General features: G+C 62.8%; 113 protein-coding genes and 1 tRNA gene (2 of these 114 cut by a window edge). 70 read left to right on the forward strand and 44 right to left on the reverse strand.

The annotated features are described in order from the left end of the window. Positions 1–57, reverse strand: the beginning of a protein-coding gene (gene argE / locus HCO70_RS13365; RefSeq protein ID WP_172296906.1) for an acetylornithine deacetylase. The gene continues 1098 nt to the left of window position 1, outside the view; 57 of the gene's 1155 nt are visible here — the first part of the coding sequence; the start codon lies at positions 55–57; its stop codon lies beyond the left edge, outside the window. A gap of 7 nt (positions 58–64) precedes the next feature. Continuing rightward, positions 65–1249, reverse strand: coding sequence for a M24 family metallopeptidase (locus tag HCO70_RS13370; protein WP_172296908.1), 1185 nt, complete (start codon positions 1247–1249; stop codon positions 65–67). A gap of 38 nt (positions 1250–1287) precedes the next feature. Between HCO70_RS13370 and HCO70_RS13375 the strand changes: the two genes are divergently transcribed. The 3 genes from HCO70_RS13375 (at position 1288) to HCO70_RS13385 (ending at position 3188) form a co-directional block, all read left to right on the forward strand. Further along, positions 1288–1920: a tetratricopeptide repeat protein gene (locus HCO70_RS13375; RefSeq protein WP_172296910.1), complete on the forward strand. Its 633-nt coding sequence runs from the start codon at positions 1288–1290 to the stop codon at positions 1918–1920. A 15-nt stretch (positions 1921–1935) separates the two neighbouring features. Then, positions 1936–2655 carry an A24 family peptidase gene (locus tag HCO70_RS13380; RefSeq protein WP_172296912.1) on the forward strand — a complete coding sequence of 240 codons (720 nt, stop codon included), beginning with the start codon at positions 1936–1938 and terminating at the stop codon, positions 2653–2655. Between the two features lie 86 nt (positions 2656–2741). After that, a complete protein-coding gene (locus tag HCO70_RS13385; RefSeq protein WP_216665426.1) occupies positions 2742–3188 on the forward strand; it encodes a hypothetical protein in 447 nt (148 codons plus the stop codon). A 12-nt stretch (positions 3189–3200) separates the two neighbouring features. Here HCO70_RS13385 and truA read toward each other — a convergent pair whose 3' ends face one another. The 3 genes from truA to HCO70_RS13400 all read right to left on the reverse strand — a co-directional run bounded on the left by truA (position 3201) and on the right by HCO70_RS13400 (position 4671). After that, a complete protein-coding gene (gene truA / locus HCO70_RS13390) occupies positions 3201–3956 on the reverse strand; it encodes a tRNA pseudouridine(38-40) synthase TruA (RefSeq protein WP_172296916.1) in 756 nt (251 codons plus the stop codon). A 106-nt stretch (positions 3957–4062) separates the two neighbouring features. Next, entirely contained in the window at positions 4063–4257 is a 195-nt protein-coding gene (locus tag HCO70_RS13395; protein WP_172296918.1) for a Flp family type IVb pilin, read from the reverse strand. Between the two features lie 219 nt (positions 4258–4476). After that, positions 4477–4671 carry a Flp family type IVb pilin gene (locus tag HCO70_RS13400; protein WP_172296920.1) on the reverse strand — a complete coding sequence of 65 codons (195 nt, stop codon included), beginning with the start codon at positions 4669–4671 and terminating at the stop codon, positions 4477–4479. A 223-nt stretch (positions 4672–4894) separates the two neighbouring features. Between HCO70_RS13400 and HCO70_RS13405 the strand changes: the two genes are divergently transcribed. Both HCO70_RS13405 and HCO70_RS13410 read left to right on the forward strand, forming a co-directional pair. Beyond that, a complete protein-coding gene (locus HCO70_RS13405) occupies positions 4895–6430 on the forward strand; it encodes a DUF1036 domain-containing protein (protein ID WP_172296922.1) in 1536 nt (511 codons plus the stop codon). Between the two features lies 1 nt (position 6431). Further along, the gene (locus tag HCO70_RS13410; RefSeq protein ID WP_172296924.1) at positions 6432–7622 is read left to right on the forward strand and encodes a DUF1036 domain-containing protein; all 1191 of its coding nucleotides are present in this window, start codon (positions 6432–6434) and stop codon (positions 7620–7622) included. A gap of 28 nt (positions 7623–7650) precedes the next feature. On the opposite strand, the gene HCO70_RS13415 is transcribed toward HCO70_RS13410, so the two are convergent. From HCO70_RS13415 to choW, 6 genes are all read right to left on the reverse strand, one after another. Beyond that, positions 7651–8892, reverse strand: a complete 1242-nt coding sequence (locus tag HCO70_RS13415; RefSeq protein ID WP_172296926.1) for an Hsp70 family protein — start codon at positions 8890–8892, stop codon at positions 7651–7653. 174 nt (positions 8893–9066) lie between these two features. Next, on the reverse strand, positions 9067–11157 hold the full coding sequence (locus HCO70_RS13420) for a TonB-dependent receptor domain-containing protein (protein WP_172296928.1): 2091 nt from the start codon (positions 11155–11157) through the stop codon (positions 9067–9069). Between the two features lie 273 nt (positions 11158–11430). Beyond that, entirely contained in the window at positions 11431–12006 is a 576-nt protein-coding gene (locus tag HCO70_RS13425) for a hypothetical protein (protein WP_172296930.1), read from the reverse strand. Positions 12007–12079: 73 nt separating this feature from the next. Further along, the gene (locus HCO70_RS13430; RefSeq protein WP_172296932.1) at positions 12080–12382 is read right to left on the reverse strand and encodes a hypothetical protein; all 303 of its coding nucleotides are present in this window, start codon (positions 12380–12382) and stop codon (positions 12080–12082) included. Positions 12383–12852: 470 nt separating this feature from the next. Continuing rightward, positions 12853–13881 (reverse strand): choline ABC transporter ATP-binding protein, encoded by a 1029-nt coding sequence (choV, locus tag HCO70_RS13435; RefSeq protein WP_172296934.1) that lies wholly within the window; start codon positions 13879–13881, stop codon positions 12853–12855. Continuing rightward, the gene (gene choW / locus HCO70_RS13440) at positions 13878–14771 is read right to left on the reverse strand and encodes a choline ABC transporter permease subunit (RefSeq protein WP_172297425.1); all 894 of its coding nucleotides are present in this window, start codon (positions 14769–14771) and stop codon (positions 13878–13880) included. The genes choV and choW overlap by 4 nt, the downstream gene beginning before the upstream one ends. Before the next feature lie 550 nt (positions 14772–15321). Here choW and HCO70_RS13445 point away from each other — a divergent pair. Beyond that, on the forward strand, positions 15322–16398 hold the full coding sequence (locus HCO70_RS13445) for a heme-binding protein (RefSeq protein ID WP_172296936.1): 1077 nt from the start codon (positions 15322–15324) through the stop codon (positions 16396–16398). 57 nt (positions 16399–16455) lie between these two features. Here the strand turns inward: HCO70_RS13445 and HCO70_RS13450 are convergent, their stop codons facing one another. Then, positions 16456–17382: a choline ABC transporter substrate-binding protein gene (locus tag HCO70_RS13450; protein WP_172296938.1), complete on the reverse strand. Its 927-nt coding sequence runs from the start codon at positions 17380–17382 to the stop codon at positions 16456–16458. A gap of 88 nt (positions 17383–17470) precedes the next feature. Between HCO70_RS13450 and betI the strand changes: the two genes are divergently transcribed. The 5 genes from betI (at position 17471) to HCO70_RS13475 (ending at position 23037) form a co-directional block, all read left to right on the forward strand. Continuing rightward, entirely contained in the window at positions 17471–18052 is a 582-nt protein-coding gene (gene betI, locus HCO70_RS13455; RefSeq protein ID WP_172296940.1) for a transcriptional regulator BetI, read from the forward strand. After that, complete coding sequence (gene betC / locus HCO70_RS13460; protein ID WP_172296942.1) at positions 18049–19557, forward strand: choline-sulfatase; 1509 nt, start codon at positions 18049–18051, stop codon at positions 19555–19557. The genes betI and betC overlap by 4 nt, the downstream gene beginning before the upstream one ends. A gap of 19 nt (positions 19558–19576) precedes the next feature. Then, positions 19577–21031, forward strand: coding sequence for a betaine-aldehyde dehydrogenase (gene betB, locus HCO70_RS13465; protein WP_172296944.1), 1455 nt, complete (start codon positions 19577–19579; stop codon positions 21029–21031). A gap of 18 nt (positions 21032–21049) precedes the next feature. Continuing rightward, positions 21050–22696, forward strand: a complete 1647-nt coding sequence (gene betA / locus HCO70_RS13470; protein ID WP_172296946.1) for a choline dehydrogenase — start codon at positions 21050–21052, stop codon at positions 22694–22696. Between the two features lie 89 nt (positions 22697–22785). Continuing rightward, positions 22786–23037, forward strand: coding sequence for a YdcH family protein (locus HCO70_RS13475; protein WP_172296948.1), 252 nt, complete (start codon positions 22786–22788; stop codon positions 23035–23037). Positions 23038–23116: 79 nt separating this feature from the next. Here the strand turns inward: HCO70_RS13475 and HCO70_RS13480 are convergent, their stop codons facing one another. Both HCO70_RS13480 and HCO70_RS13485 read right to left on the reverse strand, forming a co-directional pair. Further along, complete coding sequence (locus HCO70_RS13480) at positions 23117–24517, reverse strand: short-chain fatty acyl-CoA regulator family protein (protein ID WP_172296950.1); 1401 nt, start codon at positions 24515–24517, stop codon at positions 23117–23119. A gap of 52 nt (positions 24518–24569) precedes the next feature. Continuing rightward, the gene (locus HCO70_RS13485) at positions 24570–25787 is read right to left on the reverse strand and encodes a multidrug effflux MFS transporter (protein ID WP_172297427.1); all 1218 of its coding nucleotides are present in this window, start codon (positions 25785–25787) and stop codon (positions 24570–24572) included. A gap of 189 nt (positions 25788–25976) precedes the next feature. On the opposite strand from HCO70_RS13485, the gene HCO70_RS13490 reads away from it, so the two are divergent. The 7 genes from HCO70_RS13490 to HCO70_RS13520 all read left to right on the forward strand — a co-directional run bounded on the left by HCO70_RS13490 (position 25977) and on the right by HCO70_RS13520 (position 33964). Further along, entirely contained in the window at positions 25977–27509 is a 1533-nt protein-coding gene (locus HCO70_RS13490) for an acyl-CoA carboxylase subunit beta (RefSeq protein ID WP_172296952.1), read from the forward strand. 991 nt (positions 27510–28500) lie between these two features. Beyond that, positions 28501–28890 carry a DUF6497 family protein gene (locus tag HCO70_RS13495; protein ID WP_172296954.1) on the forward strand — a complete coding sequence of 130 codons (390 nt, stop codon included), beginning with the start codon at positions 28501–28503 and terminating at the stop codon, positions 28888–28890. A 211-nt stretch (positions 28891–29101) separates the two neighbouring features. After that, the gene (locus tag HCO70_RS13500) at positions 29102–29242 is read left to right on the forward strand and encodes a hypothetical protein (RefSeq protein ID WP_172296956.1); all 141 of its coding nucleotides are present in this window, start codon (positions 29102–29104) and stop codon (positions 29240–29242) included. A gap of 69 nt (positions 29243–29311) precedes the next feature. Then, on the forward strand, positions 29312–29662 hold the full coding sequence (locus HCO70_RS13505; protein ID WP_172296958.1) for a hypothetical protein: 351 nt from the start codon (positions 29312–29314) through the stop codon (positions 29660–29662). A 334-nt stretch (positions 29663–29996) separates the two neighbouring features. After that, complete coding sequence (locus HCO70_RS13510; RefSeq protein WP_172296960.1) at positions 29997–30206, forward strand: hypothetical protein; 210 nt, start codon at positions 29997–29999, stop codon at positions 30204–30206. Positions 30207–30332: 126 nt separating this feature from the next. Next, the gene (locus HCO70_RS13515; protein ID WP_172296962.1) at positions 30333–32378 is read left to right on the forward strand and encodes an acetyl/propionyl/methylcrotonyl-CoA carboxylase subunit alpha; all 2046 of its coding nucleotides are present in this window, start codon (positions 30333–30335) and stop codon (positions 32376–32378) included. Beyond that, on the forward strand, positions 32375–33964 hold the full coding sequence (locus HCO70_RS13520; RefSeq protein ID WP_172296964.1) for a hypothetical protein: 1590 nt from the start codon (positions 32375–32377) through the stop codon (positions 33962–33964). The genes HCO70_RS13515 and HCO70_RS13520 overlap by 4 nt, the downstream gene beginning before the upstream one ends. Before the next feature lie 10 nt (positions 33965–33974). On the opposite strand, the gene HCO70_RS13525 is transcribed toward HCO70_RS13520, so the two are convergent. Further along, positions 33975–34406, reverse strand: a complete 432-nt coding sequence (locus tag HCO70_RS13525; protein WP_253913275.1) for a DUF4174 domain-containing protein — start codon at positions 34404–34406, stop codon at positions 33975–33977. Positions 34407–34577: 171 nt separating this feature from the next. Here HCO70_RS13525 and scpA point away from each other — a divergent pair, with 171 nt between their 5' ends. From scpA to HCO70_RS13565, 8 genes are all read left to right on the forward strand, one after another. After that, positions 34578–36713 (forward strand): methylmalonyl-CoA mutase, encoded by a 2136-nt coding sequence (scpA, locus tag HCO70_RS13530; RefSeq protein WP_172296968.1) that lies wholly within the window; start codon positions 34578–34580, stop codon positions 36711–36713. 1 nt (position 36714) lies between these two features. Next, positions 36715–36882 carry a hypothetical protein gene (locus HCO70_RS13535; RefSeq protein WP_172296970.1) on the forward strand — a complete coding sequence of 56 codons (168 nt, stop codon included), beginning with the start codon at positions 36715–36717 and terminating at the stop codon, positions 36880–36882. Between the two features lie 116 nt (positions 36883–36998). Next, positions 36999–37496: an MAPEG family protein gene (locus HCO70_RS13540; RefSeq protein WP_371742217.1), complete on the forward strand. Its 498-nt coding sequence runs from the start codon at positions 36999–37001 to the stop codon at positions 37494–37496. Between the two features lie 109 nt (positions 37497–37605). Continuing rightward, entirely contained in the window at positions 37606–38217 is a 612-nt protein-coding gene (locus tag HCO70_RS13545; RefSeq protein WP_172297431.1) for a VOC family protein, read from the forward strand. Beyond that, the gene (locus HCO70_RS13550) at positions 38214–38699 is read left to right on the forward strand and encodes a GNAT family N-acetyltransferase (protein WP_172296972.1); all 486 of its coding nucleotides are present in this window, start codon (positions 38214–38216) and stop codon (positions 38697–38699) included. The genes HCO70_RS13545 and HCO70_RS13550 overlap by 4 nt, the downstream gene beginning before the upstream one ends. A 113-nt stretch (positions 38700–38812) precedes the next feature. Next, positions 38813–39493 carry a molecular chaperone DjiA gene (locus HCO70_RS13555; RefSeq protein ID WP_172296974.1) on the forward strand — a complete coding sequence of 227 codons (681 nt, stop codon included), beginning with the start codon at positions 38813–38815 and terminating at the stop codon, positions 39491–39493. Continuing rightward, positions 39493–40524, forward strand: coding sequence for an endonuclease/exonuclease/phosphatase family protein (locus HCO70_RS13560; RefSeq protein ID WP_172296976.1), 1032 nt, complete (start codon positions 39493–39495; stop codon positions 40522–40524). Before HCO70_RS13555 ends, HCO70_RS13560 begins: the two co-directional genes overlap by 1 nt. Before the next feature lie 32 nt (positions 40525–40556). Further along, positions 40557–40856 (forward strand): hypothetical protein, encoded by a 300-nt coding sequence (locus tag HCO70_RS13565; RefSeq protein WP_172296978.1) that lies wholly within the window; start codon positions 40557–40559, stop codon positions 40854–40856. 56 nt (positions 40857–40912) lie between these two features. On the opposite strand, the gene HCO70_RS13570 is transcribed toward HCO70_RS13565, so the two are convergent. The 6 genes from HCO70_RS13570 to HCO70_RS13595 form a co-directional block, all read right to left on the reverse strand. Further along, positions 40913–42487 carry an exopolyphosphatase gene (locus HCO70_RS13570; protein ID WP_371742218.1) on the reverse strand — a complete coding sequence of 525 codons (1575 nt, stop codon included), beginning with the start codon at positions 42485–42487 and terminating at the stop codon, positions 40913–40915. A gap of 279 nt (positions 42488–42766) precedes the next feature. Continuing rightward, complete coding sequence (locus HCO70_RS13575; RefSeq protein ID WP_172296982.1) at positions 42767–44941, reverse strand: RNA degradosome polyphosphate kinase; 2175 nt, start codon at positions 44939–44941, stop codon at positions 42767–42769. Between the two features lie 40 nt (positions 44942–44981). After that, the gene (locus HCO70_RS13580) at positions 44982–45665 is read right to left on the reverse strand and encodes a DnaA ATPase domain-containing protein (RefSeq protein ID WP_172296984.1); all 684 of its coding nucleotides are present in this window, start codon (positions 45663–45665) and stop codon (positions 44982–44984) included. A 3-nt stretch (positions 45666–45668) separates the two neighbouring features. Next, entirely contained in the window at positions 45669–46751 is a 1083-nt protein-coding gene (locus tag HCO70_RS13585) for an AI-2E family transporter (protein WP_172296986.1), read from the reverse strand. An 83-nt stretch (positions 46752–46834) separates the two neighbouring features. Then, positions 46835–48001 carry an alpha-hydroxy acid oxidase gene (locus HCO70_RS13590; protein ID WP_172296988.1) on the reverse strand — a complete coding sequence of 389 codons (1167 nt, stop codon included), beginning with the start codon at positions 47999–48001 and terminating at the stop codon, positions 46835–46837. Beyond that, positions 47998–48702, reverse strand: coding sequence for a ZIP family metal transporter (locus HCO70_RS13595; protein ID WP_172296990.1), 705 nt, complete (start codon positions 48700–48702; stop codon positions 47998–48000). Before HCO70_RS13595 ends, HCO70_RS13590 begins: the two co-directional genes overlap by 4 nt. Positions 48703–48798: 96 nt before the next feature. Between HCO70_RS13595 and HCO70_RS13600 the strand changes: the two genes are divergently transcribed. Together HCO70_RS13600 and ychF are read left to right on the forward strand one after the other, a co-directional pair. Further along, positions 48799–51159 (forward strand): ATP-dependent helicase, encoded by a 2361-nt coding sequence (locus tag HCO70_RS13600; protein ID WP_172296992.1) that lies wholly within the window; start codon positions 48799–48801, stop codon positions 51157–51159. A gap of 158 nt (positions 51160–51317) precedes the next feature. Beyond that, positions 51318–52415 carry a redox-regulated ATPase YchF gene (gene ychF / locus HCO70_RS13605; RefSeq protein WP_172296994.1) on the forward strand — a complete coding sequence of 366 codons (1098 nt, stop codon included), beginning with the start codon at positions 51318–51320 and terminating at the stop codon, positions 52413–52415. A gap of 37 nt (positions 52416–52452) precedes the next feature. Here the strand turns inward: ychF and HCO70_RS13610 are convergent, their stop codons facing one another. Further along, on the reverse strand, positions 52453–52713 hold the full coding sequence (locus tag HCO70_RS13610; RefSeq protein ID WP_172296996.1) for a hypothetical protein: 261 nt from the start codon (positions 52711–52713) through the stop codon (positions 52453–52455). Between the two features lie 522 nt (positions 52714–53235). Here HCO70_RS13610 and HCO70_RS13615 point away from each other — a divergent pair. Beyond that, a complete protein-coding gene (locus HCO70_RS13615; RefSeq protein ID WP_172296998.1) occupies positions 53236–53889 on the forward strand; it encodes a hypothetical protein in 654 nt (217 codons plus the stop codon). Between the two features lie 7 nt (positions 53890–53896). On the opposite strand, the gene HCO70_RS13620 is transcribed toward HCO70_RS13615, so the two are convergent. After that, positions 53897–54724, reverse strand: coding sequence for a GNAT family N-acetyltransferase (locus tag HCO70_RS13620; protein WP_172297000.1), 828 nt, complete (start codon positions 54722–54724; stop codon positions 53897–53899). Beyond that, positions 54721–55398, reverse strand: coding sequence for a GntR family transcriptional regulator (locus tag HCO70_RS13625; RefSeq protein WP_172297002.1), 678 nt, complete (start codon positions 55396–55398; stop codon positions 54721–54723). The genes HCO70_RS13620 and HCO70_RS13625 overlap by 4 nt, the downstream gene beginning before the upstream one ends. A gap of 243 nt (positions 55399–55641) precedes the next feature. On the opposite strand from HCO70_RS13625, the gene HCO70_RS13630 reads away from it, so the two are divergent. The 5 genes from HCO70_RS13630 to HCO70_RS13650 all read left to right on the forward strand — a co-directional run bounded on the left by HCO70_RS13630 (position 55642) and on the right by HCO70_RS13650 (position 60425). Then, positions 55642–56613 (forward strand): ABC transporter ATP-binding protein, encoded by a 972-nt coding sequence (locus tag HCO70_RS13630; protein WP_172297004.1) that lies wholly within the window; start codon positions 55642–55644, stop codon positions 56611–56613. A 52-nt stretch (positions 56614–56665) separates the two neighbouring features. Further along, the gene (locus tag HCO70_RS13635; protein WP_172297006.1) at positions 56666–57931 is read left to right on the forward strand and encodes a PotD/PotF family extracellular solute-binding protein; all 1266 of its coding nucleotides are present in this window, start codon (positions 56666–56668) and stop codon (positions 57929–57931) included. A 66-nt stretch (positions 57932–57997) separates the two neighbouring features. Next, on the forward strand, positions 57998–58918 hold the full coding sequence (locus HCO70_RS13640; protein ID WP_172297008.1) for an ABC transporter permease: 921 nt from the start codon (positions 57998–58000) through the stop codon (positions 58916–58918). Position 58919: 1 nt separating this feature from the next. Continuing rightward, positions 58920–59756, forward strand: coding sequence for an ABC transporter permease (locus HCO70_RS13645; protein WP_172297010.1), 837 nt, complete (start codon positions 58920–58922; stop codon positions 59754–59756). 3 nt (positions 59757–59759) lie between these two features. Beyond that, complete coding sequence (locus HCO70_RS13650; RefSeq protein WP_172297012.1) at positions 59760–60425, forward strand: aspartate/glutamate racemase family protein; 666 nt, start codon at positions 59760–59762, stop codon at positions 60423–60425. Here HCO70_RS13650 and HCO70_RS13655 read toward each other — a convergent pair. Further along, on the reverse strand, positions 60398–61270 hold the full coding sequence (locus HCO70_RS13655) for a metallophosphoesterase (RefSeq protein WP_172297014.1): 873 nt from the start codon (positions 61268–61270) through the stop codon (positions 60398–60400). The genes HCO70_RS13650 and HCO70_RS13655 overlap by 28 nt on opposite strands. Next, positions 61267–62217 (reverse strand): diacylglycerol kinase family protein, encoded by a 951-nt coding sequence (locus HCO70_RS13660; RefSeq protein WP_172297016.1) that lies wholly within the window; start codon positions 62215–62217, stop codon positions 61267–61269. The genes HCO70_RS13655 and HCO70_RS13660 overlap by 4 nt, the downstream gene beginning before the upstream one ends. Before the next feature lie 173 nt (positions 62218–62390). Between HCO70_RS13660 and xsc the strand changes: the two genes are divergently transcribed. The 3 genes from xsc (at position 62391) to HCO70_RS13675 (ending at position 66291) form a co-directional block, all read left to right on the forward strand. Further along, positions 62391–64169, forward strand: coding sequence for a sulfoacetaldehyde acetyltransferase (gene xsc / locus HCO70_RS13665; RefSeq protein WP_172297018.1), 1779 nt, complete (start codon positions 62391–62393; stop codon positions 64167–64169). A 122-nt stretch (positions 64170–64291) separates the two neighbouring features. Then, complete coding sequence (locus tag HCO70_RS13670) at positions 64292–65227, forward strand: phosphate acyltransferase (RefSeq protein ID WP_172297020.1); 936 nt, start codon at positions 64292–64294, stop codon at positions 65225–65227. Next, on the forward strand, positions 65227–66291 hold the full coding sequence (locus HCO70_RS13675; RefSeq protein ID WP_172297022.1) for an acetate/propionate family kinase: 1065 nt from the start codon (positions 65227–65229) through the stop codon (positions 66289–66291). The genes HCO70_RS13670 and HCO70_RS13675 overlap by 1 nt, the downstream gene beginning before the upstream one ends. Positions 66292–66297: 6 nt before the next feature. Here HCO70_RS13675 and HCO70_RS13680 read toward each other — a convergent pair whose 3' ends face one another. Then, on the reverse strand, positions 66298–66729 hold the full coding sequence (locus tag HCO70_RS13680) for a PPC domain-containing DNA-binding protein (RefSeq protein WP_172297024.1): 432 nt from the start codon (positions 66727–66729) through the stop codon (positions 66298–66300). Between the two features lie 102 nt (positions 66730–66831). Here HCO70_RS13680 and HCO70_RS13685 point away from each other — a divergent pair, with 102 nt between their 5' ends. Continuing rightward, entirely contained in the window at positions 66832–67281 is a 450-nt protein-coding gene (locus tag HCO70_RS13685) for a PaaI family thioesterase (RefSeq protein ID WP_172297026.1), read from the forward strand. Positions 67282–67318: 37 nt separating this feature from the next. Here HCO70_RS13685 and HCO70_RS13690 read toward each other — a convergent pair whose 3' ends face one another. From HCO70_RS13690 to HCO70_RS13705, 4 genes are all read right to left on the reverse strand, one after another. Next, entirely contained in the window at positions 67319–68263 is a 945-nt protein-coding gene (locus tag HCO70_RS13690) for a Gfo/Idh/MocA family oxidoreductase (protein WP_172297028.1), read from the reverse strand. A gap of 106 nt (positions 68264–68369) precedes the next feature. Beyond that, positions 68370–69224 carry a class III extradiol dioxygenase subunit beta gene (locus HCO70_RS13695; RefSeq protein ID WP_172297030.1) on the reverse strand — a complete coding sequence of 285 codons (855 nt, stop codon included), beginning with the start codon at positions 69222–69224 and terminating at the stop codon, positions 68370–68372. Beyond that, positions 69224–69616: a protocatechuate 4,5-dioxygenase subunit alpha gene (gene ligA / locus HCO70_RS13700; protein ID WP_172297032.1), complete on the reverse strand. Its 393-nt coding sequence runs from the start codon at positions 69614–69616 to the stop codon at positions 69224–69226. Before ligA ends, HCO70_RS13695 begins: the two co-directional genes overlap by 1 nt. A gap of 198 nt (positions 69617–69814) precedes the next feature. Beyond that, positions 69815–71026 (reverse strand): LysR family transcriptional regulator, encoded by a 1212-nt coding sequence (locus tag HCO70_RS13705; protein ID WP_253913276.1) that lies wholly within the window; start codon positions 71024–71026, stop codon positions 69815–69817. Between the two features lie 177 nt (positions 71027–71203). On the opposite strand from HCO70_RS13705, the gene HCO70_RS13710 reads away from it, so the two are divergent. The 8 genes from HCO70_RS13710 to HCO70_RS13745 all read left to right on the forward strand — a co-directional run bounded on the left by HCO70_RS13710 (position 71204) and on the right by HCO70_RS13745 (position 77618). Then, positions 71204–71941: a PIG-L deacetylase family protein gene (locus HCO70_RS13710; RefSeq protein WP_172297036.1), complete on the forward strand. Its 738-nt coding sequence runs from the start codon at positions 71204–71206 to the stop codon at positions 71939–71941. Next, positions 71938–72630: a 4-carboxy-4-hydroxy-2-oxoadipate aldolase/oxaloacetate decarboxylase gene (locus HCO70_RS13715; protein ID WP_172297038.1), complete on the forward strand. Its 693-nt coding sequence runs from the start codon at positions 71938–71940 to the stop codon at positions 72628–72630. Before HCO70_RS13710 ends, HCO70_RS13715 begins: the two co-directional genes overlap by 4 nt. Positions 72631–72878: 248 nt before the next feature. Beyond that, a complete protein-coding gene (locus HCO70_RS13720) occupies positions 72879–73934 on the forward strand; it encodes a 4-oxalomesaconate tautomerase (protein WP_172297040.1) in 1056 nt (351 codons plus the stop codon). Continuing rightward, positions 73931–74818, forward strand: a complete 888-nt coding sequence (locus HCO70_RS13725) for an amidohydrolase family protein (RefSeq protein WP_253913277.1) — start codon at positions 73931–73933, stop codon at positions 74816–74818. Before HCO70_RS13720 ends, HCO70_RS13725 begins: the two co-directional genes overlap by 4 nt. Before the next feature lie 78 nt (positions 74819–74896). Then, complete coding sequence (gene rpiB / locus HCO70_RS13730) at positions 74897–75346, forward strand: ribose 5-phosphate isomerase B (protein WP_172297042.1); 450 nt, start codon at positions 74897–74899, stop codon at positions 75344–75346. A 291-nt stretch (positions 75347–75637) separates the two neighbouring features. Continuing rightward, a complete protein-coding gene (locus HCO70_RS13735; protein ID WP_172297043.1) occupies positions 75638–75994 on the forward strand; it encodes a protocatechuate 4,5-dioxygenase subunit alpha in 357 nt (118 codons plus the stop codon). Positions 75995–76003: 9 nt separating this feature from the next. Further along, positions 76004–76852 (forward strand): class III extradiol dioxygenase family protein, encoded by an 849-nt coding sequence (locus tag HCO70_RS13740; RefSeq protein ID WP_172297045.1) that lies wholly within the window; start codon positions 76004–76006, stop codon positions 76850–76852. 67 nt (positions 76853–76919) lie between these two features. Next, on the forward strand, positions 76920–77618 hold the full coding sequence (locus tag HCO70_RS13745; RefSeq protein ID WP_172297047.1) for an alpha/beta fold hydrolase: 699 nt from the start codon (positions 76920–76922) through the stop codon (positions 77616–77618). Positions 77619–77671: 53 nt separating this feature from the next. On the opposite strand, the gene HCO70_RS13750 is transcribed toward HCO70_RS13745, so the two are convergent. Next, a complete protein-coding gene (locus HCO70_RS13750) occupies positions 77672–78079 on the reverse strand; it encodes a hypothetical protein (protein WP_216665428.1) in 408 nt (135 codons plus the stop codon). Between the two features lie 227 nt (positions 78080–78306). Between HCO70_RS13750 and HCO70_RS13755 the strand changes: the two genes are divergently transcribed. From HCO70_RS13755 to HCO70_RS13765, 3 genes are all read left to right on the forward strand, one after another. Beyond that, the gene (locus tag HCO70_RS13755; RefSeq protein WP_172297050.1) at positions 78307–78525 is read left to right on the forward strand and encodes a hypothetical protein; all 219 of its coding nucleotides are present in this window, start codon (positions 78307–78309) and stop codon (positions 78523–78525) included. A 61-nt stretch (positions 78526–78586) separates the two neighbouring features. Further along, positions 78587–79207: a GNAT family N-acetyltransferase gene (locus HCO70_RS13760; protein WP_172297052.1), complete on the forward strand. Its 621-nt coding sequence runs from the start codon at positions 78587–78589 to the stop codon at positions 79205–79207. 73 nt (positions 79208–79280) lie between these two features. Then, positions 79281–79637, forward strand: coding sequence for a DUF2200 domain-containing protein (locus HCO70_RS13765; protein WP_172297054.1), 357 nt, complete (start codon positions 79281–79283; stop codon positions 79635–79637). Between the two features lie 5 nt (positions 79638–79642). Here the strand turns inward: HCO70_RS13765 and HCO70_RS13770 are convergent, their stop codons facing one another. After that, positions 79643–80503, reverse strand: coding sequence for a helix-turn-helix domain-containing protein (locus HCO70_RS13770; RefSeq protein WP_216665429.1), 861 nt, complete (start codon positions 80501–80503; stop codon positions 79643–79645). Positions 80504–80599: 96 nt separating this feature from the next. Between HCO70_RS13770 and pobA the strand changes: the two genes are divergently transcribed. The 3 genes from pobA to HCO70_RS13785 all read left to right on the forward strand — a co-directional run bounded on the left by pobA (position 80600) and on the right by HCO70_RS13785 (position 84041). Next, positions 80600–81772, forward strand: a complete 1173-nt coding sequence (gene pobA, locus HCO70_RS13775) for a 4-hydroxybenzoate 3-monooxygenase (protein WP_172297058.1) — start codon at positions 80600–80602, stop codon at positions 81770–81772. Positions 81773–81996: 224 nt separating this feature from the next. Beyond that, positions 81997–82932, forward strand: coding sequence for an SMP-30/gluconolactonase/LRE family protein (locus HCO70_RS13780; protein ID WP_172297059.1), 936 nt, complete (start codon positions 81997–81999; stop codon positions 82930–82932). A gap of 47 nt (positions 82933–82979) precedes the next feature. Then, positions 82980–84041, forward strand: a complete 1062-nt coding sequence (locus HCO70_RS13785) for an AbrB family transcriptional regulator (protein WP_172297061.1) — start codon at positions 82980–82982, stop codon at positions 84039–84041. Between the two features lie 171 nt (positions 84042–84212). Here the strand turns inward: HCO70_RS13785 and HCO70_RS13790 are convergent, their stop codons facing one another. The 3 genes from HCO70_RS13790 to HCO70_RS13800 form a co-directional block, all read right to left on the reverse strand. Then, complete coding sequence (locus HCO70_RS13790; protein ID WP_172297063.1) at positions 84213–86276, reverse strand: capsular polysaccharide biosynthesis protein; 2064 nt, start codon at positions 86274–86276, stop codon at positions 84213–84215. 4 nt (positions 86277–86280) lie between these two features. Then, entirely contained in the window at positions 86281–87426 is a 1146-nt protein-coding gene (locus tag HCO70_RS13795) for a polysaccharide biosynthesis/export family protein (protein WP_371742220.1), read from the reverse strand. Between the two features lie 94 nt (positions 87427–87520). Beyond that, complete coding sequence (locus HCO70_RS13800; RefSeq protein ID WP_172297066.1) at positions 87521–88807, reverse strand: capsule biosynthesis protein; 1287 nt, start codon at positions 88805–88807, stop codon at positions 87521–87523. Between the two features lie 173 nt (positions 88808–88980). Here HCO70_RS13800 and HCO70_RS13805 point away from each other — a divergent pair, with 173 nt between their 5' ends. Genes HCO70_RS13805 through HCO70_RS13820 form a run of 4 tightly spaced genes read left to right on the forward strand, consistent with a single transcriptional unit; the run spans position 88981 to position 91846 of the window. After that, a complete protein-coding gene (locus HCO70_RS13805; protein ID WP_172297068.1) occupies positions 88981–89583 on the forward strand; it encodes a riboflavin synthase in 603 nt (200 codons plus the stop codon). After that, positions 89580–90017: an HIT family protein gene (locus tag HCO70_RS13810; RefSeq protein ID WP_172297069.1), complete on the forward strand. Its 438-nt coding sequence runs from the start codon at positions 89580–89582 to the stop codon at positions 90015–90017. Before HCO70_RS13805 ends, HCO70_RS13810 begins: the two co-directional genes overlap by 4 nt. Beyond that, on the forward strand, positions 90017–90589 hold the full coding sequence (locus tag HCO70_RS13815) for a hypothetical protein (RefSeq protein ID WP_253913278.1): 573 nt from the start codon (positions 90017–90019) through the stop codon (positions 90587–90589). The genes HCO70_RS13810 and HCO70_RS13815 overlap by 1 nt, the downstream gene beginning before the upstream one ends. Before the next feature lie 3 nt (positions 90590–90592). After that, positions 90593–91846 carry a chloride channel protein gene (locus HCO70_RS13820; protein ID WP_172297071.1) on the forward strand — a complete coding sequence of 418 codons (1254 nt, stop codon included), beginning with the start codon at positions 90593–90595 and terminating at the stop codon, positions 91844–91846. An 11-nt stretch (positions 91847–91857) separates the two neighbouring features. Here HCO70_RS13820 and HCO70_RS13825 read toward each other — a convergent pair whose 3' ends face one another. Together HCO70_RS13825 and HCO70_RS13830 are read right to left on the reverse strand one after the other, a co-directional pair. Beyond that, positions 91858–93495, reverse strand: a complete 1638-nt coding sequence (locus HCO70_RS13825) for a hypothetical protein (RefSeq protein WP_172297073.1) — start codon at positions 93493–93495, stop codon at positions 91858–91860. 3 nt (positions 93496–93498) lie between these two features. Further along, positions 93499–94365 (reverse strand): OmpA family protein, encoded by an 867-nt coding sequence (locus tag HCO70_RS13830; RefSeq protein WP_216665430.1) that lies wholly within the window; start codon positions 94363–94365, stop codon positions 93499–93501. Between the two features lie 367 nt (positions 94366–94732). Here HCO70_RS13830 and ribB point away from each other — a divergent pair, with 367 nt between their 5' ends. From ribB to HCO70_RS13850, 4 genes are all read left to right on the forward strand, one after another. Then, positions 94733–95857 (forward strand): 3,4-dihydroxy-2-butanone-4-phosphate synthase, encoded by a 1125-nt coding sequence (ribB, locus tag HCO70_RS13835; protein WP_172297437.1) that lies wholly within the window; start codon positions 94733–94735, stop codon positions 95855–95857. A 3-nt stretch (positions 95858–95860) separates the two neighbouring features. Next, a complete protein-coding gene (locus tag HCO70_RS13840; protein ID WP_172297076.1) occupies positions 95861–96409 on the forward strand; it encodes a 6,7-dimethyl-8-ribityllumazine synthase in 549 nt (182 codons plus the stop codon). Continuing rightward, complete coding sequence (gene nusB / locus HCO70_RS13845) at positions 96406–96867, forward strand: transcription antitermination factor NusB (RefSeq protein WP_172297078.1); 462 nt, start codon at positions 96406–96408, stop codon at positions 96865–96867. Before HCO70_RS13840 ends, nusB begins: the two co-directional genes overlap by 4 nt. Before the next feature lie 247 nt (positions 96868–97114). Continuing rightward, positions 97115–97708, forward strand: coding sequence for an HdeD family acid-resistance protein (locus tag HCO70_RS13850; RefSeq protein WP_172297079.1), 594 nt, complete (start codon positions 97115–97117; stop codon positions 97706–97708). Between the two features lie 43 nt (positions 97709–97751). Here the strand turns inward: HCO70_RS13850 and HCO70_RS13855 are convergent, their stop codons facing one another. Together HCO70_RS13855 and HCO70_RS13860 are read right to left on the reverse strand one after the other, a co-directional pair. Then, positions 97752–98519 carry a hypothetical protein gene (locus HCO70_RS13855; protein ID WP_172297081.1) on the reverse strand — a complete coding sequence of 256 codons (768 nt, stop codon included), beginning with the start codon at positions 98517–98519 and terminating at the stop codon, positions 97752–97754. Then, positions 98512–99825 carry a hypothetical protein gene (locus tag HCO70_RS13860; RefSeq protein ID WP_253913279.1) on the reverse strand — a complete coding sequence of 438 codons (1314 nt, stop codon included), beginning with the start codon at positions 99823–99825 and terminating at the stop codon, positions 98512–98514. Before HCO70_RS13860 ends, HCO70_RS13855 begins: the two co-directional genes overlap by 8 nt. A gap of 156 nt (positions 99826–99981) precedes the next feature. Here HCO70_RS13860 and HCO70_RS13865 point away from each other — a divergent pair, with 156 nt between their 5' ends. Next, positions 99982–100284, forward strand: a complete 303-nt coding sequence (locus tag HCO70_RS13865) for a hypothetical protein (RefSeq protein ID WP_172297083.1) — start codon at positions 99982–99984, stop codon at positions 100282–100284. A gap of 259 nt (positions 100285–100543) precedes the next feature. Here HCO70_RS13865 and HCO70_RS13870 read toward each other — a convergent pair whose 3' ends face one another. Then, positions 100544–101392, reverse strand: a complete 849-nt coding sequence (locus tag HCO70_RS13870; RefSeq protein WP_172297085.1) for an aminoglycoside phosphotransferase family protein — start codon at positions 101390–101392, stop codon at positions 100544–100546. An 87-nt stretch (positions 101393–101479) separates the two neighbouring features. Between HCO70_RS13870 and HCO70_RS13875 the strand changes: the two genes are divergently transcribed. After that, a complete protein-coding gene (locus HCO70_RS13875) occupies positions 101480–101941 on the forward strand; it encodes an MmcB family DNA repair protein (protein ID WP_172297086.1) in 462 nt (153 codons plus the stop codon). Between the two features lie 3 nt (positions 101942–101944). Here HCO70_RS13875 and HCO70_RS13880 read toward each other — a convergent pair whose 3' ends face one another. After that, entirely contained in the window at positions 101945–102145 is a 201-nt protein-coding gene (locus HCO70_RS13880) for a DUF6324 family protein (RefSeq protein WP_172297088.1), read from the reverse strand. Positions 102146–102261: 116 nt separating this feature from the next. Here HCO70_RS13880 and HCO70_RS25105 point away from each other — a divergent pair, with 116 nt between their 5' ends. Beyond that, a complete protein-coding gene (locus HCO70_RS25105; protein ID WP_172297090.1) occupies positions 102262–103161 on the forward strand; it encodes a bifunctional helix-turn-helix transcriptional regulator/GNAT family N-acetyltransferase in 900 nt (299 codons plus the stop codon). A gap of 51 nt (positions 103162–103212) precedes the next feature. Continuing rightward, a tRNA-His gene (locus tag HCO70_RS13890) sits at positions 103213–103289 on the forward strand. A gap of 37 nt (positions 103290–103326) precedes the next feature. On the opposite strand, the gene HCO70_RS13895 is transcribed toward HCO70_RS13890, so the two are convergent. Continuing rightward, positions 103327–104460 (reverse strand): acyl-CoA dehydrogenase family protein, encoded by a 1134-nt coding sequence (locus tag HCO70_RS13895; RefSeq protein WP_172297092.1) that lies wholly within the window; start codon positions 104458–104460, stop codon positions 103327–103329. Between the two features lie 9 nt (positions 104461–104469). Next, positions 104470–105636, reverse strand: a complete 1167-nt coding sequence (locus tag HCO70_RS13900) for an acetyl-CoA C-acyltransferase (protein WP_172297094.1) — start codon at positions 105634–105636, stop codon at positions 104470–104472. A gap of 97 nt (positions 105637–105733) precedes the next feature. On the opposite strand from HCO70_RS13900, the gene HCO70_RS13905 reads away from it, so the two are divergent. The 6 genes from HCO70_RS13905 to HCO70_RS13930 form a co-directional block, all read left to right on the forward strand. Further along, positions 105734–106378: a TetR/AcrR family transcriptional regulator gene (locus HCO70_RS13905; RefSeq protein ID WP_216665431.1), complete on the forward strand. Its 645-nt coding sequence runs from the start codon at positions 105734–105736 to the stop codon at positions 106376–106378. Further along, positions 106378–107316, forward strand: a complete 939-nt coding sequence (locus HCO70_RS13910; protein ID WP_172297096.1) for a nitronate monooxygenase family protein — start codon at positions 106378–106380, stop codon at positions 107314–107316. Before HCO70_RS13905 ends, HCO70_RS13910 begins: the two co-directional genes overlap by 1 nt. Then, positions 107313–108095, forward strand: coding sequence for an enoyl-CoA hydratase-related protein (locus tag HCO70_RS13915; RefSeq protein WP_172297097.1), 783 nt, complete (start codon positions 107313–107315; stop codon positions 108093–108095). Before HCO70_RS13910 ends, HCO70_RS13915 begins: the two co-directional genes overlap by 4 nt. 21 nt (positions 108096–108116) lie before the next feature. Next, positions 108117–109250, forward strand: a complete 1134-nt coding sequence (locus HCO70_RS13920) for a thiolase family protein (protein ID WP_172297099.1) — start codon at positions 108117–108119, stop codon at positions 109248–109250. A gap of 351 nt (positions 109251–109601) precedes the next feature. After that, positions 109602–110393, forward strand: coding sequence for an SDR family NAD(P)-dependent oxidoreductase (locus tag HCO70_RS13925; RefSeq protein WP_253913306.1), 792 nt, complete (start codon positions 109602–109604; stop codon positions 110391–110393). 77 nt (positions 110394–110470) lie between these two features. Beyond that, on the forward strand, positions 110471–111634 hold the 5' portion of the coding sequence (locus HCO70_RS13930; RefSeq protein ID WP_172297103.1) for an ABC transporter substrate-binding protein. 21 nt of this gene lie beyond the right edge of the window; only the first 1164 of its 1185 coding nucleotides appear in the window; it begins with the start codon at positions 110471–110473; the stop codon falls past the right edge of the window.

The following is a 111634-nucleotide window of genomic DNA, read 5'->3' on the forward strand; positions in this document are numbered from 1 at the left end:
CGACGGAAAGGCGATCAGCTCGCCCAGCGTGGCGATGGTTCGGTCAAGTAAGGTCATGCAGCTCCTAGTTTTTCACAAACAGCCTGCGGGGCAGGTCGCAGAACGTGTCGGCCTTTCCGGACTCCCGGATCAGGATCGACTCGGTGATTTCCAGCCCCCAGGTTTCCATCCAGAGCCCCGGCATGAAATGGAACGTCATGCCCGGCTCCAGGATCGTGTCGTCCTCGGGCCGCAGCGAGATTGTCCGCTCGCCCCAGTCCGGAGGATAGCTCAACCCGATCGGGTAGCCACAGCGCGCGCCGCGCTCGATCCCCGCCCGTTCCATCGCCGCGCCAAGGGCGTTCGCGATGTCGCTGGCCCGGTTCCCGGCGCGCGCGGCGTCCAGCCCCGCTTCCAGCCCCTCGACCAGCGCCTCCTCGCCCTTCTTGATGTGATCCGGCGGCTCGCCCAGGAAAACCGACCGGCAGAGCGGCGTGTGATAACGGCGATAGCAGCCCGACAGCTCGAAGAAGGTGCATTCGCCTTCCTGCATCGGGTCGCCGTTCCAGGTCAGGTGCGGCGCGGCGGCCGACGGGCCGGACGGCATCAGCGGCACGATGGCGGGATAGTCGCCCCAGGCATCCTCGGTCCCCTCGATGGCCGCCGCCATGATCTTCGCCGCGATCTGGTTCTTGGTCACGCCGGGTTCGGCTAGATCCACCGCCAGCATGCTGATCTTCTCGGAAATCGTCGCCGCCTTGCGCATGAAAGCGATCTCTTCACCCGACTTCACCGCCCGCTGCCAGTTCACCAGCGCCGTCGCGTCGACCAGTTCGGCGTTCGGCAGTTCCTCGACCAGAACCGCATGTGCCTTGGCAGAGAAATAGTAATTCTCCATCTCCACCCCGATCCGCGCCGACCCCAGCCCGTGCGTCTTCAGCAGCTCCGCCAGGTGCTGCATCGGGTGTCGCTCTGTCGATTGAACGTAATTGTCGGGATAGCTCTCGATGCCCGTCCGGAACAGGTCCACCGTCCGCAGTGCCCCATGCGAATCCTGCCCACGGCCCCACCAGTAGGGTCGATCGACCAGCGGCATAACCACCGCCTGATGCACATAGAACGACCAGCCGTCGTATCCCGTCAGCCAAGCCATATTCGACGGGTCGCTCACGATCATCACGTCGATACCACGTCGCTCCATCGCGGCGCGCGTCTTGCTCAGGCGGCGCTTGTATTCGGCGGTGGAGAATGGCGGGATCGGGTCACTCATGCAGGTCCTCCGGGTAGGCGGTCTCGGGATCGGGACGGATGTGGGTCAATCCGAATATTTGCCAAAAATTAACGGAAAATAAGTTCAGATTTCTCACGTGCGCCGTGATTTGGCGCCAAGATAACGAGCAACCCAGAGGGTTCACCATGAAACCGTCCGTTCTTCCGCGTATCGTCCTTCTATCCGGCATGGTGCTTTTCCTAGCCTCTTGCAAGCCCGGTAAGTTCAGCACGGGTCGCGCAGGCTTCAAGGCAAACTACCTGGTGGCTCGGGCTGCCCTAGAAAGCGGCCAGTACGACAGGGCGGTGCGACAATATAGAGCATTACTGAAAGATACTGGACCGTTGGAGATGCGGATCCGCCTTGAGGAAGCTCACGCACTACTGCGCAATGGCAAGTTCGATCGTGCCGTCGAAGCGGCGCAACTTGTCGCCACGCACCTGACCGGAGCGGGCAGATCTGCGGCGCTGGCGGTGCAGGGCACAGCCGATCACGAAGCGGCTCGCTCGGCAGTTTTGCGCGGCAAGGCAGGCGCAGCTGAACTGAAGCGCATGCAATCGGCACAGGCAGCCCTGTCGGAAGTGCTGTCGATTAATCCCGAACTTGACCCTACTGGGGCGATGAAATCGCGGCTGGCTCAGATCGAACTGGAATTACGGATGGCCTTCTGACGAGAGTTGGGCAAAATGCCAGACTTTGTGCTCGTGGCACTATTGGTGGTCTGTCTCGGCCCGCTGGCTGGATCCTTTCTGGGTACCTTCGTAAACGGTTGGCCGGTTGGTCGCGGCCGGTGTCTGCGATGTGGAGTCCGTTTGGGTCTGTACGAGTTAATCCCCTTCAGATGGTGCCTAAATGGTGAATGCCGCCGCTGCGGTGTGCCCATCCCGAAACATCTGATTCGCATCGAGGTGGCGGCGCTGGGATTGTCGCTCTTGGCAGTTGCTCTGGCGGATAGCTTAGTGGGTCTGTTGGCATTGACGGTATATCTTTGGTGCCTTCTCGGCCTGTTCTATGCCGACCTACTTCATTTCCGTTTGCCGGACCCGCTGACTGTCTTGCTTTTTGCAGCGGGGCTGGCGCTCGCCAGTACTGCGCCCGACTACACGCTAGAATTCGCCGTCCTGACAGCCGGAGTGGGGGCAGTTGCATTCTGGGTCGTGCGAAAAGTCTATGGCGTGTTTCGCGCGCGCGAAGGGCTTGGGATGGGCGACGTGAAAATGATGGCCGGCCTGGGTGCCGGCCTGGGGCCCGAGCGGTTGCCGTGGACGATCCTGCTCGCTGCGGTTCTAGCGTTAATAGTTGCCAGTGTAGAACGGTGGCGTGCCGGAGAGCGGATGGATGCTGCCGCGCCATTCCCCTTCGGCAGCTATCTCGCGGGTGGCGCAGTGGTGGTGTTGACTATCTAGCAACCCCGGCGGTGCCTCTTAGCACCACGGAGGCGTCGCCAAAATGAATTTGCGGTAACTGGTGCGCCCCGTGCGCGTGACAAGGAATGTCCTTCATGAATAGGGTCTTAACAAGTATCGGGTTTGGCATCTGCATCACTGCAACCGCTTCCGCGCAGCATGCACCCAGCATCGAGGCGCGGATCCAATCCACCTCGATTTCTTTTTCCGGAGGACACAACTTCACCAACGCGGCACTGATCGTAAGCGGGCCTAGAGGTTACCATCTGGAAGAAACGGCGGCACGCGGCATGCCTGTATTTCGTTTGCAGACAGCCGGGCGCATACCGGACGGGCTGTACAGCTATACCCTGCGCGTGGCGACAGATGTGGTGGTGCTACATAGATCAACTTTGAACAATGGTCGCCTGCCCGGATCCCACCAATCCGAACTACAGCGGTTCACCCTTTCCGGTTCGTTTCGCGTGGACCACGGACTAATTGAACCGATCGGAACCCAAACAGATCGTGATGCACAGGACGTGCTCGATTAGAGAGATGACGTTCTACACGAAGGGATCTACGGGATAACCAACGCCGGTCAGGTACAGACCGTCGGGTGGTGCGACCGGGCCACAGGCGGCTCGCTCGCGTGCCTCCAGCGCCGCTTTCACGTCCTCGGGTTTCCAGGAACCGGCGCCGACCCGTTCAATCGTTCCGACGAAGCTGCGGACCTGATTGTGAAGGAAACTGCGGGCGCGGACGGTGACCCTGACATCGTTGCCCTCGCGGGACACTTCCACAGCATCCACAGTCTTCACCGGGGATTTGGCCTGGCATTCAGAGGCACGGAACGTCGTAAAGTCGTGCTTGCCCACAAGGAAGTCGGCGCCCACCTGCATCGCCTCGATGTCCAATTCCTGCGGCACACGCCAGGCCAATCCCTTGTCAAAGGTCAATGGGGCACGTCGGCAAGTCATACGATACACATACCGCCGTTCGATGGCTGAGAACCGTGCGTGAAAGTCCCCATCCACACGCGCGGAGTCAACGATGGCGACGAGGTTTGGCTTCAAATGGTGGTTCAAAGCTTCCGACAGGCGAAACGGATCCCAGTCTTTCGCCATGTCGCAATGCGCCACCTGACCCACGGCATGAACCCCCGTATCAGTTCGTCCTGCGGCGGCAATCGAAGGAACACCGCATTCTAAACAGCTTAACGCGTTTTCCACTGCAGCCTGTACAGACGGATGATCCTTTTGCCTTTGCCAGCCGGAAAAGGCGCCTCCGTGATATTCGATTTTCAAAGCATAGCGCGGCATGGCGCTGGATTATCGCTCTCGGCGGGATCAGGCAAACGTTGGAGTAATGAAATGAACCGCGTCGCCGTCACCGGCGCCGCGGTTCGATCTGCGACGGGCAAGATGATTAGTAGGTCGTCTTGACGGTCTGCGTTTCCAAGTGCGATCCGACAGCGTCGGCATAGTCGTCGGTGGCGGCACCGACCACTGTCAGCACTGCAATGCCCAGGCCGACGATCGCGGCGGTCAGGACAACCCAGTCAACGGTCACCGCTCCATCGTCATCACGCTCAAAGCGCTTTATCAATTTGAACAGTCGCATCAGGCTCTCTCTCCGTAACTACTCGTCCCCCGAGCATCTTCCAGTGCCGTCTGGTTCCCTCCATCGGCAGAATGACCAAAACATCCGAATGAGGCGCGAATTTGGTCGGCTACGAACGTTTTCCGGGCGGGGTAGGGCGTTTGGCAGACTTTTGCCGGCCAGAAAAAAGGCCGCGCTTTAACAGACGCGGCCCATTCTCTTGATTGTCTTCGAAAGCGATCAGTAGGTGGTTTTGACACCTTGTTCCGACAGAGCGGAACCGATCGTTTCGGAGTAGTCAGCGGTCGCACCGCCAACGGTGGTCAGGACGGCGATGCCCAGGCCAACGATTGCGGCGGTCAGCACCACCCAGTCGACGGTTACGGCGCCGTCTTCGTCACGTTCAAAGCGGTTGATCAGGTTAAGCAGTTTCATAGTCTTTCTCCATTGCACGGTCTGACGCGGGCCGGCCTCTCCGGGACAGGAATAATCGGCGGCTACAAGGAGAAAGTTAACGTGGGATCGGGGCGGAAATTTGGCGCAGTCGGGTCCATTTCCGGAAGATCTGACTGGATTTACAGGGTTTTCTGGAAACAGTCCGGAACTCTTTGATTCGCGCGAAACCGCGCATAAAGTGGCCGCAACTCCGGAGGGCTGCATGCTTCGTTTCACAAAATTCTTTCTTGCCGGTTGCATTGTTGGCAGCGCGGGTGCCGCTCACGCGGGCCTCGAAATCTGCAACGAAACCGATTTCGTCCAGAGTGTTTCAATTGGCTATAAGGGCGATGCCGATTGGGTTTCCGAAGGGTGGTGGAACGTCGAGCCGGGCGACTGCACCACGGTGGTCGGCGGCAACCTGCAGAAACGGTACTACTACTATCGGGCAGAAGTGGATGGTGGTGATTTCGCTGGCGAAAACTACATGTTCTGCACCACGCCAGAAGAGTACGAGATCCTAGGCGACTCCAATTGCGAAAGCAGGGGCTACGACAGCGAGTCGTTTCGGGAAATCGATACCGGCGAAACTGCGACTGATTTCACATACACACTTGTGAACGAGGACGGTTCACCTCGCAGTTCCGGCGGTCCCGCCAACACAACAGCGGACGGCGAGGATGGCTTGAACATCTGTAACGAGACCGAAGAGATCCAAAGCGTATCGATTGGCTATCAGAACGACGATGGCTTCGTTTCCGAAGGCTGGTGGAACATAGAGCCTGGAGCGTGTGCCAAGGTACTCTCTGGTGAGTTGCAACAACGGTTTTATTATTACCGTGCTGAGGTGGATGCGGGCCCGTTCGAAGGCGAAGGCTACATGTTCTGCACTACGCCCGAAGTTTACTCCATCCAGGGCGATACGGACTGCGAAGCGCGTGGATATGACAGCGAAAGCTTCTCGGAGATCGACACTGGCCCGACCGCGAGAACGTACACCCACTATATCAACGCAGACGGCGCCTCTGCTCCGCCCGTAGAAACGGTGACGTCGACTGACATCATCGATGATGCTGGTGCGGGCCTTGAGATCTGCAACGATACAGACTTCATTCAGGCCGTGACAGTTGGCTATCAGGGCGCAGATGACTGGACTTCCGAGGGCTGGTGGAACATTGATCCTGGCGATTGTGCCATGCCGACCCTCGATGGGGTGAACCGGCGCTACTTTTACTACCGCGCCGAAGTGGACGGCGGCCCGTTCGAGGGAGAGAGCTACTATTTCTGCACTAGCCCAGAGGCATTCACCATCGCCGGCGATGCAGAATGCGAGGCGCGCGGCTATGTCCGAGAGGACTACCGTGAGATCGACACAGGCGGCGAGACGGGAATCTATACGCTGACGCTTGTAACTTCGGATGTTCCTGACATGCCGCCCTCCGTCGACGGTGACGGTGACGGTGACGGCGACGTCCTGGATAGCCCCTTTGCCGAGGACACGGCTTCCGAACCGGATGATCCCAGCTTTGACTTCGGCTTGCCTGGCGATGGGAACGGCGAAGAATCAGAGGTCGAGTCAGAATCGTCAAACAATGCCGAACTCGTAGACGAGGCAGAACCAGTTGTGGGACCGGAAACCAAACCCGAAAGTGAGGTATTGGCGCCGCCAGAGTCCGAGAACGTAGTCGAAGAGCCAGAGAATGCGGAGGAAAAAAGTTCCCCGGCGCCGACCCGACGCGGTGGATCGCGGGGCGGATAGGATGAACCGAGGCTGGCCATTTCAGGGTGTTCTGGTTCAGTTGGTGCTATGGTTTTGTCTATCTGTTGACGCCGAAGCCGGCCTCAACATCTGCAACGAAACGGATCTCGTGCAGACTGTCGCGATCGGCTTTAAAGGCGAGACTAACTGGACGTCTGAAGGTTGGTGGAACATCGATCCGGACGATTGTGCGACAGTCCTCGGTGGCGACCTGGACAAGCGGTACTACTATTATTACGCCGAGTCTGATGCTGCCAGTTTCCAGGGGCAGGATTATCAGTTCTGTGCTGATGACGAAGTCTTCACCATTGTTGGGGATACCGACTGCGAGAGCCGCGGTTTCGAGACGCTGTCGATGCGAGAGATCGACACTGGTGAAACGGCAACGGACTTTACACTGACCTTGGTTGACGATGGCGGCGCGCCGGATAGCGAGAGCAAGGTCGCGCCTAAGATCGAGGATGGCGGTCCGACCACGGGTGGCATCGGAACCGGCGGCTCGCGCGGCCCGGGTGGTCCTGCCGATGGCCAACCGGTGAACGAAGTCGTCCAAGACACGACCATCGTACCGCCGGAAGAGTCTGAAATGACTGTTTTGCCGGAGGACCTGATCACTGACCTTGCTGAAGGTCGGCATGGGAAAGGCTTCGAGACCATCGCGCTTTTTCAAGGATGCGAATTGGCAGAGGGACGGGATTTTTGTTCTTTTCATGCTGGGGAATGGAAGATGCGCGTCTTCTATCGGGGTCCTACACCAGATACGTTGATGTATGCGCTTGAGGAATTACCGGTGAATATGCCCGTCCTGCTTAAAGGTGACATGGTTGAAACACACGGAAACTTCGCGGCAATCGTGGTGCGTGGCGTGGTGCCGAAGCCGGGCGAAGACGAAAACTCGCGATTGCGGGCGATGTTGCAAGGCGACTGGCGCGAGCAGGGCACCGGGCACTGGGAAATGACGGTGCTCGGTTCCGAAATATACTATCGGCAGGACGGCGATTTCTCGACGTCTCGCTTTTTCCGGATTCAAGAGATTTGTGATGGCTCCGGAGGTGAAGGACCGTTCCTCGTTCAGATCAACTCGGAAACAAACCGCCGCACCTGCTACCGGATTGCTCGGGCCGACAGCACGGCGCTGGAGCTGACGGACGTGCGGCGTGGGCGGACGACTGTCTATCAGCGGATGCGATAAAGAGGCCGAACGCCCAGCTTTCCTCCGACTAGTGACGCGTGGCCATGGCTAGGCCGTCCACAACGGCGGTGAAAGCCTCGGATCGCAGGATTTCCGCGTTGGGGCAAAGCGCGTGAACCTCGTCCGACACGAAACGCATCAGGCTGGACCCTCCCACTAGGATGACTCGCCCGATCTCGTTACGCGTGCTGCCAGCCTTCTCAAGCGTGTCCTCGGCGGCCGTATGCAGAAGAGATCTATTGTCCTCCAGCGAAGCATCGAGGTCGCCCGATGTCAGAGGCCCCGTTAGGTCAGGCTCGATGAAGCCCATGTCGATGCTGCTGTTGATCGCGCCATGATTGGCCGAGATCTTGCCTCGTTCGACCGCGAAAGCAAGTTCGTGTCCCAGTTCCAGCTCAAGAACGGTGACAAATCGACCCATACGAGTTCGATCAACGGCGAGGCGTGCCATGTCCATGGCCGCTCGCCGAGTCTCGGAAGTATAGAGGAACGGGATTTTCGCCCATGTCGCAAGATCGACGTAAGGCGCTCGGGGTACGGGAAGCAATCCTGCTCCCATCTCGCGCCGTAACTGTCCACCTAGCCCAAGCTGCGGCATTGCATGATCCATCGAAAGCGCATGGTCAAAATCGGTACCACCAAGGCGGATCCCGTGGCTGGCCAGGACTTCAACGCTGTCGCCGCTGCTCCGGAATACTGAGAAGTCAGAGGTACCGCCGCCAATATCGACGATCAGCCCGGTCTGTTCCACGGCGCCCATCCCGTGGCTCGCGATTGCGGCCGCTTCTGGTTCAGCCAGGAACGCGACTTGCTCGAACCCCGCCGCCATGTAACAGGCGCGGAGATCCGACTCGGCTTGAGCATCGCGCTCCGGGTCAGCGGTGTGGAAGTGAACCGGGCGCCCCGACAGGGCATTACGGAAGCGCAGGCCTGTCGCCGCCTCCGACCGTTGCTTCATCTCCAGCAGGAACGCGGTGATAACATCCGCGATCGTTCGCCGCTTGCCGCCCAAAACCCTTTTCTCGTGCAGCAATGGCAGCCCCAGGACGCTCTTCAGGGCTCGCATGTAACGCCCGTCCTCGCCACTTATCAGTGCGTCTGCGGCGGACGCACCTATGCGCATCGGCCCGCCATCCATCGGGAAGAAAACGGCCGTTGGCACAGTCTCGGCCCCTCGCTCGATGGGAATCCGGTAGATGCCATGCTCATAGGGAATCGCTGCCGCGGAGTTGGAGGTGCCAAAGTCGATCGCGAGAGTATTCGTCTGCATAGCGCCACCTGCTCAAAAAGGGCGGCCCTGCTACTCAAGTTCCAGTGGGGAAGCAACACCAATTTCGTTTCAGTGTGGCGGATATCGCAAATGGATAACTTGGAGCGCGCCGAGGTCCGGCGCGCTCTTTTCGGGAAGGCTCTAAAGAGCTTCCATGCTCGACAACACCATACCTCAGAAACGGAAGGTCGCGCCTACCTGGATCGCCCGTCCTGGCCCGGCGGTCAGGCTGTCGCCGATGCCTGTGTTCGCCTCGTAATAGGTCTTGTCCAGCAGATTGGTCACGTTGGCAAAGACTTCCACTCCGTCGGTTACCTTCCAGCTCCCATAGAGGTCGACGAGAGTGTAGGGATCCAGCCTGTATGAATTCGGTTCGTCGATGAAGGCGATCACGCTGTCGCCCACATAGCGAATGACTGTTCCGACCTGCGCATCACCGTCCATGAACTTCAATCCGATGTTCAACGAACCGAAATCATCCGGGAGGCGCCCGAAATCGTTCCCTATGCCTGCATAGAACCCATAGGGCTGCTCGGTGTCCGCGACAGTGAAGGAAAGTTCGGTGATGAAGCGCCTGGTTTCGTAGCCGGCGGTCAGTTCAACCCCACTCATCCGCACGGTCCCAGGTACGTTATCCCAGGTTCCAGAGCTCGACGCCGTGATGTAATTCTCGATGTCATTTTGAAAATAGTTGACGTCCAACCAGCCGCGATCGTCGGATTGGAACATACTCTTTCTGGCGAACTGAAATCCGGCTTCGATGGTTGCGGCCTCTTCGGCATCGAGTTCCAGATTGTTTCCAATCGGCGTCACCGTGCCGCTAAAGCTGTGTCCACCTGGGTAAAACATCTCGCTGACCGTAGGAGGCCGCATAGTCTCGGCGTAGCTTCCATAGATCCGCAGGTTATCCGTAATGCCGTATCCAAGAACCAGGCTCGGGTTCAGTTTTGCACCGTCACGGTCGTCATACGCATCAATGCAGCGTCCGTTCGAGGCATCCGCCGGGCAAGAACCGGTGCCAGCGGCAGTGGCTTCGGTCACGCCCGTCGCTTTCCAGTAATCGTATCGGAATCCGACCGTCGCATCGAACCGCCCAATCTCCCATGTGCCATTGACGAATACCCCGGCCTTCAGCAACTCACCCTCGGCATTTGCGCCGGACTGGGCGTTGCCGATGTACTCGTTCTGCGTCAAAGCAACACCGTAAGACAGCTCCAGCATCCCGGCCCCAAGGGTTACCCGCGATGTGTTCGTCGCATTCACGCCCATGCCGGTATCGGTGCCTTGCCGGCCAATGAAACTTGATCCGGTCTGCTCTGGATGACCCGGGAAGGAGAGGTCGTCGACCTGATAGTAGGCGCTGACGTCCAGATCCCAGATGCCGTCGCCGGGTTTGTAACCGTAATTCAGGGTTAGCAGGGTTTTGTCCGTCTCCCAGTAGTAGCCAGAGGAGGAGCGAGGAAGGAAGTCGGTGGAATTGGCCATACCGACCACTTCCAGCTCGGACACCGAGTTCAAGTCAGTCTTGAACCGGAACATGGCCGAACTGGAGTCAGTGTCGCCGTAATCTGCCTGGGTGCCGTCGCCGTCGAAATGCGCAGCCTTGTCATAGTCGCTTATCGCCACCAGCGATGCCCAGCTGCGACCACTTTCAGTTGTCCCGCGCCAAGCGCCAGACAGAAGCCCCGACCAAGTCAGCCCGTTGTCACCAAAAGTGATCCTTGCCAGCCCACCGGATGATTTGCCTTCTTCCAAGATGTCGCCAAAATCCAGCAACCGCAGGTTCACCGCCCCGGCCAGCGATCCGAGGCCGGCGGCACCTGGAACGGCGCCGCGGGAAATGTCGATCTGGCTAATCAGGTTCGGATCAACAAAGATCTGGTCGTCGAAGGAACCGGCGTGCCCGGACAGGTTTCGGTTGGTCTGCGGCACGCCCTCAATCATCGTATTAACCCGGCCCTTACCCTGCATTCCCCGGATGTTGACTGAAATCGACGGATTGTCGGAAGGTGATCGCGTGAACACGCCCGGCGCGTCGCGGATCGCATTAACCACGTCGCCACCATAGGTCTCGTTCAGTGTCTCACTGTCGATAACCGTACTGGCTTCGGTTTCGCCGCCCTCGGCCTCAAGGCCAAGTACAACAGTACCCAAGTAGTCGGCATCCTGTGCCACCAAAGCGGTCGGCAGAACGGGCACGCAGGTCGAGAGCATCAGCCGCAGCAGACTGCCCCCGCCGAAGCGTGGCTTCGGAGAGTTAGACATTACTGTCCCCTTCAGTTGTCTGATTGTCGGCTGGGTAGCTGCGGCTTCCGTGCTGAAAGGCCGGGCATTCGAACCATCATCGGCATCTGTTGGCGTGTCTTCGCCTTGAACGTCCTGAATGGTACGGGAATTCAGGGCGTTAGCCCCAACCGGCTGTATAGCGGTTAATTTAACTTAGTAAAATTGTCAATTAATTTTCTTTGGGGCTGAGACCAACCCTGGCAGAGGGACACTACGGAGATTTTGAATGCAATCAGGTAGAGGGATGCACGTTCAGTCTCGTTGTGTGAGCAGTCTGATCCATCTGAAAACGAGCATCAGGATCAGCGTACTGATAACGAGACCGATGATGTCCCCGATTGCATAAGTCACTAAGACAATAATTGAATCGCCTAGGCCGATTCTCCCTGAAAACACGATCGATTGCCCAATTGAGTTGATCAAGGACGCAACAGTGCCCGCCAGAAGCAGCCATCGCCAATGAACACGGGGCGTACGGCCGGCATAGAGGTTTCGCCCAAAGAGGCAAATCAATTCGAATGCCAGTACGGCACTGACCGCCCCAACTGCAATGGAGAGGAGGATAATCGGATCGGTCGCGTGGCTGAACTCGTCTGGTGTGAACAGAAGCTCGGAAACGAACGCGCCCAGATAGAGTGGAAAGAACGCCTTTCGGGCAACTAGCCAAGTTGCGAGCACGCGTACACCATGTGGCAGGTATGCGAGGCTCGCAAAGCCGGTGATCTCGGGGAAATAGTGCGACTGGACAGGAGTAATGACCAGCGCAGTCAGTCCATGAGCCAGGACATAGCAGGCCGCGATGATTGAGAAGCTCTGAAGCTGGATCACGGCATCCGGGGCCTCACCTCACATTTGGAACCGGCTGGGAAAGTAGGCGCGACACCTTCGAGATGCAGATTGATTACCTACCAATTAGGTCGCGCCGGACGATATAGCATCTGGCCTTGGTGTTCTCGGCATGCTCCAGCATGCCCATGGAAAGTAACGTTCTAAGCGCTCTGTGATAGGTCGCCTGGGTGATAGTCTCCACAAGAGTATGCTTGCGGATTTGCTCTGTATGAACGATGTCGCCCGGTTTCTCAGACAGGTTGTGCGCTGCCAGAAAAACATCACGCTCGACCCTGCTCAGCTTGTCCAATCCGACGTCGCGCTCCATCTGCCTAAGCATTTCGCGCAGCTCAAAAATCGATCGTAGATCATCCATGTCAATCGTGTCCGATCTCGCGATGGAATGGAGCTTCCGTAGCGGAGAAGCGAAACGTCACGGAATATTTGTCATATTGATAATATCTTTTACTCAACTCTGCCTCATGGTAGTATCAGCATGCGCCGTTATCGTGAGTGGTGGCGCAATGTCGTATTTCGATCATCCAACGCCCTGGCCGCCAACTGGTGCCAGGGCGCATTTTGTGAATATATGACAAACTCACTAAACACCAGTGGTATGGTGGCCAATAGTTGCGTCATCGCGCCGTGTTTCATCCTTGCCGTGTTAAGTAAATCCATCTGATGATAACTGGCGGTTTGCGGCTACCCATTCCCGGCTGCTTGCAAACTGGGCGGATGCGTTTTGGGCCCCGTTTTTGCCAAGGATGCCGGGATCGATCCGCGTAATGCATATGGGTAAGTTCTGTCCGCGCTCCGGGTTGGCAGGTGTATCCACTTGATTCAAACCTACCCGCCGCGCGGATCTAGCAGTTTTGCTAGCACGGTGTCGCGAGTGATCTGCCCCAAAAGCTGCCCGTCCTCGACGACGCCAACCGGATTGCCTGTGGCCTTCACCCGTTCCATCACCACATGGATGTCGGTGTCCGGCCCCACCGTCTCTGTGGGCTGCTCGGCTGCTGCCTCCATGACGTCGCGGGCGCACAGCACTCCCAGCGGGTTCATATGCGCCACGAAATCCGCCACGTAATCATTGGCAGGATTGGTGAAAATGTCCTGCGGCGTCCCACATTGAACGATTCGCCCGCCTTCCATGATCGCGATCCGGTTACCGATCTTGAAGGCTTCGTCCAGATCGTGGCTGACAAATATGATCGTCCTTTTCAATTCCGCCTGCAGCTCCAGCAACTCGTCCTGAAGACGTGACCGTATCAACGGATCCAGCGCCGAGAACGGCTCGTCCATCAGGAGAATTGGAGCTTCTGTCGCAAAGGCGCGTGCCAGCCCGACCCGTTGTTGCATACCGCCCGAGAGTTCGCCGACCTTGCGGTCTGCCCAGTCTGACAGTCCAACCAATGCCAGTTGCCTTTCCACCTGCTCAAACCTTTCAGTCCGTGGCAGTCCCCCCAGTTCGAGGCCCAGACCGACATTCTCACGTACGCTCCGCCAGGGCAGCAGACCGAAAGCCTGGAAAACCATCGCGATCTGCTTGAGACGCAGTTCGCGGAGCGTTTTCGGCGAAGCGTTCGTAACGCTGACCATCTCCCCTTCATAGGCCACCCTCACCTCGCCCCGAACCACCGGATTCAGGCCGTTCACGGCCCGCAAGAGCGTTGATTTGCCGGAACCGGACAGGCCCATCAGTACAAGGATCTCGCCCTCCGGCACCTCTATCGTGCAGTCGTGGACGCCAAGGACTTGTTCTGTTGCTGTCTGGATCTCGGCGCGGCTTTGTCCCTGATCCATCAAAGGAAGCGCCGTCTCTGGCTTGTCCCCAAAGACAATCGATACGTTATCGAATTCTACCGCGGCCCTCATTTCCGATCGACCCGCAGCATCCGATCCAGCATGATCGCAACAACCACGATGATGAAGCCGCTCTCAAAACCGAGCGCCGTGTCTACCCGGTTCAGCGCGCGCACAACCGGCACTCCTAGCCCGTCGGCGCCGACCAGCGCTGCGATGACAACCATCGAAAGTGAAAGCATGATCGTCTGGTTCAGCCCTGCCATGATCTGGGGAAAGGCGTAGGGCAATTCGACTTTCCACAGCACCTGACGGTCGGTTGCTCCAAATGCCCGCGCTGCCTCTAACAGTGCCGTTGGAGTCGAAACCACGCCGAGATGCGTCAGCCGGATCGGCGCGGGCACAACGAATATCACGGTTGCGATCAGCCCGGGCACCATTCCGATGCCAAAGAATACGATGGCCGGGATAAGGTAGACGAAGGTCGGCAATGTCTGCATCAGGTCCAGAACCGGCCTGAGCCAGGCATAGAGCTTGGGTCGATGTGCCGCCGCTATACCGATAGGAACCCCAACACCCATACAGACTATGCAGGCGGACAGGACCAGTGTCAGGCTTTCCGTCGTCTCTTCCCAGTAGCCCTGGTTCAGTATGAACAGGAAGCCAAGTGCCACCAGTAGGCAGACCTTCCAGCTCCGCTGCAGGGCCCAGGTCAGAGCGACGAATACGGCGGTGACAATGAATGGATGGAGATCTACCGGCCAGAGCGCGACCCACTGATCTTCATCCGATCCGAACGGCAGGCGTGGCGGCTCCTGAAGCACCCGCAGGACCCAGTCGATCATTGCGTCCAGAGTATCGGACACGCTGTCAAAAAACCAAGCGCCGTTGTCCTGAAGCCAGTCGAACATGCCGCCCGCCCAGGCGCCAACGGGAATCTTGTTCTCAGTCAGCCAATCCATCATAGGCGGCCCCCGTTTTCCGGTGGTCTCATGTTCTGTCCCTTCGTCCCTGTAACGGCAACATGACCCGCCTGTCCAAGGATTGGAAGGGTCACGCGGGGCAGCATCGCGCGAGGCCAGATCCTCAGCCCGCGAACAGAGATCGAGGCTTATGACGGGCGTGCGGAGCTTTCTGCTTCACGGGCTTCAAGGTTAGCGACAATGACCTTCTGGACCTTTCCCGAGCAAACGGCTCGCAGGATGGCGAATTCCAAAGAAGGCGCGGGAAACGAGACCTGGAGTATCTCGCGGTACTGCCCGGTGACGCCAAAGCGGAAACCAAAGGCAAGATCTACTCCGGGTGCTGCGATAACAAGGCCATATCCATGAAAGCAATGCCGAAGCGTCTTGCCGTTACGAGGCGCAACTCGGCCGTAACATGTAACATTCGTGAATGCATGCATCACGACCAGTACAATCATAGCCTGAATGGTGGTATAGTCTCCTCGCGCTTTGAGATTCTTGGGGCGCGAGCTTTTGATAGTCAATTTAACATATGAAAGGGCTAGCTATGCTCGATAAGCAGCCACAGCGTGACCTCGTGGAAACGACAGAACGCAAGCGTTACTTCGACCCGAGCCCGTCCGAAGATCTTGACCTTGGTCCGTTGACCCACCTTCCGGGGCTCTGGAAAAACGTAACCGAAGACGGCAGTCTGACCGATGGACGCGGCTGGAACCTGATCGCTCTGCCGTTCTTCGAAGAAGGCCAGTTCCGAGACTTCCGCCTTCTGATGAACCGCTACAACGAGGAACTGCGGTTTACCTTCGTGGACGATATGGTGCCAAACCGCGGTGTCGAAAAGAACCCCTCAGCAGAGTTTGACCAGTTCGTCGTGACTCTGGACTATCAGCAGGCAATCAAACAGACCGATGCCGATGACTTTTCCCAGACCCCACTTGCGGGCGGGAGCGATTTGGCGATCCATCACGAACCCGGCCTTTTCCTGCACATGTTAAACCGTCGGACAGATGGTATCGACGTGGCGCGGTTGGCAACGGTGCCGCACGGAAACTCCGCGCTCGCGATCGGCAGTTCTTCTACTTACAATGGGCCGCCGCAGAATGTCGACGGCGCTTCCGGTTTCCCTGAAGGCGCGATAGCTGCCGACGAGGAGATCAATGCTGCCGTCGACGCGGCCACGGCGGACAACGCGTACCTGCGCCCCTACAACAAGTTCACGGTCGAACCGTTCCTCGGCATCTTTAGCGCCAAAACACCGTTCGATACGCTGAAAGGCGCACTTTCGGCCTTTAACGTTGTGCGAACCACCGAGCTTCGGATGGACACGTCCAGGGACAAGGCCGGTATCCACAACATTCCGTTCGTTGAGCGACGCGCCGACGCGAACTTCATGCGTTCAACCTTCTACATACTGGAGTTGGAAGAAACCGGCGCAGACGGCAAACCCAAGATGGCGCTGGCCTACACCCAGTTCATCTTCCTGGATTTCTTCCGTCGCCGCGATGGCAAGGAAGGGTTGATCCGGTGGCCGCACATCTCGATGAACGTGATGGAAAAGGTCGACGTGCCGAAAGAGGACGACCCGTATATGACGAAGAAGTCTTGTTACGATTTTGGAGGCTGACGTCTAACGTTGATGATTTGGACGCGCGCGTGATAACGCGCGCGCCTTCATTTCATATCAAAGTCCGAGTTCGGCTTTCACCGCTGCCAGGCCTTCACCACCGTCCTTGGTAGTCACTCCTTCCAGCCATCCGGTCAGTAAATCCGGGTTGCTTTGCAGCCAGGATTTCGCAGCTTCTTCTGGATCCTGGCCGTCATCCAGGATGGCGCCCATGATTTCGTTTTCCATAGGCAAGGAGAATTCCAGATTGTTGAGGAATGTCCCGAGATTGGGGCATTCCTCACCAAATCCGGCTGCGGTGTTTGTGAATACAGTAGCGCCTCCGAGGTCCGGACCGAACCAATCGTCGCCACCGGTAAGATAGGACATGTCGAAATTGGCGTTCATCGGGTGCGGTTCCCAGCCCAAGAACACGATCGGCTCGTCGCGCCGCGTCGCCCGCTCAACCTGCGCCAGCATTCCCTGCTCGGAGCTTTCAGCGACTTCGAACTCGTCCAGGCCGAAAGCATTCTCTTCTATCATCGACTGGATCAGGCGGTTGCCGTCGTTACCCGGCTCGATGCCGTAGATTTTGCCATCAAGCATATCCTTGAAATTCGCGATATCGGCGAAATCGGCAATTCCCATGTCGGCCGCCTTCTCGTTGACCGCAAGAGTGTATTTCGCGCCTTCCAGGTTGGCGCGCACGGTGTCGACGGTGCCAGCGTCGCGGTATGGGGCGATGTCGGCCTCCATCGTCGGCATCCAGTTGCCGAGGAACACGTCGACGTCGCCTTCGGCCAATGAGGTGTAGGTTACCGGCACCGACAGAACCTTTACGTCTGTGTCGTAGCCAAGCGCGTCCAGCACCACCGTAGTTGCCGCTGTAGTCGCAGTGATGTCGGTCCAGCCCACATCAGAAAACACGACCGTGTCACAATCCGCTAGCGCGGGGCCTGCCACAGCCACCAGCGCAAGCGCCGACATCGTGAATTTGAACGTCATCGGGTATCTCCCTGTCTTTCTTGATTGACGAGTCAATTAAAATCTCGATAGCCTCGTCTGGCAACCCCCGCATAGAGGAGGCCGGCAGATGCCGAAGCTCGGAATGGAGCCTATCAGGCGCGCGGCTTTGGTCAAAGCGACGATAGACGAGATCGGCGCGACCGGAACGCTGGATGTTACCGTCAGCCGAATCGCCAAGCGGGCTGGCGTAAGTTCTGCATTGGCGCATCATTACTTCGGCGCCAAGGAGGAGCTGTTCTTGGCCGCGATGCGCCATATCCTGACGCTCTACGGAGATGCGGTTAAGACGGGCCTTGAGACTGCCAAAACACCGCACGATCGATTGCAGGCTGTTATTCGGGCGGGGTTTGAGGCGGAGCAGTTCCGCGGCCACGTCGTCAGTGCCTGGCTGAACTTCTACGTCGCTGCACAGACCTCGGCGTCGGCGCAGCGTCTCTTGACCGTCTACCAGCGCCGCCTGCGCTCCAACCTGATCCACGACTTGCGGCCGCTGGTGGGTACCCGCGCGGAAGTGGCCGCGGAAACCGTGGCGGCGCTAATCGATGGCCTTTACATCCGCGCCGCTTTGGATCCCTCGGCATCTGATCCTTCCTCTACAGCGGAGCGGGTGTTGAAAATGCTCGACTTGATGATCGCCGAGGTAACATGAGCCGCCCCAACATTCTGATCCTGATGGTGGACCAACTGAACGGAACGCTGTTTCCCGATGGTCCCGCCGACTGGCTACACACGCCCAATCTTACGCGACTGGCCGCGCGATCCGTGCGTTTCGCCAACACTTATACTGCCTCGCCACTTTGCGCGCCGGGACGTGCCGGGTTCATGTCGGGCCAATTGCCATCTCGCAACGGGGTCTATGATAACGCGGCAGAGTTCCGCTCCGACATTCCAACATTTGCGCATCACCTGCGTCGAGCCGGCTATCGCACCTGCCTCTCCGGCAAGATGCATTTCGTCGGTCCTGACCAGTTGCATGGATACGAGCAGAGACTGACGACGGACATCTATCCCGCCGACTTCGGCTGGACGCCCGACTACCGCAAACCCGGTGAGCGGATCGACTGGTGGTATCATAACCTTGGCTCGGTTACCGGCGCCGGCGTGGCAGAAATCACCAACCAATTGGAATATGACGACGATGTCGCCTACCAGACCTGTTCCTGGCTCTACGACGCCTGCCGAGGTGCAGACGAGCGTCCCTGGTGCGTGACCGCTAGTTTCACTCATCCGCATGACCCCTATGTGGCTCGGCGTAAGTATTGGGATCTCTACGAGGACTGTGAACATCTTTCGCCGGCGGTGCCCGCGATCCCCTATGACAATCTCGACCCGCATTCGCAGCGGCTCTTCGATGCCAATGATTGGCGCAACTTCGAGATCTCGGACGAGGACATTTCCCGCTCCAGGCGCGCGTACTTCGCAAACGTTTCCTACCTAGACGACAAGGTCGGGCAGATCCTTCAGGTACTGGAAGACACGCGGCAGGAAGCGATCGTCATCTTCGTCTCGGACCACGGCGATATGCTGGGTGAGAAGGGGCTGTGGTTCAAGATGAGCTTCTATGAAGGCTCGTCGCGAGTGCCGTTGATGATATCGGCAGCAGGGCTGGAGGCAGGCCGAGTCGATCAGCCGGTCTCGACACTCGACGTATGTCCGACGCTCTGCGACCTGGCCGGCGTGGACATGTCCGACGTCATGCCTTGGACTGACGGTGAAAGCCTTGTACCTGTCGCCGGCGGTGGCGTCCGGCAAGGCCCTGTCAAAGTCGAGTACGCGGCGGAAGGCAGCTACACACCGCTGGTCTCGTTGAGGAAAGGCAGATGGAAGCTGAACCTTTGCCAGCTGGATCCTGATCAGCTGTTCGATCTGGAGGCAGATCCATTGGAACTGAGCAATTTAGCCGTAGTTCCAGAACATCAACAAACCCTTGCAGAAATGAAAGCGGTTGCGGCTCAATTGTGGGATCTGGACAAGTTTGATGCTGATGTCCGCGCGAGTCAGGCGCGCAGATGGGTGGTTTACGAGGCGTTGCGGCAGGGTGGGTACTTCCCGTGGGACTACCAGCCGTTGCGAGATGCATCCGAGCGCTACATGCGCAACCACATGGACCTGAATGTGCTGGAAGAATCCAAACGCTTCCCGCGCGGCGAATAAGCTAAGAGAGGTAAACACGATGCGCGACGCAAAACCGCGAGCCAGTCATTTCATTGCCGGTGCCTATGCCGAGGACGAACAGGGCGACGTAATCGAAGTGATCTATCCGGGCAGCGGCGAAAAGGTGGCGCAGGTACACTCGGCGACGCCGGAAATCGTCGAGCAAGCACTGACAGCTGCATCGTCTGCTCAAACTGCTTGGTCGGCTATGCTTGGCACGGAGCGCGGGCGGATCCTGCGTCGCGCCGCCGAAATCATTCGTGAGCGCAACCGTGAACTGTCCGAACTTGAAACCATCGACACCGGCAAGCCTTTACAGGAAACGCTGGTGGCTGATGCGACATCTGCCGCCGACGCGCTCGAGTGGTTCGGAAACCTCGCGGCATCTCTGCGCGGCGAGCATATCCAGCTTGGCAAAGATTGGGCCTATTCGATCCGTGAACCACTAGGCGTTTGCGTTGGAATAGGCGCCTGGAACTACCCTACACAGATCGCTGCGTGGAAGGGTGCTCCGGCTCTCGCCTGCGGCAATACGATGGTTTTCAAGCCTTCGGAAGAGACACCGCTGTGTGCCCTCAAGGTGGCGGAAGCTCTGACGGAGGCCGGAGCACCCGCCGGCGTATACAATGTGATCCAGGGCAGGGGCGATGTTGGCGCTACTTTGGTGTCCGACCCGCGGGTCGCCAAAGTGTCGCTGACCGGCTCGGTTCCCACGGGGAAAAAGGTCTATGCCGCCGCCGCCGAAGGCATGCGCCACGTGACGATGGAACTAGGTGGAAAATCCCCGATCCTGATTTTCGATGACGCCGATCTCGAGACCGCTGTTGGCGGCGCGATCCTTGGCAATTTCTATTCAACCGGCCAGATCTGTTCCAACGGAACCCGCGTTTTTGTTCAGAAAGACATTAAGGACGCCTTCCTTGCGCGTCTGGCAGAACGCCTCAAGGGTATCACCATGGGTGATCCGCTAGACGAGGCCGTCAATTACGGACCGATGGTCAGTGAGGCGCAGCTCAAGATCGTCCTCGACTTCATCGAAAAAGGCAAAGCCGAAGGCGCCCGTCTGGTTACGGGCGGCAAGCGCGTGGGTCGGAATGGCTGGTTCATCGAGCCCACTGTCTTTGCCGATGTCGCCGACGACATGACCATTGCGCGGGAAGAGATCTTCGGCCCTGTCGCCAGCATCCTCGATTTCGATACCGAGGAAGAGGTGCTTGCCCGCGCCAACGCCACGCCTTTCGGCCTTTCTGCCGGAGTGTTCACTCAGGACGTGACCCGTGCCCACCGCATTGCTAGGGCCTTTCAGGCGGGTAGTTGCTGGATCAACACCTACAACCTGACCCCTGTGGAAGTGAGCTTTGGCGGATCGAAACTGTCCGGTGTGGGGCGCGAAAACGGTTTGGCCGCAATCGAGCATTTCTCGCAGCTGAAGACGGTCTACGTCGGAATGGAGGGTGTGGATGCGCCTTACTGAAGCTTCCGAGGGCCGCTGATGGAAGCCGACTTTGTTGTCGTAGGCGCCGGCTCGGCGGGATGTGCACTGGCGTACCGGCTGTCAGAAAGCGGCGCGTCCGTGCTCGTCATCGAACATGGCGGCACCGATGCTGGGCCATTGATCCGGATGCCCGGCGCTTTGTCATATCCTATGAACATGCGCCGGTACGACTGGGGCTTCGAAAGCGAGCCGGAACCCAATCTGAACAACCGACGCATGGCGACACCGCGGGGGAAGGTGATCGGCGGGTCATCCAGCATCAACGGCATGGTCTATGTCCGCGGACATGCCCGCGACTACGACACTTGGGCCGAGATGGGTGCAGATGGGTGGGGCTATTCCGGCGTGCTCCCGTATTTCAAACGGATGGAAAGCTGGCACGGTGGGACAGATGGTGAGTGGCGCGGGTTCGATGGCCCGCTTCACGTCTCGCGCGGGCCGCGGGACAATCCCCTAACTCAGGCATTTGTCGAGGCAGGGCGGCAGGCCGGATACCCGACGACAGAAGACTACAACGGTCGCCAGCAGGAAGGTTTCGGCGCCATGGAGGCGACAATCTGGCAAGGCCGCCGCTGGTCCGCTGCCGATGCCTACTTGAAACCAGCATTGTCGCGCCCGAATTGCGAATTGGTGCGAGGTCTCGTGACGCGAGTATCAATTGAGGATGGGCGCGCAACCGGTGTAGAATTGAGCCGTGGTGGCTCCACTCAAATTGTTCGTGCCCGGCGCGAGGTGATCCTCTCCGCGTCCTCGATCAATTCACCAAAATTGCTGATGTTGTCTGGGATCGGCCCGGGCGACGCGCTGGCTGAACATGGCATTCAGGTCATTGCAGACAGGCCGGGTGTCGGCCGCAATCTGCAGGATCACCTCGAGCTTTATGTTCAAATGACCTCCCGCCAGCCGGTCAGTCTTTACTCTTACTGGAACCTTTTCGGAAAAGCCTTTGTAGGCCTGCAATGGCTCTTGACGCGAAAGGGGCCAGGTGCTTCGAACCAGTTCGAAAGCTGCGGCTTCGTTCGCACGCGTGCCGGCGTGGAATACCCTGACGTACAGTATCATTTCCTTCCGCTCGCAGTGCGCTATGACGGACAGGCGGCAGCTGAAGGTCACGGGTTCCAAGCCCATGTCGGCCCAATGCGTTCGAAGTCTCGAGGCTCGGTGACCCTTCGTTCGGCCGACCCGCAGGACAAGCCTCTGATCCGATTCAACTACATGAGCGACGCCCAGGATTGGGAAGATTTCCGGATCTGCATCCGCCTGACACGGGAAATCTTCGCGCAAGAGGCTTTCAAGCCCTATGCTGGCAAGGAGCTGTTGCCTGGTTCGACCATTGAAAGCGACGAGGAACTCGACGAAGCGATCCGCGAGCATGTGGAGAGCGCTTACCACCCCTGCGGCACCGCTCGGATGGGACGACGAGAAGATCCGTCTGCGGTAGTTGATCCAGAATGCCGCGTTATCGGGGTCAAAGGGCTGAGGGTAGCCGACAGCTCGGTTTTTCCGCAGATCACAAACGGCAACACCAACGCCCCGTCGATACTGGTGGGCGAGAAAGCGGCGGATCACATTCTCGGGCGGCGCCTGCCGCCAGAGAATGCCGATGTATGGGTCCATTCCGACTGGCAGGGGTCACAGCGATAGGATCCCGACGCCACTTGATTCCGGTCAAAGTCGGCTCTGGCGGACCTGCTAATGTAAACTCTGCATTGAGACAGAGAGGAGCGCGAACAATGAGCCATGTGCCACACATACTGGCGGAGGAGTTTCCGGAATTCGTCGATCGGATTGGCCAGTTGAAACAATCGGATGCACATTTCAGTAGACTCTGCGACGAGTACCATGAGCTAAACCGAACGATCCATCGGGCTGAAACGAATGTCGAACCGGTGGAAGATCTCGCCGAGGTAGAATTGCGCAAGCGCCGCATGGCGCTCAAGGACGAGATCTATGGGATTCTGACTGCTTCGGAAGGTGCGCAGTAGACTTATTGTTGGGCGCGTCGTGGCGCACGACTTTAAGAGGAGCGACAGCGCCGGGCTGGGAAAATCCGGCGTTTCCCAATCAACCGATCCGGTAGGGAAGTACTTCGCGCCGGTCCGGATCGACCGAGAGCGGTCGTTCTAACGGTGGTACGGATCGCTGGTGGCAGTCTCGCCGCTCGCAGATCCGGCAGGATATTCCGATCGGTTCGAAGGCCGCAGCGCGCGAAGTGTCCAGGTCATCGGCATAAACCAGCGCTTTCGCATGGGTGATTTCGCAGCCAAGCCCGATGGCGTAGCGGCGTACCGGCGCGCGGAAACGCCCACCTGGTTTTGACACGTCGCGGGCAAGGCAAAGATATCGGACGCCGTCGGGCGTCTCGGCCAATTGACGCAAAAAGCGGCCCGGTGTCTCGAACGCCTGATGCATATTCCACAGAGGGCATGCACCTCCGAACCGGGCGAACTGCAAGCGTGTTGCGGAATGGCGCTTGGTGATCGTCCCGGCTTGGTCGACCCGGACGAAGAAGAATGGCACGCCCTTAGCGCCAGGGCGTTGCAGCGTCGACAGGCGGTGCGCCACTTGCTCGATCGATGCGCCGAACAGACCGGCAAGCAATTCCAAATCGTGCCGGTATTCCTGAGCCGCAGACAGAAATCGGCGATATGGCAGAAGCGCGGCGCCGGCGAAGTAGTTGGCCAGCCCGATTTTGGCGATAGCGCGAGCCTCGTTGCTCTGAAACCGAGCGAAGTCCAGCGTGGCCTCTATGAGATCGTTCTGTGTGAGAAGTGCTACTTGATGTAGCAACTGGAAGCATTGAGTGGCTGCGTTTGAACGGCTGGAGATTGTCAAGGTGTTTGTCTGGGCGTCAAAGTTGCGAAGCGCTGCAACTTTTTCGAATTTAACAGAAATTCCGAAGTTGGACAAATGCGATATTGCGCTGTTCTGAATGCCCAACCCTTCCGGTACTCCTTCGGAAAACCTTTCGGCGGCGCGATCGACAGAGTCTATGTAGTTGTCGCAATAGTGAAAGAAATCACGCACCTCTTCCCAGGGAGACGGGCGCGTTGCCCGATCACTGTTGCCAAGTGCCTCATCCAAAGAGGCAAGCCTCTCATGTGCCATTCGATAGGCGCGATGCAGCGCCAGGAATGCTCTGGCGAGGCTCGGCGCGTTGGAGGCGGCAAGGCGTAAGTCGGCCAACGGTGGGGAAGGGTCCGCGAATACGGGATCGGCTAATGCCTCGCGCATATCGACCACCATGCGCTCGGCATCGCCTGACGACAGTTCAGTTACATCGAGGCCAAATTCTTCTGCCAGTGAAAGCACGACTGCAGCCGAAACAGGGCGATTGTTGTTCTCCATCTGATTCAGGTAGGGCAGGGATATCCCGAGCCGTTCGGCGAATGCCTTCTGCGAGAGATCCATTCGCAGCCGCAATTCTCGCAGCTTCGATCCGGCATAGAGCTTACGCTTCGGCATGGGCGTCCCGCTTTGCAGATTTGCAGCCTGCAGTTAGCAGCTGCAAATCCGCTTAGACAAGACCCAGCCTCTTTTCGCGCTGGATTACCAGCCAAATCGCGATCACGCCGAGGATCGAAACGATGATCTGGATCCAGAGCAGCGGGTACGGCCCGCTTTCCACACTCAGCAGGGACCCGGTCAGCGCGGAAAGCGCCGCTCCACCGCCGATCATCAGCGCGCCGCCAAGTCCGCTGGCGGTGCCGGCAAGCTGTGGCCGAACCGACAGGGTGCCCGCGATGGCATTTGGAAGAACCATGCCATTGCCGAAACCGACAAAGGTCATCAACCCGAAGAATGTCAGCGCGTTGCCCAGGCCAAGAAGAAACAGCAATAGCGACAGGCCAACTCCGGAAGCGCAGACCGCCGATCCCACGATGATCATCCGGTTGATGCCGATCCGGACGCTGTACCGCGCAGTCAGGTAATTCCCAAAAATGTACCCTAGGGCCGGGGCGCCAAAAAGCAGCCCCAATAGGGCGGGAGCCAACCCGAAAATGCTCGATCCTATGAATGGTGCTCCCCCGAGATACGAGAAGAACGCACCGGAAGAGAATGCAGCCGCCAGTGCATAGCCCCAGAACCGTGGAGATGTCAGCAGCTCAGGATAGTCTCTTACCTGATCACGGAAACTGGTGGACTGGGCGCGGTTTGTTTCGCCCTGATCCAGCCAGACAAGGCAGAACGTAGCGATGCCGACAAGGACGAATGCCCAGAAATTTGCCTGCCAGCCGAACCATTGATCCAGCAAGCCTCCGATCACGGGCGTCAGCATGGGCACCACTGCCATGCCCATCGTTACGTACCCAATCATCGAGGCGGCTTCGTTCTGGTCGTAGAGGTCCCGAATAACGGCCCGGCTAAGAACCAGGCCGACAACTACGCAGGCCTGCATTGCTCGAAAGGCAAGGAACACCTGTACGCTCGGCGCATAGATGCAGCCGAGAGACGCTAAGCTGAACAGGACAAGTCCCACCAGAACAACCGGCCGTCGGCCAAACCGGTCTGACAGGGGCCCGATGAAGATCTGCATCGCCGCATTGACCGCCAGGAACAGGGCGACAGAGAGCTGCATCAGACTGTACTCAGTCTCAAAATGCTCGGTCATCTTCGGCAGCGATGGCAGGAACATGTTCATCGCGGTCGCCGATGCGCCGGTCATCGCGATCAACGTGAAAATGTGCGGCGGGGTGGTACGGTCGAGAAACCTGACCGGCGAATTACGTGACATTGTCATGTATTATTTCGATGCCTAAGAATTGTCCATCGCTGATGGGGTGGCAAACTGAAGACTCTGGAAATTTGCTGATTTGCAATTTGCGGTAGCGGTCTTGCCAAGTATTTGCAAATTTACCGGAAATCGCTTCCTCCCAAAAGCACCGTCGCGTAGTTTGCCGGCATACGCAATGGAGGCATGTGTATGAAGGACATTCTGCAAGAGCTGGAAACCCGCCGTCACACGGCCCGTCTCGGCGGCGGCGAACGGCGGATTGAGGCGCAGCACTCCAAGGGCAAGCTGACCGCGCGAGAACGGATCGAACTATTGCTGGACGAGGACTCCTTCGAGGAGTTCGACATGTTCGTGGCGCATCGCTGCACAGATTTCGGGATGGCGAGTCAACGCCCTTACGGTGACGGTGTGGTCACTGGTTGGGGTACCGTAAACGGCAGGCAAGTATATGTCTTTTCGCAAGATTTTACGGTCTTTGGCGGCTCCTTGTCAGAAACACATGCGCAAAAAATATGCAAAATCATGGACATGGCGGTGCAAAATGGTGCGCCGGTCATTGGGCTGAACGATTCCGGCGGTGCCCGTATCCAGGAAGGCGTCGCTTCGCTTGCGGGTTATGCGGACGTGTTCCAGCGCAATATCATGGCCTCGGGTGTGGTGCCGCAGATCTCTGTCATCATGGGGCCCTGCGCAGGTGGTGCCGTGTATTCGCCGGCGATGACCGATTTCATCTTCATGGTGCGTGACACTTCCTACATGTTCGTGACCGGGCCGGACGTGGTTAAGACAGTGACCAACGAGGTCGTGACGGCCGAGGAACTGGGCGGTGCCTCGACCCATACAAAAAAATCTTCCGTGGCTGATGGCGCTTTCGAAAACGATGTCGAAGCACTGGCCGAGGTTCGACGGCTTGTGGATTTCCTGCCGTTGTCGAACAGGGAGAAGCCGCCGGTACGGCCGTTCTTCGACACTCCGGAACGGGTTGAACCGAGCCTAGACACGCTGATCCCGGACAACCCGAACCAGCCCTACGACATGAAGGAGCTGATCTTGAAGATCGCCGACGAGGGCGACTTCTACGAGATCCAGGAAGAGCACGCTAAGAACATCATCACCGGATTCATCCGGCTGGAAGGGCAGACAGTCGGCGTGGTGGCGAACCAGCCAATGGTGCTGGCCGGTTGCCTTGACATCGACTCATCGAAAAAAGCGGCGCGGTTTGTGCGTTTCTGTGACTGCTTCGAAATCCCAATCCTGACCCTAGTTGATGTGCCGGGTTTCCTGCCGGGGACAGGACAGGAATACGGCGGCGTGATCAAACATGGGGCGAAACTGTTGTTCGCCTATGGAGAAGCGACGGTTCCCAAGGTGACTGTGATCACAAGAAAAGCCTATGGTGGTGCCTATGATGTTATGGCGTCCAAGCACCTGCGTGGCGATTTCAACTATGCGTGGCCCACCGCAGAAATCGCGGTAATGGGCGCGAAGGGGGCCGTCGAAATTCTTCACCGGGCGGAATTGGGCGACGCGGAGAAAATCGCGCATTACACCCGCGACTATGAGGACCGCTTCGCAAACCCCTTCGTGGCGGCCGAAAAAGGTTTTATTGACGAGGTAATCATGCCGCAATCGACACGTCGGCGTCTGTGCCGGGCCTTTGCCAGCCTGCGCAACAAACAGCTACAGAACCCTTGGAAAAAGCACGACAATATACCGCTGTGATTAGCCCGTACATGTACCCGGGGCGTATGTAGGACCAAAGCTGTGCGTTGTAGTGGAGCGGCAGACTGACCCGTAACAACTGGCATATCATCGATGGAGAGGTGCTTATCCTGTCGCGCCGCCTGCCGCCACGCTTCGATGTGGTTGCAGAAGCTCCGTTTCCGCGTATGCCCCGTAGGCGGCTGGCAAATCAGGTCCGACAGGACCTGTGGCGCGCCTTGCGAAAAACCCGTGGTTTTTCTCCGGTGATTGAAGTCGCGCCGGATGGCGAAGGTCTGCGCTTGCGCGCCGGTGGACGGATCGACGTCGACACCGTTCCACGCCAACAGATCGAGAGTATCATTGCAGCCCTCCTGACGGACCCGGAGTTGAGGTCGAGATGGAAGCGTTTCGCGACGCGTTCTGATGGCCAACCAGGCGAGGCAGGATGCAGATAGAGCCAATTATCCACGGCGACCCGGCCAGAGTCGGGCGGGCGGCAAAAAACACTGCGCGACTGCGAGCTTTCATGCGGAACCCGGCTGGAGATCGATTCGGCGGAATGGCGGCCGACCATATCAATTACGACCTTTTGCCGCAGCCTGCCTCAGGAACTCCAAAAAAAACTTTCGAAATCGAACAAAGCATGCATTCGCCTCGCGTGTTCAGCCAGTGCAACCGGTTTAATTCCGACTCGCCGATTGGTTCCGGATCTGGCTCCCAGGGGGATCTCCCGGAATGCGCGACTCGAGGTCGACGTCGGTCCGCCCGGGCTGGGTTCAGTAGGCGAGGCAAGGCATCAACTGCAGCAACTTTGAATTGTCGGCGCTACTCAGAACCCAGCATACCCAGATCAGATAAGGCTATGAAGCTTGGGTCGGTGCCGAAACCAAGGCGCCGAAACAATAATCTATTTAATTTCAGTGTCCTACCGGACTTTCCCGCTATGACAAAGCTCGTTCAAGGTCAACCGGGAAATGGATTCAAGCGCTGTGCAACGGTGAGCTGAAAGATGCGACCGCTAGCCATTATTTTCGCGATCAATGCCTCACTGGCGAATGCTCAATCTGTCAACGTCCCTTCGGGCCAGCCCGTTGAGTTCGTAGAAGTGGTGCGAGATACCCGTGGACCGCAAGGGCTGACATGGCGGTTCCGATTCGTTGCCCCGGAGATTGACAGGACTTCCGGCTCCATCGGGTTCGAGGAAGCCGCCGTCGATATGGATCACCTTTGCAACAAATTCGCCGTTCCGCGCCTGCCAACGATGGGGCCGGTCCCGAAACAGATCGTCATATCCATGAGCGATGCACCGGTGGATTTCGGCGCGCCGGCGCCAGAAATCACCCAGTTTTTCGAGGCTTACAGGGTCGAAGACGATAGCTGCATTTGGGAAGGCATCTGATGCGACCACAATATGTTGCGCAATTTGGAGGCTCAAAAGGGGTGGTTGATGCAAGCCTGCCACAGCGCCCACAACGCCGCCAACCGGAATTTCCTTTTCATATGGAATGTTCTATCGTCATGGGAGGTTACCGGACAGTGACCTGTACCTCAAATGGGAGGCCCCGCGTCGGTTATGCGCTTGGCCTTCATTGTATTGACAGGAGATTAACATGGCGAAGAGCGTCAAAATCGTCCTCGCGTTCGGCCTGGTGGCTTTCGCGGCTGCTTGCGCCCAGCAAGAAGAAGAAGTGGTCTACGTCGAGCCCGAGCCGATCACGACCGAACCGGTTTACACCGGCAAGTACAAGTAATGCTTGTACGGGACGGGCGCTTGCGCCCGTCCCGAACAGCCGCGAAGCCCTTGCAGCAGCGGGGCAGAAATGCTGAAGCATCGCGGTTTTCCGGGGCGACTGCCCGGGACTGATTTCCAGTTCGTCATCCGCAGAGCAAATCCGCGCGGCGCTACCCCGCTCGCGCGTCGAGAGCGTTTTGCAGATCGCAAGCCCGCCGACCGGCGTGCTGACGCTGGGTTTCTCCAGGCACTTTGGGACCATTTTGGAGACGCGCCTTTCGAGCGCGGTAACCTAGATGCCGGGCGCATCTCCTGGCTTTTCGAGCGCGAAGTGGTACCGGCTGAAGATCCATTCGATCCCGTCAGTTACGACGCGCTTTTGCGCATCGACGTCGACGCCGCGCGGGCAGCGTTTCCAGATCTGGATCTGGACACATGATCGGCGTTTTTCCGCAGGGTCATCTTTGGTTTCGGCGGGAAACAGCGCATCCGCAGATGGCTGTCGCGTTGCGCTTTGCAGAATTGGAAAACACGGCCAGATTGAACTTCGAGACTCGTGACCGACAGCTCTTGAGCGAGGGTTCGCGTCTCAACCGTTACCCTTCCCCTTATAGACGGTCTGACCTTCCCCGGGTCAGACCGTCACCTTTTTCTTGCGTCCGGGATTGGCGGCAAGCTGCGCACCAGGCTCGCAATCTTGCGCGCCGCTTTGATCTTTTTGGTTCCCGACCAATATCTTCTGCCAGAGCAGTCAAAAATAGGGAACCGAACCCATGCATATCAAACTCTGGGCCGCTTTGGCGGCCGCTGCCATCAGCCTGTCTGCCTGCGGTGAAACACCTCTCGAACAGGGAGCGCTTGGTGCGGGCGCAGGTACGGGCGCAGCTTTGCTTACAGGCGGTGACCTCGCCACCGGCGCCGTGCTGGGCGCTGCGGGCAACCTGGCCTACTGTCAATACGTCGACCGGGCAAAGTGCCAGTAACCTGCTGAACTTACCGGCGGCTACGCCGGAAACGACCGCCGAAGCCGTCCGGGTCATGTACCCGGGCGGCTTTCGTCGTTTGATCATTGCCCGGCGGCCAACGCCGGCAGGGAAAGGGAACGGGACATGTTCAAGAAAATACTGATCGCCAACCGGGGGGAGATCGCGTGCCGGGTGATCAAGACGGCGCGAAAGATGGGTATCGCGACGGTGGCGGTCTATTCTGATGCCGACAAGCATGCCCTGCACGTGCAGATGGCGGACGAGGCGGTACATATCGGGCCGCCGCCGGCGAACCAGTCCTATATCGTGATCGACAAGATCCTGGAGGCGATAAAGGCCACCGGGGCAGCGGCGGTGCATCCCGGCTATGGCTTCCTGTCGGAGAACCCGAGGTTCGCTGAAGCGCTGGACAAGGCCGGCGTCGCCTTTGTCGGCCCACCCAAAGGCGCGATCGAAGCGATGGGCGACAAGATCACCTCGAAGAAGATCGCGGCGGAAGCGGGCGTCAGCACGGTGCCGGGATACATGGGGCTGATCGAGGATGCGGACGAGGCGGTGAAGATCTCGACCGAGATCGGCTATCCGGTGATGATCAAGGCCAGTGCCGGCGGCGGCGGCAAGGGGATGCGGATCGCCTGGAACGACGAGGAGGCGCGCGAGGGCTTTCAGTCGTCGAAGAACGAGGCGGCGGCGAGTTTCGGCGACGACCGGATCTTTATCGAAAAGTTCGTGACCCAGCCGCGTCATATCGAGATACAGGTGCTGGCGGACCAGCACGGAAATGCCATCCATCTGAACGAGCGGGAATGCTCGATCCAGCGCCGGAACCAGAAAGTGGTGGAAGAAGCTCCATCGCCGTTCCTGGATCCAGAGACTCGCAAGGCGATGGGCGAGCAGGCGGTCGCGCTGGCCAAGGCAGTCGACTACGCGAGCGCTGGCACGGTTGAGTTCATCGTCGACGGAGAGAAGAATTTCTACTTTCTCGAGATGAATACCAGGCTTCAGGTCGAACATCCTGTCACGGAACTGATAACCGGCGTCGATCTGGTCGAGCAGATGATTCGCGTCGCGAATGGCGAAAAACTCTCTCTGAAACAGGATGATATCGGTATCGACGGCTGGGCTATCGAAAACCGCCTCTACGCCGAGGATCCCTATCGCGGGTTCCTGCCCTCCATCGGTCGCCTGACGCGTTACCGCCCGCCGGAGGAAGTCGCTGCCGGTCCCTTGCTGGCAAAAGGTAACTGGCAGGGCGATGCGCCAGAGGGTGAACTTGCGGTTCGAAATGATACCGGGGTCTATGAAGGTGGCGAGATCAGCATGTATTACGATCCGATGATTGCCAAACTCTGCACCTGGGGTCGTGATCGTGACGAAGCCATCGAGGGGATGCGAGTGGCGCTTGATAGCTTCGAGGTCGAGGGGATCGGTCACAACCTGCCGTTCCTGTCGGCAGTTATGGATCATCCGCGATTCATCCAGGGGCAGATCACGACGGCTTTCATCGCCGAGGAATACCCGGACGGCTTTGAAGGAGTGGAACTGAATCAGTCTGCGCTACGCCGCATTGCGGCCGCCTGCGCGGCGATGAACCGCGTGGCGGAAATCCGACGCACACGGATTTCTGGACGGATGGACAACCACGAGCGACGTGTCGGCGAAGAATGGATCGTCAGTCTGCAAGGCACAGATTTCAAGCTCAGCATCTGTGCAGATAAAGACGGTTCGACCATCAAGTTCGAGGACGATGCGACGCACAGGGTTAGGGGCAATTGGTCGCCTGGTGACCCGCTTGCAAAGATCGAGGTCGACGGCGCGCCATTGATTATGAAGGTCGGCAAAGTTTCGGGTGGATTCCGAATCCGTTGTCGGGGCGCGGATCTGAAAGTGCATGTCCGCACTCCGCGCCAAGCGGAACTGGCGGCTCTAATGCCGGAAAAGCTGCCGCCTGACACATCGAAGATGCTGCTATGCCCGATGCCGGGACTCATCGTCAAAATCAATGTCGAGGTAGGTCAGGAAGTGCAGGAGGGTCAGGCGCTCTGCACTGTCGAAGCGATGAAGATGGAGAACATTCTGCGTGCGGAGCGAAAAGCTCAGGTGAAAAAGATAAACGCCGGGCCCGGTGATAGCCTGGCAGTGGATGACGTGATCATGGAGTTTGAATGACCTCCGTCGACGGCCTTCAGACGGACGCAGTAACATCGTCCTCGCGCCGGATGACGCTTCTCTCGGTCAGCGCCGCGTTGGGCTATTTCGTCGTGCTGCAGATGGCGGCCTACCTGACTGCTGGCGGTCACTTCGAATACCCGCTGGACGATCCCTACATCCATATGGCCATGGCAGAGCAGATCGTGGCCGGGAACTATGGCATCAACAACGGCGAGACGGTGGCCGCTGCGTCCTCACCTGTCTTCCCTTTGCTGCTTCTGCCCTTGGCAGGCAGCCCGCTGCAACTGTATCTGCCATTGCTCTGGAACGTCGTCGGGCTCTTCGTCTGTGCCGTGCTTTGGGCCCGCATCTTGTGGAAGGCTGGTTACCAGGGGCCAACGGGCCTTTTCCTGGCTGCGGTCGGCCCGTTCTTCCTAAACATGGGGGGAGTCGCGTTCAGCGGTATGGAGCATTCGCTGCATGTCGCAGCCAGCCTTTCCATCGTTTTGGGACTGTTGATCTTCGCCGACGATAGGCGGATCGGCTTTGCGCTTATCTTGGGCGTCTTGCTTGCACCGGCGTTCCGGGTAGAGGGGCTGGCGCTCGCGCTGCTTGCCTCAGGTGCGGTTGCCATCTCTGGCAGGTGGCGCGCGGGGATCGGTCTGGGATTGCTCGCGGTCCTGCCAGTTGCTGTATTTGCGATGTTTCTGATGTCGCTGGGCCTCGATCCGATGCCGAACTCCATTCGGGTAAAACTCTCTGCTGTTGGGCCCGAGGAAAGTGGGATCGTCGCGTATCTCGCCAACAAGGCGCAGCAGACGTGGGACAAGGAAACCGGTCGCGCACTGATCCTTTTCGTCGCTGTTGGGCTTGCTTTGCTGGCGGTGCCGGACATCCGCAAATCCCGGCGCGTGATCGTGTTGCTGACCGTCACCGGCGCGGGAATGGCGCATCTGCTGTTCGGCCGGTTCGGATGGTTCGACCGGTACGAGAATTACATCATGGCGACGATGGCTGCTGGTCTGCTTGCCGTCTCTGCGCGCCCCGGTGTCGACAAGCGCAATCTGATGCCAGTGTTCGCATTCCTCCCGGCGGTCATCTCCGGCACCTATTATCTGCAACACGCAGTGATCTATTACCCCTCCGCCCCGCGAGACATCCGCGTTCAGCAGGGCGAGGTGGCGAGGCTTGCCAAGGAACTCCTGGACGAGCCGGTTGCTGTAAACGACGTTGGCCATGTCGCATGGCAGAACTCAAACTACGTGCTGGACCTGGCGGGGCTGGGGAACGACGAGGCCGCCGCCTACATGTTCGAGAAAAACCAGCCGGACGGCTGGATGGATGCGCTCACCGCAAAGCACGGCACGGTGCTCGCGATGGTGTATGATAGTTGGTACGAGCCGGAAGCGATGGGCGAGGACTGGCGGCAGATAGGCGTACTCATCACCGAGGGACCGGCCTACTTCCTAGGCGACAATGGCGTCGCTTTTTATCTGACCGAAGGAGACGCCGATCCGGCGCCCTATCTGGACGCGATTCGGGAGTGGAAAAAAGACATCCCGGAGGGCGCCTACTTCCGTTTCGAAAAGGAATTCGCAGAATGACCGCCGAGGCTTATCGCCCCGCAGCCGCGTCGCGGATTTCCTGTTTGCGCAGCGGCCATTTGTCTATGGCATGGCTGATCTCGCGCACGTCCCAGGGCGACGGTTTGCGCAGATTCACGTTTCCGTCCTTGGCCAGAAGCGTCAGTTGGAAGCCACGGGGGCGAAGTTTCGTTCGGACGGATGTGCGCGCCGCCGGGTCGGTGTCTGTGATCACAACCACGTCACGCTCGATCAGGGCCTCGGGACGATCCAGCAACAATTCCATCTGTTTCTGGAAGCGCGGGTCTGCTTCGGAATCCGCAAAGACAACCACGGGCCGCTTCACCCACAGAAAGTCATCAAGCGCGACTTCCGTCGAGTCGACCACAAGCAATTCTGGTTCGACCGGCCCTTCAGCGGTTTCTTCGCTATCGCTCAAGGCAGGCGCGTCGGTTGCCGTCATCACCGAGGCTTCCTGCGCCGACGCTCCAAACGCCAGCGCAGCAGCGCAAAGGAAAGTAACTATCCGGGCCATCATTCCTCCTGACCCCTCGCATATAGGATGGACGGCCCGAGAATCGAAGAGCCATCGCGCCCCGGCTGCCGGGGTGCTGCCAGGAGAGGAGGCGAAACCATGAGCGAAACGGACGCCTGGAAAGAACGTGCTGCCAAGGAATTACGTGGCCGTCCGCTGGAAGATCTGATCTGGCACACGCTTGAGGGTATCGAAGTTAAACCACTCTATACCGGTGTTGACACCGATGATCTTTCGCACTTGGGTTCGCTCCCTGGGTTCGAGCCCTTCACTCGCGGTGTGAAGGCGACGATGTATGCCGGCCGACCCTGGACGATCCGGCAATATGCTGGGTTCTCGACCGCCGAGGAATCGAATGCCTTCTACCGCAAGGCGCTGGCGGCGGGTCAGCAGGGGGTCTCGGTCGCTTTCGACTTGGCGACGCACCGCGGCTACGACAGCGATCACGATCGTGTGGTTGGCGATGTCGGCAAGGCTGGGGTGGCGATTGATTCCGTCGAGGACATGAAAATCCTGTTCGACGGGATCCCGCTGGACCAGGTGTCGGTTTCGATGACGATGAACGGCGCGGTGATCCCGGTTCTGGCCAATTTCATTGTGACGGGCGAAGAACAGGGACACGACCGCGCCGTCCTGTCTGGCACCATTCAGAACGATATTCTGAAAGAGTTCATGGTGCGGAACACGTATATCTACCCGCCTGAACCCTCGATGAGGATCATTTCGGACATCATCGAGTACACCTCGAACGAGATGCCGAAATTCAACTCAATCTCCATCTCCGGCTACCACATGCAGGAAGCCGGGGCGAACCTGGTGCAGGAACTGGCCTTTACTCTCGCGGACGGGCGCGAATACGTGCGTGCCGCCATCGACGCCGGGATGGACGTGGACAAGTTCGCCGGGCGGTTGTCGTTCTTCTTTGCCATCGGAATGAACTTCTTCATGGAGGCGGCGAAACTGCGCGCGGCACGTCTCCTCTGGCATCGGATCATGGATGGGATCGGCGCCAGATCGGAGCGGTCGAAGATGTTGCGCACCCATTGCCAGACGTCGGGCGTGTCACTGCAGGAACAGGATCCCTACAATAACGTGATCCGCACCGCCTATGAAGCGATGGCCGCGGCTCTGGGCGGAACCCAGTCGCTGCATACCAACGCTCTGGACGAGGCAATCGCGCTTCCCACCGAGTTCTCTGCGCGGATCGCTCGGAACACTCAGCTGATCTTGCAGGAAGAAACGGGAATCACCCATGTCGTCGATCCGCTGGCAGGGTCCTATTACGTCGAAAGCCTGACGGCGGAACTGGCCGACAAGGCATGGGCGCTGATCGAGGAGATAGAGGAAATGGGCGGCATGACCAAGGCTGTCGCCTCGGGCATGCCCAAGCTCCGGATCGAGGAAACGGCAGCGCGCCGGCAGGCTATGATCGACAGGGGCGAGGAGGTGATCGTCGGCGTCAACAAGTACCGACGCAGCGAGGAAGACGAGATCGACATCCTCGACGTGGATAATGTGAAGGTGCGGAAAAACCAGATCGCAAGGTTGGAGAAGATTCGCGCCGAGCGAGATCAGTCGGCCTGCGACGCGGCTTTGGCAGAACTGGAACGACGTGCGAAGGAAGGCGGAAACCTGCTGGAGGCTGCCGTCGAAGCGGCGCGTGCCCGGGCATCGGTTGGAGAGATCAGCATGGCGATGGAAAAGGTGTTTGGCCGGCACAGGGCCGAGGTGAAGACACTGGCTGGCGTTTATGGCGCGGCTTATGAGGGCGATGAAGGTTTCGCCGCGATCCAGAAATCGGTGGAAGACTTCGCCGACGCTGAAGGTCGGCGCCCGCGCATGCTGGTCGTCAAAATGGGCCAGGACGGTCATGACCGCGGTGCCAAGGTGATCGCTACTGCCTTTGCCGATATAGGCTTCGACGTCGATGTCGGCCCGCTTTTCCAGACTCCGGAAGAGGCAGCGCAGGACGCAGTCGACAACGATGTGCATGTCGTCGGCATCTCGAGCCAGGCAGCGGGGCACAAAACGCTTGCACCGAAACTTATCGAGGCGCTGCAGGCGCAGGGCGCTGGGGACATAATTGTAATCTGCGGCGGCGTGATTCCGCACCAGGACTACGATTTCCTGAAGAAAGCAGGCGTGAAAGCGATCTTCGGTCCCGGAACCAACATACCAGAGGCCGCAAAGGACATCCTGCGGCTGATCAGTGAGGCACGAAAGGATGCAGCATAGCTTGGGCGGCCAAGTCACCGGCCGCGACACACTGATCAGGAAGTCGAAGACTGTCGACAGCTCGGTGGAAACTCGCCCTGAAAAACGGGGCGATCCGATCTCCGGAAGCTTCGAAATCACTATCGATCTTGAAGGCAACGAAGGCGAGTTGTCCGAGTCACCGAACTGATTACCATGGTCGTTCTGCGCCGCAATCCTCCTTGCAACCCAGCGTCTGGAATGGAAGGTTTCCCGCGCCACCCTTGCGGCGGCGCAATTGGCCAGCCGTAACTGCAGGAGTAGCCGGTGACGAAACAGAAAAAGATCCTGATCGGCATGTCGGCCGGTCTAGTCTGGTCTATCCTGCTGATCTGGATCGGCACAACCTACGTTAAGATCCCGGTCTTTTCACGTGTCATCATCACCGAGTTCTTCCTGTTGGCGCCGGGCCTTGTGCTGCTCCTCATAATAGGCCGTATCGCGGCGCGAAGGTTTTTCGACGAGACGCTGATCGATGGTGAGGCGCCGGTGCCGGGCAGTGGTGCGGATGTCGACCAGCGCGTGTTGCGCAACACTGTCGAGCAAGCGGTGCTGGCGGCCTGCCTCTGGCCGGCAATCGCATATCTCCTGCTCGAGGACGGCCTTGGCGTGGTTATGTGCTTAAGTGTCGGATTCGCCGTGGCTCGGCTGATTTTCTGGGTTGGCTATCACATGTCCCCGCCGCTGCGCTCGTTCGGCTTCGCAGCGACCTTCTATCCGACCGTGGTGGCGCTGCTCTGGGCGCTGTTGCTGCGGTTGCTGTGACGCTCGTGGCAGGTCAACTTCAGGAAATCGAAACGGATAGTACGATTAGACCATTGCGGAGTTTCAAGATATCCGCGCAACGGGCGGCAAGGACGGCACAATGACCGGAATCTGTGTCCTGGATCACCTCGCGCTGTCTGCGACTACATTGAGCGAAGGTGTCGAAGCGGTCGAGGCCGCGTTGGGTGTACCGCTCGGCCCCGGTGGTCAGCATCCGTCAATGGGAACGCATAACCGGTTGCTCGGGCTCGGCGAAATCTATCTGGAAGTCATCGCGATCGACCCTGATGCCCCGGCGCCCGGTCGTCCGCGCTGGTTCGCACTCGACGAGTTTGCAGGACCTCCCCGGATGACGAACTGGATAGCGCGCTGCGACGACCTCGAAGCTGCGCTGTCCGACGCTCCGGATGGCACGGGCGAACCACTTCCCCTCACCCGAGGCGACCTGCGCTGGCGCATGGCTGTACCCGAGGACGGTCGCCTGCCCTTTGGAGGAGCATTCCCGGCCCTGATACAGTGGCAGGGCGCGGCGCACCCGGTGACTATGCTACCCGACAGCGGCTGCCGCCTGAAGAGGCTGGAAATCCGCCATCCGCAAGCAGGGGAACTGCAGATCGCACTTGCACCGCTCTTTGAAGAGCTTCCAGCCTCTGTCACAGCAGGATCTCTGGCGATCCGCGCCGAGATAGAAACACCGCATGGCTTGAAGGTCCTGGAATGATCCGCCACGCTGAAACCGCCGACGCTGGTGCGATCGCCTCAATTTGGAACCCGGTCATCCGCGATACGGACATCACCTTCAATCCGGCCGAAAAATCCAAGGAAGACGTCGCGGCCATCATCGCAACGCGCGCGACAGACGGGCACGCCTTCTTCGTAGCCGAGGAGCATGGAGATATCGTGGGGTTCGCCACATATTTCCAGTTTCGCGGCGGAAAGGGCTATGCCCGCTGCATGGAGCATACTGTAATCCTTGCTACAGAGGCCCATGGCCGTGGGTTCGGTCGGGCACTCATGTCCGCGGTGGAGGACCATGCGCGGGCCGGCGGGGCCCACTCGATCTTCGCCGGTGTCAGCTCAGGAAATCCGGCGGGTATCGCCTTTCACGCGCGTCTTGGGTACCGCGAGGTAGCCGTCCTGCCGGAGGTCGGCTGGAAATTCGACCGGTGGTACGATCTGCACCTGATGCAGAAGATGCTATAGTCGGGTGCATCTGCGGCGCGTGCAGGTTCAGTGCATCCGCGCACACGTATCGCGCCAGTTCGTGGCGTGAATTCGCCATTAAAGACTGGAACAATTCCCTCTAAGGTTGCCGCATGTCGATTTGGACCCGCATCGCCCAGGCAATTTCGGCACTCGCCAAGGGCGAGGGCCTGTCGAACGTATTCGACCGCTTGCGCACGCCGCCCGAACGCTCGGTTGCGTTCACCATCGCCGTTGTGGCGCTGGGGGCGAAAATGGCCAAGGCCGACGGACAGGTGACGCGCAACGAGGTCGCGGCCTTCCGCGAAGTATTCACCATCGCGCCCGAGGAGGAGCGGAACGCCGCCCGCGTGTTCAACCTCGCCCGGACAGACGTCACTGGCTACGAAGTCTACGCGCGTCGTATCGCGCGAATGTTCCCGCCTGAATCCGGCGTGCTCTGCGATCTGATGGAAGGGCTATTCCATGTCGCGGTAGCCGATGGTGACTATCACCATGCGGAAGATGCATTCCTGAAGGACGTGGCCGGGATCTTTGGTCTCAGCGAGCGTCAGTTCCGCCAGGTGAGGGCCCGTTTCGTTCCCGATTGCCGGCCTGACCCGTACGACGTTCTGGGTGTGACTCCAGAGACGCCGATGCCTGAAATCCGCCGTGCCTGGAGTTCCGCCGTGCGAGAGAGCCATCCTGACCGGATGATCGCCCGCGGGCTGCCGGAAGAGGCGGTGAAATTGGCCGAGAAACGTCTCGTCGCGCTCAACGACGCCTGGGAGGAGATTCGGGACAAGGCCGCCTGATGCGCATCGCCACCTACAATGTCGAATGGTTCAATTCGCTGTTCGACGACCAGAACGCCTTGTTGGCGGATGGCGGCTGGTCGGGCCGTCACGACATTACGCGCGCTGATCAGCTTGGCGCTTTGGGGATCGTATTCACCGCGATGGACGCTGATGCGATCTTGGTGGTTGAGGCACCCGACACCGTACGGGAAAGGTCCACCGTCAAGGCGCTGGAGGGGTTCGCCGCCCATTTCGGACTCCGGACCCGCAAGGCCATGATTGGGTTCGCTAACCATACCCAGCAGGAAATCGCGCTGCTCTACGATCCGGGCGTGCTGTCCGTGCGTCACGACCCCATAGGCGATTTCACGGGGAAGTCCGGCAGGTCCGAAGTGCCACGCTTCGACGGCGTCTTCCGGCTGGACCTCGACACCGACGCGGCGCCCGAGCCGGTACAATTTTCCAAGCCGCCGCTGGAAGCTGTGCTGCAAACTAGCGAAGGCTTCGAGTTCCGCTTGATCGGCGTGCATGTGAAGTCAAAGGCGCCACATGGTGCCGACGGGCCGGACGAGGTTATGAGGCTGGCGATCCAGAATCGCCGCAAGCAGCTGGCTCAGTGCATCTGGCTAAGGCAACGCGTGGAACACCATCTGGATCGTGGCGACAACCTGATCGTTTTGGGCGACTTCAACGATGGCCCGGGCCTTGATGAGTACGAAAAACTGTTCGGCCGTTCCGGCGTGGAGATCGTGTTGGGCGAGCCCGGTCCTGGGGCGCTCTACGATCCGCACGCCCGAATGGCCCTGTCGCAGCGCGTCGGTGCCATGCCCGCGACCGCGCGATTCTACATCGCAGAGGAGGGCCGCTACTTCATGGCGCTGCTCGATTACATCATGATTTCACACGGCCTGCGACGCCGTAAACCACAATGGCGGATCTGGCATCCGTTCGACGATCCCGTCTGCTACCGTACACCGGAGCTTCGGGAGGCGCTCCTGACGGCATCAGACCATTTCCCGGTCACGCTGGATTTCGACACCCATCCATAGAACTGTCACCGCGCTGTGCTATGATACGGTTCATGAAACGTTTGGTCCCTGCGGTGCTCTGCGCCGCATTTCTGGCTGTCCCAGCCTATGCTCAGGATGGCCAGGATGACATGTCCGAAGGCATGGGCCTTCTGGAGCAGGGCGCGAAGCTGCTGTTGCGCGGCCTGATGGACGAGATGACACCGGCAATGGAAGAACTCGAAGAAGCCCTGCGCGATCTCTCCGCCTACGAGCCGCCAGAGTTCCTGCCCAATGGCGACATCATCATTCGCCGAAAGGAACCGCTGCCGGCCGAGCCGGATGTTGGCGAGGATGGGGAAGTGGAACTCTAGCCGTGGTTCGGCGCCGCCCCACGGCGCGACGGCCGTGATCTGATCGAGCGGCTTGCTCAACTCACCTTCGCTTCTGCCCCCAGCGTCGAGGCAAGCGACTGAAACCGCGCCTCGGCAACCTCGCCGAACAGACCCTTCGCGCGGTCGCCTAGGCTGAGTTCTAGCTTCTTCTTCTTCGGATTCCAGTTCAGCGCGCCGATGTTCTCGTCAAGGTCCGCAGTCAGCATCGAGCCGAACCGCATCGCCTTGCCCAGCACCTCCGCCTGGTGCAGGTCCGCCTCCGGCAGCATGTTGATCAACGGGTCGAACCGCGTTTCCGCGCGGCTGTTCTTGTAGCGGTGCAGCAGGGCCACGCCCATGAAGATCCGGCTCGAATGGGTCAGCCCACCCAACGCCGCGCGCGTAACGTAGTCGAAACAGGCCTCGTGCCGGTAATCCGGATGCGCGCGCCAGTTCACGTCATGCAGCAGGCAGGCTGCCTGAATCACCCGCTGGCGCGTGGCCGGGGCGCTGTCGAACAGGGGGCTGACAAAGCGATGCAGCGCACGGCCAAATCCCGGGCGGCGGGCATCCTTCTGTTCGGCATGGCGGCAGGCTTCGATCAGCGGGTCGCGATGCCGAAGCTCTTCCGGCATCTGCTGATAAAGCATGCCCTCGCGGATGCCGTAGCTGGAAATCGCGATCTCGCGCGGTTTCAGGACCCCGATCAGTTCTTTCAGGACCTCACATGCAATCGGGACCAGCGCCATACGTGTTGAGGACGTACCGGTACGTGCGGCCAGATCGTCGACGTCGTTCTCCGGAATCCAATTCAGAGTGTCGCGAAGCTGTTTCGGCGACATTCGATACTCGTGCAGCACGTGCAGGGGGTAGTCGCGCCGGAGCATGTCGTGGCGGGCGATGGCGCGCCAGGAACCGCCGACAAGGTAAAGCCGATCCTGATGCGGACCGAGCCGTTCCGCCATGTCCTCGATGGTCGCGCGGATATGCTTCAGGCGGGCCTTCTTGGTCTTCAGCCCCTGCAGTTGCAGCGGCCCCAGCGGAGAGGACATGCAGGCGCCGATCTCGCCTTCGGTGAGCGACGCGAGCTCCATCGAGGAGCCGCCGATATCGCAGACCGATCCGGTGGCATCCGGCCAGCCCAGAAGCACCCCCTGGGCCGACAGCCGCGCCTCTTCCTCGCCGTCGATGACCCATAGCTTGATGCCGGTCTCACGCATGACCTCGTCGCAGAAATCCTGGCCGTCCTCGGCATTGCGGACGGCGGCGGTGGCGACGGCGGTCAGGGGCGCCATCCGGAAATCCTCGGCCAGCAGCTTGAAGCGCAGGAGGGCGGAAAGGGCGCGCTTGCGGCCTTCGGGGTTCAGGCGGCCGGTCTCGGAAAAGCCGGCGCCGAGGCCGGCCATGATCTTCTCGTTGTAGAAATAGGCCGGGCTCCGGGCGGCGCCGTCGAAGATGACCAGGCGGACCGAGTTCGAGCCCACGTCGACCACGCCCACGCGCTTGAGCCATTCGTCGGCCGGGTCATCGAAGAGGGGGCGGCCGAAGGGGTCCCAGTCGTCGCCATGCGCCTCGGTGATGCCGTCCATCGCTGCCGTCTCCTCCGGGGTCCTTGGGCGGGCTATTTGCATGATCGGCGGGGTGGGGTCAATCGCGCGGTTTGGCGGGTCTGACGGGGGCGTCCCCATGGGGACGGGGGGTCAAGTCATTGATTTCAGGCGTGTTAGCGCTAACCTATGGGTGGGGACGCAGCGCAATTATGCCGGGCAGATAGAGCAGACCGCCCCTTCTTCTGGTCAAAGGTATCCTGGGGGCCGTCCATGGTGCGCCATCGGTGCAAGCACGATGGTCGGCTGGGGCAAAGCCCCCCAGCCGGTCGGATCGCCGCAAGGCGATCCGAAGCCCCTGGTTCAGTCCTCGGTGTGGGTCAGTTCCGGCACGTCCGCCGCGCCGGCGGACCCACGGCCCGACAGCGACGGGTTCTCCATGAAGAACCGGTGGCAGTTGAAGAAGGTCTCGCCCTCCTTCGGCATTTCGCGGGTGAATGTGCCGTCCGGCGCCATCACCCAGCTCTGCGCCTCGTCGGCGAGGTTGGCCGCCATGATCTGGCTGACGATCTGCGCCTTCACCGTGTCGTTCCGGCATTCCACCAGCGTCTCGACCCGACGGTTCAGGTTGCGGTCCATCCAGTCCGCCGAGGACATGAAGACCCGCGCGCGGCGCGACGGCAGGTGGTGGCCGTTGCCGTAGCAGACGATGCGGGAATGTTCGAGGAACCGGCCCACGATGGATTTCACCCGGATGTTCTCGGACAGTCCCTTGATGCCGGGGCGGATGCCGCAGATGCCGCGGATCACCAGATTGATCTTCACCCCGCGCTGCGACGCCCTGTAGAGCGCGTCGATGATCTCGGGCTCGATGATGGAGTTCAGCTTGGCCCAGATTTCGGCCGGTTTCCCGGCCTCGGCATTGTCGCCCTCGACCTCCATCAGCTCGATCAGGCGCTTTTTCAGCGAGTGCGGTGAGATGGCGAGGTTTTCCAGCCCCTCCGGTTCGGCATAGCCGCCAACGTAGTTGAACACCTTGGTCGCGTCCCGGCCTAGGGCGGCATCGCAGGTGAAGAAGCTGAGGTCGGTGTAGATCCGCGCGGTGATCGGGTGATAATTGCCGGTGCCGTAATGGGTGTAGGTCACCAGCTTGCCGCCCTCGCGCCGGACTACGGTGGAAATTTTGGCGTGGGTCTTCCAGTTGATGAACCCATAGATCACGTGGGCGCCGGCGCGTTCCAGACGCCGGGCCTGGCGGATGTTGGCGGCCTCGTCGAACCGGGCCTTCAGCTCGACCAGAGCGGTGACCGATTTGCCGGCTTCGGCGGCCTCGCAGAGCGCCTCGACAATCGGGGATTCCGTGGAGGTGCGGTACAGCGTCTGCTTGATCGCCAGCACATCCGGATCGGCCGCCGCCTGCTGCAGGAAGCGGATCACCATGTCGAAGGTCTCGTAGGGGTGGTGCAGCAGCATGTCCTTCTGCCGGATCGCGGCGAACATGTCGCCGTCGTGATCCGTCACCCGCTCGGGCACGCGCGGCGTGTAGCTGGGCCACAGCAGGTCGCGCCGGTTGTCGAGCACCAGTTCTTTCAGGTCGGCGATGCCGATCACGCCCTCGATCTCGATTACCTCGGATTCCTCGACGTGCAGTTCGTCGATGATCATCTTGCGAAGGCCCTTGGGCGCATTGGTCGACAGTTTCAGCCGGATCACCTCGCCCCGGCGGCGGCGTTTCAGCGCCACCTCGAATTCGCGCACGAGATCCTCGGCCTCGTCCTCGACCTCCAGATCGCTGTCGCGCAGGACGCGGAACGCGCAATGTCCGGTGACCTTGTAGCCCGGAAACAGGTCGCCGATGTAAAGCACCAGCAGCTCTTCCAGCGGCAGGAACCGTTGAACCTCGTCCTCGACCGGAAGGGCGACGAAGCGGTCGATCTGGTGCGGGATCGGCAGCAGCGCCTGCAATTCGCGCTTGTCGCTGGACCGCTGCATCTGCAGCGCCAGCGCGAAGCCGGTGTTCGGGATGAACGGGAACGGGTGCGCCGGGTCGATGGCCAGCGGCGACAGCACCGGGAAGACATTCGACAGAAACATCTCGTCCAGATGCTCACGGTCGGTCTTTTTCAGGCTGTCGCGGCTCTCGATGACAATGGCGGCTGCTTCCATCTCGACCCGCAGGGCGTTCCAGACGGTCTGCTGCCGTTCCATCAGCTTGCGCGCGTCGGCGTTGATCAGTTCCAGCTGTTCCGACGGCGTCAGGCCGTCATCGGCGGGGTTGTTGTGGCCTTCGAGCGCCAGCTCGCGCAGGCCGGCAACGCGGACGGTGTAGAATTCGTCGAGGTTCGTGGCGCTGATCGACACGAAGCGCAGCCGTTCCAGCAGGGGCACCCGCGGGTTCTCTGCCTCTTCCAGCACCCGCCAGTTGAAGGCGAGCCAGCTGAGCTCTCGGTTGAAGAAACGCTTCGGCCCGGAAAACTCTTCGGGCGGCAGCTCGGTGGGGGCCGGAAACGGGGCCTTGAGGAAATCAGCCTGGGTCATGAGGGCGTCTTGGCGGCAGAAGGTGACAATCGAGTGACAATCATGGCCGTTCCGTATCGAGCTTGTCCAGAACCTCGCGGATCAGCGGCTTGGTCACCCGTCGGCGGCGCGCAAATGCCTCGCGGTTCAGCGCCTCTGCCAGCCGCTGTGCGGCGGAAAAGCGGCGTTCCATCCGGGTGAGCGCGTAAGTCACCGTATCCGGGTCGATTTCCAGCTGCCGCTCGTCGAGCTGCTTGAGCAGCACGGCGGTCAGCAGCGGATCGTCGGGCGGCTGCAGTTCCGTGGTGGCGGTGGCCTGCATCCGGCTGGCGAGGTCCGGCAGGGTGAGGTTCCAGCGCGAGGGCGGCAGGGTGGCGGTGATCAGCATCGGCCGCCCTTCGGCCAGGGCAAGGTTGTGCAGGTGGAACAGCGCCTCTTCGGCGGCGCGGTCGCCGGCGATGGTGTCGGCATCCTCTATCGCGATGGGGGTTTTTGCGAGCGTGGGGATGTCCGCCGCGGCCAGTTCGGCGGCGGGCAGGATCGTCGCGTCTGTCAGCGCCGCCCAGACATGGGCGAGGTGGGTCTTGCCCGAGGCCGCCGGCCCGACGAGGGCCAGCTTGCCCGAGGGCCAGCTTTGCCACGCCTCAACCGTCGCCACCGCCGTCGCATTGGCCGGCGAGACGAAGAAGTCCCCCCGCCCCAGCGCTGGGCGCCTGGTGAGGTCGAAGCCGAGCTGTTGTGTCACTGTCTAGTCCTGGCCGGGGGTTTCGGGCTGTTCCGGCTCCGGCCCGCGGTAGAGCGGCCCCTGCTTGTACTGCTCTACCCCGAAGCGCGCCAGCACGCCGAGCGCGGCCGAGACCGGCACCGCGACCAGCATCCCGACGAAGCCGAAGAGCGCGCCGAAGACCGACAGGGCCAGCAGCAGCCAGACCGGGTGCAGGCCGACGGAGGAGCCGACGAGGTTCGGGGTCAGGATGTTGCCCTCGACGAACTGGCCGAGGAAGAAGATCCCGGCGACCGCCGCGATCCACCACCATTCGCCCCAGAACTGGAACAGGGCGAGGCCGATGGCCATGACCCCGCCGACCACCGCGCCGACATAGGGAATGAAGGTCAGGAACCCCGCGATGGCGCCGACCACGAGGCCGAATTGCAGGCCGACGACGGTCAGGGCCGCAGCGTAGAAGATGCCGAGGATCAGCATCACCAGCCCCTGGCCGCGGATGAAGGAGGACAGGGTGCGGTCGATCTGGGCGGCGAGGCGGCGGATCGTCGGGGCATGCTCGCGCGGCAGCAGGTCGTCGATATTGGCGACCATGCGGTCCCAGTCGAGCAGCAGGTAGAAGGCGACGACGGGCACGATGATGATCAGGATGAAGATGTTCAGAAGGCTGAGCGCCGAAGTGACGACGCCCTCGACCAGCTCGGCGCCCTTGTCGGCGAACATCGTGCCGAACCGGGTGATCGAGCGGCGCACGGTGGATGTTTCGTCCATCAGGTCGGGGAAGCGGTCGTTCACGAAGGCCTGCAGGTTCTGGAACATCTCGGGCAGGGCGTCGATCAGGTCGGCGGCCTCGCGGACCAGCGCCGGGATCACGGCAACCATCAGGACGATGAAGATCAGGAGGCCGAAGAGGGTGATGGTGACGGTGGCGAGCACGCGGCTGAAGCCGTGGCGTTCGAGCCAGTCGGCCATGGGATCGAGCAGGTAGGCCACGGCGCCGCCAAGGATGAAGGGCATCATGACGTTGCCGAGAAGCCAGAGCGTCACCGCGAAGACGAGGATGACGATGCCCCAGATCTTCAGCTGTTGGTTGGCGGGGAGGGCCATGGCGGCTCCGTACTCATGATCCGGCGTTCATACGCGGGGGAGAGTTGCCGATGGGTGCGGCACATGCAAGCGCGGTGTTTTTCTCAGGGTGCAGGCGGGTGCGCCAGTTTGGCCGCCAGTCCTTCGTATGACGGCAGGCCGAGCTGACCGAGATTGGCCTGCAGGTCGCGGGCGAGGATGTCGACCACATGCGCAGCACCCTTGGGGCCGAAGGCGGCGATGCCGTAGTGGAAGGCGCGGCCGAGCATGATGAAATCCGCCCCCAGCGCCAGCGCGCGCAGGATATCCAGCCCGCTTTCGACGCCGGAATCGAAGATCAGCGGATAGTCGGGGCCGACGGCCTCGCGGATCGCGGGCAGGACCTCGATGGAGGCGGGGGAGCCGTCGAACTGGCGGCCGGCGTGGTTCGAGACCCAGACCGCGTCCACCCCTTCCTTCTTCAGCCGTACCGCGTCTTCGGGCACCATCACGCCCTTGACGAAGAACGGGCCGTCCCAGCCGTCGCGCAGGGCACGCAGGTAGTCCCAGCCGGGCGAGGTGCGGATCATGTAGCCGGCATGCGCGGTCGAGGACATTGCGCCGGTCTGGCCGGTGTAATCCTCGATGAAGGCAAGCCGGGGCATGCCGTTCTTCCGCACGGCGCGGAGCGTCTCCAGCGACCAGGCGGGCGTCGTGATGCACTGCCCGAAGATCCGCGGCGTCAGGTGCGGCGGGTGGGTGATGCCGCCGCGCCGCTGCCGTTCGCGGCGGCTGGGTTCCGGCACGTCGACGGTCAGCACCAGCGTATCGAAACCCGACGCCTTCACCCGGCGCAGCATGTCATCGCGGATCTCGGCGTCGCGCGGCGGGTAAAGCTGAAACCAGCCGCGGCCGTCCGTCAGCGGGCCGACATCCTCGGGGATCTTGGTCGCCACACCGGACAGACAGTACGGGATGTTCCGCGCGGTGCCGAGCCGGGCGAGGTGCAGTTCGGCATCGGGCCAGACCAGACCCGACATGCCGACCGGCGAGATTCCGAAGGGCAGGGCATAGTCGCGCCCCATCAGGCTGCGGCCAAGGTTGTAATCCAGTTCGCCGAACAGGGCGGCGGGGTTGAACAGGATCTCGTCCAGCTTGCCGCGATTACGGCGCGCGGTGGTCTCGGCGCCCGTGGCACTGTCGAGGAAATCCCAGACGAAGCGGGGCAGGCGGCGGCGGGCCCGCAGGCGAAGGTCGGCAATGGCGGGATGTGTTTGGTCGAGGTCTGTCAATGGATCACCAGATGTCCCAGCAGACCCAGCGCAAACCCGGCGACGGCGCCGAAGGGCGGGGCCCACTTGTTTTTCATCGGCGCCTGCGGCGCCACGTCTTCGAAGATCAGGTAAAGAATGCCGCCCGCAGCCGTAACCATCATCGCGCCCAGAAGCTGCGGGTGGTTGGAAATGAACAGATGCCCGGCGAGCGCGGCGATCGGGCCAAGGAAGGCCAGAGCGGTGAAGACCATCAGGGTCTTGTTCGCCTCGGCGGTGGTTTTCGGCGCGGCCTCGCGATAGGCATTGAAGCCTTCTGGCAGATTCTGCAGCGCGATCAGCATCGCCATCAGCGGCGCCGAGCCGGAGCCGAGCGCGAAGAGCGCGCCAAGCGCGATCGCCTCGGGCAGGAAATCTGCCAGCATAGCGAGCATCTGGCCACGGCTGCCGCCGCGTTCCGCGACCCAGCGGTCGATCAGTGCGAACAGCACGCCGCCGCCGAGGAAACAGGCGATGGAGAGCCAGACCGGCAGCACCGTCGTCCCCTGCGGCACCAGCACCAGCGCCACCGCGGCGATCAGCGCACCGCCGCCGAAGGCGATGATGAAGTGCCGCATGCTGGGGCCGATCATTTCGGCCCGCTCCTGCGCCAGATGAGCGATCAGGCCGCCGAGCGGTATCATCCCGCCTGCAAGTATCGAATAGAGAACGGCCTTTAGCATGTTTACTGCCATAGCCTGCGGCAGCCGTTTGGGGAAGGGCGGAACATTAAGAGAACAAGCCTTTAACTCGTTCCCGCTTCGGGATAGATTGCCTGCATGAGCGATTACTCGGAAGACGACGCCTTCGAGGCCGCCGGCACGCCGCTGTCGGCGCGGGCCATGGCGGCCCGCCCGGCGCCCTATCTCGACAGCCTGAACCCGGCCCAGCGCGATGCGGTGGAGGCGCTGGACGGCCCCGTCCTGATGCTGGCGGGCGCGGGAACCGGCAAGACCAAGGCGCTGACCACGCGGATCGCGCATCTTCTGAACACCGGCAAGGCGCGGCCGAACGAGATCCTTGCGGTGACATTCACCAACAAGGCAGCCCGCGAGATGAAGGAGCGGGTGGCGGCGCTCTTGGGTCAGACCGTCGAGGGAATGCCGTGGCTGGGCACCTTTCATGCGATCTGTGTGAAGCTTCTGCGGCGGCACGCGGAACTGGTGGGGCTTAAGACGAACTTCACCATCCTGGATACGGACGACCAGATCCGGCTTCTGAAGCAGCTGATCGTGGCCGAGAACATCGACGACAAGCGCTGGCCGGCGCGGATGCTGTCGGGGATCATCGACAACTGGAAGAACCGCGCATGGACGCCCGACAAGGTGCCCGCGGGCGAGGCGAACGCGTTCAACCGGCGCGGCGTGGAGCTGTACGCGCAGTATCAGGCGCGGCTGAAGGAACTGAACGCGGTCGATTTCGGCGACCTGCTGTTGCATGTGCTGACGATCTTTCAGACGCACGAGGATGTGCTGGCGCAGTATCAGCGCTGGTTCCGCTACATCCTCGTCGACGAGTACCAGGACACGAACGTGGCGCAGTACCTGTGGCTGCGGCTTCTGGCGCAGGCGCACAAGAACATCTGCTGTGTCGGCGATGACGACCAGTCGATCTATGGCTGGCGCGGCGCCGAGGTGGGCAACATCCTGCGGTTCGAAAAGGATTTTCCGGGGGCCAAGGTGGTGCGGCTGGAGCAGAACTATCGCTCGACGCCCCACATTCTGGCGGCGGCCTCCGGCGTGATCGACGCCAACAAGGGGCGGCTGGGCAAGACGCTGTGGACCGAACTGAACGACGGCGAGAAGGTCCGGCTGATCGGCCATTGGGATGGAGAGGAAGAGGCGCGCTGGATCGGCGAGGAGCTGGAGTCGATGCAGACCGGCACGCGCGGGATGCATCCGATGGATTTGGACAAATCCGCCATTCTGGTGCGGGCTTCGCACCAGATGCGCGCCTTCGAGGATCGTTTTCTGACAATCGGCCTGCCTTACCGGGTGATTGGCGGGCCGCGGTTCTACGAGCGGATGGAGATCCGCGACGCGATGGCCTATTTCCGCGTCGCCTGTTCGCCGGACGACGATCTGGCCTTCGAGCGGATCGTGAACACCCCCAAACGCGGCGCCGGCGACAAGGCGCAGCAGACCATGCAGCGCGCGGCGCGGGCGAATGGCGTGTCGCTGCTGGAAGGCGCGCGGCTTTGCGTTTCTGCAGGGGATATCTCGGGCAAGGCGAAGGGCCAGGTCGGCGTTCTGGTCGAACAGTTTGACGGCTGGCATCGCAAGGCGCTTGATCCGCAGCAGAACCATGTCGAACTGGCGGAGCAGATCCTCGACGAATCCGGCTATACCGCGATGTGGCAGAACGACAAGACGCCCGAGGCGCCCGGTCGGCTGGAGAACCTGAAGGAACTGATCAAAGCCCTTGAGGAATTTGAGAATTTGCAGGGCTTCCTCGAACATGTCGCGCTGATCATGGACAACGAGACCGAGGGCGAAGGTGCGAAAGTGTCAATCATGACGCTGCACGCCGCCAAGGGGCTGGAGTTTCCGTCGGTGTTCCTGCCGGGCTGGGAGGACGGGCTGTTCCCGTCGCAGCGCGCGATGGACGAGACCGGGCTGAAGGGCCTCGAGGAGGAACGCCGGCTGGCCTATGTCGGCATCACCCGGGCGCGGGAGCTTTGCACGATTTCCTTTGCGGCGAACCGGCGGGTCTATGGTCAGTGGCAGTCGGCGCTGCCGTCGCGCTTCATCGACGAACTGCCCGAGGAGCATGTCGAGGTGCTGACGCCGCCGGGTCTTTACGGCGGCGGTTACGGGGCGGCGGGAATGGGCGGTGGCGGGCTGGAACAGCGCGCGGCGGATGCCAATGTCTACAACTCGCCGGGCTGGCGGCGGCTGCAGGAGCGGCAGGCAACGCGCCCGATGAGCCAGCCGCAGGAGAGCCGGAACATGGTGATCGATTCCACCGCCGTTTCCGCTTTCACCCAGGGCGACCGGGTGTTCCACCAGAAGTTCGGCTACGGCTACGTGATGGGGATCGAGGGCGACAAGCTGGATATCGAGTTCGAAAAGGCGGGCTCGAAGAAGGTGGTCGCGAAGTTCGTGGTGGGCGCGGAACGGGCGGACGACGTGCCGTTCTAGCGCGTCCGGCTCCTTTTTCTGGTTGAAAATATCCCGGGGAGCGCGAGGGGCAGAGCCTCTCGTTCCCGGCCCCGACACCGGCGGAACGCGCCGATCCACTTGACCCTCCCCCGCCTGCGCCCCTACATGCGCCGCGACCTATCAGGAGAACGCGGAACATGGGTTTCAAGACCGGCATCGTGGGGCTGCCCAACGTGGGCAAGTCGACGCTCTTCAACGCGCTGACGCGGACCGCGGCGGCGCAGGCGGCGAATTTCCCGTTCTGCACCATCGAGCCCAACGTGGGTGCGGTGGCCGTTCCCGACGCGCGGCTGGAAAAGCTGGCCGGTATCGCCAGTTCCAAGGCGATCATTCCGACGCAGATGACCTTTGTCGACATCGCCGGGCTGGTGAAGGGCGCCAGCAAGGGCGAGGGGCTGGGCAACCAGTTCCTGGCGAACATCCGGGAATGCGACGCCATCGCCCATGTGCTGCGCTGTTTCGAGGATGACGACGTCACCCATGTCGAGGGACGGGTCGATCCCGTCGCCGATGCCGAGACCATCGAGACGGAGCTGATGCTGGCCGATATCGAGTCGATCGAGAAGCGGCTGCAGGGCCTCGTGCGCAAGGTGCGCGGTGGCGACAAGGAGGCGGTGCAGCAGGAACGGCTGCTGAAGGCGGCCCTTGCGGTGCTGGAGAATGGTCAGCCTGCGCGTACCGTCGAGGTGGCCGAGGAAGAAATGAAGACGTGGAAGGGGCTACAGCTTCTGACGCAGAAGCCGGTGCTTTACGTCTGCAACGTGGACGAAAGCGAAGCCGCCGAAGGAAACGCGCATTCCGCGAAGATCGCCGAGAAGGCAGCGGCAGAGGGCGCCGTGTCGGTGGTGATCTCGGCCAAGATCGAGGAAGAGATCAGCCAGCTCGACGCCGAAGAGGCGGAGATGTTCCTGGAGGAGATGGGGCTGGAAGAGGCCGGGCTCGACCGGGTGATCCGGGCCGGTTACCAGCTTCTGGGCCTGCAGACCTATTTCACCGTCGGCCCCAAGGAGGCGCGCGCCTGGACGATCCGCAAGGGCACGCTGGCGCCGCAGGCCGCGGGCGTGATCCACGGCGATTTCGAGCGCGGTTTCATCCGTGCCGAAACCATCGGCTACGACGATTACATCACGCTGAATGGCGAGCAGGGCGCCAAGGATGCCGGCAAGATGCGCGTCGAGGGCAAGGGCTATGAAGTGAAGGACGGTGACGTCCTTCACTTCCTGTTCAACGCCTGATCAGGTGTCCGCGGGCGAGGCGCCCCGGACGACCGGCTTAACTGGCGCGAAGCTGTACGACGTTGTCGGGAATCTGGCGTTCCGCATGGCGCCCATGGATCAGATTGATCGCGTCGAGCAGAGCGTGGGCGTCGCAGTCGGACGACCCTTTCCAGATCGTGGCGCGGTCGACCGCGTCCGTGACCTGCACGGTCCAGTCTGCCTGCGGTGTCTCGCGGACGATTTCGATTTCGTATGGTATGCTGTCGCAGACAACCCATTGCGACAGGCCGGATACGGTGACGGAAGTGGGGGACATGGGGGGCTCCGTTTTGTCACCAGAATGGTGCATGTTTAAGGACTGTTTTCAAAGTATCGGACGACATATGGTCGAATAACTGAAACAGGATATCAGAAAAAACCGCGAGTGTTTCCCTGAGCGAAACGACATCGGCAGTTTTCAGCTAGGTTAATTGGTCTGTAATTCCTGCAAGCCTCCGTGGAATCAGTTGTATTTCATTGGCTTCGCCAGTTTGGCACGCCGTGAGCCATTTCTTGCTCAACAGTGGGATTTTTTCGTGTTCTTCAACTAAAGGTAATTGACCTGTTCAGTTTTACATCCTTGAAGGGCTGATTCCCTCCGCATTCCTGAATCCAATCGGTGTGTCGTACCGGCTGTGATTGCAGATGGCCAGACCAGCGAGAACGAAACATCGGGGCCGAGCGCGTTAACGAAGAGTAAAGGAAACACTTTTAGCTTTGGTTTCAGAAAATACCAAGCAATGCGGCGGGCACGCTGCACACTAAAAGGACCAAGAGAGTGTTTTTGGACAGCGAATGCATGCCGGATCCCAAATGCGATGCGGCAATTTCGCTCTCTCATGATGATTCATCGGGTCGATGGTATGCCGAACGGGTCGAGCTGGCCCTCGGCGACGCCCGAAACGTGACGGTCTTTTCGCGCCCGAGGCGATTGGAGCGCGCCTTTGTGCCGGCATTCGTCAGGGCGTTGCAGCCTTTCCTGCCGGAGTGCGGCGAAAACGTTGTCCACACCGATGCCCAGGCCGTGATCGACATCCCCAAGCTGATTCTGGGGCACATCCAGGTCGTCGCTTGCCGCGGCCCTCAGGGATTCATGATCGCAACCGTGAGGTTCCGAAAGGTGCTGGGGCCGCTGCAAGCCATATTGCTGCCGCGCCACCGGTCCGAGTCGCACATCTTCGCAGCGATGGAGCGAAGCGCGGCGGATGCGCTGCTGAATCTGTTGCGTCCTTGTATCGACCTCGCTGCCGTCGACCCAGCAGAGGCGACAAGGGAAGGGGCCGAGTCGCTGGTTGCCACCCGGCTTTCAGAGCTGGCCAAGCGGCGCGATGACATGGCCTTTTTCGCCTACCTGCTGAAACGCTATATCGAGAATGCGCCGGATCTGGATTCCGCCGGAGCCCTGCATGTGGAGTCGCGGTTGCAGGGTGTGTCCCTGCCACGGTTGTCCTGATCGCCGGTCAGCCCAGTTCCATCGTCGCGATAGCCTGCAGCGCGGGGCCGGCCACTGGTGCCGTTCCGCGATACATCCGCGCCGTGGCGAAGGTTTCTTCGAATCCCCGCGCATCCAATGCCGCCGCAAGGGCTTCGTTGCCCGGGGCGACATCGATGAACACGGTGTCCGCGGACATCTGCGCGACGGCAGCCTCGGCCAACCGCAGGGCAGTTTCGGTATCGGGCGCGAGGATCGGGCCGATCTTGCAGCCGTCCCGGCACAGCCGGATCGTCGCGCTGCCCGGGGTTTCTCTGGTGATTACCGTCGCCCGTCGCTGGTCGGCGCCGAGCCAGATGTCTAGGAAGGGCGTCCGTTCGTAGCCGCTGGAGTCCCGGTCGAGCGCGAACAGTGCCGGTTTGTCCGCGGGCACGATCGGCCGGATGCCTTTATGCTCGTGGCCTGTCAGCTTGCCGGCAAAGCGGCGCGATGCGCCAGCGCGGACGAAGCCGGATTTCTCGTAATTCGCCTGCTGCGCGGCGACGCCATCCAATCCGACCGTGCGGTCGCCGGCATGCTCCAGTGCCTGTGTCCAGAGCTGGTACCCGATGCCGCGCCCGCGGAACTCTTCCTTGCAGATATACAGGCCGAGGAAGGCGAAGTCGTCCGAATGGTTCACCACGGAGATCGAGGCGACCGGAACATCGTCGATCAGCGCGACGAAGAAACCGCGCGGATCGGTCTTGTAGAAGGCGGTGGCGTCGGCGAGGCCGGGATTCCAGCCTTCCGCCGCCGCCCAGTCCAGCGCCGTTTCCAGTTCGGCCAGCGTCGCGTGGCGGATATGCGGTTCGTTCATTGTGTCAGGGCTTCGCGCAGCGAGGTCGGAACCGAGTTCAGATTGCGCAGATCCAGCGAAGTGACAAGATCCAGCAGGTGGTTTTTCATCAGTTCCTCGGCCAGGTCGCCATCCTGCGCGCGGAAGGCCTGGATCAGTGCGTGATGGGCGTGGCTCTCGCACAGGGCCCCGCGGCGCTGCCAGTAGAGCGCGATGATCAGCGAGGATCGGGCGATCAACTGGGAGATGAATTCGGCCACGGTCTTCTGATCGGCGATCCGGGCGATCTCTATGTGGAACATGCCCGACAGATGTAGGGCGCGTCCCCAGCGGCCGTCCGCGACGGCGGCATGTTCTTCGTCTATATGGGCCTGCAGGCGCGCGAGGTCCGCCTCTGTCATCCGTTCCGCGGCAGAGCGGGCGGTGCGCGGTTCCAGCAGAGCGCGCGCCTCGAACACCTCGCGTGCTTCACGCGCCGAAGGCCGGGCTATGAAGGCGCCCCGGTTGCGGCGCAGTTCGACCAGCCGTTTGTGGGCGAGCGTTTGCAGGGCTGCGCGGGCCACCGTGCGGCTGACGCCGTAGATCGCGCCGACCTCGTCTTCGTTCAGCTTGGAGCCCGGCGCCAGACGATGTTCGTGGATCGCTTCTTCCAGGTCGGCCGCGACCCGGTCGCTGCTGGCTTCGGCCTTGCCCATATCCTTCGTGGTTCCGTCCGCGTTTTCGATCCGGCAAACCTAACGCAGCTGCCAGAATGGGCAAGGGGTGTGCGGCGCACACAAGATTGTATACGAAATTGGATTGGATTCTGTGCGCTTCCATCGCCAGACCGCCCAATCGCCAAGCACTTCCCGTTTGAAGCGACTCCCGGTACGAAAAACACTGCCGATGAATGGAGGATTCGACAAACCATGGTCTCAGGAAATCCGACAGGAGTGTCCATGCGGACGGGGCAGGATCTGGAACTGGTGCATCTGACCAAGCGCTACGGCGACACGGTTGCGGTGCGCGACATCAACCACGTGTTCGAAAACGGCACCTATGTCTGCCTGCTCGGGCCCTCTGGCTGCGGCAAGTCGACGACGCTGCGGATGATCGCGGGGCACGAGACGGTCAGCGGCGGGTCCATCGTGCTGGACGGTCAGGACATTTCGCGGCTGGCGCCCGCTCAGCGGGGCACGGCGATGATGTTCCAGAGCTATGCGCTGTTCCCACATCTGTCGGTGCGCGACAACGTGGCGTTTTCCCTGCGTATGAAAGGTGTCGACAAGACCGAGCGGTACAGGGCGGCGGACGATATGCTGGCGCTGGTCGATATGGGCCACCTGGCAGATCGCCTGCCGGCGCAACTGTCGGGCGGGCAGCAGCAGCGGGTTGCGCTGGCGCGTGCGCTGGTGACCAAGCCGCGCGTGCTGTTGCTCGACGAACCGCTGTCGGCGCTTGACCCGTTCCTGCGGATCCGGGTGCGGGGCGAACTGAAACGGCTGCAGCGCGAACTGGGAATTTCGTTCATTCACGTCACCCATGGACAGGACGAGGCGCTGGCGCTGGCCGACGAGGTGGTCGTGATGAACAACGCCGTGATCGAACAGGCGGGCCCGGCCCGCGACGTGTTCGGCGCGCCGAAGACGGAATTCGTCGCCCGGTTCATGGGCGGGCATAACGTGATCGACCTCGACGGCGGGCGGTATGCGCTGCGGGCCGACGAAGTGAAACTGGCCGAGGGCGGCCGTCCTGCCACGATCAGCCTTGTCGAATACCAGGGCGACCGCGTGGCGGTAACCGCGCAGCTTGGCGAGAGCGAGGTGCTGGCGCTGGTGCCCGAGGCGGAATTCTACGCAAACCCGAAAAACCCGGGCGACGCCGTCGGCCTAGCCTGGGACGAGGGGCGGCTTCACCGCCTCCAGGCCTGAGGGCCGAGCAAACAGAACCCCGAAAAGGCAGTAAGAGACAGAGAGGATTAGCATGGCCAAAGTAGGATATACCCGCCGCTCGGTGCTGAAGGCATCCGGCGCGGCAATCGCCGCATCGGCGCTTCCGGCCCCGATGGTCTGGGCGCAGGAGATCAAGGACATCACCCTTCGGCAGTTCGGCACCGGCGTGTCGAACCTGAACGAGGTGGCGCAGAAGGTGAAGGAAGACCTGGGCTTCACGCTGGAAATGACCGCGCTCGACTCCGACAGCGTGACGCAGCGCGCGGCGACCCAGCCCGACAGCTTCGATATCGCCGACATCGAATACTGGATCTGCAAAAAGGTCTGGCCGACCGGCAACCTGCAGGCGATGGATGTGTCGAAGATCTCGAACTACGACAAGATCGTCGGCATCTTCAAGGACGGCAAGCTGACGCCTGAATCGGTGATCGCGCAGGGTACCGCGCCGCATACCGTGGGTTTTGTAGAGGAGCCGGGCGGCACCACGTTCGCCTCGGAACCGACCAACTGGATGACCCTCATCCCGACGATCTACAACGCCGACACGCTGGGCATCCGCCCCGACCTGATCGGCCGTCCGATCAGCAACTGGTCGGAACTGCTGAACCCGGAATTCAAGGGCAAGGCGTCGATCCTGGACATCTCGTCGATCGGGATCATGGACATGGCCATGGTCTGCGAGTCGATGGGCGAGATCAGCTATGGCGACAAGGGCAACATGACCCGCGAGGAGATCGACAAGACCATCGCGATCTTCACCGAAGCCAAGCAGAACGGCCAGTTCCGCGCCTTCTGGAAGACCTTCGACGAGTCGGTGAACCTGATGGCCTCGGGCGAGGTGGTGATCCAGTCGATGTGGTCGCCTGCGATCACCGCGGTGAAGTCGCGCGGCATTCCCTGCGTCTACCAGCCGCTGGAAGAAGGCTACCGTTCCTGGGGCGGCGGCATCGGCCTGTCGAACTCGCTGTCCGGCATGGAGCTGGATGCGGCCTACGACTACATCAACTGGTACCTGTCCGGCTGGGTCGGCGGCTTCCTGATGCGGCAGGGCTATTACTCGGCCGTTCCGGAAACCTCGAAGGAGTTCATGTCCGAGAACGAGTGGGGCTACTGGTTCGAGGGCAAGGAAGCCACCGACGTCATCACCTCGCCCTTCGGCGACGAGCTGGCGAAAGCCGGCGAGGTGCGTGACGGCGGGTCCTTCTACGACCGGATGGGCTCTGTCGCCTGCTGGAACGCGGTCATGGACGAGAACCAGTACATGGTCCGCAAGTGGAATGAATTCATCGCTGCATGATGAGCACCTGGCGCGGGGGCTTCGGCCTCCGCGTCTCTTTCCCCTGACGTTCCAACGGGCGGGCGCATGACCGATACGCTGACCGAGACCACGGCACCCGCCGCAGCGGGCACGGCCCCGCCAAAGCCGCGGCGCCGGCTTAGCGACAACGTCGTCGGCTGGCTCGAGGCGCTGCCGCTGACGCTGATCCTGCTGTGCTTTCTGGTCGCCCCGATCATCATGATCGTGATCGTCAGCTTCTGGACCGCGACCGAGTTTTCCATCATCCCGGCCTTCACCTTTGAGAACTACCAGTATCTCTTTGGCTCGTCGGTGACCTACCGGGTTTTCCTGGCCACGTTCAAATACGCCCTGATCACCTGGGCCTGCACGCTCGCAATCGGGTTCACCGTGGCCTATTACCTGGCCTTCTGCATCCGCAGCCAGACGGTGCAGATCGCGATGTTCCTGCTCTGCACGATCCCGTTCTGGACCTCGAACATCATCCGCATGATCTCGTGGATTCCGTTCCTTGGCAGAAACGGCATCGCCAACCAGACCCTGATCGACCTGGGCCTGATCGACCAGCCGCTGGAATGGCTGCTTTATTCCGATTTCTCGGTGATCCTCGCCTTCGTCCACCTTTACACGCTGTTCATGGTGGTCCCGATCTTCAACACGATGATGCGGATCGACAAATCCCTGATCGAGGCCGCCTATGACAACGGTGCCAGCGGCATCCAGACGCTGATCCACGTGATCATTCCGCTGACCAAGCCGGGGATCATGATCGGCACGATATTCGTCATCACGCTGGTGATGGGCGATTTCATCACGGTGCGCTTCATGAGCGGATCGCAGAAGGCCAATGTGGGCCGCCTGATCTCGAACGACATCTCGCTGCTGCAATATCCCTCGGCCGCGGCGACGGCGGTGGTGCTGCTGCTGACGGTGCTGATCGTGATCGGGATCCTGCTGCGCTTCGTCAACATCCGGAAGGAGTTGTAGGATGGACAAGCGCCCGCGCGGTTTCTACGCCCTGACGGTGTTCTTCGCCCTGTTCGTGCTGTTCCTCTACGGCCCGACGATCACCATCGGCATCCTGTCCTTCCAGGGGCCGGGCGGCGGTCTGACCTTTCCGATGCGCGGCGTGTCGCTGCACTGGTTCCACGACCTGTTCGAGCAGCAGGCGGTGGGCGACATCTGGGGCGCGTTCCGCCGGTCCTTTGCGCTGGGCCTGATGGTGATGGTGGCGACCGTGGTGATCTCTGTCATGGCCGGTCTGGCCTTCCGCAAGCGGTTCAGGGGATCGGGCTTTCTGTTTTACCTGTCCATCGCCTCGCTGGTGATCCCGTCGATCCTCGTCTCGCTGGGCGTCGGCCTGATCTTCACCCAGCTGGGGCTCAAGATCCACTGGGCGACATCCGGCCTTGGCGCACAGCTGACATGGACGTTGCCTTTCGGCCTGCTGATCATGTTCGCGGTCTTCAACCGCTTCGACAAATCCTTCGAGGAAGCGGCGCGCGATCAGGGGGCGACGTCGTGGCAGACGATCCGCCATGTGGTGCTGCCGATCATCGCGCCGTCGCTGTTGGGTGTCGCGCTGTTCGGCTTCACGCTGTCCTATGACGAGTTCGCGCGCACGCTGCTGACGGCGGGCAGCTACAACACGCTGCCGCTGGAGATCTTCGGCATGACCACCAACGTCACGACGCCGGTGATCTATGCGCTGGGCACGCTGACGACCGCGTTCTCCTTCCTGATCATCGGGGTTTTCCTGTTCACCGTCTGGTTCACCGCCAAGCGCCGTGCGCGCCATGGGAGCGATGCCGGCAAGGGCGTCTGAGCCATGCGGCTGTTGTATATCAACCCCAACTCGACAGAGGCGATGACCGACAGCATCGTGACGGCGGCGCGCAATGCGCTGCCGGAGGCGGAGATCATCGGCTGGACCAACCATGCCGGGCCGCCCGCGATCCAGGGGGCGGCGGACGGCAAAGCGGCTGTGCCGGGGCTGATGGCCCTGTTGCCGAAGGCGCGGGCCGCGGGCGTTGACGCGCTGGTCATCGCCTGTTTCGACGATACCGGGCTGGCAGAGGTGCGCGCGGCGGCGCATTGCCCGGTGGTGGGCATCGGGCAGGCGGCGTTCCACATGGCGGCGCTGTTCGGCCAGCGCTTTGCCGTGGTCACGACGCTGCCTGTTTCGGTGCCCGTGATCGAAGGCAACATCGCCGCCTACGGTTTTGGCCGCGCCTGCGTTGCGGTACGCCCAAGCGGTCTGGGCGTGCTGGAGGTCGAGGCGGGCGGACCGGCAGTCCTTGCCCGGCTCGGAAGCGAGATCAGTGCGGCGGCGCGGGACGGGGCAGGGGCCGTGGTGCTGGGCTGCGCCGGAATGGCGCTGCATCGGGACAAGCTGACGTTGGCGTCGGGGCCGGTGCTGATCGACGGGGTGGAGGCGTCGGCGCTGCTGGCGGCGGCGGCGGTCCGCTACGGCGCCGGTTCGCTGGCCGCCTGAAACGGAACGAGTTCACCGGCACGCACAGCGCCACCTTCCGGCACCGCGCCCTGAAGCGTCAGCCCGTCGGTTTCGCGCCGGAAATCGAGCACATCGCCGGCGGCAAAGCCCAGATCCTCGCCGACCATCATCCGCGTGACGCGGACATTGTCGGGATCGACGTCGATGATGGCGAAGTCGTTCACCTCTTCGCGCAGCCGCGACGACAGGCTGGTGCCGGAATGCACCTGGATCGGGCCGGACATCTTGGCGCCGCGCAGGAACGGCCCGGCCCGCCAGCGATGCAGGTGTCCGGACAGCACGACATGTGCGCCGCAGTCGGAAAGCCGCCCCAGCGCCTTCTCGGCCCGTTTCATCGGCGACTTGTCGACGGTTGCGTCCTGCTCGAACGGGTGATGCGCGAACAGGATGTTCAGCCGGTCGCGGGGCCCGGTCTCGAAGACGGAACAGATGCGCGCGACCGAAGATTTCCGGATCTTGCCGCGCTGGTGGCGCTGCGGGTCGACGGTGTTGCAGCCGACAACGGCGATATCCGCCTCGACATGCGCCGGTTCAAGCTGGGCGCTGATCCATTTCTGGTACTTCCGGAACGGTCGTACCAGCCGCTCGCCCAGATTGTAGAGCGGTACATCGTGGTTTCCCGGCACCGACAGCCACGGCACGCCAAGCCCGTCGAGGAAGGCACGCGCCTCGCGGAACTGATGGCTGCGGGCGCGTTGCGTGAGATCGCCGGAGACGATGACAAGCTGCGGCTCTGCGCGGGCCACGGCGGCGGTCAGCGGTGCCAGCAACTCCGGTCGCGTGCGGCCGAAATGCAGGTCGGACAGGTGAGCGAGTCGTCTCATTCGGCCCCGTTCGCAGCCGGCACGATCACCTTGAGCCCGCCGGCATCCAGCCGGAACCGGAACGGGCCGCGCATGCGCCCGGTCTCGCCGTCCCGCACGATGTGGCGATAGGGCTTGCCGGTGTCGATGGTGATCTCTTTCCCGGTCACCAGATCGAAATCGCGACCGCGCTGCATGCCCTTCGTCGCCAGCCGGAACGCCCGCGTCAGAAGTTCCCAGCGCCCGGAGTCGCGCGACAGGAACACGGCCAGCTTGCCCTGTTCCACTTCTTTCGCGCCGTCCAGTTCGAACAGGTTCAGCTGGAACGGGCTGTTGCAGACGAAGACCAGAGACGTCTTCGTCCGCCGCGTCTCGCCATCGACGGTCAGGTCCACCTTCATCGGCTTGTAGAGTTTCACAAGCGCCTTGATCACCGACCAGTAGGCCGCGACGCGGCTGCGGCCCCAGCTTTTGTAGGTCCGCTCGCGCTCGCGCCGGATCGTTGAATAGATGCCGACGCTGGCATTGTTCAGGAAGATGCGGTCGTTGATCCAGCCGACATCGGTCGGTCTCGGCGTGCCGGTCGCAATCACCTCGACCGCGCCCTCGATATCCTCGGGGATCTCGAAGCTCCGGGCGAAGTAGTTGAACGTGCCTGCAGGTATGACACCAAGCGCTGTGTCCGTGCCCGCCAGCACCTCTGCGACGGTCGAGATCGTACCATCGCCGCCCGCGGCGATGACAGTGGCGCAGCCGCGCTCGACAGCCTTTTTCGCCAGCTCCTCGATGTCGCCGTCTTGCCCGACAAGTCCGATCTCCAGATCGCGCCCGTCCGCCTCGAACCGGCGTTTCAGGGCGTCGGCCACATCCTCGTTGCCGCGCTTGCCCGAATGCGGGTTGACGATGGCATAGGTCGTGCCGCCGACCCGGCTTGCAGTCTCTTCCGTCAGAATTGGTTCGTGTATCATCGCTGTGTCCCTCGACGCGCATGTAACGCGCTTGATCGCGGTTTCGTTCCGCCCGCATTGCAGGTTTCCGCCTTTGCCCGACGCGCCGGGTGTCGATTCAAGGTTCCCTCGCGTGCCGCCTTCTGAAAGAAACGGAGCGTCTGGACAGCATCGCCGTTGGGAGGGAACGCGCCATGAAGATGACCACCGAAGAAGCCTTCGTCAAAACGCTGCAGCGGCACGGGATCGAGCATGCCTTCGGCATCATCGGCTCCGCCTTCATGCCCATTTCCGACCTGTTTCCCAAGGCCGGCATCACCTTCTGGGACTGCGCGCATGAGGGGTCCGGCGGCATGATGGCCGACGGCTACACCCGCGCCACCGGCAAGGTGTCGATGATGATCGCGCAGAACGGCCCGGGCATCACCAACTTCGTGACGGCGGTGAAGACGGCCTACTGGAATCATTCGCCGGTTCTGCTGGTCACGCCGCAGGCGGCGAACAAGACAATCGGGCAGGGCGGGTTCCAGGAGGTCGAGCAGATGGCCGCCTTCAAGGACATGGTCGCCTATCAGGAAGAGGTCCGCGACCCCACGCGCATTGCCGAGGTGCTGAACCGCGTCATCGTCAACGCTCGCCGCGCCTCTGCCCCGGCGCAGATCAACATCCCGCGCGACGTCTGGACCCAGGTCGTCGATATCGAGATTCCGGAACCGGTCGAATTCGAACGCCCCTCGGGCGGCGAGGCGGCGCTGGAGCAGGCGGCGGAGCTGCTGTCGAATGCGCGCTTCCCTGTGATCCTGAACGGCGCGGGTGTCATCCTCGGCGGTGCGATCTCCGACACCATCGCGCTGGCCGAGCGTCTCTCTGCCCCGGTCTGCGTCGGCTATCAGCACAACGACGCCTTCCCCGGTTCGCATCCGCTTTTCGCCGGACCGCTTGGCTATAACGGCTCGAAAGCGGGTATGGAGCTGATCTCCAAGGCCGACGTGGTGCTGGCGCTGGGCACCCGGCTGAATCCGTTCTCGACGCTGCCCGGCTATGGCATCGACTACTGGCCCAAGGACGCAAAGATCATCCAGGTCGACATCAACCCCGACCGCATCGGCCTGACCAAGAAGGTCTCCGTCGGCGTTGTCGGCGACGCCAGGAAGGTCTCGCAGGCGCTGCTGGCAAAGCTGTCCGGCACAGCGGGCGACGAGGGTCGCAAGGACCGCGAGGCCACCATCGCGCAGACGAAATCCGCCTGGGCGCAGCAGCTGTCCTCGATGGATCACGAGGATGACGATCCCGGCACCACCTGGAACCAGCGCGCCCGCGACGCCAAGCCCGACTGGCTGTCCCCCCGCAAGGCGTGGCGCGCGATCCAGGCGGCGCTGCCGAAAGAGGCGATCATCTCTTCCGACATCGGCAACAACTGCGCCATCGGCAACGCCTATCCGTCCTTCGAGGCGGGGCGCAAATACCTTGCCCCCGGCCTCTTCGGCCCCTGCGGCTATGGCCTGCCCTCCATCATCGGCGCCAAGATCGGCTGCCCGGATACGCCGGTGGTCGGCTTCTCGGGCGACGGCGCCTTCGGGATCGCGGTGACGGAACTGACCGCCATCGGGCGCGAGGAATGGCCCGCGATCACGCAGATCGTCTTCCGCAACTACCAGTGGGGCGCCGAAAAGCGGAACTCGACCCTCTGGTACGCCGACAACTTCGTCGGGACCGAACTGGACGAGGGCGTGTCCTATGCCGGCATCGCCAATGCCTGCGGGCTGAAGGGCGTGATCGCGCGCACGATGGACGAACTTACAGGCGCGCTCGACCGGGCGATCCGCGACCAGATGGAGAACGGGATCACCACGCTGATCGAGGTGATGATCAACCAGGAACTGGGAGAGCCGTTCCGCCGCGACGCGATGAAGACGCCGGTCGAGGTCGCGGGGATCAGCGCCGCCGACATGCGGCCGCAACGAACCGCCTGATCCTGCGGCATCTTCGCCGCTGACCTCACGTGACACGGGGATTTCCACGGGCGCCGCTGGCGCCCGTCGTTATTGCGTGATCTTTTCGCGGCAAGCATTACCCGGACGAGATTGGAGACGTGATGTCAGACCGTTACCCGTTTCTTTCAGAAATTGAGCCAGAGGTGCCGCAGACCCTGCTGAAACAGGCGCAGGGCATGCCTTGCCCGCGCGTGGCGCTGGTCAATGCCGGTGCGCCGCAGCCGCTGGACGGGATCCGGGAAGCGGCAGAGGCCGGTCTGGCCGAGCCGATCCTGATCGGCGATCCTGCCAAGGTCGCCGAGGCGGCCGAGGAGATCGGCTATGACATCAGCCCTTTCCGGATCATCGACGCGCCCCGCGCCGGGGCGTCGGTGGTGGCCGCAGAGCTGGCCCGCAACGGCGAGGCCGACGCGATCATGAAAGGGCAGATCCACACCTCCACCTTCCTGAAGGGCCTGCTGCCGTCGAAGGCGGGGCTGCGCGACAGGGATGCGCGCTGCGGCCACGTCTTTCACATCACAGCGCCGGGCAGCGACCGGCCGCTGCTGCTGACCGACGCGGCGCTGAACGTGGACCCGGACATCGCGGTGCGGCAGGCCTGCCTGACCCACGCCGTGCGCCTGTCCGAGGCGCTGGGAAATCCGCGCCCGAAGGCGGCGCTGCTGGCGCCGACGGAGGACCCGATCCCCTCGGTCCTGAACACGATGGAAAGCGCGGCCATCGCCACCTGGGCGCGGGATCACCTGCAGGATGCCGACGTGGCCGGGCCTATCGCGATGGACCTGATCCTGTCGAAGGAAGCCGCACGGATCAAAGGCTATGACAGCCCTGTCGCGGGCGACGCCGATATCATCCTGACCCCGAACATCACCACCGGGAACGCCGTCTTCAAGCTGATGGTGCTTGGCATGGGCTGCTGCGCCGGCGGCGTGGTGATGGGCGCCAAGGTGCCGATCCTGCTGACCTCGCGCAGCCAGGGCGCCTCTGCCCGCATCGCCTCCGCCGCCCTGGGGGTCATCGTCGCGGGAATTACGTGATGCTGCTGGTCGTCAACACCGGGTCGTCCTCGATCAAGACCGCCGTCTTCCGGGAGGATCTGTCCGAGGCGATCGCGGGCCGCATCACCGGCATCGGCACCTCCACCGGGGCGGAGCTGAAGCTGGGCGACACGCGGCACGCGGTCTATGCCCCCGATCACCATGCCGCCTTCGCCGCGCTTTTCGCGGCGCTGCAGAACGCCGGGATCGACGATATCGTCGCGGCGGGCCATCGCATCGTGCATGGCGGCACCGCCGCCACCGCGCCCGCACGCCTGACAGACGAGGTGATCGGCATCATCGAAGCGAACATCCCGCTTGCGCCGCTGCACAACCCGCCGGGCCTTGCCGGCATCCGCGCCATGGCCGCCGCGCGGCCCGACCTGCCGCAATATGCCAGCTTCGACACCGCGTTCCACGCCGGGCAGGACCCGCTGATCACCAGCTACGCGATCCCCGCGCAGTACCGCGACGCGGGCATCCGCCGCTACGGTTTCCACGGGCTCAGCTATGCCGGGATGGTGGCGCAGTTCGGCGACGCGCTGCCGGAACGCCTGCTGGCCATGCATCTGGGCGCTGGCGTCAGCCTCTGCGCGATCCGGAACGGACAGTCCTGCGCCACGACGATGGGCTACTCGCCGCTCTCCGGTCCGACGATGGCCACGCGGTCTGGCGATATCGACGGCATGGCGGTGCTGCGCATGGCGCGGGAACTGGGCATCGACGAGGCCGAACGGGTGCTGAACAAGGAGTCCGGCCTGCGCGCGCTGGGCGGCCATGCCGACATGCAGGCGCTGATGGCAGAGGGCACGGAGGAGGCGAAATTCGCCATCGCGCATTTCGTGACCTCCATCGCCCGTCAGGCCGGCGGCCTGATCTCTGTGATGGGCGGAGTCGACGCCGTGGCCTACACCGGCGGTATCGGCGAGAATTCGGCCGAGATCCGGCAGATGATCATGGACAAGCTGGCGTGGCTCGGTGCTCTCGAGGTCCACATCATCCCGGCGGAAGAGGAAAAGCAGATCGCCCGGGACGCCTACGCGGTGATCGCGCGAGGCGAATAGGGCCGGTCAGCCGTCGAAGAACAGCTCCGCGTATCCGGTGCGCGGATCGTCTCGGCGCGTGAAGGTAACAGCATCGGTCAGCCCCAGCACCACCTCCACCGTCGTCCTGACCACCGATCCGGCCAGCAGGTGCCCGGCGGTCATCCGACCTTCGGCATCCGAGACCGCCACATGCAAATGCGGACCGTCGACCGACAGCGTTCCCGACAGCGCGACGATCTCCAGCGGCCCCGCCACTTCCAGCGCATCGTCCCGCCCCGCCGGCCGCAGCCGCGCCGAGGTCAGGCTGCCGACACAGGCGGCCACGAATCCCGCTGTCTCCGGCTGCGCCGCGAACACCGTTTCCAGCCGCCCGCGCAGGTCCTCGCCCGGCAGCATCCGCAGAGCCAGAAACCGTGTCGCGCCGCCCGGCCAGCCGCATGTCAGATCATCGTTCATGCCCGCCAGCCTGACCCGGGGCCCATCCGCGTGCAAGCCGCCCGTTTGCCTTTGCCCGCCAAGCCTGCAAGATGCCGGCAACAGAGAAAAGGAACGCGCCGAATGACCCATGACAGTCCGCAATCAGGGGCCGGAGACCTGCCGGGCGTCGACCCGGCCGTCGCGGAGGAGCCGTCTCCGATGCTGGCCCGGCTTGGATGCCGCGTGACCGGCTGGGCCGAAGGCTACGCGCGCGTCGAACAGGAGATCGTCGCCCATATCATGAACCGTTACGGCATTCCGCACGGCGGCATCTACGCGGTGCTGCTGGACACCGCGATGGGCCATGCGGGCGCCTATACCGGCGACCCGGACCGCAAGCAGCTGACCATGACACTGTCGATGACCACGAATTTCGTGTCGCGCCCGAAAGGCACCCGGCTGATCGCAGAGGGACGGCGGACCAGCGGCGGCCGGTCCACCTATTTCGCCGAGGCCGAGGTGCGGGACGAAACAGGTGAGCTGTGCGCCACCGGCACGGGGGTTTTCCGGTACAGAAAAGGCGCGGCCTGACCCGGCCGCGCCTTCGCGTTCCAGAATTCGAAGCGTTCTAGCCGAACGACTTTTCGATCTTGTCCAGCGTCTGCATCGCCGACAGCACGTCATGGACCGACGAGTTGGGTTCGCGCCCTTCCTGGATCGCCGAGATGAACTCGCGGTCGATCAGCTCGATGCCGTTGTTCGACACCGCCACATCCGACAGGTCGATCTTGTTCATGTTGCCGTCGAACAGGTCGTCGTAGTTGGCGATGTAGGTGCCGTTGTCGCAGATGTAGCGGAAGAAGGTGCCGAACGGCCCGTCGTTGTTGAAGGACAGCGACAGCGTGCAGATCGCGCCATCCTCGGCCTTCATGCCGATGGCCATGTCCATGGCGATGCCCAGTTCCGGGTGATGCGGACCTTCAAGGCCGAAGGCCTCCTTGGCCTGTCCGCCGGTCTGGTACTGGAACAGGTCGACCGTGTGGCAGGCATGGTGCCACAACAGGTGGTCGGTCCAGCTCCGCGCTTCGCCCTTGGCATTGGTGTTGGTGCGGCGGAAGAAGTAGGTCTGAACATCCATCTGCTGGATCTTCAGCTCGCCCGCCGTGATCTTGTTGTGGATCCACTGGTGCGAGGGGTTGAAGCGGCGCACCTGTCCGGCCATGGCCAGAACGCCGGTTTCCTTCTGCACCTTGCAGATCGCCTCGGAGTCGGCCAGCGAGTCGGCCATCGGGATCTCGATCAGCACCGGCTTGCCGGCCTTCATGCAGGCGATGGCCTGCTCGGCATGGATCTGCGTCGGCGTGGCGAGGATCACGGCGTCGACATCGTCGCGGGCCAGGCATTCGTCCAGCGTGGTCGCGGCATGTCCGATGCCGCGCTCGGCGGCGAAGCTTTCGATCTTGTCCTTGCTGGGCCCCATGACAGAGGTCACTTCGACCTCGTCGATGGCGCTCAGGGCGTCGAGGTGCTTCATCCCGAAGGCGCCGTAGGCCCCGGCTACACAGATACGCATTGACTGTCCTCCTCGTCGGTCTCAGGCGGAGTTGCTATGGGCCGCATTGAAGCGGCAAAACCGGAAGCGCCGCGATCTCTCGCGGCGCTTCTCGTCCGTGCCGCGATCAGGCGGCGACGTTTTCCAGGATGATATGTCCCACGGCGGTGTTCGACGCGGGCACGTGGTAGTGGCGGTGCACTTCCTTCACCTCGTCGTCCAGCGCGCCGCGCATGACGTGCCACATAACCATCTCGACGCCCTCTGAACCGGCCTCGCGCAGGTATTCCACATGCGGGATCTGGCTGGCGAACACCGGATCCTCGGTCAGCAGGTCGAGGAAACGAGTGTCCCATTCGCGGTTGATCAGGCCGGCGCGCTTGTACTGCAGCTGGTGCGACATGCCGCCGGTGCCGAAGACCATGACCTTCAGGTCTTCGTCATAGCTCTCGATGGCCCGGCGCACGGCCTTGCCGAGGTTGTAGCAGCGGTTGCCGGTGGGGGCAGGGTACTGCACCACGTTCACCGCCAGCGGGATCACCAGGCAGGGCCATTCCTCGTCCGGGCCGACCTCGCCGAACATCACCGACAGCGGGACGGTCAGGCCGTGGTCGACCTCCATCTCGTTCATGATGGTCAGGTCGAATTCATCCAGGATCAGCGACTGCGCGATGTGGCTGGCCAGTTTCTGGTGGTTGCGCACGACCGGGACCGGGCGCGGGCCCCAGCCCTCGTCGGCGGGCTGGAAGGTAGCGGCGGCGCCAAGCGCGAAGGTCGGGATGCAGGACGCGTCGAACGCCGTGCAATGGTCGTTGTAGACGAGGAAGATGACGTCGGGCTTGTTTTCCTTCATCCACTCGCGGCTGAACTTGAAGCCGTCGAAAACCGGTTTCCAGTAAGGCTGATCGGTGATGTGGGTATCCATCGCCACGCCAATGGCGGGCACATGAGACACGCCCACGCCTGCTGTGATACGGGCCATTACTTGTCCTTCCATTCGGATTTGTAGCGGTTGCCCTCCGGCGACCGGCCGCCGTGCAGCATCATGTCGCGATAGGCCTCGACGCCCATGCCGGTCATCAGGCCGGCAAGGTTCTGAAAATTGATGCCGTCATTCGCGGCAAGCTTCGACGTGTAGTAGATGTTGCCGCCCAACTCGAGCAGGCGGTTCCACTCGCGCTTCAGCACGGCTTCGCGCTGTTCGGCGGTCATCGGGAACTTGTCGAGGTATTTCTCCTCGTCCGCGTTGAACTCGTCGCGATTCTTCTGCAGCCGCAGGCTGATGCAGAACTGGTTCAGGTGATAGCCTTCGCGCGAACGGTCCGCGTCGAAGACGAATGTGCCGGGAATGTCCTCGTAGTCCTTTTCAGGCATCCCTTCCTCCATGGGTTACGTGCCGCCGCCCGGGCACCCGGGATCTGCTTTACATATGTGTCGCAATACCGGGTTCGGACAACCCGTTGCGACCGTCTGCGCATGCAGGCGGCGGCTTCTGTTCGCTGTTACCGCGCCTTCCTATCACCCAGCGGACAGAGATCGGAATTCGAATCCCCCGGATGATATTGGAAAAAGCTATACTGCATGTGCGCGCCTGTCTCTGTCCACGGTCCCCGGCCGGCTGAATTCGCGCAGATATCCGATGAATTCCGCCTGCGCGTCGGTCGGCCGCCAGCCGGTGCGATAGGTCAGCCCGATGGCACGGGCGTTTCGCACCAGCTTGATCGGCAGCGGCAGGATATCGCCCGCCGCCTCCTCGGCGCTGATCTGGTGGCGCGAGATGATCGAGACATAGGGACCCTGCGCCAGCATCCCGCGCAGGAAAACCAGCGAGGAAGACACGACACGCACCGGCGTGATCGGGCGATCCTGAATCCGCAGGGTCTCGAACAGGTAGCTTCCGGCGGGCGTGTCCTTGGGCGGCGCCACCCACGGATAGTCGAGCGTGTCCTCAACCGTCGGGTTTTCCATGGAAAACAGTGGGTGCGAGGGGTGCGCGACAATGGCGAGATCGTCGATGAACAGTTCCTCCTGTGTCACGTCCTCTGCCGGAACCGGATCGCGCAGGGCGCCGATGATGCAGTCGACATCGCCTTCACGCAGGCCGCGCAGCAATTGCGGGTATCGCCCGTCGACGACACGGATCTGGATGCCAAGCTGCGCCCGCACCATCGCGTTGACCGCCTGCGGTACGATGGTTGTGCGCGCCAGCGGCAGGCTGCCCAGCGTGAAGGTGCCGCCCTGGCCGCCGGTGGCGCGGCCGACCTCCTCGATCCCCTGCCGGATTTCGGCCTGCGCCAGCTTTGCCCCGCGGGCAAAGGCCTGCGCCGCGGCGGTCAGTTCCACCCCGACCGCAGTTGCGGTGAAAAAGGAAAGCCCCGCAAGGGCTTCGAGGTTGCGCGCCGCGCGGTGGATGGTTGGTTGCGACACGTTCAGCTCGCGCGCCGCCAGGGTGAAGCTGCCGGAATTCGCGATCGCGATAAGGGCGCGCAGCTGTGCCGCCGTTACCATCCTGTCGAACCCGTCGCGACGGCTTTCGTTGCGGCCGGTCTTCAGCGCCGTGCGCGCGCCGCGCTCCAGATGATCCAGCGCTTCCTCTACCCGTGCGGCGAATAGCGCGCCCGCTTCGGTCGGCGTCAGTGCCCTTGCGCGGCGGATCAGAAGCGGTGTGCCAAGGTCGTCCTCCAGCCCCGAAATCGCCTGCGTCGCGGCCGGCTGCGACAGGTGGCACCGCGCCGCCGCCAGCGAGACCGAGCCCGAGCGCACCGCCTCGGAAAACACGCGCATGTGCCGGATATTCGGGAAATCGGAGGTCAAGGAAACGTTAACCTTTTCTGGCTTTGCGAGGACTGGCGTATTGGCGGGGGTATAGACAAAACTTATCCCGAGAACCACATTCGAAATAGGCATTCCGCGCGGCGTGCGCCATACCGGCCCCGTGCGAACACCCTCGGGAGGAAAATCATGGCCGACAAACCCACCGCTCTGGTGATCAGTGCGCATTCGGCGGACTTCGTCTGGCGCGCCGGCGGCGCCATCGCGCTGCACCAGTCCAAGGGATACGACGTCACCGTCGTCTGTCTGTCCTACGGCGAGCGCGGCGAAAGCGCCAAGCTGTGGAAGCAGGAAGGCATGACACTGGACAAGGTCAAGGCGGCCCGCCAGGAAGAGGCCGAGAATGCCGCCAACGCGCTGGGCGTGACCGATATCCGCTTCCTCGACCGTGGCGACTATCCGCTGGATCTGGGCCGCGAGACGCTGGACATGATGGTCGACATCATCCGCGAAGTTCAGCCCAAGTTCATGTTCTCCCACTCGAAATGGGACCCGTATAACACCGACCACATGCGCACGACCGACTTCGCGCTCGAGGCGCGGATGGTGGCGCAGGCCTGGGGCCACAACCCCGGCCAGAAGGTCCTGGGCGCGCCGCAGCTCTACCTGTTCGAGCCGCACCAGACCGAGCAGATGGAATGGCGCCCGAACGTGTTCCTCGACATCACACCGGTCTGGGACAAGAAATGGGCCGCGATCCAGTGCATGCAGGGGCAGGAGCACCTGTGGCACTTCTACGAGAACGTCGCCGAGAACCGCGGCAACCACTTCCGCCGCAACTCCGGCGGTCAGGCCGGCGGCCGCGACTGCCGCTATGCCGAAGGCTTCCAGGCGATCTTCCCGCGCACGGTGGACGAACTGGAATGACCTACCAGCCGGGACAAACGGGGATCGTCGTCCAGACCATCGAGCGCGCCGATCAGGCGGTGATCGACGGGCTGGCGGAATGCGGCGTCGCCACCGTGCACGAGGCGCAGGGCCGCAAGGGCCTGCTGGCCAGCTACGTGAACCCGGTCTACTCCGGCGCCCGCGTGGCCGGGTCCGCCGTGACGGTGCTGGCCGCGCCCTGCGACAACTGGATGATCCATGTCGGGGTGGAGCAGATCCAGGAAGGCGACATCATGGTGGTGGGCGTGATCACGCCCTCCGACGCCGGGTTCTTCGGCGACCTGCTGGCGACCTCGCTGATGGCGCGCGGCTGTCGCGGGCTGGTGATCGACGGTGGCGTCCGCGACGTGAAGGACCTGACCGAGATGGGCTTTCCCGTCTGGTCCAAGGCGGTGCATGCGCAGGGCACGATCAAGGAGACGCTGGGTTCGGTCAACGTGCCGGTGATCTGCGCCGAGGCGCATGTGAACCCGGGCGACGTGATCGTGGCCGACGATGACGGCGTCTGCGTCGTCCGCCGCGAGGAAGCGGCGGAGGTGCTGGAAAAGGCCCGCGCGCGCGAAGCCAACGAGGAATCGAAGCGCGAGCGGTTCCGGGCCGGCGAACTGGGCCTCGACATCTACGGGATGCGCGAGAAGCTGGCCGCCAAGGGCCTGAAATACGTGTGAGCGGCGGAAACGCCGGGCATGTGGATCTAGGCCGGCGCCGATCGTGCCCGATCCGGGTGTGGTGACAGGCGTCGGAAGCGGGCTGAAAGCGGAGGGGGTCGCCGCCTGCGGCGGCGATCCGGCGGGGGGCTCCGCCCCCCGGACCCCCCGGGATATTTTCAGCCAGAAGAAGCAGACGCGGGTTGCGACGCTGAGCCCCAAATAGAGTCTCGGGAGTGAGGCGAACGGACCGGCGGGAGGAATGGATAATGTCTGACGGTGTTCGGTGCATGTGGATGCGGGGCGGGACCTCGAAGGGCGGGTATTTCCTGGCCTCCGACCTGCCCTCCGATACGGAGGCGCGCGACGCCTTCCTGCTGCGGGTGATGGGATCCCCCGATATCCGGCAGATCGACGGGATGGGCGGGTCCGACCCGCTGACCTCGAAGGTGGCGGTGGTGAAACCGTCGGAGCGCGAGGGCGTCGACATCGATTACCTGTTCCTGCAGGTCTTCGTCGACCGGCCCATCGTCACCGACGCGCAGAACTGCGGCAATATCCTTGCCGGAGTCGGCCCCTTCGCCATCGAGCGCGGGCTGGTGCCCGCGAAGGACGGCGAGACGCCGGTGGCGATCTTCATGGAAAACACCGGGCAGGTGGCCATCGAGCGGGTGAAGACGCCCGGCGGCACGGTCACATATCTGGGCGACGCGAAGATCGACGGCGTGCCGGGCGGTGCGGCGCCGGTGCCGGTGGAGTTCAAGGATACCGCCGGGTCGTCCTGCGGCGCGTTGCTGCCGACCGGGAATGCCTGCGACACGGTCGAGGGCGTCGAGGTGACGATGATCGACAACGGCATGCCCTGCGTCGTGATGCGCGCCGCCGACATGGGCATCACCGGAGACGAGACGCCGGAAGAGCTGGAAGCGAACGACGATCTGCGCGCCAGGCTGGAAAAGATCCGGCTCGCCTGCGGCCCGATGATGAACCTGGGCGACGTCAGCGAAAAGTCGGTGCCGAAGATGACCATGGTCAGCGCCCCGAAACAGGGCGGCGCGATTTCCACCCGTTCGTTCATCCCGCATCGGTGCCACAAGACCATCGGCGTTCTGGGCGCGGTCAGCGTGGCGACCGCCTGCCTGATCGAGGGCTCGCCCGCCTACGACCTGGCCGAGCGCGGCGAGGGTGAGGAGCGAACCCTGTCGGTCGAGCATCCGACCGGCGAGATGACCGTGGTGGCGAAACTGGACGAAACCGGTGCGGTCGCCTCTGCGGCGATCCTGCGCACCGCGCGCAAGCTCATGGATGGAGAGGTGTTCGCATGAACAAGCAGGTGATGGATCCCGACTGGCTGGTGTTTCACCCCAACCCGAAAAAGCCGGATTTCGTGCTGCCAAAGGGCGCGGTGGACGCGCATTGCCACATCTTCGGGCCGAGCGACGTGTTTCCCTACGCGCCGGAACGGAAATACACGCCCTGCGACGCCAGCAAGGAGCAGCTTTTCGCGCTGCGCGATTTCCTCGGCTTCGACAAGAACGTGATCGTGCAGGCGACCTGCCACGGCAAGGACAACCGCGCGCTGGTTGACGGCTGCCGTGCCGCCGGTGACAAGGCGCGCGGCATCGCGTCGGTCGGCACAGATGTCACCATGGACGAGTTGAAGGAAATGGACGAGGCGGGCGTTCGCGGGGTCCGGTTCAACTTCGTCAAGCGGCTGGTGGACTCCACACCGAAAGAGACATTTCTGACAATTGCGGACAAGATCGCCACGCTTGACTGGCATATTGTTGTCTATTTCGAAGCTCAGGACCTGGAAGAGCTGATCCCGTTCCTGAAGCAGCTTCCCACGGTCATAGTGGTCGATCACATGGGCCGCCCGGATGTGGAGAACGGCGTCGACCACCCCGATTTCCAGCGCTTCCTCGGGCTGATGGACGATCTGGACACGATGTGGGTCAAGGCGACCTGCCCGGAACGGCTGACCAAGGCGGGTCCGCCCTATGACGACGTGGTGCCCTACGGCCAGGCGCTAGTGGACCGGTTCCCCGACCGGGTGATCTGGGGCACGGACTGGCCGCATCCCAACATGAAATCGCACATGCCGGACGACGGCGCGCTGGTCGATTTCATCCCCCGGATCGCGCGCACGGAAGAACTCCAGCAGAAACTGCTGGTGGACAACCCGATGCGGCTGTACTGGGCGCGGTAACGGGCGCAGACCGTGATTGCCCGGCCGCTGTCAGCGGCGGGGCATCGCGCCCGTTCGCGTCGGGAAAGGAAAGACGCCATGACCGATAACAGACGCGTCGTCCTGTCCAGCGATCACGCCGCCATTCCGCTTCGCCAGGCGATTGCCGCGCATGTGGCGGAACTGGGCTGGGAGGTGGTCGATATCGGCCCGGTCACGCCCGAAAGCACCCATTATCCGGCGCATGGCGAGGCGGCGGCGCGACTGGTTGCCTCCGGCGATTGCCGGCTTGGCATCATCCTGTGCGGCACCGGGCAGGGCATCATGATGGCGGCCAACAAGGTCAGGGGCATCCGCTGCGGTGTCTGCTCCGACACGTTCTCGGCCCGGATGATCCGCGAGCATAACGACGCCAACATGTTGTCGCTTGGCGCGCGCGTGGTGGGAGAGGGGCTGGCGCTCGACATCGTGGATGCGTTTCTGAACGCCGGGTTCGAGGGTGGACGCCACGCGACGCGGGTCGACATGATACGCGCTCTGGAAGCGTAGCGACGCGGGGGCGCCGAGTCGCCCGTTTCCATCACAAACAGCCTTCCGGTCTGGTTTTTGCGCAGGCTTGGGCGCGCAAATTGGCGTGCATGTTCGGTTGGGTCTCGATTTCCAATAACAATTTGAAATTGTTCGAAGAAATGGTCGTTTTGGCATGCCAAAATTGCGCCGCCAAGTATAAGTTTTGCGTCATGGCTATTCAATCTGCGCCCGCTACGCCTGCAGCTTGATCCACATCAAACGCGCCCCTTCGCCCGCATGCGATATTTCTGACAGAAACAGGAGGAGACGATGGACCAACCTGGTTACGACTATCATATCGACATCCCCGGCACGACCATCTTCGACGGCAAGATGGCCATGAAAGGCTATGCGCTGAACAAGATGTGCTACTCGTTCAACAAGGCCGAGAACCGCGACGCCTTCGCCGCCGACGAGGAAGGCTACATGGCAAAGTACGGCCTGAACGAGGGCCAGAAACAGGCGATCCGCGACCGCAACATCCTGAAGATGATCGAGGAAGGCGGGAACATCTATTACCTCGCCAAGTTCGCCGGGATCTTCAAGCTGTCCGTCCAGGACGTGGGCGGCATGCAGACCGGAAAAACCACCGAGGAATTCAAGGAATTCCTCGCGAGCCAGGCGTAGGAGGGCATCATGGCGACAGTACTTGGTGGCATCACCACGTCGCATATCCCCGCGGTGGGCAATGCGATCCAGAAGGAACTTTACGACGATCCGTACTGGAAGCCGTTCTTCGACGGCTATCCGAAGGTTCACGCCTGGATCCAGGAGCACAAGCCGGATTACGTGATCAACATCTACAACGATCACGGGCTAGGCTTTTTCCTCGACCGGATGCCGACCTTCGCGATCGGCGCGGCGCATGAATACAAGAACGAGGACGAGGGCTGGGGCCTGCCGTCGCTCGATCCGTTCCCCGGCGCGCCGGAACTCAGCTGGCACATCATCGAGTCGATGGTGGCGGATCACTTCGACATCACCTCGTGCCAGGAACTGGCGGTGGATCACGGTTTCGTCGTCCCGATGCAGCTGTTCTGGCCGGGCGCGCCGAACAACCCGGATATGCCGAAGGCGGTGCCGATCTCTGCGAACACCGTGCAGCACCCGATCCCGACGCTGGCGCGGGCGCTGGACTTCGGCAAGGCGCTGGGCAAGGCGCTGCGGTCCTTCCCGGAGGACGCGAAGATCGTCATCCTCGGCACCGGCGGTCTCAGCCACCAGCTCGACGGCGCACGCGCCGGGTTCATCAACAAGGATTTCGACCAGTACTGTCTGGAGAATATCGTGTCGAACCCGGAAGAGCTGACCAAGGTCACCCGGATGGAGCTGGTCGAAAAGGCCGGCGCGCAGGGCACCGAATTCCTGATGTGGATGATGATGCGCGGCGCTCTGGGCGACGAGGTGAACGAGATCACGCGGAACTATCACATTCCGATCTCGAACACCGCGGCGGGTACGCTTCTGCTGGAATGCGCTGCCTGATTTGATATGACTGGCAAAAGGGCCCCGGCGGCAGCGCCGGGGCCCTTTTGCTTTGAAGGAGAAGAAGATGGCGACCCTCGTCTACGTGCCCGGCCTGTTGTCGGACGCCCGCGTCTGGAAACCGGTGGCCGAGGCGGTGGGAGGGGACTATCGCATCGCCGATGTGACAGAACCGCCGTCGATCACCGCGATGGCGGAGCATGCGCTGGGCCTGGCCGTGGGCGACGTGATCCCGGTAGGGCACTCGATGGGCGGCCGCGTCGCGATGGAGATGGCGCGCATCGCGCCGGAACGCATGGCGGGCCTGATCCTGGCCGATACCGGGCACCATCCGCTGGGCAACACCGAGCCGGAGAAGCGGCTGGAAAAGGTCGCGCTGGGTTACGACGACATGGCGGCGCTGGCCGCCGACTGGCTGCCGCCGATGGTCGACGCGGACCGTCGCGGCGACACCGCGTTCATGGACGACATGACCGAGATGGTGGTGGCCTGCGGACCGGAAGTGCATGAACGCCAGATCCGCGCGCTGATGAACCGGCCGGACGCAGGCGCGCATCTGGACGCGGTCACCTGCCCGGTGCTGCTGCTGGTCGGCACCGGCGACCTGTGGAGCCCGGAGAAACAGCATCGCGAGATCGCCGAGATGGTCGGCGCCGAAGCAAAGGTGGTGGTGATCCCCGATGCGGGGCACTTCCTGCCCTGCGAACGGCCGGCGGAAGTGGCGACGGCGATTTCCGCGTGGCTGAAAGCAACCAGTCTGACGTGAGGCTCCGTCGCCTGCCTGGCTGAAGCACTGGCCGGCGGCGCCTGTCGCCCTCTCTAACCGGTCTGAGGGCTATCTTCCGTTAAGGACGAGACGAATGGCAGGATCTTGTCGACATGTACGGGCTTGGTGAAACTGCCGACAATCTGCTGCATTCCCGCGAAGTATGAGTTCGGGTTAAGGTCGCTGGTCGACAGTACGACAGTAGGCACGCCCCGGTCCTGCAGCCAGATAAGGGAGACATTTGAATGAGAATCTCCGGGCTGAACTTCGACGATGGCGATGTCGATCTTGCTGGGACCAGAGGATTCCAGGTTTGCCAAGTCATAATCGTGGTTGATCCACGTACGGTAAGCGATTGATTCGAGGGCCTGTTCGATGTCCAACGCGAGGATCACGTCACTCGTCAGGACGATCGCCGCCCTGTATTGCTGGTCAGTCGTTTTAGCCACGGAATCGCTCATAGGTACGCTAACAACACAGGTAGCAGACAGGGGGGAATATTTACATTAATTTCAATTACTTATTCGCAGCAACATGCGCCGTGTGCACAACTGAGCTCGCTTGAGCAAGTTGAAATGCCAGTAGCACTTGCCCAATCAGCGCCGTGTGCTAATTTTGAGCAAGTGATATTTCTTGAGTAAGTTATGCAAAGCTCGATGCATCGAGCATTCTGACGGTGGTTCTGAAAATGACTGGTGAACGCGGTAAGAGACTGGACCGACTGCAGATTATGGTAACGGAGGAAGAACTCCGTGCTCTGGACGACTGGCGTTTCGAAAAGAGAATGCCCAGCCGTGCGGCAGCAATCCGTGAATTGCTGCGGCGCGGTCTCGCGGCAGAGGGGTATTTCACCCAGGCTGAGAATGGCGATACGTCCGGCAGTTTCGGTGTGATCGATCCTGATTGACGGCGCGGGACATTAATCGCCCGGCGAAGGGCAGGCGGGCAGGATTCCGGAACGAGATGCAATGAACGAGATCCGTCAGGCCAAGCCCGAGGATGCGGAGGCGCTTTACGCCATCTGCCTGAAGACGGGCGATGCGGGCGAGGACGCCACGCATCTTTACAGCGAGCCAAGGCTGATCGGGCACATCTATGCCGGGCCGTATCTCGCCTGTGCGCCGGAACTGGCCTTTGTCGCGGAACGGGACGGCATGGTGGTCGGCTATTGCGTCGGGGCAGCGGACAGCCGCGCCTTTGCCGTCACTCTGGAACGGGACTGGTGGCCGGCGCTGCGCGAAACCTATCCAAAGCCTGACCCGGCACGGCAGGACGACTGGACGGCGGATGAGCGCAGGTGCCAGATGATCCATGATCGGGAACCGACGCCGGACGCGGTCGTGTCCCGATACCCCGCGCATCTGCATATGAACCTGCTGCCGGCGGCGCAGGGGCAGGGGCTGGGCGGGCAGCTTCTGGAGCGATGGGTGCACGCGGCTACTGCGCTGGGCGTAACCGGCGCGCATGTCGGCGCGAGTGCGGGCAACGCCAGGGGCATCCGGTTCTGGCAGAAGCAGGGCTTCGAAAAGATCGCGACACCGGGGGCGCGGGCGGTCTGGATGGGGCGGCGGCTGCAGGATCAGCCCTGATCTTGGAGCCTGCGCCGGCCGTGCTAGGTTTGCGACAGGCATCGCCGCCAAAGGCGGCACGGGAGGACCCGACATGGAAAAGAAGCACAGGATCTACACGATGAGCGTCGGCAGCGTCTATCCGCATTACGTCAACAAGGCGGAGCGGAAGGGGCGCAGCAAGGAAGAGGTCGACGAGATCATCCAGTGGCTGACCGGCTACGACCGCGACGCGCTGAAGGGCCGGCTGACGGACGGGACGGATTTCGAGACCTTCTTCGCCGAGGCACCCGCGATGAACCCGACGAGGTCAGAAATCAAGGGCATGATCTGCGGCGTGCGGGTGGAAGAGATCGAGGAACCGACGATGCGCGAGATCCGGTATCTCGACAAGCTGGTCGACGAACTCGCCAAGGGGAAGGCGATGGAGAAGATCCTGCGTCAGGCATAGCCGTCTTATCCGGCCGCCTGCACACGCGCCCGGAAGGCGCGCGGCGACATGCCGGTGGCGCGCGAGAAGACGCGGCTGAAATAGGCGGGGTCCTGAAACCCGAGTGCGTAGCCGATCGTCTGCACGGGCAGGTTGGTGTAAACAAGATTGCGCCGCGCCTCGCGGACCAGGCGTTCCTCGATCAGCAGGGTGGCCGGGCGGCCGGTGGCATTGCGGGTGACGCGCGAGAGATGGGTCGTGCTCACCGCCAGCGCGTCGGCGTAGTTGGCGACCGTCCAGTGCTTCGGGAAGTGCGTTTCCAACAGGGTTTCGAAACGTGTCAGCAGGTCCGGCGCGGCGGGGCCGTCCTGAGGCGGTGCGGTGTCCGCCAGAGACCGTGCGATCTGTCCAAGTAATACCCCCGCCAGAGAGCGCAGCACCTGTGCCCGGGCAAAGCTGCGGGCGGCGAATTCGCAGGCGATCCCCCGCATCGTGGCAATGCAGGCCTCGTCCGCGGAAATCATGGCGGGCCGGTTCAGCACCGGCCGCAGGCCCTCACCGGGCTGCAGCGCCTCGTCCAGCATCTCGGCAGCGAGTGTGACGACCAGCCCGGCCGTCCCCGGATCGAAGCGGAAACCGTGGACAATGCCCACGGGCACGTTGACCAGGTGCATCGCGGCAAGCCGGTGCTCGGCCCCGTCGAGACTGGCCGTGCCGTCGCCACTTTCGACGAACAGCACCTGGTGCAGGCGCGCGTGGCGGTGCGCACTCAGTTCCCAGTCATGCAGGACCGAGCGGGTCTCGATGGTTTCGCAATGCACCACGTCCGGCAGGTCCTGCGACTCGCCGAAGAGGTTGAAGGTCTGGATATGCGCGGGCTGTGCCATGTCCGATTCATACAAGTATTTGGCGGGCGGGTCCATTCTCCCGAACCGCGGTTTCCGGCATCCTGCGATGCACATCCAAGGAGGAGGAAACGCGCCATGAAAACTCAGGTCTGTATCATCGGCGGCGGCCCGTCAGGGCTGATGCTGTCGCAGCTTCTGCATCTGAAAGGCATCGAGACCGTCGTTCTGGAAAAGCACAGCCGCGAATACGTGCTGGGCCGGATCCGCGCCGGCGTGCTGGAACACGGCTTTGCCGAGCTGATGCGCGAGGCGCAGTGCGGCGAGCGCATGGACCGCGAGGGCGAGATCCACGACGGCTTCGAGATCGCCCATGACGGAAAGCTGAGCCGCGTCGATCTGAAGAAATATTCCGGCGGCTCGTCCGTGGTGGTCTATGGCCAGACGGAACTGACCCGCGACCTCTACGAGGCGCGCGACAAGATGCAGGGCAAGGTGATCCACAACGTGGAAGACGTGGCGCTGCACGACATGAAGACCGACGCGCCCTACGTGACCTATCGCGACGGTGACGAGATCGTCCGCATCGACTGCGACTACATCATCGGCGCGGACGGGTTCCACGGGCCGAGCCGCAAATCGATCCCGAAAGACGTGCTGGTGGAGCACGAAAAGATCTATCCGTTCGGCTGGCTCGGCGTGCTGTCGCGCACCAAGCCGGTGAACCCGGAGCTGATCTATGCCCGCCACGAGAGGGGCTTCGCCCTGTGCTCGATGCGCAGCCAGGTGCTCAGCCGCTATTACATCCAGGTCCCGCTGACCGACACGGTCGAGGACTGGTCGGACGACGCCTTCTGGGACGAGCTGAAACGCCGCCTGCCCGAAGAGGTCGGCGAGCGGATGGAAACCGGCCCGTCCATCGAGAAATCCATCGCGCCGCTGCGCAGCTTCGTCGCCGAGCCGATGCGCTACGGCAACCTGTTCCTCGCCGGCGACGCCGCACACATCGTGCCGCCCACGGGCGCGCGCGGCCTGAACTCTGCCGCTTCCGACATCTACTACCTCTACCACGCGATGACGGATCACTACCTGAACGGCGACGATGCGGGGCTGGAGGCCTATTCGGCCAAGGCGCTGGCGCGGGTCTGGAAGGCGCAGCGGTTCAGCTGGTGGATGACCATGCTGCTCCACACCTTCCCGGACTCGATCAGCTACGACAAGCGGCTGCAGCAGACGGACATGGACTACCTGTTCTCGTCCGAAAACGCGCTGGGCTCGCTGGCCGAGAACTACGTCGGGCTGCCGTTCTGAGGGCGAACCGCCCTGCGGGCGGTGCCTCCGGCGGGGATATTTTGGACCAGAAGAAGCGGGCGGGACGGCGCTGAACACCAAGTCGCTGTTCGCGCGTGAGTAGCCAACGAAAGGGGCAGGGGCCATCATCGGTGCCACTGCCCTTTCCCACATCGTTTCGACGGCTTGGCGTCGCGGCGGGCGGCGGGTAGCCTGCGCGCGAGACGTGCCAGGGAGGGCCGAACATGTGGGAACCGTCCGAACGCTACCCCGACCCGAGTGTCGAGGTGCTCGATCCGAGATTCGAGAAGCTGATCCTGTGGCATGCCCGTGTGGAGCGGCTGGCCGAAGGCACGCGCTGGGGCGAGGGGCCGGTCTGGTTCGGCGACCAGCGGTGCCTTCTGTGGTCCGACATCCCGAACGACAGGATGCTGCGATGGGAGGAAGAGACCGGCGCGGTCTCGGAATACCGGCGCGGCGGCTTCACCAATGGCAACACGCGCGACCGGCAGGGGCGGCTGGTGTCCTGCCGGCACGGTCTGCGCTCGGTCACGCGGACAGAGATCGACGGAACCGTCACGGTGATCGCCGACAGCTACCAGGGCAAGCGGCTGAACTCTCCGAACGACGTGGTGGTGAAATCGGACGGCGCGATCTGGTTCACCGACCCGTCCTTCGGCATCCTCAGCCATTACGAGGGCGGCGTCGCCGAACCGGAGCTCCCCACGAACGTCTACCGCGTCGATGGCGAGACCGGCGAGATGACGGTGGTGATCGAGGGGATCAACCAGCCGAACGGCCTGTGTTTCTCCCCCGATGAAGACCTGCTCTACCTCGTGGAATCGCGCGGGGTGCCGCGCAAGATCCATGTCTATGACGTGACCCCGGACGGCAGGGGCGTGACGAACGGGCGGCTCTTCGTCGATGCGGGGGAGAAGGGAACGCCGGACGGGTTCCGCTGTGACACCGGGGGCAATCTCTGGGCCGGCTGGGGCATTGGCGAGGGGCTGGACGGCGTGCGGGTCTTTGCGCCCGACGGCACCGCCATCGGGCAGATCCACCTGCCGGAACGCTGCGCCAACCTCTGCTTCGGCGGGCCACGGCGCAATCGCCTGTTCATGGCGGCGGCGAAATCGCTTTACGCGCTCTACGTGAATGTCGCGGGCGTACCCTACGGCTGACGCTTTCCCTCTGGATTCTCCCGACAATTCCGCGTCATAAGACGGGTATGGGTGACAAATCGTACTGGATCGACACCGGCACATTGCTGGTGCTGGGGGCGGTCGGCGGCACGCTCGGGGCGTGGGTCGGGCTGCCGATGCCTTACATGCTGGGCAGCCTGATCTTCAGCGCGGCCTATACCATCACCCGGGCGCAGAGCGGGTACGCCGTCGCCTTTCACCGGCCGTTCCGGTTCCTGTCCATCGCCACCATCGGCACGATGATCGGCGGCCGCTTCACACCCGACCTGCTGCCGCTGTTCCCCCAGCTCTGGCCGTCCTTCCTGGCGGTGGGCCTGTTCGTGGTGCTGGCGCATGGCTACGGCTATTTCGTGCTGCGCAAGGTCGGCAAGTACGATCGTGTCACCGCCACCTATGCGGCCATGCCCGGCGGCCTGATCGAGGCGATCACCCTGGGCGAACGCGAAGGCGGCGACGTTCGGGTGCTGACGGTGCAGCATTTCGCGCGGATCATCATCGTGGTGATGGCGGTGCCGACGTTTTTCCTGTGGCTCGAGGGCCACGCGGTGGGCAGTTCGGCCGGACAGAACATGTCCACCGGCCCGTCACATTGGTGGGATCTGCTGGCGATCGCGGTGATCGCGCCGGTCGGGATGTGGCTGGGCATGCGGCTGAATCTGCCCGCCGGGCAGTTGCTGGGGCCGCTGGTGCTGTGCGCCATTGCCCAGCTGACCGGGATACTGGATCTGCACAGCCCCGGCTGGCTGCTGAGCCTGGCGCAGCTGATCGTCGGCGCCGGGCTGGGCGCGCAATTCTCCGGCATGGGCATCGGGCTTTTGGTCAAGACCTTCGGCATGGGCGTGCTGGCGGTCGCGGGCATGCTGGTGATCGGCGCGGTGATGGCGCTGGGGCTGGTGGCAGTGGTGCCGGAGACCTTCGACGCGCTGTTCGTCAGCTTCGCGCCGGGCGGAATGACCGAGATGGCGCTGATCGCGCTGAGCCTCGACGCCAGCCCGGTGATCGTGACCGCGCACCACCTGGTGCGGATCCTGCTGGCCGTGGTGCTGGTGGGCTGGGTGAACAAGCGGATGAAGGGACGGCCGGAATAGCCGCCCAACGCATGTCATCTGTTTCGCCCGGGCCCAGCCCGGGCAGCGCCGACCCGCCCCCCAACGGGGCGGCGCTTTTGGCGAAGGTGGTGCCACAGGCACGTCGTCGAGGCTTTTGAGCAGGCCTTCTCAATGTTCGACCCGCCCCGCGCGGGCCGGCGCTACCCTTGCCTACCGCACCGGTGTCTTCGGCCGCCACATCCAGGCATAGCTGGCGAACAGGCCCTGCAGCTTCGACAGAGCCCGGTTCGCGGGACCGGCGCCGGGGTAATCGCCGGAGACCAGCCGGTCGACGGCCACCTCCACCGGGCAGGCCATTCCCGTCACCGGATCGAAATAGCGCGGATAGGCAATCAGCGCGGCGTGGGCGAGGGCCGTCACCGAGGGCCGCGCCCGCCGCCGGGCCGGGACCGCGCCGAGGTCGCTGGTCAGGCCCCAGCCGGCATAGAACGGCGTGCCGAGGCAGGTGACGGGCGTGTCACGCAGCAGCGCCTCGAACCCGAGGAGCGAGGTCATCGTCCAGACCTCGTCGCAGGCGCCGATCAGCGCGATCGGGTCGGCGCCCGGCACCACGAGATCCGCGGTTTCGGTTTCCACCGGCGTCAGCGCCCCGGCGCGCAGCCCGGCCTCCACATCCGGGTGCGGTTTGTAGACGATCACCGCATCGGGGTTTTCCGACCGCACCACCTCCAGCAGCGCGCGGTTGCCGTGAACGTCGCCACAGCCTTTCCGGATCGAGGCATCGTCCTCCACCTGGCCGGGCACGAGAATGCGGTGACCTTCGGGCAGATCGGGCAGCGCCGCGCCGCCGGTATTGTATTTCGAGATCCCTTCCTGCGTCAGCAGCAGGACCAGCCGCCGCGCCCGCTCCAGCCGGTCAGGCGACAGGTCCGCCGCTTCGGCGATCAGGGCTTCCAGCCGGCTGGCGCGGGTGGGGTCGTAATAGATGCCGGTGCTATCGGTGACCAGCGACAGCGGCGGCACCAGTTCGGCGCCAAGCCCGCGCGAGCGGAGAAAGCCGTCCTCGATGCGCAGAAGCTCGGGCGCATGGAGCAGATCGGGCGTTTCCTTCCCGGCCCAGACCATCAGCCGCCGGTCTTCTTTCTCGCTGAGGTCCTGCGCCTTGTCCGGGTCGTCCTCGAACCGCAGCCTGCGTTCGGAGCCGAAGAACTTCTGCAGCGGCTTCCGCTTCCACAGCCGCATGCCGGCGGCGACATACCCGCGCCGATCGGCCCGCCAGGCGCCCGCCTGCGCCTCGAGCGCCGCGATGGCGTCTTCCAGCGTGCCGAGCCGGTCGCGGTAGGGATCGTACCATGTCGGGTAAAGGATCATCGCCGCCGCGAACAGCTGCGCCCGGGTCAGCTTGCGTTCCCGGCGCGGCACCGGGTTCTCGTCCTTCGTCAGGCCCCAGCCGGAATAGAAGGGCTGGCCAAAGACCCGGGGCTGCAACCCGGCATGGATCGCCTCGAACCCAAGCTGCGAGCTGACCGTGTAGACCCCCATCGCGCCCTCGAACAGCTTCCACGGGCTGACCGGGTCGGTCAGCAGCGACACCCGCCCGCGCGCGTCCTCCGGTCCGAAATGCCCCTCCCGATGCCCCGCCGCCGTCTCCGGATGGGTCTTGATGATCACCGGCGCGCCGGGATGCTCCTCCTGCGCGAAGACCAGCATCTCGCGGAACGTCGCCTCGCTGGAGCCGCCATGCGAGATGGAGGCGTCGCCCCTCGTCTGATCGACGACCACGACATAAGGCGCCTTCGGAATCGCCGTCGCCGGGTCGAACGCGTTGTACTTGGACAGATGCGCGGCGCGCAGCCATTCCACCGCGCTGCGCGCACGGTTCAGAATCGCGGTGTCGTCCAGCGGATGCGTGGCCAGCAGGGTCTCCAGATCCGACGGCGCGGAGCTGTCGAAATGCACCCCCGTCCGATCGAGGTTCAGGCCGATGGGCAGGCTGCCCTCGCGCCCCGGATGCACCGACCGCAGGAACGTATCCTCGACCCGCAGCACCGGATTCCCTGTGTGCTCCGCCACCGCCTCCCCACGTGGCGAGGTCGGGCTCTTGCCCCAGGTGCCGACCCAGTCGTCGGGGCCGGGCTTGCCCAGCCGGATATCCCAGCCCGACAGTTCCAGAATGCGCCGCACCCGGCGCTGGGTCAGGAAACCGCCGTTGTAAACGAAAAGGCGCCGGGGCGTTTCCGCCCCGGCGCCTGATGGCTCGTCGTCGAAACTCAACGGGTCAGCTGCCGTCCAGTGTGTTGGCCAGGTCGACCGTGTTGCCCAGAACGTTGAGCGACCCGGTGAAGGCCCGCAGGATCTTGGTCCATTGCGAGAACGGCGCCTCGGTCACATAGACAGTGTCGCCGTCGCGGATCACGAAGTCGCGCGCCTCGAACAACCCGTTCGGCTCGGTCAAGTTCAGCACGTAGACCATGCGCTGCGCGCCGACGAGGTCGGTGCGGCCGAGCACGAGGTTGGCGATTTCCTGATCCTCGTTGCGCAGCACGAAGACGCCGGTCGGATCAGCCGTGGCAGTGTTCAGGCCGCCCACCTGCGCGATCGCCTCCAGCGCGGTGATCGTCTGGCTTTCAAAGCGGATACGGTTCTGCTGCCCGGTGGCGCCGATGGCCGTGAAGGACCGCGTGTCGGCCTCCACCAGGATACGGTCGCCGCCGCGCAGGGCGACGTCGGCATAGGGGTCGGAGAACAGGTCCTGGAACCAGATCTCGCCAATCTCGGTGCCGCGGATCACCTTGATCCGCGCGATTTCGGGCTCGACGGCGATGCCGCCGGCGCTCGCCAGCATCGCCGACAGGGTACGCGTCGGACGTTCCAGCGGGTACACGCCCTGTTGTCCGACCGATCCGGCGACAGAGACGGTCGCGCCGTCCCCCGCCACGCGGCGGACCATGACCTGCGGATCCGGCGTCTGGTCGGCGAGGCGTTCGGTGATCAGCCGCCGCACCGCCTCGGGAGAGTTGCCCGCGGCCCGGATCCGGCCCGCATAGGGGACAAAGATGAACCCGGCGCCATCGACCTGCACTTCCTCGATCGAGGTGGAATTCAGGCCCGCGGCAGACAGCAGGCCGTCATCGACGTTTTCCCAGATCGTCAGGCCCAGAACGTCGCCCGGTCGAATCGTGTCGGAGCCGACAAGCGCGGCGTTGCGGAACCCGGCGGAAAAACCCAGCGACGGCACGACGGCTGTCGCACGGGTCACCCGGTCATTCACTGAGACGATGAACGCGTCGCCTTCCTGCTGGATCGAACCGGCAAAAATCTCGCGTTTGTTCGGCCCGCTGCGGGGCAGACCACAGCTGGCGGTGAACGCCACCAATGCGAACAGGGCGACCGTTCGCGCCCATCGAGAAGCCTTTAGTTTCACTGCCTGGTCCCCTCGACCTGTTTTTTCTGCCACTATTTTCGCGTTAAGGTATCGTAACCTCAACGGTATTGCCAGCCGGGTCTTGTTGTCGGGTTTACTTGATGACGCGCAACTGTTGCCTTGGTGCCGCTGTGCCGTGCCGCAGCGCGTCATAGGGGTCTTCAGCGGCCAGCATCATGTCGACGACCTGCCGCAAAAGCTGCCGCCTGCCGCGCGCGGAGTAAAAACTTCCAGCGATTTGAGAGGTTTCCAGCAGGAAGTGGCGATAATCGCGATAGGCGCGGTTATCCGGCCGCTCGGGGTGAGAGAAGAAATCCTGCAGCGGCTGGGACGACACGAACTCCGGTTTCGCATAGACAGCCTCGCCGAACACCTTGAGCGGAAGTCCGCGCCATAGCACCTGCTGGGCGGCGGTGGAGTTCACGGTGACCGCGCTGCGCGCGTGATCGAGAAGCTGCGCAAGCTTGCCGCCGCGCACGTAATGCACCCTGTCGGCGACCCCGTATTGCCGGGCCAGACGCCGGATTTCGCGCCGGATCGGCACGCGCCCGTCCTCCAGCGGATGAGCCTTGAACACCATGTGGTGATGCGGCGGCGCACCTGCGGCGAAACCCTCGATCACGGTTTCCAGGAACGCGGTCATCGAGCCGAAACGGCTGTGGGCGATGAAGCTGGAATCATGGGCCAGTTGCAGCAGCGTCAGGTGATACGGGAACCCGCCGTACTTGACGCGCCAGGTGGCCTGCACCCGGTCGGCCCAGAGCCATGGCATCAGCAGCAAACGCTTGAGATACAGGCGGAATTCCTGCAGCACGGTCAGTTCGCGATGCGGCCGGAAGTTGCGGTAGCGCCCGTTCATCATCAGCAGCAGACCGTGATAGACGGCGCCGTAGAACAAGTGCTGGCGCATGTCGCCCCAGTAAGCGGGCGGTTCGGGCACGTCGAGATCGGCCCGCGCGAGCGCCTCCTGCATGTCTGCGATGCTAAGCTGCATCAGGGCGGAATTGCCGTTCGATCCGTCGCGCTCATATGTGACCCAATAGGGGCGCAGGTAGCCTTCTTCGAACACGTGGATGGTGAGGCCGAGCTTTTTCGCGGCCTCGACGGCATGCGCGTGGATTGGCCGGATGTCGCCGTAGAGGACAAGGTCGGTCACGCCGCGTTCCGCGACGATCCGGCGGAACCGGTCAGGCCAAAGCTCTGCCGCGTCAAGGAACGGGATGTAGCGCGCGCGGTCGTTCCAGAAGAATTCGTCGCCCGCGTTGAAGCCGACGCGCCAGACATCGGCACCCGCCGCCCGCAGCATTCGTCCGAGGCGCTGAAAGTAGGGACCGTGCGGGCCCTGCAGGAAAAGGAATACCCGGTTCTTGCCGGAAATCATCCGCGTGACCTTTCTTCGGGCCCGTTCTGGCCCGATAACTGTTTATGATCAAACGTATAAGGCTTTTTTAATGCGAAGATGTGTCCGGCGTGCCGCACCGAAATGCGGCGCGGCGGCCCTTGCCCTTCGCCCCGGGCGGGGGCAAGGTCGGGGCGATTTGCGAAAGGGCGGGCATGTTCACGGGAATCGTCACCGATATCGGAGAGGTCCTGGAGGTCGAGAAACGCGGCGACCTGCGGGCACGAATCGCGACCGGCTACGATGTCGAGTCCATCGATATCGGGGCCTCGATCTCCTGCGACGGAGTCTGCCTGACCGTGGTCGCGACCGGCACGAGCCCGAAGAACTGGTTCGACGTGAACATCAGCGCCGAAACCGTGTCAAAGACCAATATCGGCGAGAATGGCTGGGCACCGGGCAAGAAGATCAACCTCGAACGCGCGCTCAAAGTGGGTGACGAACTGGGCGGGCACATTGTATCCGGCCATGTCGACGCGGTGGCCGAGGTGCTGTCGGTCACGCCCGAGGGGGATTCCACCCGCGTGACCTTCCGCGCGCCCGAGGCGCTGGCGAAATTCATCGCACCGAAGGGCTCGATCGCGCTGAACGGCACTTCGCTGACCGTGAACGAGGTCGAAGGACGCGAGTTCGGCGTCAACCTGATCCCGCACACGCAGGCGGTGACGAACTGGGGCACTGTCGCGCAGGGCGATGCGGTGAACCTCGAGGTCGACACGATGGCGCGCTACGTTGCGCGGCTGCAGGAGTGGCAGTGACCGACTGCCTGTTCTGCCGGATCGCGGCAGGCGATGTCGAAGCTTCGATCCTCCACGCCGACGACATGATCGTCGCCTTTCTCGATATCGAACCGATTCGGCGCGGCCACGTGCAGATCGTTCCGCGCCGCCATTACGACTATTTCGAGGATCTTCCGACCCAGACCGCGTCGGCAATCCTGGCGCTGGGGCAGCGGCTCTCGCGGGCGATGAAACGGCTTTACGGCGTGCGCCGGGTGGGGTTCGCCTTCACCGGCGGCGACATCGCCCATGCCCATGCCCATGTGATTCCGCTGCACGAACATACAGATCTGACCTCGCGTCGGTACATCGCAGAGGATAAGCTAACATTCGTTTCGCTCCCCCGGCAGAGCGCGGTCGAGCGGCAGGATGTGGTCGACGAACTCCGTAGGGCACTGGAAGGAGAAGGCTGATGGCCGGTATCGGACATAATGGCGGCCCCACCATCGAGGCGGGCTATGGCTGGCGCAAGCACGCGTGGAGCAAGGCGCGCAAGCAGCTCCTGCCCAACACGGTCCCGCTGGAGATCGTGCGGCTGCGGGTAAAGCGCGCGCAGGAACTGGGGCTGGACTACCGGACCTACGCCTCGATCCGTGCTGCGTCCGGCCACGACGTGGTGGCCTTCCTGTTCTCCGGCAACGCGCTGGAACTGACCCCGCGCCGCGTCGCCGTTCCCGACACCGTCGCCAGCCGGCTCAGCGCGCTGGACGGCGCCGCCGACCGGATCGCCGCGGTCTACGCCCCCGCGCATCCCGTCTCGGTCGACCATGCCAATCCCGGCCTCTTCGACCATATCGGCGCAGCGCCGGGCTTCACCGAAAGCTGGCGCGGCATGCGCGACCGGCTGGTCGAGGCACTGCGCGCCAGCAACGCCAGGCCCGACGGCGTCGTCCTGGTTTCCGCCACGGCGGTGGAGCGGGAATGGTGCGCCGCCGGCAAGCTCGCCGGGATCATCCCGGCCGACCGGTTCTTCGGAACCGCGTGACGCATGACGGGGGGCGCTGAGATGGAGGACAAGGCTCCCGCCAGGCTGTCGCCCCGCAAGGTTCCGCTTCGCCTTGCCGTGATCTCGCTGCTGCTGGGCCTTGCCAGCGGCGCGGTGGCCGCCGCCGTCTATGTCGCGATGATCGAACTGCAGGTTCTGATCTGGCACACCGTTCCGCTCGACCGCTGGATGATCCTGCCGATCACCGTGATGGGCGGCGTCCTGATCGGCGGCACCGTGGTGATGGGCGCCAGGCTCGACATCGAGCAGGAGATCGCCGAGGCCCGCGACCCGAAACCGCATCGCGGCCTCAGGTCGCTCTGGATGGCGCTGGGCGCGATCATCGCCGTCGGCTTCGGCGGCGTGCTGGGCCCCGAGGGCGGCATCATCGCGCTGGTCTCGCAGCTTTCGGCGATCGTGGCGCTGGTGCTGGGGCGCGAGGCGGCGGAACGCCGCGCCATCGCGCAGGCCGGTCTGGCCGGCGGCCTTGCCGGGTTCTACCACTCGCCCATCGCGGGCCCGGTCCAGGCCGAGGGGGAAGGCGAGGCGCCGAAGCTCTCGCTCTACATCGCGGGCCTCGCCGGTCTGATCGCCTTTCTCTTCACTGCGGATTTCCTGCGCGAGGGCTCGCTCGCTGCGATGTACCTGCCGCGCTTCGATGCCGATCCGGACCGCTATGACGCGCTTGTCGCGATCCTGCCGGGCCTTGTCGGCGCCGCCGGCGGGGCGCTGTTCATCTTCGCCAACCGGATGCTGGCGCAGACGCTGACAGACCGGATACCAAGCCTGTTCTGGCAGCCGGTCTTCGGCGGCGCGATCCTCGGCCTGATCTGCATGGCGGCGCCGGTTCTGCTGTTCGCCGGCCATAACGAAATGCACCACATGCTGGAACTGGGCGCGCGCCACGGGCCCGGGCTGCTGATCGTTCTGGGCGTGACCAAGGTGGTCCTGTGCGCGGTCTGCCTCGGCAGCCGCTGGCTGGGCGGGCCGATCTTTCCGCTCTGCTTCGGCGGCGCGGCGCTGGGGGCGGCGACTCTGTTTTTCCTGCCCGGGCTGAACCCGATCATCGGCGTCGCCGCCGGGATGACGGGCGCGGCCACGGTAGGGCTGAAGATGCCCATACTGGCCGGCGCGGTAATGATCTTCGTGCTCGGCGGCGGGCTGATGCTGCCGGTTTTCGTGGGCGCGCTCGCGGGCTGGATCGTGCTGCAGATGCTGCCCGAGGATCTGACCAGGGGCGGCGGGCTGGCGCACTGATCGCAACTGGACTACGGCGCCGGAACCAACCGGTGCACCTCGTCCGAACGTTCCGACGCAATGAACATCCACCGCCGCAGCGCCAGCCCGTCAGCACTGCATTCCGGGATCCATTTGCCGCCGATTGCGATCGTTGGCTTGTGTTCCTCGGTGAACGTCCGGCTGACCCCGGCCATCGAGGCGTGCGTGGTTGTGCGGCGCGCCTCGATATCGAAGGCGATTGCGCCGTCCTCGGCGGTCCAGGTGCCGAAGGCCTGCCAGCGGTGGTTCTCGACCCTGACATCCGGGCCCGTCATCGTATGCGGATTGTCGATGGTCAGGCTCCCGTCGCCGTTGATGGACACGACAGGGCCGTCATACTCGTAGGTGACGGACATGTCCGGTACCTTGGCAAAGACGCTTTCCAGCTTGCTGCGGAACCGGAACGGGTCGCTGCCGTCGGGGCCGGGAAGCTCCATCCAGCGGCCGACGAAACAGCGGCAGCCCGAACCCGAACTGTTGCCAGAGGACAGCCCGACCGAAAGCGGCTCGCCTGACGGCGAGATCGCGGCAAGGCGGACGGGCGAGGCCGGAGGCGGTGAAATGGTCTGTGTGCCGGTAACGCGGATCCAGTCGCCGTCAGGGCCGCGCAGGCCGACCTGCGCGGTACCGGCCTCTACCGTCAGCGCGCCGCCTGTCTCGGGCAGGGTGATGTCGGCGACCTGGACCGACAGCGCCTCTCCCTCGATGGTCGCGTCGCAGGTCTCCGTCAGGTTCACGGCGGGACTATCAGGGCCAGAGGGCAGGGGCCTGCCATCCGGAAACCGGATCGTGCCATCCGCCTGCGCGATGGCCCAGTCGAGCCACCGGTCCGGCGGCAGAAGCGTTGCGGCGCGCGAGGTGTCGCGCAGCCAGTCCTCGCCGTCGAGTCCCTGTTCGAAAACCCATTCGGTATCGAACTCCGCCTCGGCCCAGAAATAGAATGTCTGCGCGTCGTAGCTGTGCTCCGTCAGTTCGCAGGCGGGCTGGCGGCCAAAGAACTGCTCTATCACGTCGTTCCGCGCGGTAGTGCCGGGCACCACCTTGTGCGCGAACCAGTCCGCCGATGCTTCCCGCCAACATGCGTCGTTGCCGGGCGAGGCGCCGTAGGCATCGTACTGCATGGTGTGCATCCATTCATGCGCGATGGAGAAATCGGTCAGGTTCCGGGCCGCCATCCGCTCGGGGAAGGTCACGATCATGCAGGTACGGGGCGGGAGCCGGGAGCCTATGGCCGCGCGCAGGGCGGAACTGCCGTCGAGACCGTTGCAGCCGGTGAAGGCCATAGAGGCCCCGAAGGTGTCGGTGTGGCTCTCTACGAACAGGACCGGGCGGGTCGGCTTCACCGCGATCGCGATCTCCTGTTCAACGATGCGCGGGGCGAGCGCCTCCACCCGCGCAAGAAGCGGTCCGGAAGTGTCGGGTGTGCCGAGGTAATAGACGTCCTGCGCGCCGACGGTGAACCCGGCCTTCTGCAGCGTGCCCTGTTCCGACATCTCGGCATAGAGTGCGGCCCAATCCTCACGGGTGGGCGGAACGCCTCCGTTACCGGGGCAGGTCGCCGCCGTGGCGCAGAGCGGGGCGGCTATCAGCGCGGCGGCAATCGGGGCGGGAATGCCGAACCGGATCATGACCTAGCGGACCACGATCTCGACGCGGCGATTCCTTGCCCGCCCTTCGGCGGTGGCATTCGTCGTCTCGGGTGCGAGATAACCGACGCCGGCGCCTGTCACCCGCTCCGACGCGATGCCGTGATCGGCGATCAGCCCGTCGACCACCGACTGTGCGCGGTTACGGGACAGGGCGAGGTTGTCCTCGAGCCCGCCGACATTGTCGGTATGGCCGACGACGATGATCGACAGGTCTGGGCTGGCGGTCAGCACCTCTGCGATCAGCGCGATGGTCGGGGTGCTTTCCGGTTTGATCGCGGCAGAGCCGGTGTCGAAGTGGATGTCGTAGAAGGCGATCTTGCCTTCGGCCTCGAGCTGGCTGGTGACGGCCTCGGCATCGAGGACCTTGTTCTCGAAGGCGGCGGTGTCGACGGCGTTCACGTTCACCCAGCGCGGCGCGATGATGATCTGGGCGTTTGTCGTCGCCTCGTCAGAGGTTTTGGCGACGGTCAGGATGCCGAATTCGTTCTGCAGGATCTTGCGCCAGGTGGTTTCGCGCAGCTCGATCAGGTTGCTCCGGCCGCAGTCGCGGCTTCTGCAGGCGACAAGGACATCGAATCCCTTCTCGGCCAGCTTTTCCTCGTAGCTGCGCATGACCTGCAGGATCGATGCGCCCTCGGGCAGGTCATAGACGATGCGGGTGACGGCGCCTTCGAAGTCCTCGTATTCCTCGGGGTCGACGCTCGTGAACATGCGCTGGTCGTCGTACTCGAGGGCTTCGTAAAAGACGATGTTCGAGCCCTCGTAGCGGCCGATTTCCGGATGGTCCGCGGACCCCTCCGCATCGTCCTGCGCAGCGGCGGGGGTGGAGAAAAGCGACAGGGTGGTCATCAAAATGAACAGGGGGCAAAGGCGTAACATATCAGTTTCCTTATATATTCCGGCCCGCACCCGGAGCCGACTAAACAGGATTTGCTTAACTAATTCAACCAATCGGCCCGCGGATTGTTCCGTTGCGTTACCCTGGATGGAGGAATCTGTCCGAGCGGTCTGCGCTCAGGAGTGCCGATGGGCACCGCCTCTACCCGCGTCCCCAGACCGACGTTTGCGCTAACATGCCTGAAATCAATGACTTGACCCCCCGTCCCCATGGGGACACCCCTTGCGGAGTGTCCTTCTCGCCCCCAAATCGACGCCATCTCTGGCCAAGCCGGGCACCATCGGCTATCTGGCGGCCCTGACTCACCGAGGGACGGCGATGCCCCAAGCCTACGACACCCCAGGCCCCGTCGAGCGCGACTGGTCCGATGCCATCTCCTCCGTCGAGGAGATCATCGAGGACGCCCGGAACGGCCGCATGTTCATCCTCGTCGACCACGAGGACCGCGAGAACGAGGGCGACCTCGTCATCCCCGCCCAGATGGCCACGCCCGAGGCGATCAACTTCATGGCCACCCACGGCCGCGGTCTGATCTGCCTGTCGCTCCCCGGCGACCGCATCGACGCCCTCGGCCTGCCGCTGATGGCCTCGCAGAACTCCTCGCGCCACGAAACCGCCTTCACCGTCTCCATCGAGGCGCGCGAGGGCGTGACCACTGGCATCTCCGCCCATGACCGCGCCCGAACCGTCTCGGTCGCCATCGACCCGACCAAGGGCGCCGCCGACATCGCCACTCCCGGCCACGTCTTCCCGCTCCGCGCCAAGGACGGCGGCGTGCTGGTCCGCGCCGGCCATACCGAGGCCGCCGTCGACATCGCCCGTCTCGCCGGCCTGAACCCCTCCGGCGTCATCTGCGAGATCATGAAGGAAGACGGCGCCATGGCCCGCCTTCCCGACCTGATCGCCTTCGCCCAGCGGCACGGCCTGAAGATCGGCACCATTTCCGACCTGATCGCCTACCGCCACCGCCACGACAACCTCGTCAACGAAAGCGCCGTCAAGGCGGTGAGCTCGGAATTCGGTGGCGAGTGGATGATGCGCGTCTTCACCGACGAGACCCAGGGCGCCGAGCATATCGTTCTGTCCAAGGGCGACATCGCCAGCGACGACCCGGTGCTGGTGCGGATGCACGCGCTGAACCCGCTGGAGGATGCGCTTGGCCTCGGCCCGCACCCGGCGAACGAGTTGCGCAACGCGATGAAGGTGATCTCGGACGAGGGGCGCGGCGTCCTTGTGATGCTGCGAGATCCGACGATGAAGCTTGTCACCGACGGTCAGGTAAGCCCGCAGATCCTGCGCCAATACGGGCTTGGCGCGCAGATCCTGACCGCGCTGGGCCTGACCCGGCTGATCCTGCTGACCAATTCGCCCCTGCCGAAGGTGGTGGGTCTTGAAGGCTACGGGCTGTCCATCGAGGGCACCCGCAAGATTCCGAAGGAGTAGACGATGGCCGGAGCCGAAACCCACTACGAGTTGCCGCTGCCGGACTTCGACAAGCCCGTAAAGGTGCTGATCGTGGTCGCGCCCTATTACAAGGATATCGCCGACGACCTGATCGCGGGCGCGCAGGCTGTGTTGAAAGAGGTCGGCGCCGAGACAGAGCTGGTCGAGGTGCCCGGCGCGCTGGAAATCCCCGGCGCCATCGCCACCGCGCACCGGCTGTCGAACTTCGACGGCTATGTCGCGCTGGGCTGCATCATCCGGGGAGAGACCACGCATTACGAGACGGTCTGCAACGACTCCTCGCACGGACTGATGCTGCTGAACCTGCAGGGCTGCTGCATCGGCAACGGCATCCTGACGGTCGAGAACAGGGACCAGGCGGTGGTGCGTGCCGATGCAAAGGGCCAGAACAAGGGCGGCGGCGCTGCTGCCGCGGCGCTGCATCTGGTCGCGCTGGGCCGGAAATGGGGCAAGCCCAAGGGCGGGCTGGGCTTTCGCCCCGCGTCCGAGGAATTCAAGATTGCCGGCGGTGAAGGAACGGGAACCGCATGAGCAATCCCAGTAAACGCCAGATGAAATCCGCCGCCCGGCTTTATGCGGTGCAGGCGCTGTTTCAGATGGAAGCCTCGGGCCAGACGGTCGAGGCGGTGCGTAAAGAGTTCGAGGATTTCCGCTTTGGCGGGGAGTTCGAAGGCGACGAGATGGTCGAAGGCGACGTCGAGCATTTCCGCGCCGTTATGGAAGAGGCGGTGAACCGACAGGCGCTGATCGACCAGATGACCGACCGGGCGCTGGTGGCGAAATGGCCGATCGCGCGGATCGACCCGACCCTGCGTGCCCTGTTCCGCGCAGCGGGGGCGGAGCTGGTAGAAAAGAGCACGCCGCCGCGGGTTGTGATCACGGAATATGTGGACGTGGCGAAAGCGTTCTTCCCGGAAGGCCGGGAGCCGAAATTCGTTAACGCCGTTCTTGATCACATGGCGCGGGAAGCGCAGCCAGAAGCGTTCTGAGTGGCATTGCAGTCACACTGAGGGTTTCCAAATTCCGACATTCAGAGCAAGGAACTCTGAGTTTCTTCCAGAATTCCCGCAGATTTCTGCCAATCTGAGAATTTTCGCTGTGCGGCGGTAAATTCAATATTTTTTCCTTGGTTGCGCGCGGTTTCCGGGAATTTCTTGCACGCTTCGCGGGTTCTATTAACATTCACATGCCCGTGATAGCGGGCGGGTGGGACTGTATTTCAAGGAGGGACCCACAATGGCAGATCAAACGACTAATCCATCCCCACCGCCAGAAGAGCCAGGCTATGCGGGCCAATCTGAAGTCCTCGATGCCATCCGCAAGAAGCGCGGCTGGTTCATCTTCCTCGGTATCGTGATGATCATCGCAGGGATGGTGGCGATCATCTATCCGTTCATGGCGACGATAGCGGCGAAGATCCTGTTCGGCTGGATCATGATGGTCTCTGGCGCACTTACCCTGTGGCACGCGTTCCAGACCCGAACCTGGGGTTCGACCATCTGGAACTTGCTGATCGGTATCCTGACATTGGGCGTCGGCGTCTACCTCGCCTTCTTCCCGCTGACGGGTATTCTTGTGATCACACTGGTGCTGGGTGTCACTTTTCTGATCGAAGGCATCATGGAGGTGATCATGGGCTTCCAGAACCGCGACAATAAAGGTTGGGGCTGGGTTGTCGCGTCTGGCGTCGCCACGCTGATCCTGGGAGGTCTATTGCTGTACGGATTCCCGGGCACGGCCGTCTGGGCGCTAGGTATCCTGGTCGGGATTCACTTCATCACTTCCGGTTCGTCGATGCTGGCGCTGGCGATGGCGGCCAAGCGGCTGTAAGCAACAGAATGAATAGAAGTTTTCTGGGCCCGCTTCGGCGGGCCTAGCTGTTTTCGGGATCCTGCGTGACCAGACGGTATTCCTGCAACTCCTCGGGCACGAGGATGTAAATCTCCTCGGGCGGGGTCACCAGCGCGTGGCGCATGATCGACGGGTCGATGTCCATTTCGAGCAGGTATTCCAGAACCTCTCCCTGGCCGCGCTGTATGTCTTCGACGGCTAAAAAGGCGGGCAGGACGGTGTTCTCGTCGAAATAGTGCTGATGGACGCCGATATAGGCATCATCTCCGGCGCGGCGATCGAGGCCGGCCGCAAGCAGGTAGGGGCAGGCGGACAGACAGATATCGCCAGCCTCGACCTCGGTCGCGACACCCAGCGCCCGCAGCGCGCGGCCGATCTCCAGCGAGTCGTTGACCGACCCGCCAGGGCTGTCCAGCGTCACGCGGGTAATCTCCCGCGATGTCGTTTCGATCCAGTCGTCGAACCGCTCGGAATCGCCCGGCGCGATGGTGCCGGAAATGTGCAGGACATCCTCTTCGGTCGTATCCGGCTCGAACTGCAGGCGGGCAGGCAGGTCGCCGGACGGCGGCAGGTCGGTGCCGGGCCGGGCCGGGCGCGTTGGCAGCCGCTCCGGATCGTATCGGCGGGTCTGGTCGCCGGGGTTGATCGGCTCATCGAGCAGCGGCGCGTCGGGGGCGAATGAGATCTGCGGCAGGGTGCGGGCAATGTCGCGACCGAACAGGATCGCCGCGATGCCGATCTGGATGACAAGGATCGCCTTGATTGCCTGCGACGCGGTCAGCCTAGTCATCGCCGGTGGCCCGGATCCTTTGCACCTTGGGATCCTCTGGCTGCTCCTTGCCGGTGGTTTCCGGCGTTGCCTTGGGCTTTTCCGTAGTGCGGTCCAGCGCCATTTCCACCTCGCGCACGGCCCCCAGCGCGGCGCGGAATTCCGCCAAGGTCAGCGTATCCTCCACCCCGGCCCGCCCGCGCCCCTGCCGGATCGCGGCCTGCGTCACCATCACGATGAAGACGAGGACGGCGGGCAGCAGGTCGATGGCAATTGCGCCGGCCCAGGAGGGGACGAAGTTGCCGGCATAGAGGATCACTGCGTCGGCGGCAGAGATCGGGGTATAGGTGATGTCCTCGGCCGCGGGCATCGCCATGACCTCTTCGGCGGCCTGTTTCAGCGTCTCGGCGCGCTGGGCGAGGACGGTGAGAACGGAGTCGATGGTCGAGGATTGTTCGCCGCGGATCTCGCTGACTTCGGGCAGGACGACGGAGGCGGAGAGGTCGTCGGCGGCGCGGACGACGAGGGGTGCGACTGACAGCTGGCGCAGGGTGGTGATAACGCCGGCGAGGCGCACGGCCTCCTCGGAGAAGGAGACTGAACGCTGCTCGACCGGTCCGGGTTCGACCGTGAGGGCGCGCATCCGGCTGAGGATGGCGTTGCCCTCGGCGAAGGCCTGGTCGATCAGCGGACCTTGCGCGGCGATCTGCGCCTCCAGGGCCGAAAGTTCCTCTGCCTTCTGCCGCAGAACGCGGAAGACGGCGCCGCGCCCGGCAAGGCCGGATAGGTCGCCGGCGGCTTCCTGTTCCGACAGATCCTCGAAGCTCTGCCGTACGCGGGCGACGTCGCGTTCAAGGCTTTGCGCTGAAATTGCTATGGAATTCGCGCGCTCCAGCGAGGTCTGATATTGCTGCACGGTGTTCGCAAGGTGCTGTTCCACCGCCGCAGCACCCGCCAGGGCGGCCGCATTCAGCCATGAAGACATGGCGACGATAGCGGCGCAGCCGAGAACCATGGAAAAGAACAATCCGATGCGGGCGGAGGCGGAACGCACCGCCGGCAGAAGCCGCATCATGTAGGACCAGAAGACGAAGATCCCGACCGACACGGCGATGGAATAGGCCATCGCAGCGAAAAACGACAACGCACCGTTGTCGTCCAGCAGCGACGACACGCCGAGGTAGGTATAGATGCCAGACGCCACAGCCAGCACCGCCAGCGCCGCCGAGGTGAAGCTGTCGAGCCAGCCCAGATGCCCCTCGAGTTCCTGCGCATAGCGGAGGCCATGCGCCTCGGACGGGGTCAGCGGTTTGTCGGAATCGGTCATTTGGCCCTCCTGAACGGTGGATAATATAGGTGGCCTTCTGCCGATGCGCAGGGTTTTTCGGTTAACGAAACGGCGAGTCGGGCTCGTGCGGCACTTTTCCCAGTTGAACTTTTTTTTGCGCGTGGCAGCTTACACTCGATGATAAGGGAGTTTTTCATGCCCCAACTGGTCCGTTTCTATATTCGTCACACCCTGATCGGATTCGCCGTTGCCGCCGCGTTCGTTGCCGCGCTGCTTTGGTTCAACGTCGCGAATCTCTGGCATCTGGTGTCCACCTCGGATGTCGGCGTGCTGGCGGTGTTCCTGCTGTTCATGTTCCACGGCATCGTGTTCTCGGGGGTGCAGTTCGGCATCTCGATCATGCGTCTGGCCGAAGACGATGCGGACCGCGGTTCGCGCGGGCCTCAGCATGCCGAAGCGCTTGTACCGATCCCGGTGCGGGACGAGCGCCGACGCTGAATTCGGCGACGGCCAATAAAAAAAGGCGCGTCCCGTGGGGGCGCGCCTTTTTTTGTGACGGAACCGCCGACAACCGTGGAGGATTGCTATTCCCGAGGACCTGTTTGCACAGGTGGGCGCCAGGTAACGAGGCCAGGACCCCGACAGAGCCAGCTCCCTCGGAATTGATTAAGGCCACCGGAATATGACCTCTGCACGGGAAGGGCAGAACCGTCTTGGTCTGAGATAGGCGTGTGCGGCGACCTCGGCAAGAGGGTCGTCAGGTGGGAATCTCCGCAATCGACAGAAGGATCGGCAACAGGGCCTCGTCTTCTGGTGCGGAGCCGCCGCGTGAAAGGGTCCAGCTGAGCGAAAGGGCGCAATGGGCAGCGGCCCAGTTGAGCAGATTCTGCTTCGGGATATCGAGTGCCTGCGCGTAGATGTCCGTGTGGTGCCGAATGCGTTCTAGTTTCAGAATTTCAGGTTCCAAACCGACCGGATTGCGCAGGGCATTGGCCAGTTCGTAGGCGGGGTCGCCCAGCAGACCCTTCGGGTCGATGACCACCCAGCCGCGCGGCCCGTTCATCACGTTGTCATGGTGCAGGTCGCCGTGGAGCAGCTTAGGCGCACCCTGCGCGGCGAGGCAGGCGCACGCCAGCGCGCGTCCGGCCTCCATCCGCGCTGCAAGTTTGCCCGACAGCCGAAGCCGCGGCGCCGGATCAAGCAGCGTACGAAAGTACCGCTCCAGCGGCATCAACCCGTCCGGCGGCGCAATGCCACCGCGATGCAGCGACACAGCCACTCCCGCCAGAACCTCCGCCGCTGCGTCGTCCTGCCCGTCCCGCGCGAGATCGCCCAGCAACGGCCCGTCCAGCCATTCCAGCAATACCGCGTCCCCGGCCGCCTCGAGCAGCCGCACCGCACCGGTCCCGTCCCAGGTGCGAAGGACCGAAGCCGCGTTCTCTTCGTCCGTATCCACCCCGGGCCGCGCGATCTTCAGCGCCGCCGGGCTGCCGTCGGCGCGTATGACGCGGTAGACCCAGCCGACGGCGGTTTCTGCCACCAGCCGGCGGTCGGATAGCTGCCAGTCGGCGCAGGCGCGGGACAGTTGGGCGTTGGGTAGGGTCATCGCGTCAATCCGTAGCGGGGCGGGAGGACGACCGCCAGCCTGGAGCATGGGCTTGATTTTTGTTCACTAATTGTTCATGCTTTCCATATGCCCGACGACGCCCTCACTCCGCAGATGAAGCCCGGCCAGTTGCTGGCCCGCGGCGTGTGCCGGCACCTGCTGAGCCATGACTTCGTGACGGTGGAAGAACTGACGCCGACGCTCGGCCTGCGCGTCGATGTCATGGCGCTGGGGCCGAAAGGCGAGATCTGGGTCGTCGAATGCAAATCCTCGCGCACCGATTTCCAGACGGACCGCAAGTGGCAGGGCTATCTGGAATGGTGCGACCGGTATTTCTGGGCCGTTGACGAGGCGTTCCCTACAGAGCTGCTGCCCGACGAAACCGGCTTGATCGTCGCCGATTCCTACGATGCCGAAATCGTGCGGATGGGGCCGGAAACGAAACTTGCGCCGGCCCGGCGCAAGGTGATGATCCAGAAATTCGCCCGCCACGCTGCGCTGCGCTGGCAGGCGGGGCGGGACCCGGATCTCAACATGGCGGTGTGGTAGCGGCTATTTCCGCTTCGGCTTTTTCGCGCTACGCGCACGGGCGGCGGCGGCGCGGATTTCCTCGGCGATTTCTTCGGCTTCCTCAGGTTCGAAATCCATCGGGATTTCGAAGCCGGCGCCCTCGACAAAGATGCGCACCATGCCCTCTGTCGTTGGGCCGATCTGCAGATTTGCCTCGATATTGCTTTCGCTGTTGATGCCCATCTCTGGCCTCGCTGAATGAAGCTCTGCCGGTATCGCAGGCTGCGGAAAGGAACAAGGTGTAGATACTTGACTTAGTCAAGTGTTTGCGGCAGCCTTATGGTACAGGAGAGCCCGCCATGGATGCCATCGACCGTCTTCGCCGCTTCAATCGTGAGTATACCGCGAAAATGGGACTTCTGGCACGGGATCATCTTGGAACCAACCTCAGCCTGACCGAACTTCGCCTGCTATACGAGCTTTTCGCCGAAGATGGTCTGACTGCGCGTATCCTGGCGGAACGGATGGATGTGGACGAGGGATACCTGAGCCGGATCCTGAAAACTTTCGTGGCGCGCGGCTGGGTCGCGAAGCGCACGCCGAAGCGGGACGCGCGGCGACGAATCCTGGCGATGACGGACGAGGGGCGCGCTTTTTTCGCGCCGCTGGTGCAGAAGTCGCGCGATCACCTGGCGGCGCGGTTCGCAGCGGGTGGGCCCGGTGCCCTCGAGCGGGCCGCCGGCCATGCCGAAGCTGTGCTGGCGAACATGGCACCGGCTGGGGAGGCGGAACTGCGCGATCTGTCCCACGGGGACATCGGCTGGCTGGTAATGCGGCATGGCGAGCTTTACGCGCGCGACGAGGGGTTCGACTCTACCTTCGAGGCGCTGGTCGCCGAGATCCTCGCCGATTTCCTGCGCAACCGTGATCCGGAATTGGAGCGCGGCTGGATCGCGGCCAGTGGTGACGAGCGATTGGGCAGTATCTTCTGCGTGCGACAGGACAACGAGACGGCGAAGCTGCGGCTGTTCCTGCTTGAACCGCATGCGCGCGGGCTGGGGCTGGGCAAGAGGATGCTTGAAGCCTGCATGGCATTCGCGAAGGAGCGCGGTTACAGGCGGATGGTTCTGTGGACCCATGAAAGCCACGAGGCGGCCTGTGCGCTGTACCAGCGGGCGGGGTGGCGGCTGTTGCGGTCGGAACCGAAGGTCAGTTTCGGTCAGGACGTGGTGGAACAGCACTTCGACTACGAATTCTGACCCCGGAACCTCTTGCATTCGCGGCGCGTGGAGGCTAATTCGCCCGGCAGTGCCGCCTTAGCTCAGTTGGTTAGAGCGCTGGATTGTGGATCCAGAGGTCCCCTGTTCAAGCCAGGGAGGCGGTACCATTCAAATACACTTGGGAAATTTCGTTTGTCAGGGCGGTTACGAGGCAAGTGACCGGGCGATGACCAGTTTTTGGATGTCGCTGGTGCCTTCGTAGATCTGACAGACGCGCACGTCGCGGTAGATGCGTTCTACTGGGAAGTCGTTGACGTAGCCGTAACCGCCGAAGACCTGGATTGCGGCGGAACAGACTCTTTCTGCCATTTCGGAGGCGAAGAGCTTGGCCATGCTCGCCTCTTTCAGCGCGGGTTTGCCGGCGTCCTTCAGGGCTGCTGCGTGCCGCACCATTTGGCGGGCGACCTCGACCTGCGTCGCCATGTCAGCGAGCCGGAAGGCCACCGCCTGATGGTCCATCAGGGTCTTGCCCATGCTGGTGCGTTCCCGGGCGTAGGCGGTCGCCGCCTCCAGCGCCGCGCGGGCCATGCCGACGGATTGCGAGGCGATGCCGATGCGGCCGCCTTCGAGGTTCGACAGTGCGATGCGGTATCCCTGACCTTCCTCGCCCAGCAGGTTGTCGGACGGGATCTCCAAATTTTCGAAGGCAAGCTGCGCAGTGTCGGACAGGCGCTGGCCCAGCTTCTTTTCAATGCTGGCAACGCGGTAGCCCGGCGTTTCGGTTGGAACGATGAAGGCGGAGATGCCTTTTTTGCCTGCCTCCGGATCGGTCACGGCGAAGACGATGGCGATGTCGGCGTTCTGGCCCGAGGTGATGAACTGCTTTGTGCCGTCGATCACCCAGCCGGAATTGGTGCGCCGCGCGCGGGTCTTCAGCGCGGATGCGTCAGAGCCCGCCTGCGGTTCCGTCAGGCAGAACGCGCCGAGCCAGTGGCCGCGCGCCATCGGGCGCAGGAACCGCTCCTTCTGCGCCTCGGTGCCGAAGCGCAGGATCGGCACGCAGCCGACCGAGTTGTGCACGCTCATGATCGTGGAAACGGCGCCGTCGCCGGCCGCGATTTCTTCCAGCGCCACGGCATAGGCGATGTGATCGGTGAAGGAACCTTCCAGCTCGTCGGGCACCAGCATGCCCATGAATCCGAGCGCGCCCATTTCGCGCAACGCCTCGGCCGGGAACGTGCCGGTGCGGTCCCATTCAGCGGCATTGGGGGCCAGCCGCTCGGATGCGAAGCGGCGGGCCATGTCTTCGATCAGTGTCTGGTTTTCGTCCAGCAACATCGCAGGTTCCTAGATCAACTCGAAGGCGATAGCCGTTGCCTCTCCGCCTCCGATGCAGAGGGAGGCGATGCCACGCTTGAGCCCGCGCGCCTGCAGCGCGTTGAGCAGTGTCACGATGATCCGCGCGCCGGAACAGCCGATGGGATGTCCGAGCGCGCAGGCGCCGCCGTTCACGTTCAGCTTGTCGCGCGGGATATCGAGGTCGCGCATCGCGGCCATTGCGACGACCGCGAAGGCTTCGTTGATTTCGTAGAGGTCGACATCGCCCGTGGACCAGCCGAGCCGGTCGAGCAGCTTGCGGATCGCGAAGATGGGCGCGGTGGTGAACCACGCCGGTTCCTGCGCATGGCTGGCGTGGCCCAGGATGCGGGCGACCGGCGTCTGGCCGGTGGCCTCGGCGCTGGACAGCCGGCTGACAACCAGCGCCGCGGCGCCGTCGGAGATAGAGGAGGAGGTGGCCGCCGTAACCGTGCCGTTCTCGCGGAACGCAGGGCGTAGGTGCGGGATCTTTTCGGGTTTGGCGCGGCCGGGCTGTTCGTCGTCAGCGACGGCGCCGACGGTCACGATCTCGGACCCGAAGGCGCCGCGGGAGATTGCGGCGCGGGCACGGTCGAGGGATTCCAACGTGTACTGGTCCTGCGCCTCGCGGGTGAACTGGTAGTGCTGCGCCGTGTCCTCGGCAAAGGTGCCCATCGAGCGGCCCTTGTCGTAGGCGTCTTCGAGCCCGTCGAGGAACATGTGGTCCTTGATCTGGCCGTGGCCCATTCGGTAACCGCCGCGCGCCTTCTCCAGCAGGTAGGGGGCGTTGGTCATGCTTTCCATGCCGCCCGCGATGACGATGTCGGCGCTGCCGGCGGCGATGGCGTCGTGCGCCATCATCGTTGCCTTCATGCCCGAACCACAGACCTTATTCAGCGTGGCACAAGGCACCGATTGCGGCAGTCCCGCGCCGAGCGCCGCCTGCCTTGCCGGCGCCTGGCCAAGCCCTGCGGGCAGGACGCAGCCCATGATAACCTCCTGCACCGTGTCGGGGCCGGTACCGGAACGGGCCAGCGCCGCCGAGATGGCGGTGGATCCCAGCGCCGTTGCGCCGTGGCCCGATAGCCCACCCTGAAACGCGCCCATTGGCGTTCGCGCGCTGCCGGTTATGACGATCTGTTGCTCTGCGCTGTTCATGGCTCCTCCTCACCGCGCTGATAGGCCGGTCATTGACGTACGATTTTACTCATGAGTATAGAGGTTACGCAAAGGGAAAATTCCCGGGAGAGTCGCATTGGCGAAAGCATTGCCCCAGACGGCCGGATCGCCCTGGCCCACGGCCGAGGACCGCGACCGTGTGCGCCTTCGCAAGAAAGAGGCGGTGCTGTCGGCCGCGGTACGGCTGTTCAACTCGAAAGGGTTCAATGCAACCTCGCTAGACGACGTAGCGGAAGCCTTGCAGGTAACGAAGCCGACGATCTACCACTATTTCGCCAACAAGGACGAAATTCTGTTCGAGTGCGTCCGGCGCGGACTTTGCAGCATCAACGATGCCGCAGCGCGGGTAGCGGCGCAGGGAGGCAGCGGCGCGGATCGGCTGCGTGCGCTGATGACCGACTACGCTAAGGTGATGACCCAGGATTTCGGCATGTGTGTCACGCGCACTGCCGACAGCGAACTGTCTGCCGAGTCGCGCAGCCAGTTCCGGGCACTGAAGCGGCAGATTGACCTGACCGTGCGCCGGGTGGTTGAGGAGGGCGTGAAGGACGGGTCGCTGCACACGGCGGATGCGCGGCTGGCGACCTTTACCATGACCGGGGCATTGAACTGGATCGGCCGCTGGTACGATCCCGAGGGCGAGATGAGCGCCGAAGCTGTCGCTGCCGGGATTGTGAGCACACTGATGAACGGTCTCGCCGCAACCGGGAAGGCCGCGTGATGCCGCTGCCATCAGCGCTGTCCAGTCTGCGCCTGCCCGCTATCGCCGCACCAATGTTCCTGACTTCCGGCCCCGATCTCGTGGTCGAGGTGTGCCGTTCCGGTCTTGTCGGCACCTTTCCGGCATTGAACCAGCGCAGCACCGAAGGGCTTTCGGACTGGCTAAGCGAGATCGAGGAACGGCTTTCAGCGGGCACGCCCTATGGCGTGAATCTGATCGTGCACCGGTCGAACCCGCGGATGCAGGCCGATCTTGCGGAGGTGGTGCGCCACAAGGTGCCGCTGGTCATCACATCGCTCGGTGCGGTGGCCGAGGTGGTGGATGCGGTGCATTCCTATGGCGGGCTGGTTTTTCACGACGTGATTTCACGTCGGCATGGCGAGAAGGCTGCGGCAGCTGGGGTAGACGGACTGATCGCCGTCTGCGCCGGTGCGGGCGGCCATGCCGGAGCGCTGTCTCCTTTTGCTCTGGTGCCGGAACTGCGGGACGTATTTGACGGCACCGTTGTGCTCGGCGGTGCGATTTCGACCGGAGCACATATCGCGGCGGCGCGCATTATGGGGGCGGACATGGCCTATCTTGGCACTCGGTTCATCGCGACGGCCGAAGCGATGGTGCCGGAAGAATACAAGGCGATGATTGTCGAAACCCATGCGTCCGATATCCTTTACACGCCGAACATCTCTGGCGTGCATGCGAATTTCATGCGGCCGAGCATGGTGGCGGCGGGGCTCGACCCTGACAACCTGCCGCCGCATGCGGTGCTGGACATGGCGAACGAGGCGAAGGCATGGAAGACGGTGTGGTCTGCCGGGCAAGGCGTGGGCTCGATCCGGGACCTGCCTGGCGCGGCTGAGCTGTGCGCGCGCCTTATCGATGAGTACCGGGAAGCGGTGCTGGAAATGTGCGGCGATTCCTTTGTGCGGGTACCATTGTGAGCGATCTGGTCCTTTACGAGGCGGCTGACGGCATCGCCCGCATACGGTTCAACCGCGCCGGAGCGCTGAACGCGCTCGACGTGGAGTTGACTGAGGCCTTTCTGCTGGCAGCGCGGCGGGCGGTAGAAGATCCAAAAAACCGCGTAATCGTGGTGAGCGGCACCGGACAGGCGTTCATGGCGGGTGGCGATCTTGGCTATTTCCGCCATGCCGCGGATCCGTGCGCGGCGCTGGTCGCGGTGATCGAGCCGGCGCATGGGGCGCTGAAGCTGCTGGCGGCGTCGCCTGCCATCGTGATCGCGTCGGTTCAGGGCGCAGCCGCCGGGGCTGGAATGTCGATCGCGCTGGGCGCGGATCTGTGCGTCGCGGCGGAGGACCTGTCGATGAGCTTTGCCTATCCGCGGGTAGGCGGGCCGGGGGACTGCGGCGGCACATGGGCGCTGCCGAGGCTGGTTGGCCTGCGCCGCGCGATGGAGATTGCATTACTGTCGGACAGGCTGGATGCGGCGACGTGCCTGGAGCTGGGCCTTGTGACGCGGGTGGTCACAGTCGAGGCGCTGGACGAGGAGACTGATCGGCTGGCCCGCCGGATCGCCGCCGGGCCCCCGCTGGCGCAGGGGCGGCTGAAGTCACTGTTGCGTACGGCACTGGATACACCTTACGACGCGCAGCTCGACGCCGAAGCAGCGGCGTTTGCCGAGTGCGCCGCGACCGAGGATTTCCGCGAGGCGGTAGCGGCGTTTTTTGACAAACGGCGCCCACAATTCATCGGCTGCTGACGACCAACCCGGGAGGATACTATGCAAGACGCCTACATTGCCGGTTACGTTCGCACGCCCTTCACCTTCGCGCACAAAGGGGCGCTGGCGGAGGTTCGGCCGGACGACCTTGGAGCGCATGTGATCCGGGCGTTGCTGGAACGGACCGGTGTTCCCGGCGGTGAGATCGAGGACGTCATCTGGGGCTGCGCCTTTCCCGAGGTGGAACAAGGCCTGAACATCGGGCGGATTGTCGGGATGCTGGCGGGTCTGCCGGAAACGGTGGCGGGCGCAACAGTGAACCGCTGGTGCGGATCGTCGATCCAGGCGGTTCAGATGGCGACGGGCATGATGCTGATGGGGGCCGGCGAGGCGTTCATCGCCGGCGGTACCGAAAGCATGTCGCGTGTTCCGATGATGGGTTTCAATACCTCGCCCCACCCAAGCTGGAGCCAGCAGGATCGGGACGATTACATGAATGTCGGGCTGACGGCCGAACGGGTGGCGCGGGAACATGGCGTCAGCCGCGAGGAGCAGGATGCCTTTGCCTTTGCCAGCCATTCAAAGGCGCGGGCGGCGCAGCTGGATAGGCGGCTGGCCAGCGAGATCGCACCCTACGAAATCGTAGATGGTACCGTGGCCAATGACGGTTGCGTGCGCGAGACCAGCCTGGAGAAATTGGCGAGCCTGAAGACGGTGTTTCTGGAGGACGGGACGGTGACGGCCGGTTCGTCCTCGCCCATGACGGACGGGGCGACCGCGGTGCTTGTCTGCAGCGAGGGGTTCGCGAAGCGTCATGGATTGACGCCGATGGCGCGGGTCCGGAGCTTCGCGGTTTCAGGCTGCGCGCCGGGGGTGATGGGGCTGGGGCCCATTGACAGTTCACGCAAGGCACTGGCGCGCGCGGGGCTGGACATCGGGGACATCGACATTGTCGAGATGAATGAGGCTTTCGCCTCTCAGGCGGAGGCCTGCCGCCGGGCTTTGGAGATTGACCCGGCCAAACTGAACATCGACGGTGGCGCGCTGGCACTGGGCCATCCGCTGGGAGCTACAGGCTCGCGTCTGGTCGGCAAGGCGGCGACACTGCTGCAGCGGGAGGGCGGCCGATACGCACTGGCGACCCAGTGCATCGGCGGCGGCATGGGGATCGCGATGGTGCTCGAGGCCGCCTGACCAGATTTCTGGCCTGTCTAGAAACCTCATCTGTGGACCTGGCCACTCCGCGACCTGTCAGCCGCGGGGCGGTTGAGCGTGCTCTCTCATCTATAATATGTCCTACAATATGGAACTTATTTCATAAGCGGTCGGAAATGTCGATGTTAAGCAGCTCGATTTCGCATCCATAAACTATTGAGTATTGACACAATTAGGAAATCGCTTCATCCATAGAGTCGGCCCGTACGCATTCCATCATTCCACATCTTGGGACAAGCTGGCCGTACTGTCCCGGCCCGGAGTTCAGCCGCTCCAGATGCGCGCGGGCAGAGCAAACGGACTGGAGGGGAGGCCAGCATCGTGACAGACATGTCGCCAGCCGACAGGCTGACATCCTACGCAGCCACCGAGATGTTCTCGCTCGCCGGAAAGACGGTTCTCGTCACCGGAGCTTCCTCTGGCATGGGCGAGGCGCTGGCATTGACGATGGCGGCGGCTGGGGCGGCGAAGGTCATCATCGTGGCGCGCCGGAAGGAGCGGCTAGATGCGCTGGCCGCGGCGCATTCCGCATTTGTGCCGATCGCCTGCGACCTGATTTCCGAAACCGCCCGGTCCGAACTGATCGAGGAGGTTCACGGCCACGGCCGGGTCGATGTGCTGATCAATACAGCGGGAATGATCGCAGATGTCGTTCCCGGCGAGGACGAGACGCGCGAGAACATCGAGCGGACCATGCAGCTGAACCTGATCGCGCCATTCGAGATGTGCCAGGCGGTAGCGCCCCAAATGCGGGAAGCCGGGTCGGGGGCAATCATCAACGTGGCCTCGATCAGCGGTGTGGTCGGCGTCGGGCGTATTCCGCAGGCTTCCTACGTCGCGTCGAAATCAGGGCTGGTCGGCCTTACCCGCGAGCTCGCGGCGCAATGGGGGCGCTGGGGCATCCGGGTCAACTCCATCGCCGCGGGGTATTTCATGAGCGACCTGACGGTCGACATGTTCGCCTCTCCGAAAATGGCCGAATGGCAGCGGAGTCGGCAGCCGATGAACTTCCGGGGTGAGCCGAGCGACTTTGCCGGGACCGCGCTGCTGCTGGCCAGCGACGCGGGACGCTTCATCACCGGGCAGGCCATTGCCGTAGACGGGGGATGGACCGCGATCTGACTTCACCGGGTTCAGGCAAGCGGCGGGATACAACGCCGGACGGACCGAACTAGCTAGCATTAGGGAGGAAATTGAGAATGCAGAAAGCCAAACAGTCCGGCCGGGCAGGGTTCATGGCCGCAGCCGTACTTGCCCTGACCGCGGCCGCTGCAGCGGCGCAGGACCCGTACCGCATCGGCATGTCCATCGACCTGACCGGTCCGATCAGTTTCAACGGCAAGATCGCCGCTGCAGGGCTGGAAACCTATGTCGACAAGCTGAACGCCGAGGGTGGCGTCAACGGCCGGCAAGTCGAGCTGACCGTGGCCGACGACGCGTCGGACCTTGCCAAGGGCAAGGCAAATACCCAGCGCTTTGCCGATAACGGCTCACTGGCTGCTTTCGGTTTCATCCTGACATCCGTCAGCGCGGCGGTGGCACCGCAGGCGGCGGAAGACGAGATACCCATCGTCGGCCTGGGCGGGCTGGAAGAGCTCCTTAACCCGCCGCAGCCCTATTACTTTTCCTATGAACTGACGGCAGCCGACCTGTCTTTGCCGATTTTGCAGTTCATCGAGCAGCACGCCGCCGAGAATGGCATCGAAACGCCGCGCGTCGCCATCCTCGTCGTGGACGTGCCGTCGAACCACCAGGTGGCGGAACGAGCCGCCGCAGAGATCGAGAAACGCGGCTGGACGGTCGCAGAGACCCAGTATTTCGCCATCTCTCCCACCGACATAACTTCGCAGGCGGCGGCAATTCGGGCGTCGAAGCCGGACTACGTGCTGATGAGCCATAACGATGCCGGCGCGCTCGTCGGGGTCAAGGGGCTGCGGCGGCAGGGCATTTCCGTGCCGGTGATAAACCAGTGGGCCGGGTCGGCGGATGCGACCATCGAGCAGCTGGGTGAGGGCTATTATGCCTTCCGCACGTTCGTCGGCCCCGCCGAGGAAGGCAATCCCGCCATCGAGGAGATGCGCGCCGCGGCCGAGGAACACGGCTATTCCGGTGACATGACGAACTCTTACTTCACGCAAGGCTATGTCGGCGGGATGATCCTGGAGAAGGCGCTGATGGAGTGCGGCGCGGATTGCGCCAGTGGCGCGGAGTTCGCCGCCGCGCTGGAGAAGGTCGGCGAGATCGACACCGGTGGTATGGCCGGGCCGCTGGCGATCAATGCCGACACGCACGAGGCGGTGAAATCCGTCCGCTTCTATACCTGGGATGACGCCGAGGGTGGTGTCGTCGCGGTGACTGACTGG

The sequence above is a fragment of the Pseudoruegeria sp. HB172150 genome (genome assembly GCF_013184805.1).
In the GTDB taxonomy this organism is placed as follows: domain Bacteria; phylum Pseudomonadota; class Alphaproteobacteria; order Rhodobacterales; family Rhodobacteraceae; genus Psychromarinibacter.

Coding starts and splice junctions, on each gene's coding strand:
- HCO70_RS13565 (WP_172296978.1), top strand. CDS start 40,557: ATGAAACGTTTGGTCCCTGCGGTGCTCTGCGCCGCATTTCTGGCTGTC.
- HCO70_RS13650 (WP_172297012.1), top strand. CDS start 59,760: ATGCGGCTGTTGTATATCAACCCCAACTCGACAGAGGCGATGACCGAC.
- HCO70_RS13825 (WP_172297073.1), bottom strand. CDS start 93,495: ATGATCCGGTTCGGCATTCCCGCCCCGATTGCCGCCGCGCTGATAGCC.
- rpiB (WP_172297042.1), top strand. CDS start 74,897: ATGACCGATAACAGACGCGTCGTCCTGTCCAGCGATCACGCCGCCATT.
- HCO70_RS13595 (WP_172296990.1), bottom strand. CDS start 48,702: ATGCTAAAGGCCGTTCTCTATTCGATACTTGCAGGCGGGATGATACCG.
- xsc (WP_172297018.1), top strand. CDS start 62,391: ATGAAGATGACCACCGAAGAAGCCTTCGTCAAAACGCTGCAGCGGCAC.
- HCO70_RS13780 (WP_172297059.1), top strand. CDS start 81,997: ATGTGGGAACCGTCCGAACGCTACCCCGACCCGAGTGTCGAGGTGCTC.
- HCO70_RS13615 (WP_172296998.1), top strand. CDS start 53,236: ATGCCGGATCCCAAATGCGATGCGGCAATTTCGCTCTCTCATGATGAT.
- HCO70_RS13875 (WP_172297086.1), top strand. CDS start 101,480: ATGCCCGACGACGCCCTCACTCCGCAGATGAAGCCCGGCCAGTTGCTG.
- HCO70_RS13800 (WP_172297066.1), bottom strand. CDS start 88,807: ATGATTTCCGGCAAGAACCGGGTATTCCTTTTCCTGCAGGGCCCGCAC.
- HCO70_RS13385 (WP_216665426.1), top strand. CDS start 2,742: ATGTCCTTCATGAATAGGGTCTTAACAAGTATCGGGTTTGGCATCTGC.
- HCO70_RS13560 (WP_172296976.1), top strand. CDS start 39,493: ATGCGCATCGCCACCTACAATGTCGAATGGTTCAATTCGCTGTTCGAC.
- HCO70_RS13415 (WP_172296926.1), bottom strand. CDS start 8,892: ATGCAGACGAATACTCTCGCGATCGACTTTGGCACCTCCAACTCCGCG.
- ligA (WP_172297032.1), bottom strand. CDS start 69,616: ATGCCTGAAAAGGACTACGAGGACATTCCCGGCACATTCGTCTTCGAC.
- HCO70_RS13635 (WP_172297006.1), top strand. CDS start 56,666: ATGGCCAAAGTAGGATATACCCGCCGCTCGGTGCTGAAGGCATCCGGC.
- HCO70_RS13410 (WP_172296924.1), top strand. CDS start 6,432: ATGAACCGAGGCTGGCCATTTCAGGGTGTTCTGGTTCAGTTGGTGCTA.
- HCO70_RS13820 (WP_172297071.1), top strand. CDS start 90,593: ATGACGGGGGGCGCTGAGATGGAGGACAAGGCTCCCGCCAGGCTGTCG.
- betC (WP_172296942.1), top strand. CDS start 18,049: ATGAGCCGCCCCAACATTCTGATCCTGATGGTGGACCAACTGAACGGA.
- HCO70_RS13690 (WP_172297028.1), bottom strand. CDS start 68,263: ATGCGTATCTGTGTAGCCGGGGCCTACGGCGCCTTCGGGATGAAGCAC.
- choV (WP_172296934.1), bottom strand. CDS start 13,881: ATGAGGGCCGCGGTAGAATTCGATAACGTATCGATTGTCTTTGGGGAC.
- HCO70_RS13500 (WP_172296956.1), top strand. CDS start 29,102: ATGGCGAAGAGCGTCAAAATCGTCCTCGCGTTCGGCCTGGTGGCTTTC.
- HCO70_RS13375 (WP_172296910.1), top strand. CDS start 1,288: ATGTGGGTCAATCCGAATATTTGCCAAAAATTAACGGAAAATAAGTTC.
- HCO70_RS13620 (WP_172297000.1), bottom strand. CDS start 54,724: ATGAACGAACCGCATATCCGCCACGCGACGCTGGCCGAACTGGAAACG.
- HCO70_RS13925 (WP_253913306.1), top strand. CDS start 109,602: ATGTCGCCAGCCGACAGGCTGACATCCTACGCAGCCACCGAGATGTTC.
- ribB (WP_172297437.1), top strand. CDS start 94,733: ATGCCCCAAGCCTACGACACCCCAGGCCCCGTCGAGCGCGACTGGTCC.
- HCO70_RS13480 (WP_172296950.1), bottom strand. CDS start 24,517: ATGCCGAAGCGTAAGCTCTATGCCGGATCGAAGCTGCGAGAATTGCGG.
- nusB (WP_172297078.1), top strand. CDS start 96,406: ATGAGCAATCCCAGTAAACGCCAGATGAAATCCGCCGCCCGGCTTTAT.
- HCO70_RS13840 (WP_172297076.1), top strand. CDS start 95,861: ATGGCCGGAGCCGAAACCCACTACGAGTTGCCGCTGCCGGACTTCGAC.
- HCO70_RS13515 (WP_172296962.1), top strand. CDS start 30,333: ATGTTCAAGAAAATACTGATCGCCAACCGGGGGGAGATCGCGTGCCGG.
- betB (WP_172296944.1), top strand. CDS start 19,577: ATGCGCGACGCAAAACCGCGAGCCAGTCATTTCATTGCCGGTGCCTAT.
- HCO70_RS13785 (WP_172297061.1), top strand. CDS start 82,980: ATGGGTGACAAATCGTACTGGATCGACACCGGCACATTGCTGGTGCTG.
- HCO70_RS13380 (WP_172296912.1), top strand. CDS start 1,936: ATGCCAGACTTTGTGCTCGTGGCACTATTGGTGGTCTGTCTCGGCCCG.
- HCO70_RS13770 (WP_216665429.1), bottom strand. CDS start 80,503: ATGGCACAGCCCGCGCATATCCAGACCTTCAACCTCTTCGGCGAGTCG.
- HCO70_RS25105 (WP_172297090.1), top strand. CDS start 102,262: ATGGATGCCATCGACCGTCTTCGCCGCTTCAATCGTGAGTATACCGCG.
- HCO70_RS13670 (WP_172297020.1), top strand. CDS start 64,292: ATGTCAGACCGTTACCCGTTTCTTTCAGAAATTGAGCCAGAGGTGCCG.
- HCO70_RS13685 (WP_172297026.1), top strand. CDS start 66,832: ATGACCCATGACAGTCCGCAATCAGGGGCCGGAGACCTGCCGGGCGTC.
- HCO70_RS13745 (WP_172297047.1), top strand. CDS start 76,920: ATGGCGACCCTCGTCTACGTGCCCGGCCTGTTGTCGGACGCCCGCGTC.
- HCO70_RS13475 (WP_172296948.1), top strand. CDS start 22,786: ATGAGCCATGTGCCACACATACTGGCGGAGGAGTTTCCGGAATTCGTC.
- HCO70_RS13715 (WP_172297038.1), top strand. CDS start 71,938: ATGACCTACCAGCCGGGACAAACGGGGATCGTCGTCCAGACCATCGAG.
- HCO70_RS13445 (WP_172296936.1), top strand. CDS start 15,322: ATGCTCGATAAGCAGCCACAGCGTGACCTCGTGGAAACGACAGAACGC.
- HCO70_RS13630 (WP_172297004.1), top strand. CDS start 55,642: ATGCGGACGGGGCAGGATCTGGAACTGGTGCATCTGACCAAGCGCTAC.
- HCO70_RS13805 (WP_172297068.1), top strand. CDS start 88,981: ATGTTCACGGGAATCGTCACCGATATCGGAGAGGTCCTGGAGGTCGAG.
- HCO70_RS13505 (WP_172296958.1), top strand. CDS start 29,312: ATGCTGAAGCATCGCGGTTTTCCGGGGCGACTGCCCGGGACTGATTTC.
- HCO70_RS13490 (WP_172296952.1), top strand. CDS start 25,977: ATGAAGGACATTCTGCAAGAGCTGGAAACCCGCCGTCACACGGCCCGT.
- HCO70_RS13675 (WP_172297022.1), top strand. CDS start 65,227: ATGCTGCTGGTCGTCAACACCGGGTCGTCCTCGATCAAGACCGCCGTC.
- HCO70_RS13655 (WP_172297014.1), bottom strand. CDS start 61,270: ATGAGACGACTCGCTCACCTGTCCGACCTGCATTTCGGCCGCACGCGA.
- HCO70_RS13865 (WP_172297083.1), top strand. CDS start 99,982: ATGCCCCAACTGGTCCGTTTCTATATTCGTCACACCCTGATCGGATTC.
- HCO70_RS13450 (WP_172296938.1), bottom strand. CDS start 17,382: ATGACGTTCAAATTCACGATGTCGGCGCTTGCGCTGGTGGCTGTGGCA.
- HCO70_RS13395 (WP_172296918.1), bottom strand. CDS start 4,257: ATGCGACTGTTCAAATTGATAAAGCGCTTTGAGCGTGATGACGATGGA.
- ychF (WP_172296994.1), top strand. CDS start 51,318: ATGGGTTTCAAGACCGGCATCGTGGGGCTGCCCAACGTGGGCAAGTCG.
- HCO70_RS13850 (WP_172297079.1), top strand. CDS start 97,115: ATGGCAGATCAAACGACTAATCCATCCCCACCGCCAGAAGAGCCAGGC.
- HCO70_RS13610 (WP_172296996.1), bottom strand. CDS start 52,713: ATGTCCCCCACTTCCGTCACCGTATCCGGCCTGTCGCAATGGGTTGTC.
- HCO70_RS13910 (WP_172297096.1), top strand. CDS start 106,378: ATGCCGCTGCCATCAGCGCTGTCCAGTCTGCGCCTGCCCGCTATCGCC.
- HCO70_RS13640 (WP_172297008.1), top strand. CDS start 57,998: ATGACCGATACGCTGACCGAGACCACGGCACCCGCCGCAGCGGGCACG.
- HCO70_RS13600 (WP_172296992.1), top strand. CDS start 48,799: ATGAGCGATTACTCGGAAGACGACGCCTTCGAGGCCGCCGGCACGCCG.
- HCO70_RS13880 (WP_172297088.1), bottom strand. CDS start 102,145: ATGGGCATCAACAGCGAAAGCAATATCGAGGCAAATCTGCAGATCGGC.
- HCO70_RS13660 (WP_172297016.1), bottom strand. CDS start 62,217: ATGATACACGAACCAATTCTGACGGAAGAGACTGCAAGCCGGGTCGGC.
- HCO70_RS13405 (WP_172296922.1), top strand. CDS start 4,895: ATGCTTCGTTTCACAAAATTCTTTCTTGCCGGTTGCATTGTTGGCAGC.
- betI (WP_172296940.1), top strand. CDS start 17,471: ATGCCGAAGCTCGGAATGGAGCCTATCAGGCGCGCGGCTTTGGTCAAA.
- HCO70_RS13710 (WP_172297036.1), top strand. CDS start 71,204: ATGGCCGACAAACCCACCGCTCTGGTGATCAGTGCGCATTCGGCGGAC.
- HCO70_RS13370 (WP_172296908.1), bottom strand. CDS start 1,249: ATGAGTGACCCGATCCCGCCATTCTCCACCGCCGAATACAAGCGCCGC.
- HCO70_RS13725 (WP_253913277.1), top strand. CDS start 73,931: ATGAACAAGCAGGTGATGGATCCCGACTGGCTGGTGTTTCACCCCAAC.
- HCO70_RS13895 (WP_172297092.1), bottom strand. CDS start 104,460: ATGTTGCTGGACGAAAACCAGACACTGATCGAAGACATGGCCCGCCGC.
- HCO70_RS13900 (WP_172297094.1), bottom strand. CDS start 105,636: ATGAACAGCGCAGAGCAACAGATCGTCATAACCGGCAGCGCGCGAACG.
- HCO70_RS13815 (WP_253913278.1), top strand. CDS start 90,017: ATGGCCGGTATCGGACATAATGGCGGCCCCACCATCGAGGCGGGCTAT.
- HCO70_RS13765 (WP_172297054.1), top strand. CDS start 79,281: ATGGAAAAGAAGCACAGGATCTACACGATGAGCGTCGGCAGCGTCTAT.
- HCO70_RS13485 (WP_172297427.1), bottom strand. CDS start 25,787: ATGTCACGTAATTCGCCGGTCAGGTTTCTCGACCGTACCACCCCGCCG.
- HCO70_RS13520 (WP_172296964.1), top strand. CDS start 32,375: ATGACCTCCGTCGACGGCCTTCAGACGGACGCAGTAACATCGTCCTCG.
- HCO70_RS13680 (WP_172297024.1), bottom strand. CDS start 66,729: ATGAACGATGATCTGACATGCGGCTGGCCGGGCGGCGCGACACGGTTT.
- truA (WP_172296916.1), bottom strand. CDS start 3,956: ATGCCGCGCTATGCTTTGAAAATCGAATATCACGGAGGCGCCTTTTCC.
- HCO70_RS13550 (WP_172296972.1), top strand. CDS start 38,214: ATGATCCGCCACGCTGAAACCGCCGACGCTGGTGCGATCGCCTCAATT.
- HCO70_RS13760 (WP_172297052.1), top strand. CDS start 78,587: ATGAACGAGATCCGTCAGGCCAAGCCCGAGGATGCGGAGGCGCTTTAC.
- HCO70_RS13705 (WP_253913276.1), bottom strand. CDS start 71,026: ATGCGCGTGTTTTCCGAGGCGGTGCGCTCGGGCTCGGTCTCGCTGGCG.
- HCO70_RS13695 (WP_172297030.1), bottom strand. CDS start 69,224: ATGGCCCGTATCACAGCAGGCGTGGGCGTGTCTCATGTGCCCGCCATT.
- HCO70_RS13420 (WP_172296928.1), bottom strand. CDS start 11,157: ATGTCTAACTCTCCGAAGCCACGCTTCGGCGGGGGCAGTCTGCTGCGG.
- HCO70_RS13570 (WP_371742218.1), bottom strand. CDS start 42,487: ATGCAAATAGCCCGCCCAAGGACCCCGGAGGAGACGGCAGCGATGGAC.
- HCO70_RS13575 (WP_172296982.1), bottom strand. CDS start 44,941: ATGACCCAGGCTGATTTCCTCAAGGCCCCGTTTCCGGCCCCCACCGAG.
- HCO70_RS13830 (WP_216665430.1), bottom strand. CDS start 94,365: ATGACCACCCTGTCGCTTTTCTCCACCCCCGCCGCTGCGCAGGACGAT.
- HCO70_RS13400 (WP_172296920.1), bottom strand. CDS start 4,671: ATGAAACTGCTTAACCTGATCAACCGCTTTGAACGTGACGAAGACGGC.
- HCO70_RS13510 (WP_172296960.1), top strand. CDS start 29,997: ATGCATATCAAACTCTGGGCCGCTTTGGCGGCCGCTGCCATCAGCCTG.
- HCO70_RS13755 (WP_172297050.1), top strand. CDS start 78,307: ATGACTGGTGAACGCGGTAAGAGACTGGACCGACTGCAGATTATGGTA.
- HCO70_RS13645 (WP_172297010.1), top strand. CDS start 58,920: ATGGACAAGCGCCCGCGCGGTTTCTACGCCCTGACGGTGTTCTTCGCC.
- HCO70_RS13720 (WP_172297040.1), top strand. CDS start 72,879: ATGTCTGACGGTGTTCGGTGCATGTGGATGCGGGGCGGGACCTCGAAG.
- HCO70_RS13735 (WP_172297043.1), top strand. CDS start 75,638: ATGGACCAACCTGGTTACGACTATCATATCGACATCCCCGGCACGACC.
- pobA (WP_172297058.1), top strand. CDS start 80,600: ATGAAAACTCAGGTCTGTATCATCGGCGGCGGCCCGTCAGGGCTGATG.
- HCO70_RS13430 (WP_172296932.1), bottom strand. CDS start 12,382: ATGGATGATCTACGATCGATTTTTGAGCTGCGCGAAATGCTTAGGCAG.
- HCO70_RS13870 (WP_172297085.1), bottom strand. CDS start 101,392: ATGACCCTACCCAACGCCCAACTGTCCCGCGCCTGCGCCGACTGGCAG.
- HCO70_RS13860 (WP_253913279.1), bottom strand. CDS start 99,825: ATGACCGATTCCGACAAACCGCTGACCCCGTCCGAGGCGCATGGCCTC.
- HCO70_RS13555 (WP_172296974.1), top strand. CDS start 38,813: ATGTCGATTTGGACCCGCATCGCCCAGGCAATTTCGGCACTCGCCAAG.
- HCO70_RS13920 (WP_172297099.1), top strand. CDS start 108,117: ATGCAAGACGCCTACATTGCCGGTTACGTTCGCACGCCCTTCACCTTC.
- HCO70_RS13525 (WP_253913275.1), bottom strand. CDS start 34,406: ATGACGGCAACCGACGCGCCTGCCTTGAGCGATAGCGAAGAAACCGCT.
- HCO70_RS13855 (WP_172297081.1), bottom strand. CDS start 98,519: ATGACTAGGCTGACCGCGTCGCAGGCAATCAAGGCGATCCTTGTCATC.
- choW (WP_172297425.1), bottom strand. CDS start 14,771: ATGGATTGGCTGACTGAGAACAAGATTCCCGTTGGCGCCTGGGCGGGC.
- scpA (WP_172296968.1), top strand. CDS start 34,578: ATGAGCGAAACGGACGCCTGGAAAGAACGTGCTGCCAAGGAATTACGT.
- HCO70_RS13625 (WP_172297002.1), bottom strand. CDS start 55,398: ATGGGCAAGGCCGAAGCCAGCAGCGACCGGGTCGCGGCCGACCTGGAA.
- HCO70_RS13495 (WP_172296954.1), top strand. CDS start 28,501: ATGCGACCGCTAGCCATTATTTTCGCGATCAATGCCTCACTGGCGAAT.
- HCO70_RS13750 (WP_216665428.1), bottom strand. CDS start 78,079: ATGAGCGATTCCGTGGCTAAAACGACTGACCAGCAATACAGGGCGGCG.
- HCO70_RS13585 (WP_172296986.1), bottom strand. CDS start 46,751: ATGGCCCTCCCCGCCAACCAACAGCTGAAGATCTGGGGCATCGTCATC.
- betA (WP_172296946.1), top strand. CDS start 21,050: ATGGAAGCCGACTTTGTTGTCGTAGGCGCCGGCTCGGCGGGATGTGCA.
- HCO70_RS13740 (WP_172297045.1), top strand. CDS start 76,004: ATGGCGACAGTACTTGGTGGCATCACCACGTCGCATATCCCCGCGGTG.